The following is a 115343-nucleotide window of genomic DNA, read 5'->3' on the forward strand; positions in this document are numbered from 1 at the left end:
CGCCGCGCCCTCGATCATGCGCGGAACTCTGTCCGCTACGCGCCCCTGGGAAACAATAAGGTCGATCATCGCTGAACCTCTTTACGTGTGGAGGGATGTGCAGGACCCGGCCATTGCCGGGAGCGTGACCCGGGGGGTCAGGCGCCCCGGAACTTGAAAGGACACTCGTCCGACCGCGGGGCGTTCTCCTCGATGAGGCCGTACTGGTACCACTCGAGTGCGCCGGCGCCGTACGAACCCAGTTGCATCGCGTGCGGCATGGAGTCGTAGCGGGCGATCCGGTTGCGGATGTTGGCGCGGACCTTGCGTCCGCTCGGTGTCTCACCGGCGAATACGTCGAAGCGTTCGCGCGGGTTGACGATGAGGAAGAAGTACTCGCCCAGGTTGCGGCTCCGGCGTGCCGTGTGCGCCGGGCTGCTCATGTTGCAGAAGAGGGGCATCGAATCGAAGCACATGGACCAGCCGTCGGCGTCCGGGTCCTTTCCGACCTCGTCCGGCCACGGGCCCGGGTCCAGGTCGTGCAGCTCCTGGAGTACCTTCCAGCCGAAGGCGTGGTATTCCTCGACGGTCTGTGCCTTTACGGCGTCCTGTGAGAATGCGACTGCCAGGGGATAGGCGGTGTCCAGTTGGCCGTCCCACTCCCTGGAGATTTCAACGTACTCCTTGAGGCCGGCCGCCAGGTGCTCCAGGCCGCTTCGCTCGCTGTTCTCCACGAAGATGAACCTCAGGAGCTTCTTGCGGAATGCGTTCCGTGAGAATACGCAGGGGAATCCGGAATCGGTCAACCGGTCGGCGATGTCTTCGAAGGCCGCACGGTGCCAACCGGTCGCCCTTTCGCTGACATGCGTGTGTGTGATGAGTTTGGTGTTCTTTTCCGACTCACTCAACTGAGGCTTCCATTCCTCGATGGCTATCGCTTCAGGCGCCTCCGGCGGATTGCCCTGAGCGCGCCAAGGATGAGATCTCGGGGTGAATGGCTGTGAGATACGACGTCCAGTGACCCGGGCTGTACCAGCCGAGCGAGACAGCGAAGGAGAAGCAGGCGAGAGTGCGATACGTCGCCTGATCACGGTGGTTCCTCGGCCTACGCTCTGAGGAACGCTGGGAAATTAGTTCCGGATCCGATGGGCTGTCAAGGTAATCCTGACCCCCTCACCGGCAGGATGCTGCCCAACGATGATCATGCATGTCAAGGCTTTGCGCCTGCCGCCCGGCAAGGGAGCGCGGGGCGCCCAACCGGCAAATGTTTGCCGGTTGTTGCGGTGGTAGAACGGCAAACAGTTGCCTCTTGACGAGCGATGTTGATCATTGGCAGCATCCCTTCGGCGCGCAGGTCGGCCGGACCCTCCGCAGCTCAAATGGCTTGTGGTGGGAAATCTGGTTTCTTGCTTGCTTCATGCATGGGGGGCAATTAGGCCGGTCATTTCTTGTGGCTTCTTCCGGTTCGATGGCGAACGTAGAAGCCAGTTATTTCTGTTGACGTCGCTGACATCCGACTCCGGTCTGATACCTCACACGAACACCTTGAGGACAGTAGAAGCATGAAGAAGCCACAGGGCGCAGCCGCCCAAGGCGGTTACAAGCGCAGCCTCGGCACCCGCCAGATGCAGATGATCGCGATCGGCGGAACGATCGGCACGGGACTCTTCCTGGGGGCCGGCACCGCTATTTCCCAGGCAGGTTCGAGCCTGATCATCTGGTACGCCATCGCGGGCGCCGTGCTCTTCCTCGTGGTCCGGGCCCTCGGCGAACTCCTGTTGTACCGCCGGGTGACCGGGAGCTTCGCCGACTACGCGCGTGAGTTCCTCGGGCCCTTCTGGGGATATGCCACGGCCTGGACGTACTGGATCATGTGGGTGACCACGGGGATGGCGGAGATCACCGCGGCCGGCCAGTTCGTGCACTACTGGGCGCCCGGCTTCGACCAGTGGAAGACCGCCCTCATCGCCCTGGTGGTCCTCGCGGGCGCCAACCTGATCTCGGTCAAGGTCTTCGGCGAGCTGGAGTTCTGGTTCGCCATGATCAAGGTCACCGCCATCCTCGGCATGATCCTGATCGGCCTGGGCGTACTGACCCTCGGCTTCAGCGACGCGGGGGACACCGCTTCCGTCACCCACCTGTGGGCGGACGGCGGGATCGCCCCCCACGGGGCGTGGAACTCCCTGATGACCCTTCAGATCGTGCTCTTCGCCTATCTGGGCGTCGAACTGGTGGGTGTCACCGCCGGCGAGACCAAGGACCCCGAGAAGAACATCCCCCGGGCCATCAACACGCTGCCGATCCGGTTCGGTCTGTTCTACCTGGGCTCGCTGCTCGTCATCCTCTCCGTGGTGAGCTGGAGTGAGTTCCAGCCCGGCACCAGCCCCTTCGTGGCGGCGTTCGCCAAGATCGGCATCCCCGCTGCCGCCGGCATCGTCAATTTCGTAGTCCTCACCTCGGCGCTCTCCTCGTGCAACGCCGGAGGCCTCTACGCCACCGCCCGCATGCTGCGCACCGCGGCCCTGAACGGCCACGCCCCCCGTGGGCTGGCCCGGCTCAGCGAGCAAGGCGTTCCCCGGGCGGCACTGGCGGTCTCCTCGGCCGTCATGGCACTGGGTGTCGGCGTGAACGCCCTCGACCCGGAGCACGCCTTCCTCTACATCACGAGCGTCTCCACCGGCGGAGCCATCCTCGTGTGGAGCATCATCCTCGTCACGCACATGCGCTACCGCCGTGCCGTGAACGAAGGACGCGTGGCCGCGTCCCCGTACCGCATGCCGGGCGCCCCGTACACCAACTGGCTCGCCCTCGCGTGCTTCGCCTTCGTCACGGTGCTGATCAGCTGGAACTCCGACACCCGCCTGGCCCTGTACGTCATGGGCGTGTGGGTGGTGCTCCTCGTCGTCGGCTACGCGGTCCTCCGCGCCCGGCGCACGGACACGCCGGACGAGCCCGGTACCGCCGAGGCCCTGCCCGCGGACCTGACCACCAGCGCACCACAGAACTGACCTCCGCCCGGCCTGCGTCGGCCTCCCGTCGATCGGAAGTGACCCCCGACATGTTGATAACGTCCGTAGAAATCACGCCCATTGCCGTCCAGGACCCCCCGCTGCTCAATTCCGAGGGCGTCCACCAGACCCACGCGCTCAGGTCCGTCATCCAGGTGCGCACCGACGAGGGACTGACCGGACTCGGCGAGACCTACGGCGACGACCAGATGCTGGTCTGGCTTCGCGCGGTGGCACGGAAGCTGCCGGGCACGGACCCGTTCGCCACCAACCTGCTCATGGCCACCGTGACCGAGGTGATGGAGGAACTCGCCGGCGACAGCGCCAACGAGGTCCCGGTGGGCGCCGGCTATCCGATGGCGGGTGCGGCCTCCAGCAAGACGAAGGCCGCCGTCTTCTCCGCCTTCGAGGTCGCCTGCCTCGACATCCAGGGGAAGGCCCTCGGCCGCCCCCTGCACGATCTGCTCGGCGGCAAGGTCCGGGACGCCGTCCCGTACAGCGCCTACCTTTTCTACAAGTGGGCCGAGCACCCCGACGCCCCCTACCCGGCCGACTCGTGGGGGGAGGCCCTGACCCCTGACGCGATGGTGGCGCAGGCGCGGCGCATGGTGGAGACGTACGGATTCACCTCGCTGAAGCTCAAGGGCGGAGTGCTCCGCCCCGGCATCGAGATCGACACCGTCCTGGCGCTGCACGACGCCTTCCCCGACTACCCGATCCGTATCGACCCCAACGCGGCGTGGACCGTCGACGTGGCCGTCGAGGTCGGACAGCGGCTCGAAGGCGCCCTGGAATACCTGGAGGACCCGGTCGGGGGAACTCCGGCCATGGCGGAGGTCGCCCGCAAGGTGTCGATGCCGCTGGCGACCAACATGTGCGTCACCGCCTTCGAGGACATCCCCGAGGCCGTACGTGAGGGAGCGCCGCAGGTCATCCTCTCCGACCACCACTTCTGGGGCGGCATGCGCCAGTCGCAGGTGCTGGACGGGCTCTGCCAGACCTTCGGACTGTCCCTGTCGATGCACTCCAACACGCACCTGGGCATCAGCCTGGCGGCCATGACCCACTTCGGTGCGGTCTCCCGCAGCCTCGCGTACTCCTGCGATACGCACACCCCCTGGCAGACCGAGGAGATCATCGTGCCCGGCACGCTGGGCTTCGAGAACGGCGCGGTCCGCGTCCCCGACGGCCCGGGCCTCGGGGTGGAGCTGGACGAGGACGCCGTCGCCCGGCTGCACGAGCAGTGGGTGAAGTGCGGTGTCCGCACCCGCGACGACGTCACCCCGATGAAGGCCGTGCACCCCGAGTGGACGGGCGAGACGCCGAGGTTCACCAGCCTCTGACCGGCCCCGGCCCGGGCGCGGGCGCGAGCTGACGACGAGCCGCAAGGCCGAACGACCCGATCACCGCGGAGGCAACCCTCCGCGACAGAGAGATGGCTGAGAATGCGTGTTACAGAGTCGATCGAGGACTTCTCCGAGCAGGAGCTGGACGAGATCGCCGCCGACTGTCTCTTCGGGAAGCAGTACCTCTCGTTCGTCGAGGAAGAGCACGGCTCCCGCGCCCGGGTGCTCTACTTCTCCACGCGGGACAGCAGCGGGAAGCTGACGGGGTTCACCACCGGGCACGTGTACCGCGAATCGATCCCGCTCACCTTCCACCTCGACGACTTCGCCGGTGCCGGCACCGCGGGGACGTTCGCACGGTGGACCTCGCATCTCGTCGTGGGCGTCCCGGTCAGGCTGCGTTCCCGCGTCTTCGCCACGCGGCCGTCGGCGATCGCGGACTTCCTGGAGGAGATCGTGGAGTGGGCCGGGCAGGCGGGGCTCGAAGCCGTCGTCCTGCCGTTCGTGCTCGGCTCGGACAAGAACCTCTGCGAGAGCCTGACCGAGGCAGGCTTCGCCTCCGCCTTCTACGAGGGAGACTTCTACCTCCCGGTCTCCGGCGGTGACATCGACGAGTTCCTCACCGCCGGTCTGCCCCGCGGCCCGCGCAAACGCTTCCGCAACGACATCAACCACTTCGAACTCAGCGGCCTCGAAGCGGTGGACATCGCGGAGCTGGGCCCGGACGCCGCCGTGCTCGCGGACCAGCACCGCGCCCTGATGGAGCGGTACGGCAGGCCGGCGGTGGAGTTCACCCGCGAGTCCTTCGAGCGCTTCGAACGGCAGGTGCGGGACCGCAGCTTCATCGGCGTGCGCTCCGGCCGGGACCTCATCGGCTATTCGATGAGCATGTACGGCCACGGCACGCTGCACGTCCTGCGCTACGGACGCGACGACGACGTGTCGGACGACTCCCGGATCTACATCAACGTGGGCTACGTCGAGCCCCTCAAGCGTGCCATCGAACTCGGCTGCGAACGGGTGCACTTCGGCAAATCGGCGCACCGGGTCAAGACACTCCGTGGCTGTCAGTACGAGGACGGCCTCGTCTACGCCCGCTTCCTGGACAAAGGCGTCCACGGCGAACTCGCCGAGACCTTCTCCCGTCTCGACCCGGCCAACCGCGAACGCTTCCACGCGCTCGTCGACGGCACTCCGCCGGACACGCCCTAGGGCGTGTCCGCAGAGTCCCGCCTGCGTCGCGACGCCCGCCCTGCGGGCGAACGACGGGACTATGCGGACACGCCCCAGCCGGCTCCGAGCGGGATCACGGCGAGGGGGCCGGCACCCGGTCGCGGATCGCCCCACGGTCCCCGCACAGCCACCATTCCGCATCCTCATCACGGGGGAAAGATGACGCAGAGCAGTCCCACCCTGCCGAGCAGGCGCAAGCGTGTCGGCATCATGGGTCTCGGTTACACCGGCCTGCCCATGGCGATCGGCTTCGCCGAGGCCGGCCATCCGGTCACCGGTTACGACATCGACGGCGACAAGCTCGCGGCGCTGCACGCGGGCAAGTCCTACCTCACCGACATCCCGGACGACAGCGTGGCCGCGACGTCCGGAACCCTCTCCGCGACCGGTAGCAGCGCGGACCTCGCGGAGACGGACGCGATCGTCGTCTGCGTCCCCACGCCGGTCGGGCCCGAGGGCGAACCCGACCTGAGCATCCTCCAGGGAGCCCTGGACACGCTGGCCGACCTGCTGCGGCCCGGGATGCTGGTCATCCTTCAGTCCACCGTCCCGCCGGGGACCACCGCCGCGGCGGCCGCGTTCCTCGCCGAGAAGTCGGGCCTCACCGCCGGAACCGACTTCTTCGTGGCCAACGCCCCCGAGCGGATCAATCCGGCCAACCGTGACGGCTGGACCCTGGCCAACACGCCCAAGCTGGTCGGCGGACTGAACGAGGAGAGCACGCGTCAGGCCCGGCAGCTGCTGGAATCGGTGTGCCAGACCGTCGTACCGGTGAAGACCCTGGAGATCGCCGAGACGGCCAAAGTCTTCGAGAACACCTTCCGGCTGGTCAACATCGCCCTCACCTACGACCTGGCCGACCTGTGCAAGAGCCTCGGCATCCCCGTCCGCGAGGTGATCGACGCCGCGGCGACGAAACCGTACGGCTTCCTCGCGCACCACCCCGGACCCGGCATCGGCGGCGAATGCATCGCCGTCGACCCGCTCTTCCTCAAGTCGGTGGCCGCGAAACACGGCCGCGAGGTCCCCCTGATCGACACGGCCCACCGGCGCATGCTGCACCGCCCCCAGCAGGTCGTCGACCGGACGGAACAACTCCTCAACGACGCCGGAAAGAAGCTGTACGGCAGCAAGGTCCTGATCGTCGGCGTCTCCTACAAACCCGAGGTGTCCGACACCCGCAACTCCCCGGCGCGGGACATCGCGAGGGAACTGCGGCGCCAAGGCGCCGAGGTCAGCTACGTGGACCCGTACGTCACCGAGTTCACCGCCGACGGCGAACCCGTGCCGCGCGTGGGATGGGAGCGCTCGGTCGTCCTGGAGCACGACTGCCTCGTACTGACCACGCTCCACGACGAGTTCACCCACCGCCCCCTGTGGTACGCCGCACCGCTGGTGCTTGACGCCTGGAACAGAGCGGTCGTGGGCGACGGGGTGTTTCACCTGTGAAGGTGCGCCATCCGGGCCGCCCCCCACTGGTGCCCGTGCTCGTGGGCTACGGCCGCGCCGGCCGTGACCTGCACCATCACAGCTTGCGGACCCTCGCCGAGGAGGGCGCCCTCGCCACCGGGCAGGTCCTCGTGGTGGATCCGGTACGCCGCGACGACCTGCCGCACGATGCCCGGTGGGCACCGGATCTCGCGGCCGCCGTCGCCGCGCTGCCTGAACCGGACCGCGGCGTGTTCCACCTGACCATGCCGGCCGGTCAACGCCTGCACGCCCTGCGACAGCTACTGGCCGCGGGCGCCCGGCGGTTCATCGTCGAGAAGCCCCTGGCACCGAGCGCGCACGAGGCGCGTCAACTGCTCGCGCTGGCCGACTCCGCGGGCGCCCAGCTCATTCCCATGAGCGTGTGGCCGTCGAGCGCGGTGACACAGGAGGTCGTCGGGATGCTGCGTGCCGGGCGCGTCGGACGGCCGCGCTCCCTGCGGATCGAGCAGCACAAGCCGCGCTTCCGGCGCGGCCTCGACGACGCCGCCCACAGCAGCGCCCTACAGATCGAGATGCCCCATCAAGTCCTGCTCGCGCTCTATTTGTGCGGCACGCCCTGTCGGCTGACGGCCGGCGACGTCTGGCCCCTGCCGCTGCCCGACGCCCTGGTACCGGCGCTCGGCGGGGCCCGGATCGGCCTCGTGCACGGCGGCCCCGAGGACGCAGAGGTCACCAGCACGCTGGTGAGCGACCTGACGTCACCGGTCCGTATGCGCCGCCTCCGGCTGACGGGGACCGAGGGCGAGATCGTGGCGCACTACCCCACGGGCGGGGACGACCCGTACGGCCAGCTCCAGGTAGTGGGCGAGGAGTCACGGCGCATCATCCCCGACGCCCCCCTGACACGGCTGATCGAGGACGCGTACCGGTTCCACCTGGGCGAAGGTCCGCGACCGCCGGGCACGGACCCGGCCCTGCACCTGGCCGCGATGGATCTGCTGGACGCCGCGAAGGCCGCGGCGCACGCCCGGGGCGCCGCCATGGAAACCCCTGTCCCGCACAGGTCGAGAGAGGCTGAATCATGCTGAAGGACCCGAGCATCCCGTTCTTTTCGGGTGCCGTCGGCCTGCACGAGGCACGCGAGGGGCTCGCCGCCCGAGTCCGGCGGATCGCGGAATCGGGCCGCTTCGTCGACGGCCCCGCCGTCGCCGAACTGGAGCAGGCCGTCAGCGCGTACACCGAAGCCCGGTACGCCGTCGCCTGCAACAACGCCTCCGACGCCCTGATCCTGATGATGAAGGCGGCGGGAATCGGTGCGGGCGACGAGGTGATCGTGCCGGCCTACACCTTCCTCGCCACCGCCTCCTGCGTCGTGCATGCGGGCGCCGAGCCGGTCTTCGCGGACGTGCTCCCCGATTCCTACGCCCTGGACCCCGACTCCGTCAGGGCGGCGATCGGCCCGAACACCAAGGCCATCATGGCTGTGCACCTCTTCCACCAGGCCGCGGACCTGCACACGCTTCGCGAGATCGCGTACGAGTACGGCCTCGACTTCTTCGAGGACAGCGCGGAAGCGATCGGGATGCGCGTCGGGGACACGCACGCCGGACTCTGGGGCCGCGCGGGCGTGCTCTCCTTCTTCCCCACCAAGACCCTGGGCGCTCTCGGCGACGCCGGGATGCTGATCACCGACGACGAGCAGCTGGCCCAGCGGGCAACACACCTCCGCCGGCCCGGCTCCGCAGGTCGGGGTGACGGGCACACGCTGACCGGCATGGACAGCCGCTGCGACGAACTCCAGGCCGCGGTGCTCCTCACCCGGCTCCGGAGCCTCGACGCGGACATCTCGCGCCGAGCCGAACTGTCCGAGCGCTACACCGCCCGACTCGCTCCGCTCGCCCCCGTCGTCACCACACCCGCACGGGCGGACGCGCGGGAACCGTCCAACCTCGTCTGGTACGTGTACCTGATCGAGACCGAGCGCCGGGACGAACTGGTCGGCTTCCTCCAGGAGAACGGCGTCGGCACGGAGACGTACTATCCGCGCCCGCTGACCGCCCAGCCCTGCTTCCAGGGCCGGCCCGGGACCAGGGTCCCCGTCCCCGTCCCCGTCGCCGAAGCCGCCGCCGAGCGGGCCCTGGCACTGCCGCTCTACCCCGACCTCACCGAGGCCCAGGTCGACAGGGTCTGTGACCTCGTGCACGAGTTCCACCGCGGAACCCGGCGATGACGAAGGCAACGACACCCACCGAGGAGAGAGCCATGTCCGTACCGCTGCACGGAACGGCCCAGCGGTACGCGCTGCTTGCCGACGACATCGTCGAGGTGGTCGAGGAGATCGCGGGCGGCGACGAGTTCATCCTGAAGTCCCGCGTCGCGGCGGTCGAGACCGGCCTCGCGGCCCGCCTCGGAGCGGCACACGCCGTGGCCTGTGCCAACACGACGGGCGGACTGCTCCTGGTGCTCCGCGCACTGGGCATCGGGCCCGGTGACGAGGTCCTGGTGCCCGCATGGGCGGAATGGCCGGTACTCAGCGCGGTGGGGTCGGCGGGGGCCCGCCCGGTGCTTGTCGACGTCGAAGAGGACGACGGCGCCCTCAACGCCGCTCTCGCCGAGAACGCCTGCTCCCCGGCCACGCGCGCAGTGCTGACCATCGCCGCGGGCCGCCCCCTGCTCGACCTGGCCGGCCGGCTCGGGGTCCCCGTGATCGAACTGCTCGGTACCCGGAGCGAGACGCGGGTGAGCCCGGTGGCCGACAACGTCACACGAGTCCTCGCCCTGCGGCCGGAAGGCGTGCTCGGCGGCATCGGCGACGCGGCCGTGATCCTCACCGATGACAGCCGCGTCAGCGAGCTGTGCCGTACGTTGCGCAACCACGGCCAGGACCTGCGGACCCGCTTCCTCTACCACCACATCGGCTACAACTCGCGCATGGACGAGCTGTGTGCCGCGTTCCTGCTGCGCCGCCTGCCGGAACTCGACCCCCTGCACGAGGAGCAGGCGTCGCTGGCCGGACGGTACGCCGACAGCCTCCGCCCGCTCCAGGACGTGCGGATCGTCTCCGAGGGCCGCAGCGCCGCCGCGGACGGATTCCTGATCCGTACCGCGCGAAGGGACGCGCTACAGCACCACCTCGCGGCGCGCTCCGTGGAAACGGCCCGCCCCCGGCCCGTCGCCCTGCACAGGGACCCGTCCGTACGGCAGCTCGCCGTGATCACGGGGGAGTACCCGGTCGCCGAGCGGCTCGCGGCCGAGACGCTGGTCCTGCCGCTGTACCCGGGGCTGTCCATGGAGACCGTCGGCCGGGTCGCGGACCTCGTCGCCGAGTTCGGCGCCACCCGATGAGCGGCGGGATCGGGAGCGGACGGCTCTGCGGTATCGGCGACGAGGCGGCCGCCGATCTCGCCGGGCAGATACGCGTCCACCGCGCGCTGGGATTCACGGGTCTGGAGCTGCGCACGGTCGACGGAGTGGGCCTTCACGACCTGCCCGAGGACACCGTGCGGGCCATGTCCGACCGGCTGGGTGAGGCCGGACTGGAGGTCCCCGTCCTGGACACACCGCTGGGAAGCTGGGCGGTCGACATCTCCGTCGACTTCACCGAGGAACTCGACCTGCTGGAGCGGGCCTTGCGGCGGGCCGAGCTGCTCGGCTGCTCCCGGCTGCGGGTGATGTCCTACCCCAACACCGATCTGGACGAGCCGCAGTGGCGGGCCGAGGCGCTGCGCCGCATGCGGGAACTGACCCGCAGGGCGGCCGACTCCGGTGCCGTACTGCTGCATGAGAACTGCCACGGCTGGGCGAGCCGCAGCGCGCCGCACACGGTCGAGCTGATCACCGAGGTCGACAGTCCCGCGCTGCGCCTGCTGTTCGACACGGGCAACGGGCTCGCTTACGGGTACGAAACGCTGCCGTTCCTCCGGGAAGTCCTGCCGTGGATCGACCACGTGCACATCAAGGACGGTGTCAGGGACGAAAAGGGCAACGCCGTGTTCGGCATGCCCGGCGAGGGCACGGCGAGTGTGCTCGACTGCGTACACACCTTGGAGGAGGCCGGCTACCAGGGGTGGTACAGCATCGAGCCGCACGTCGCGCTCATTCCCCATCTGGGGGTGACGGGCGAGCCGGACAAGCTGGCCTCGGCCTACAGCGCGTACGGCCGCCGGTTCCGGGAACTGGTCTCCCGCTCACGGGGCGGGCACACCCCCTTCCACGACGGCGGCCCCGCCGGGCCGGGCCTCGACCCGGTGTCCTTCACCGACCGCGACCTTGCCTGGCTCATGGAGCTGATGAGCGAGGACACGGTCTCTCCCCTCGAAGGCGGCGACCCGCTGGGCATCGTCCGTGCCCAGAGCGTCTTCGTCGCCGGGGCGGCCCGGCGCGGCCTGGCCCTCAGGCAACTCAGCTCCCCGCCGCCCGACTTCTTGGACCTGCCCGGCGTACCCGCCCAGGTGCGCACGGCACTCGCCGATGCGCCGGAACGCTTCCTCGACGCACAGCCCTCCGTGGTGGTCGGGATGGGAGAACCCCAGCCCCCCGAACGGCGCCTGGTGTTCAACTTCCACATGGACACCGTGGGCCCCCACGTTCCCCCGCGACTCGATGCCGGCACCCTGCACGGCAGGGGAGCGGTCGACGACAAGGGGCCGGGCGTCGCCGCGCTCCTGGGGGTCGCCGCCGCGTTCGCCCATGATCCGGCCCTCGCCGGGGACATCGAGGTCCAGATAGCCTGCGTGCCGGGCGAGGAGGGCGGCGCCATGGGGGTCTACGGGACCCGGTGGCTGGTGGAGTCCGGTGTCGTGGGCAGGCTCATGGTCTTCGCCGAACCCACCGACGGCCGTTCCCTCGACGCCTGTAGCGCCGCGATGACGCCGCGATGGACGGTCGCCGGCGCGGACAGCACCGACGATCACCCGTACGACGGGCACAACGCCACCGTCGCCCTGTCCCTGCTGGCCTGTTCCCTCACCGAACGGCTCGCGCCGCTGGCGGAGAAGCTCGGGGCGAAGCTCTGTGTCGCCGGGCTGCGGACGGGCACGTCGCACAACAGGGTGTACGGGTCCGGCCAGTTGCTGCTGAACATCGCCTACTACGACACCGCGGCGGCGGAGGAACTCGCCCTCGCCGTGGCGGAGACGGCCGTCGCCGCCGGAGATGACCTGCGGCGGCGCTTCCCCGACAATCCGGTGGTCCGCCGGCTGGCAGCGGACTGGAACAGCGTCGTACGGCTGGACTGGCTCAAGCGTGGCCTGCCACCCCTGTCGAACCGGGATCCGGTGATGGAAGGCGTCCTGGCCGCGGCCGGCCTGCCACGGCACGACGGGGTCGCGGACGGCACCGCCTTCACCTGCGACGCCATCTGGGCCGCGGGGCCGGGCCGGTACGTGGTCGCCTCGGGTCCGGGGACGCTGGACGGCAACGGCGCGCACACACCGGACGAACACGTCGATCTGAAGGACCTGGAAAGCTACGCGACCCGCTGCCGCGACCTCGTGCTGCGCTTCGGCGCCGAGGTGGGCCGGGAACGGCGGCAGGTCCCAGACTTGCGGAAGGAACCGTCTCGATGAAGCTCGGAATCATTGGTCTCGGCGCGATATCACCCTTCTTCATCGAGGCCGTCGAACGGTCCGGCGAAGTGACGCTCGCGGCCGTCTGTGACACGGCCTCGGCCAAGACCGAGCCGTTCGCCGCGCGAGGGGTGGCGGCCTTCGGCCGCTACCAGGACCTGCTGGCCGCGGGCGTCTGCGACGCCGTCGTCATCACCTTGCCCAATCACCTGCACGCCGAGGCGGCGGAAGCCGCGCTCGACGCCGGGCTCGCCGTCTGCTGCGAGAAGCCTCTCGCCGTCACCACGGCGGAGGCAGCGCGAATGACCCGTGCCGCACGTCGCAACAACGGTGTCCTCTTCACCGCCTTCCACCGCCGCTACAACACGAACCTGGTGGCGCTGAAGAAGCGGCTCCCCGACGACCCGGCCGAACTGTCCCGCGTCGTGGTCCGCTACCACGAGAACATCACCGAGCACATGGGCGGTGAGGGCTGGTACCTCCAGCCCGAGCAGTGCGGCGGCGGCTGCGTCATCGACAACGGCCCCAACGCGCTGGACGAGGCGCGCTTCCTCGTGGGCGACCTGGCCCTGACGGACGCGAGCATCGGTGACGTCCGCATGGGCGCGGAGTTCTGTGCCGAGCTGGACCTGCAAAGCGCCGACGGGGTTCCCGTACGGGTGGAGCTGGACTGGGCCCTGCACACCGGTGAGGTGAAGGACGTCACGGTCGAGCTGCGCGACGGCCAGGTGCTCCACGCGGACATGCTCGCTGGTTACGACGGCTTCAAGGCCTCGCTCAGCCACGAGTACGACGGCATCCTCGCCGACTTCCGCGGCGCGGTCGCCGCCGGGTCCGCCGCCTACCAGGACCCGGGCCCGGACATCGTCGCCCTCGTCGAGGAGGCGTACCGCGTCGGACGGGCGAAGCACACCAGGCTTCGCATGTCCTCCAAGAACCCGGTCTCCACCAAGGTGGTCCGGCTCCTGTTCCACGTCACCGAGAAGCGCGGCATGACCCTCTCCCCGTGGGGCTCCCGCGCCATCCCCGCCGGCCAGATCCACGAACTGGTGACCACGACCGACCGCCCCAGCGCCGAGGGCGACCGGGTGGACCGGGCGGGTTTCCTCGGCTTCGTCGAGTTCCAGGACCCGGCCATGCTCTGCCGGGGTGATGAGGTGTGGGTCCGTCAGGCCGGCCGGGCGGACCGCCTGATAGGCCGCCTCGCGGGGTTCGACGAGTGCCATTACCCGAACCACTACAACATCCTCATCGACTCCGACCGACTCTGGACCGCGGGCGACATCAGCCTCCAGCCGGGCGACGAGATCCGCTTCGTCGAAGGTCCGCAAGAAGAGATCGGCTGAGCACAGGAAGCCGGCCGGCAGAGTTTTGACGAAGGGCGACGACATGTCGGACACCGCACCGCGGCTCGAACCGCTGAACAAGATAATGATCACTTCGCGTGACTTCTCCGAGTACCTGGAGATGTTCGGGCTCACCGAGAACGACGTGCTGGCGGGCCCCGTTCTCGACTGCGCCGCGGGGGCGAGCGACTTCGCCCTGCGGGCACGCGGGCTCGGCGCGTCGGTCGTGAGCGTGGACCCGCTCTACGACCGGCGGCCCGATGAACTCCGGGGACGCGTGCTGGACGAGCTGGACATCGGGGAGCTGCGGGCGCGCGAGGCTCCCCAGCTCTACGACCTTTCCTGGGCGGGCGGGCTCGACGGCTACCTCGGCATGAGGCGCTCGGCCGCGACCGCCTTCCTCGACGACTACGAACGGGCGTGGAGCGGCGGAGGCCCCCGGCCCTATCAGCCGGCCGCGCTGCCCGATCTCCCCTTCGGTGAGGGGCAGTTTCGTCTCGGTCTCGTTCCCAATCTCCTGTTCACGTACGCCAACCTGTTCGACCGGGACTGGCATCGCGCTGCCCTGCTCGAACTGCTGCGTGTCTGCGACGAGGTACGGGTGCATCCGCTCACCGACACCTCGGGGCGGTTCTACCCGGAACTCGACCTCCTTCTGGCGGAACTGGCCGAGCGGGGAGCCGAGTGCCAACTCATCGACGTGGACTACCGGTTGCGTCGCGAGCGCAGCCGTACGCTGGTGTGCCGCAAGGGGCAAGGATCGGTGTGATGAAGGTGCGGCAGGGCGACAAGGACACCGCGCGCGAAGGTACCCGGCTGGACAGATGGCGCGAGAAACTGCCCCAGGGCACCGCGGGCCGCCAACTCACGGCGATGGCGTTGATCGACGCCCTGGGGACCGGTGTGTTCCTCTCCGTCTCCGTTCTGTTCCTGACGGGTGCCGTGGGGTTGTCCGTCGGCCAGGTCAGCACGGGCCTCGCGCTGGCGGCCGGGGCGGGACTGCTGACGACGCTCCCGACGGGGATGCTCGCCGACCGCTGGGGTGTCCGGCGCCTCCTCGTGATCGTGGCGGTGTGGCGTGCTCTGTGCATGGTGGTCTACGCGTTCGTTCCCGGATTCGTGAGCTTCCTTGTCGTCGCCGTCCTGATGGGGTGCGTCGACAAGGCCATGGCGCCCCTCGTGCAGGCGCTCGTGGGCATGGCCGTTCCGGAAGCGGACCGGGTGAGGACCATGGCGGTCATGGGAGCCCTGCGCAACGCCGGCTACTCGGTCGGAGCCCTCTCAGGAAGCGTCGCGCTGGCGCTCGACACCCGGGCTTCCTATACGGCCGTGCTGCTCTGCGGTGGCGCTCTGCTGATGGCGCTGGCCACGGTGGCGGCACGCATACCCCTGTTGCCGGGCAAGGTTACGGACCCCTCGCACCTCGGGCGGAGGCTGTCGGTCCGCATCCTCACCGACCGGCCGTTCCTCGCCATCGCGGTACTGAACGTGGTGCTGGCCATGCACCTGTCGCTGCTGACCGTGGGACTGCCGCTCTGGGTGTCGACGGCCACGACGGCCCCCCGTTGGATGGTCTCCGTGCTGCTCGCGGTCAACACCGCGCTCGCCGTGCTCTTCCAGGTACGCGCGAGCCGGGGCGCAGGCGACCTCACCAAGGCGGCGAAGCTCATGCGCGTCTCGGGGTTCAGCCTGGCGGTCGCGTGCCTGCTCCTCGCGGCGACACCGTCGTTCTCCGTCGTACCTGCGGCAGGTCTGCTCGTGCTGGGCGTTGCCGCCCTCACGGCGAGTGAGCTGTTCCAGTCGGCCGGCGGGTGGGGGATCTCCTACCAACTCGCCCGGGAGGGGCAGGAAGCCACGTACATAGCGCTCTTCTGGCTGAGCGTGGGTGCCCAGCAGGTGATCGGCCCCTTGCTGATCAACCAGTTGATCCACGGAGGCACACTCGCCTGGGCCGTCCTGGCCGCCGTGCAGGTGGCGGCCGGACTGGCGGTACCTCCTGTGACGCGTTGGGCCGCGAGGACCCGGAGCGCCGAGAAGGCGCTGGCATATTGTGGGTCGGATTAACAACTGAGGCGGGCGACGGGGGAGACGGGAAGATGTTCGAGAATGCGGCCATATGGGGCGGACAGGGTGAAGACTGCTTACTCGGCAAATAGGTTCCGGGGCTTGCCGAGCCTGCTGCGTGTCTGGCGGCTCGAGGCCGGGCTACAGATGGAGCGGGGTAAGGCGCTGTCCCAGAAAGAGGTCGCCCACAAGACGGGCGTGAGCGAGCGCTGGTATCGCACCCTGGAGAGCGGGGCCGACGTATCCCTGCCCCCGAATGTCCTCGACCGGCTCGCCGAAACCCTCCGCCTGGGCCCCGATGAACGCATGGCGATCTACGCCCACGCGTTGAGCGGTTCGACTCTGACGCGTCCCTATTCAGTCGAAAGCAGCTCGGAATCAGCCGATCTTGAGGAGCTTGAGGAACTCGTCGAGTGGCCTCAGGACGTGCCCGCGTACCTGATAGATCACACGTGGACCATCATCCGTCACAACGCACACATGGCCCGCTGGTTCCCCTGGGTGACCGAGCCCTCCGCGAACCTGCTGCGCTGGGTGCTCACCGCGCCGGAAGCCCGTGAACAGCTTCTGGGCTGGCACGACCACGTCGAGCACTACCTGGGGCAACTGCGCTTCGCACTGGTCAACTGGCCGGCGGACCCCGTGCTCAACGACCTGCTGGAGCACGTCCTGGCCATCCCCGAGTGCGAGCGGATCTGGCAGGAGAGGCCCAGGGTCGTCGCCTACCGGCAGGGGCACCAGTTCCATCTGCGGGTTCCGTCCGCATCCGCGGAAGAAGTGACGGTCCGTTCCCAGGTTCTTCTCCCGGCGTCGCACCCGGGATGGCGTTTTGTGATTCTGATGCTGCGCCAGGGCGGATCGCGCTAGGAGTTCCCGCCGTTTCCGGGTATTCCAGTGGCACCCGTCAACGCCTGTTCCTCCGACGGTAAATTGTGGCCCGACGGCAGGCGATGAAGATCTGTCGGCGGGGGAGGCGGGAATGCAGGGGACGGTCCTGGACGGCCGGTACACGCTCGTGGAGCGTATCGGCGCGGGCGGTATGGGCGAGGTGTGGCGGGCCGAGGACTCGCGATTGCGGCGGCGCGTCGCCGTCAAGGTCCTCAGCATGCCGCGCGGGACGACCCCGGCCGAGGGGGAACGCCTCCTCGCCATGTTCGTACGCGAGGCGCGGGCCGCAGCGGCCCTCGACAGCTCGTACATCGTGCCCGTCTTCGACCACGGGTCGGCGCACGGCGTCCCCTACCTGGTGATGCCGCTGCTCACCGGACGTACCGTAGGGGACCTGGCCCTGGAGTCGGGGCCCCTGGCGCCCGAGCGGGTCGCCGTGATCTGCGCGCAGGTGTGCCGGGCACTGGCCACCGCGCACCGGGCGGGCATCGTCCACCGGGACATCAAACCGGCGAACGTGATGGTGACGGACGAGGGCACGGTCAAGGTCCTCGACTTCGGCATCGCCAAGTTCCTCGATGCCACCACCACGGCCGGATATCTGACGGGCACCGCCGACGCGCCGGTGGGCACCCTGCACTACATGGCGCCGGAGCGCTTCACGCGGGGCGTGGACGACGGCCGCGGCGATGTGTACTCGCTGGGCTGCATGGTGTACCAACTCCTCGCGGGCACACCGCCGTTCGACGCGGACTCGGCCGCCGCGCTGATGCACGGCCATGTGTACGAGACCCCGGACCGGCTGTCGGTGCGTCGCGCGGGGCTGGCCCCCGAGTGGGACGACCTGCTGGGGCGGATGCTGGCCAAGCAGCCCGCGGACCGGCCGGACGCGCAGGAGGCGGGGGACGCCCTGGACAGGCTGGGTGCGCCTGCCCCGGGCGCCGCGCCACCGCCCGCGCCCGCCACCCCCACGTCCTACTCCCTCGCCCCGCCGCTCCCCCCGATGCCGCAGGCCCCGCCGTCGGCCCCGGCGGCCCCCACGCCCACGGGCGCGTACGCGCAGGGCCAAGTGCCCGCTCCCCTAACCTTCGTGAGCCCCTCAGGCCCCTCAGGCCCCTCGCGTCCCTCCGGGGCTTTCGGCCCCGCCGCCCCGGCTGTCAGGTCGCGAGCCAGGGTCTGGGGCCTGAGCGCGGTCGCGGCGGTCGCCGCGGGCGCGCTGGTGACCACCCTCACGGTCTTCAACCCGTTCGGGGACGGTTCGGACGGCAACCGGGACGACTCCAAGCGGCAGGGCGGGGCCGGCTCCGGTGACGGCGGCGCCATCCGGGGCGACAAGGTGCTCCGGGCCGCGACGCAGAGCCTCACCGTCGGCACCGCGGCCGACTCCAAGGGCCCCGCACCCGTCGTCAGGGGCGCACGCGAGGGCGGTCGGGTCACCGTGCTCGAACCGAGCGAGTTCGACTCGCTCGACCCCGCCTTGACCTGGCCGGGCAGCGGCGGCCAGCAGCTCGCACGGCTGGTGCACCGCGGGCTCACCGCGTTCAAGACCGGGGCGGGCGGCTCGGTGAAGGTCGTCGGCGACCTCGCCGAGGACGCCGGCCGGACGACGAACGGCCGTGACTGGACGTTCAGGCTCAAGAGCGGACTCACCTACAACGACGGCACGCCTGTGCGCTCCGAGGACTTCCGGCACGCCATCGAGCGCACCTTCGAGTCCGGACTCGGCGAGGGCGACCAGACCCTGCGCACCGCCCTCTACGGACCCAAGGGCGCCCGCGCCGAGTCCGCGAAGAAGAGCGCGATCGAGACGCCCGACGACCGCACGGTCGTCTTCCATCTCGCGGGCGTCCACCGCGACTTCAACGTCGTCCTCGCGGGGCCGTCGGGAGCGCCGGTCCCGCGGGCGGCCGACGGCGGGACCGGCAGCTCCGAGCCGCTGCCCTCCACGGGCCCGTACCAGATCAGCGGCTCCGCCGACCCCAAGGACCTCACCCTCACCCGCAACCCCAAGTGGCGCAAGGGCACCGACCCCGTGCGCAGCGCCTATCCCGACAGCTATCGGATCCAGACAGGCTTGGGGCCCGAGGAGATCCGTGCCCGCATCGGCTCGGCGCCCGCGGGCAAGGCGCTCATGACCTTCTCCGGCGCCGACGACCCCAGCGGCCGGCGTGGTCCGGAGGGCAGCGCGAAAGTGGTCACGTCCCCCACCTGGCACACGCAGTCGTACGTCATCAACACGGACCGGGTGAGGAACCTCGACGTACGCAGAGCCATCGCCACCGCCCTGCCCGGCGACGACATCCTCAAGGCGAGCGGCGGGGAAGGCCGCTTGACCACTCACTTGCTGCCGCCGGGAGTGCCCGGGACCCTGGGCTTCGACCCCAACCGCCGGATGGTGAACGGCGATACGGCCAGGGCGCGGAAGTTCCTCCTGGAGGCGGACGAGATGGGCTACCGCCTCACCCTCGCCCACCCGGACACCAGCACCGACAAGAACCGCGCGGAGGCCGTCGAGGCGGGCCTGGAGGGAGCCGGGTTCGAGGTCACGGTCAAGCAGGTGCCGCTCTCCTCCTTCTGGAGCGGCGTGGCCGACGGCAAGTACGACATGGTCCGCATGGCCGTCGGCGGCGGCCTGCCCACCGCCTCCAACTACCTGCCCGACTACTTCGACGGACGCCATGACCGGGCCAGGTCGAGCAATTACAGTCGGCTCGACAACGCGAAGGTGAACGCGGCGATCGACGCGGCGAACGGCGCGGCGGACCTCAAGGACTCGGGCAGGCTGTGGGCCGAGGTGAACCGCCTGGTACTGGAGCAGGCGGCCGCCGTCCCGGTGTTCGTCCCCGAGCGCACCTACCTGTACTCACCGGCGTTGCGCGGGCTCCAGGTCGACCTGTCCGGGCTCTCACCGGTGAACGCGTACGTCAACGGGTGATACGCGCGTCGTACGCCCTTCGCATGACCGAAAGCGAGCAACGAGACTTGACGCGATATATCGCGTCTCCTACTGTCGCCCGTGCTCGACAACACCACCCAGACCGCGGCCCTGGGCAATCCGTCTCCCCCGGCGGTGTCCAGGGCCGCTTCCTACGCGCCGGGGTGGCGCTTGGTGAGAAGGCGTGCGAGGGGCGGGACGGCGACGCCCGCCAGGAAGGCGGCGAACGGGAGGGCGACGGTGAGCCACGGGTTGGGGAGCGGCCGGTAGGTGGCGGTGCCGTTCCTGATCTCGATGAAGCCGCGGGGGTGGGCCCTGACGCAGCCGGCCCCACCGGTTTCGGAGGCGGTGGGGGAGGTGGGGCCGAGGCCGAAGCCGTAACCGACTTCGGCGACGGGGATGACGGTGACCTCCGCGGCGGTGACGGCCTCGCCGAAGACGACCGTCCCGGCGGCCCGCTCGCCGATCTCCTCGGCCAGCCGCTCCAACTGGGCGCGGTGGGCGTCGTCGCCGGTCGGGTGACCCGACGGGGTGGGCAGAGCCGTCTCGTCCGGGGCGGTCACCGGTGCCTCCTGGGGCAGTGCGTACGCGCGACGAGCCCGAGCCTAGCGCAGCGGCGGATCGTTCCGTCATCCACGTACGGGTGATATGGGGCCTATCGGGTGCGGGAGTTGGGGAGTCACGGAGCGGCCCGGCACGAAGCGCCGGGCCACGGGCAACACCGCCGAAGTGAAGGAGATCTCACATGCGCCGTACCGCCGCCGTCGTCCTTGGAGCCGTCACCCTGCTGGGGATCCTCACGGTGCCGGCGAGCGCCGTTCCGGACCCGATCGCGACCCTCGGCTGCGTGACACAGGCGGCCGGTGACGTCACGGGGCTCGTCGATCCGGCCGCCCCCAGCGTCCCCGCCGAGATCCCGGGCGTCGGCTGCCTCGCGCCGTGACCTGAACCACCGTGCTCCGTCACGCACTTGCGCTGCCGTCCGGGACCCGCGCGAGTGCGTGACGGTTACGAGGCGCGGCCGGCCCCGCCGGTCAGCCCCATCGGTAGCCGTCACCGAAGAGGAGGGTGTGCTCCAGCACGTCCTCCAGCGGATCGTCGATCTGGCCGGTGCTGATCAGCGCCACCCTGGGCGCGTTGTGCGAGTTCTCATGCGTCTCGTCGGCGTGAGCCGTGCCGGAGCACAGCACGGCCGGCCCGGCCACCATCGCCGTGACCAGCACCCAACGGGACGTTGCCTGCACCCAACCGCCGTTCATGACAGCCTCCTTGGACCCTGCGCGGGGGCCGCCCACCGCGGCCCGCTCGCCGTGTGTAACCCCGCCGCGTCCAAGAAGTCACCGACGATCATACGAACGGGTCGTAAGACGCCCGCCACCCGCACCGACAGAGAAGGCAGCCACATGCGTCATCGCCGCGCCCTGACCGCCACCCTCCTGGGAATCCTCATCCTCGCCCTCGCCGCCGTGGCGGTCCCGGCCTCGGCGGCACAGCGGGCGGTGGCGAACCCTTCGCCGCTGCCCCTCCCCGAGTCACTGATCACGGAAGGAGTGACGGTCGAGGGCCCCCTCATCAACAATGTGGGGATTCCGCACCTTCTGTGAGTTCCGGCGGGAACCCGGTCCAGCGCAGCTCCGCGGGCAGGTGCCGCATGTCGTTGTAGAAGACCAGTGAGGCGGGGCGCCCCGGACGAGCCAGCCGATCAGGAAGTTGTGCGTGACGACCAGCTCGTGCCGCGGCTCGTCGCCGGGCACCGGCCCGGTGAACCGCGCCAGCGCCTCGCGGGCCAGCGCGGGCCCGCCCTCACGCTCTTGCGCGGGGAACTGCGCGAGGCGCCGGAGCGTGGCTTCGGCACTGTCCGGGGGGAGTTCGTCCGCGCTCGGCAGGTACGGGACGTAGTCCCCGGCGGCCTCCGACCGGTGCACCGGAACCCCGCCGAGCCGCTCCCCGATCAGCCGGGCGACCCGAAGCCGCTCCCCGAGCAGAGCGGCAGCGCTGCCGGCTGGCTATTCCCGCGTGCCCTCGTCCTCCAGGTTGCCCTCGGTCTCCAGGTAGGCCTGGCGCAGCGCTTCCAGCACCGCCGGGTCCGGCTTGGCCCACATGCCGCGCGACTCCGCCTCCAGGAGGCGCTCCGCGATGCCGTGCAGGGCCCAGGGGTTGTTCTCCTGGAGGAACTGGCGGTTGGTCGGGTCCAGGACGTACGCCTCGGTGAGCTTGTCGTACATCCAGTCGGCGACGACGCCGGTCGTGGCGTCGTACCCGAACAAGTAGTCCACGGTGGCGGCGAGTTCGAAGGCGCCCTTGTAGCCGTGGCGGCGCATCGCCTCGATCCACTTGGGGTTCACGACGCGGGCGCGGAAGACGCGTGAGGTCTCCTCCACCAGCGTGCGCGTGCGGACCGTCTCGGGGCGCGTCGAGTCGCCGATGTACGCCTCGGGGGCCGTGCCCCGCAGGGCGCGCACGGTCGCGACCATGCCGCCGTGGTACTGGAAGTAGTCGTCGGAGTCCGCGATGTCGTGCTCGCGGGTGTCCGTGTTCTTCGCGGCGACCGCGATGCGCTTGTACGCGGTCTCCATCTCGGCGCGGGCCGGGCGGCCTTCGAGCCCGCGGCCGTAGGCGTAGCCGCCCCACACCGTGTAGACCTCGGCGAGGTCCGCGTCGGTGCGCCAGTCGCGGGAGTCGATGAGCTGGAGCAGGCCCGCGCCGTACGTGCCGGGGCGGGAGCCGAAGATGCGGGTGGTGGCCCGGCGCTCGTCGCCGTGCTCGGCCAGGTCGGCCTGGGCGTGGGCGCGTACGTAGTTGTGCTCGGCGGGCTCGTCCAGCGAGGCGGCGAGGCGCACCGCGTCGTCGAGCAGGCCGATCGTGTGCGGGAACGCGTCGCGGAAGAAGCCCGAGATGCGCAGCGTCACATCGATACGCGGGCGGCCCAGCTCCTCGTACGGAATGGCTTCCAGGCCCGTGACGCGGCGCGACGCGTCGTCCCAGACGGGGCGGACGCCCAGCAGCGCGAGGGCCTCGGCGACGTCGTCGCCCGCCGTGCGCATCGCGCTCGTGCCCCACAGGGACAGGCCGACGGAGGTGGGATAGCCGCCGTTGTCGTTCCTGTACCGCTCGATGAGCGAGTCGGCGAGGGCCTCGCCGGTCTCCCAGGCGAGGCGGGACGGGACTGCCTTGGGGTCGACCGAGTAGAAGTTGCGGCCGGTCGGCAGGACGTTGACCAGGCCGCGCAGCGGGGAGCCCGAGGGGCCCGCCGGGACGAAGCCGCCGTTCAGGGCGTGCACCGCGTGGTCGAGTTCGGCGGTGGTGGCGGCGAGGCGCGGGACGACCTCGCGGGCCGCGAACTCCAGGATGGCGGCGACCTGTTCGCCCTGGTCGGCGGGGACGGCCGAGAGGTCCCAGTCCGCGTCGTCCATCGCCTGGACCAGTGCGCGGGCCTTCTCCTCGGCCTCGTCGGCGCTCACGCGCGTCGCCGCGGACTCGTCGAGGCCGAGGGCCTCGCGCAGGCCCGGCAGCGCGGTCGTGCCGCCCCAGATCTGGCGGGCGCGCAGGATCGCGAGGACGAGGTTGACGCGGTCGGCGCCCGCCGGGGCGGTGCCGAGCACATGCAGGCCGTCGCGGATCTGCATGTCCTTGATCTCGCAGAGCCAGCCGTCGACGTGGAGCAGGAAGTCGTCGAAGCCGTCGTCGTCCGGGCGGTCCTCAAGGCCGAGGTCGTGGTCGAGCTTCGCGGCCTGGATGAGCGTCCAGATCTGCGCGCGGATCGCGGGAAGCTTCGCCGGGTCCATGGAGCTGATCTGCGCGTACTCGTCGAGGAGTTGCTCCAGGCGCGCGATGTCGCCGTAGGAGTCCGCACGGGCCATCGGCGGCACGAGGTGGTCGATGAGCGTGGCGTGCACGCGGCGCTTGGCCTGGGTGCCCTCGCCCGGGTCGTTCACCAGGAACGGGTAGATCAGCGGGAGGTCGCCGAGCGCGGCGTCGGGGCCGCAGGCCGCCGAGAGGCCCGCGTTCTTGCCGGGCAGCCACTCCAGGTTGCCGTGCTTGCCGAGGTGGACCATCGCGTCCGCGCCGAAACCGCCGTCGGCCGCGGGGGCCGCGATCCAGCGGTAGGCCGCCAAGTAGTGGTGCGAGGGCGGCAGGTCGGGGTCGTGGTAGATCGCGATGGGGTTCTCGCCGAAGCCGCGCGGCGGCTGGATGAGGATGAGGAGGTTCCCGCGGCGCAGGGCGGCGAGCACGATGTCGCCCTCCGGGTCACCGCCGTCGCCCACGCGGGAGCGGTCCAGGAACATCTCGCCGGGCGGCGGGCCCCAGTGCTCCTCGACGGAGTCCCGCAGCTCCTGCGGCAGCGTCGCGTACCACCGCTTGTAGGCGGCGGCCGGGATGCGGACGGGGTTGGCGGCCAGCTGCTCCTCGGTGAGCCATTCCTGGTCGTGGCCGCCCGCGTCGATCAGCGCACGGATCAGCTCGTCGCCGTCACCGGAGACGATGCCCGGGATCTCCTCCGAGGGGCCGAAGTCGTAGCCCTCACCGATGAGCCTGCGAAGGAGCGCCACGGCGGACGCGGGGGTGTCGAGGCCGACCGCGTTGCCGATCCGCGAGTGCTTGGTCGGGTACGCGGAGAGCACCAGCGCGAGGCGCTTGTCGGCGGCCGGGATGTGCCGCAGACGCGCGTGGCGCACGGCGATCCCGGCTACCCGGGCCGCCCGCTCGGCGTCCGCCACATAGGCCGGGAGCCCGTCCTCGTCGATCTCCTTGAACGAGAACGGCACGGTGATCAGACGTCCGTCGAACTCCGGCACCGCGATCTGGCTCGCCGCGTCCAGCGGCGAGACGCCCTCGTCGTTCTCCTCCCAGGCCGAACGCGAGCCGGTCAGGCAGAGCGCCTGGAGGATCGGCACGTCGAGCCCGGTCAGCGCGCCCGCGTCCCACGACTCGTCGTCGCCGCCCGCGGAGGCCTCGGCGGGCTTGGTGCCGCCCGCGGCGAGGACCGTGGTGACGATGGCGTCGGCGGGCCGCAGCGCGTCGATCAGCTCGGGCTCGGGAGCCCGCAGCGAGGCCACGTACAGCGGCATCGGGCGGCCGCCCGCGTCCTCGATGGCGCCGCACAGGTCGTCGATGAACGCGGTGTTGCCGCTCATGTGGTGGGCGCGGTAGTAGAGCACCGCGACGGTCGGGCCCTCGATGTCGCGCGCGGTGCGCTCCAGCGGGCCCCAGGACGGCGCGGGCGCCGGCGGGTCGAAGCCGTGGCCGGTGAGGAGCACGGTGTCGGAGAGGAAGCGGGCCAGCTGCTCCAGGTTCGCGGGGCCGCCGTGCGCGAGGTAGGCGTGCGCCTCGGCGGCGATGCCGACCGGCACGGTCGAGGAGGCCATGAGCTGGGCGTCGGGCGCCTGTTCACCGGTGAGGACGACCACCGGCAGACCGCTGGCGGTGAGCTGGTCGAGGCCGTCCTGCCAGGCGCGTACGCCACCGAGGAGGCGTACGACGACGAGGTCGGCGCCCTCCAGCAGGGAGGGCAGCTCGGCGAGGTCCAGACGGGACGGGTTGGCGAACCGGTAGTCGACCGGACCCCCCGCCGCGCGGGCGCTGAGCAGGTCGGTGTCGGAGGTCGACAGCAGCAGAAGCATGCGTGCGCAGGCCTTCCTCGGGGTGTCCGCGCCCCGGGTGGTCGTATGGACGGCAGGAGTTCCTGGCTCGCCCCACCTCGGTGGGGTTCACAGTGGCGGGACCGCGCCGGATTCGCACCGGGCTTCCTCCCTCGGGTCCTGGTGGACCCACGCCGTCGCTGGCGTCGGCGAACCTGGCGGCCCGCCGCCTGCATAGTAAGTCCTGCCCACCGATCGCGGGGCGGCCACCTGCCAGGACGGGCCGTCTCGGGAGGCGACCGCCCGGATCCGCCTGGGTATGCTCGCCGCCATGCCGCCCAGCCGAGCAACTTCCATGAAACAGGGCGAATCCCCCATACGTGACCGGATACGCGACCGGGGTGACGCCTGCCCCGGAGCCCTCCGTCTGCACCGCGCCGACGACGGCGCACTGGCCCGACTCCGCCTGCCCGCAGGCCTTTTGACGGGTCATCAGGCATCGGTTCTGGGTGACGCGGCGGAGCGTCTGGCGGACGGGAACCTCAGCGTCACCTCGCGCGGCAACATCGAGCTGCGCGGCCTCGGCGAGAGCTGCGGCGCGGAACTCTCCACGCTCCTCGCGGACGCGGGCCTGCTGCCCTCCGAACGCCACGAGCGCGTCCGGAACATCGTGGCGTCCCCGCTGGCCACCCTGGACCGACTCGGCCACGCCGACGTGCAGTTGTGGGCCCGTGAGCTGGACGGACTGCTGTGCGCCGAGGACTGGACGACGGCGCTTTCCGGCCGCTTCCTGTTCGCCCTGGACGACGGGCGCGGGGACGTGGCCGGGCTCGGCGGCGATGTGACCTTGATCGCAGAATCGGGCGGTACGGCGGTCGTACGCGTCGGGAGCCACGCCCTGCGCGTCCCCGGCGCCGCCGCCCCCCGCGCCGCACTCGCCGCCGCCGGGGCCTTCCTCGCCGCCGCGCGTGAGGCGGGCAACGGAGCCTGGCGGGTACGGGAGCTGCCCGCGGGGCACGCCGTCGACCTCGCCGGAGCGCTGCGGCGGGGCACCGAGGGCAGCGACGGCATCGACGCCGAGCCCGCCGCCGCCCCGCACCTGCCCCGCCCCGCCGCGCCCCTGCCCGGCGTCGTCGGCCGCGCGGTGGCGGTGGGCGCCCGCCTCGGCCGGGTCACGGCCGCCCAGTGGCGCGCCCTGCTCCCGGCCCCCGCCGACGAGCTGCGGGTCACGCCGTGGCGCGGCTTGGTCATCCCGGGCTTCCGGGACGACGCGGCGGCCCGCGCACGCCTGACCGCGCTGGCCGACGCCGGCTACCTCACCGACCCGGGCTCGCCCTGGCTCGGCGTAGGCGCCTGCACCGGCCGCCCCGGCTGCGCCAAGTCCCTCGCCGACGTACGCGCGGACGCCGTTCCCGGCGCCGGGGGCCTGCCCGTCCACTGGTCGGGCTGCGAGCGCCGCTGCGGCCACCCGCACGGCGACTGGGTCGGCGTCACCGCTATCGGCGACGGGCGCTACGAGGTGACGGCGCACACCGGCGGCACCGCGGTGCCCGTGAACGGCGGGACCCTGACCGAGACGGTCACGACGGCACGTACGACATCCGCAACCACCACCACAACGGCCACGAGATGAGCGAGAGCACAGTGTTCGACTACGAGAAGGACGGCGCGGCGATCTACCGCGAGTCCTTTGCCACCATCCGCGCGGAGGCGGACCTCGCCGGTCTGCCCGCCGATGTCAGCCAGGTCGCGGTGCGGATGATCCACGCCTGCGGGATGGTCGACCTCGTCCGCGATCTCGCCTTCAGCCCGCGCGTGGTGGCCGACGCCCGCAAGGCGCTGCGCGACGGCGCGCCGATCCTGTGCGACGCGAACATGGTCGCGAGCGGCGTCACCCGCAAGCGGCTGCCCGCCGACAACGACGTGATCTGCACCCTCGCCGATCCGTCCGTCCCGGACCTCGCGGCACAGCTCGGCACCACGCGCAGCGCCGCGGCCATGGAGCTGTGGCGCGACCGCCTCGAAGGCTCCGTCGTCGCCATCGGCAACGCCCCCACCGCCCTCTTCCGCCTCCTGGAGATGATCGAGGCGGGCGCCCCGCGCCCGGCGGCGGTCCTCGGCATCCCGGTCGGTTTCGTCGGCGCCGCCGAGTCCAAGGACGCGCTCGCTGAGCACCGCTCGGGCCTGGAGTACCTGGTCGTACGGGGACGTCGTGGCGGCAGCGCGATGGCCGCGGCGGCGATCAACGCGATTGCGAGCGAGGCGGAGTGAACACCGAGACCACCCGAGGGAAGCTCTACGGAGTCGGGCTCGGCCCCGGCGACCCCTCCCTGATGACCGTGCGCGCCGTCGAGGTCATCGCCGCCGCCGACGTGGTCGCGTACCACTCGGCACGGCACGGCCGCTCCATCGCCCGCCGCATCGCGGAGAAGCACCTGCGCGCCGACCACATCGAGGAGCCGCTGGTCTACCCCGTCACCACGGAGACCACCGACCACCCCGGCGGCTACCGCGGTGCCCTCGACGACTTCTACGAGCAGGCCGCGGCGCGCCTCGCCGCGCACCTCGACGCCGGGCGCACCGTCGCCGTCCTCGCCGAGGGCGACCCGCTCTTCTACGGCTCCTACCAGCACATGCACAAGCGGCTCGCCCACCGCTACGACACCGAGGTCATTCCCGGGGTGACCTCGGTGAGCGCCGCCGCCGCCCGCCTCGGCGAACCCCTCGTGGAGGCCGAGGAGGTCCTCACGATCCTGCCCGGCACCCTCCCCGAGGAGGAACTGGCCGCCCGCCTCGCGTCGACGGACTCGGCGGTCGTCATGAAGCTCGGCCGCACGTTCGGCAAGGTGCGCGGCGCCCTGGAGCGCGCGGGCCGCCTCGAAGAGGCCCGGTACGTGGAGCGCGCCACCATGGAGGGCGAGCGCACCGGCCGGCTGGCCGACGTGGACCCGGAATCGGTGCCGTACTTCTCGGTGGCGGTCCTGCCGAGCCGCGTGGCGCCGCTGACCGGCGGCCCCGCGCCCGAGCCCGCCCCGGCAGGACGGGGCGAGGTCGTCGTGGTCGGCACCGGCCCGGCGGGGCCCCTCTGGCTGACCCCCGAGACGCGCGGCGCGCTCGCTGCCGCCGACGACCTGGTCGGCTACACCACCTACGTCGACCGCGTGCCCCACCGCCCCGGCCAGCGGCGGCACGGCTCCGACAACCGCGTGGAGTCCGAGCGTGCCGAGTTCGCCCTGGAGCTGGCGCGTCGCGGGCGGCGCGTCGCGGTCGTCTCGGGCGGCGACCCCGGCGTCTTCGCGATGGCCACGGCCGTCCTGGAGGCGGCCTCGCAGGACGCGTACGAGGACATTCCGGTCCGGGTGCTCCCGGGAGTGACGGCCGCCAACGCGGCCGCCGCGCGGGCAGGTGCCCCGCTCGGCCACGACTACGCGACCCTCTCCCTTTCGGATCGGCTCAAGCCGTGGGAGGTCATCGCCGAGCGCCTGGCCGCCGCGGCCGCCGCGGACCTCGTCCTCGCCCTCTACAACCCCGGGTCGCGCAGCCGCACCTGGCAGGTGGGCAAGGCGCGGGAACTGCTCCTGGAGCACCGGACGCCGGACACGCCGGTGGTGCTCGGCCGGGACATCGGCGGGCCCGAGGAGAGCGTGCGGGTCGTACGGCTCGGCGACCTCGACCCTGCCGAGGTCGACATGCGGACGCTGCTCATCGTGGGGTCGTCCCAGACGCGGTGGACGCGCAGGCGCGGGGGCGCGGAGCAGATCGTCTGGACGCCGCGGAGGTACCCCGAAGGGGGGTGAGCGGTTCTCGGCGCGTCGCGCGTCCGCGGGTGCGTGGGGGCTGGTCGCGCAGTTCCCCGCGCCCCTTACGGGGCCAGGCTGAACCGGCGCAGCCAGGCGGCCGCCTCCTCCGGGGCGGTAGCCACCGGGACGCCCTCCGGGACCGGAGGGCGCCGGACCACCACCACAGGAACCCCCGCCTCGCGCGCAGCGACAAGCTTCGGGGCCGTCGCCGCGCCCCCGCTGTCCTTCGTCACCACGACGTCGATCCGATGCGTACGGAGCAGCTCACGCTCCCCGTCGAGCGTGAAAGGCCCCCGGTCGAGGAGGACCTCCACGCGGGCGGGGTGGGGCGGCTCCGGAGCGTCCACGGAGCGTACGAGGAACCAGAGAGCGTCCAGCTCAGGGTCCCCGGCGAAGGCGGCGAGGCCCATGCGGCCCGTGGTGAGGAACACCCGCTCGCCCAGCGCGGGCAGGACCCGCGCCGCCTGTTCCAGGGAGTCGACCCGATGCCAGTCGTCGCCCTTGTCGGCGACCCAGCCGGACCTGCGCAGGGCGAGCAGGGGAACATGGGCGAGCGCGGCGGCCGACGCCGCGTTGAACGAGATCGTCCCGGCGAAAGGATGGGTGGCGTCGATGAGCGCGTCCACGCGGTGCTCCCGCACCCACGCCGCCATCCCCTCGGCCCCGCCGAACCCGCCGACGCGGACCTCGCCGGGCGGCAGCCGGGGCGCGGCGACCCGCCCCGCCAGGGAACTGGTCACCCGCAGCCCCGCCTCGCCCGCGAGCAGCTCGGCCAGGCGGCGGGCTTCGGTCGTTCCCCCCAGAATCAGTACGTGCACGGAGTTCGGTTTCCTTCATGAGTGAGCCAAGTCAGCCGGGTCAGCCAAGTGAGGCAAAGGGCGGACGCAGCGCCCAACTCAAGCACACCGGTCTGCGGCCGGGATGGACGACCGGCGCCTGTGCGACGGCGGCCACGACGGCCGCGTACACGGCGCTGCTGACCGGCGACTTCCCCGACCCGGTGACGATCACGCTGCCCAAGGGCCAGACGCCCGCCTTCGCGCTGGCCGCCGAGGAGCGCACGGACGCGTACGCCATGGCGGGGATCGTCAAGGACGCGGGCGACGACCCGGACGTCACGCACGGCGCGCTGGTGCGCTCCACGGTACGGAGGCTGCCGCCCGGCACGGGCGTCGTCTTCAGGGCGGGCCCTGGCGTAGGCACGGTCACCCGCCCCGGTCTGCCCCTGGAGGTCGGCGAACCCGCGATCAACCCCGTCCCCCGCCAGATGATGCGGGACCACGTGGCGCTGGTGGCCGAGCGTGCCGGAACCACGCCGGACGTGGAGATCACCATCTCCGTCGACCACGGCGAGGAGATCGCCCGCTCCACGTGGAACCCCCGCCTCGGCATCCTCGGCGGCCTGTCGATCCTCGGCACCACCGGCATCGTCGTGCCCTACTCCTGCTCGGCGTGGATCGACTCCATCCGGCGGGGCGTGGACGTGGCGCGGGCGGCCGGGCGCACGCACGTCGCGGGCTGTACCGGCTCGACGTCGGAGAAGACGGTCGTCGCGGAGCACGGCCTGCCCGAGGACGCCCTCCTCGACATGGGGGACTTCGCGGGCGCGGTCCTGAAGTACGTACGCCGCCACCCCGTCGACCGCCTCACCATCTGCGGCGGCTTCGCCAAACTCTCGAAACTGGCGGCCGGCCACCTGGACCTCCACTCGGCCCGCTCCCAGGTGGACAAGGGCTTCCTCGCGGAACTGGCCCGCGCGGGCGGCGCCTCCGACGCCTTGGCGCGGGAGGTGGCAGCCGCCAACACGGGCCTGGAGGCCCTGCGCCTGTGCGAGGCGGCGGGCGTCCCCCTGGGCGACCTGGTGGCGACGACGGCGAGGGACGAGGCACTGGCGGTACTGAGGGGCGCCCCGGTAACGGTCGACGTCATCTGCATCGACAGGGCGGGCGCGGTGGTGGGCCGAAGTGCCCCGTAAGGGCCCTCAGCAGACGTGCCGCTCCCGCTCGGGAGAGTACAGATGGCTGTCACGGAACTGCGAGGCACCCAACGTACGACCGACCATGATCACAGCGGTCCGCACGATCCCCGCCTCCTTCACCTGCCCCGCGATATCGCCGAGGGTCCCCCGGAGAACCACCTCGTCGGGCCGGCTGGCAAGCGCCACCACGGCAGCGGGGCACTCCGCGCCGTAGTGGGGGAGGAGTTCCTCGACCACCCGGTCGACGTATCCCGCGGCCAGATGCAGGACGAGCAGCGCCCCGCTGCGGCCCAGCGTGGCGAGGTCCTCGCCCTCGGGCATGGCCGTGGCCCGCTGGGCGATCCGCGTGAGAATGACCGTCTGCCCGACCGTCGGCACGGTCAGCTCCCGCTTCAGCGCCGCGGCCGCCGCCGCGAACGCCGGCACCCCGGGCACCACTTCGTACGGCACGCCCGCCGCGTCGAGGCGCCGCATCTGCTCGGCGACCGCGCTGAAGACGGACGGATCGCCCGAGTGCAGCCGCGCCACGTCGAGCCCGGCCTCGTGGGCGCGGACCAGCTCACCGGTGATCGCGTCCAGGTCGAGTTGCGCGGTGTCCACAAGACGCGCCCCGTCCGGGCATTCGGCGAGCAGTTCGCGCGGCACCAGGCTGCCCGCGTACAGGCAGACCTGGCAGGCGGCGAGCGTGCGCGCGCCGCGCACCGTGATGAGGTCGGCCGCGCCGGGCCCCGCGCCGATGAAGTACACGGTCATCTGCTGTCAACTCCTGCTTTCGTGCGGTGACTTGGTGACGGACCACTGGGTGACCGGCATGGCCTGCCGCCACCCGGTGAAACCGCCGACGGGGACGGCTTGTGCGACGGCGAGCCGCACCAGCTCGCCGCCATGACGCCGGTACCAGTCGGTGAGCAGTGCCTCGGACTCCAGTGTGACGGTGTTCGCGACGAGCCGTCCGCCGGTGGGAAGGGCCTCCCAGCAGGCGTCGAGGAGACCGGGCGCGGTGAGGCCGCCACCGATGAAAACGGCGTCAGGCATGGGGAGTTCGGCCAGCGCGCCAGGCGCCGCGCCGGTGACGACGCGCAGCCCGGGCACGCCGAGCCGGTCGGCGTTGCGGGTGATGCGCTCGGCCCGCACCGCGTTCTTCTCCACGGTGACGGCGCGGCACGAGGGGTGCACCCGCAGCCACTCCACCGCGATCGACCCCGACCCGCCGCCCACGTCCCACAGCAGCTCCCCGGGCGCGGGCGCCAGCGCCGCGAGGGTGGCCGCGCGGACGTACCGCTTGGTGAGCTGGCCGTCGCTCTCGTACGCCGCGTCGGGCAGCCCCGGCACGGCGCCGAGCCGCAGGGCGCCGGGGGAGCGGCGGCACTCGACGGCGACGACGTTCAGCGCGTCACCGGGCGCGTGCGACCAGGCGTCGGCGACACCCTCGTACGCCGACTCGTGCTCGGAGCCGAGCTGTTCGAGCACGCGCAGCCTGCTCGGGCCGAAGCCACGCTCGCGCAGGAGGGCGGCGACCTCGCCGGGGGTGCCGGCGTTCGCGCTGAGCACGAGGAGGCGTCGGCCGTCGTGCAGCGCGGCGGCGAGGCGCGCGGCCGGACGGCCGACGAGCGTGACGACCTCGGTGTCCTCGACGGGCCAGCCGAGGCGCGCACACGCGAGGGAGACGGAGGACGGGTGCGGCAGGACCCGCAGGGCGGCGGCGCCCATCTCCTCGCTCAGGGCGCGTCCGATGCCGTAGAACATGGGGTCGCCACTGGCGAGTACGGCGATCCGGCGCCCCGCGTGGGCGGCGAGCAGGCCCGGTACGGCGGGCCGCAGCGGCGAGGGCCAGGCGACGCGCTCGCCCGGGCAGTCGGGGAAGGGCAGCAGATCCAGTTGGCGGGAGCCGCCGACGATCACCTCGGCGTCGGAGAGCGCCGCGCGCGAGGCGGCGGGGAGCCCGCCCCAGCCGTCGGCCCCGATCCCGACGACAGTGACGGCCGGTATGTCTGCGGGGGATGCGGGGGTCACTGCTGGGTACCTGACCTCGGGGTTCGGGAAGGGCTGCGCAGCCGCACTCTACTGGTGACCAGGCGGCGGCCCCTTATCGCGAACCACTCGCGACAGGGGGTACGGGCGGCTCCTCGGCTCGCGGACCTTCGGCGTCGGTGGAGTTCGCGCCGGCACCCCGACCGTGTCGCAGTTGGGCTGAACGGGTGACTTGGCGTAAGAATTGGCCGGTGCAGACAATGAGTGCGAGCCAGGACGGGGTGGGCCAGTGAGTAGCAGTCAGCGCCACGACGTCACCGACGAACAGTGGGAAGGGCTCGCCCAGGTCGTACCGCTGCGCAGCCGCAACGAATGGCCCTCGTGGCCGGGACACCGCGCGCTGCCGGAGGCGGAGACCGAGACGCGACGGCGTTTCGTGGTGATGCGGGTCAACGTCTTCTCGGACGCCCGAGAGGTCGCCGAGACCGTCATGTCGCAGATCCCGGTCCTGCTCGACCTGACGGGCGCCGAGACCGAAGTCGCCAAGCGGGTACTCGACTTCAGCAGCGGTGTGGTGCTGGGCCTCGGCTGCGGCATGCACCGGGTCGACAAGAACGTCTTCCTCCTCGCGCCACCCGGCACGGAAGTGCAGGGACTGGTGGAGGCGGTCGCACAGCCTTAGCCTCTGGCAGGCCGCCGCGGTGAATCTTCCGAGGGAACCCCTCGATCGTAGGAAGGGCGGCTGGGCGTAACGGTTCGCCCGGTCCGCCGCCCCTTAGCTTCCGAGCATGACGGCGCATACTCCGGAGCCGGCCCCGCGGCCGACGGCAGGCCAGGACCGCCCGCAGATCACGGAGCTGCGGCTGTCCGCCTTCGCCGGGCACCGCGGCACGGTGCTTCCCCTCGGCGCGCTGACGCTGATCACGGGGCCCAGCGGCAGCGGCAAGTCCAGCGCGATGACCGCGTACGAGGCACTGGCGCGGCTCGGCGCCGGTGCCGAACTCGTCGACGTCTTCGACGACCCTTCGGCGTGCGTGCCCGAACGCGCCCGCGCCGACGGCCAGCGGCGGCGCGGATTCCGCATCGGCTGCACGGTCGAGGGGCCCGCCGGAACCGTCCGGCTCGACCTCGCCGTCCAGGCCGAGCCCGAGCTGCGCGTCGTGGGCGAGCGGCTGACCCGTGGCTCGCTCGTCCTTCTGGAGACGGCGCTGCGCGATCCGGGGCGCCGCATGGTCCAGGCGGCCTGGCACACCGCGGGCGCGGCCCCCGTGACCCGCGCCCCGATGCCGGACGACCGGCTCGGCACGGCGCTCGTGCCGCTGCGCGTGGCGGGCAAGACCGACGGGCAGCGCCTGGTGCTCGCGGCGGCCGAACAGGTCGTGGTCGCGCTGCGCTCGGCGTTCCCCTGCGACCCTCGGCCCAGCCGGATGCGCGCACCGGTCCCGGCGGGGCTGATCGGGGCGGGCCGCCTCCTGAGCGGCTGCGACAACCTCGCCGAGGTCCTGTGGCGCACCCGCTCCGAGTGCGCGGGACGCCACGCGCTGCTCGTCTCGGCGGTGCGCGACGGCTGCGCGGGGCCGGTCGCCGACGTGTTCTCCGAAGAGGCGGAGGACGGGTCGGTGCAGGCCTTCGTGGACCGGGGTGACGGGGTGCGTACGCCCCTGACGCGGCTCGGGGACGGCGAGTTGCGGTACCTGGCCCTGGCGCTCGTCCTGCTCACCGGGCCCGGCGTGCTCGCCGTCGACCCGGTGGCGGAGGTCCCGCAGGCGTATCAGACCCTCACCGTCCTCGCCGACGGCCTCGACCGCCGCCTGGACGCGCGGCAGACGCGCGCGCTCGGCGAACTGGCGGCGCTGACCTGTGCGCGCGGGCACATCCGCCTGGTCGGGGCGGTGCGCGACGCGGACTGGGCGGCCGACGCGGCCGGCGCCTCGGTGGTAGACCTGGGGCTGTGACAGAACGACTTGATGTAGCGGGACTCCAGCGCCGGCTGGCCGATTTCGCGGCGGCCCGCGACTGGGGGCAGTACCACACCCCCAAGAACCTGGCCGCCGCGCTGAGCGTGGAGGCGTCCGAACTGGTGGAGATCTTCCAGTGGTTGACGCCGGAGGAGTCGGAGCGGGTGATGAAGGACCCGGACTCCGCGCACCGGGTGACGGACGAGGTCGCCGATGTCCTCGCGTACCTGTTGCAGTTCTGCGAGGTCCTGGGGATCGACGCGCTGGCCGCGCTCGCGGCGAAGATCGAGCGGAACGAAGAGCGTTTTCCGGCGGCAGACGGGCCGTGACGCCCGCGGCGTGATCGCGGCGTGACCGTCGTTTGCCCGCCGCGTGCCCGCCTTGAGCCTGCCTTTTGGACCCCCTTTCCACCTGCTGTCGGAGCCCTCTTCAACATTTTCGTCACTCTCCGGAGTGGATGGCTTGGCCAAACTCGATTGCTTGTCCACAGATTTCCGGCTTCCCCTGGCTTTTCGACCGGATGAGTATCACTCTGGGTAGTGGACGTGGGAGTGCGGGCGGACGTGCGGCGTATGCGCGCGGGAGGGATGGGGGGTTGCGCATGAACGCGATGCGGCTCATCGAGGCGAACCGGCGCGCCCTGGCGCGAAGCGAGGACCCGGTCGCCATCGTCGTGGAGGTCTGGCAGTCACAGGCGCTCGCGCAGGCGATCGGCAGCCGCCTCGCGGTCGCGGGCCCTCCGGAGTTACGGGGAGAGGCGCTCGGCCTGAGCGAGGTCGGCGGCAGGGCCTGCGGGCTGCTCGACGCCCCGCGCCTGGGGACGGAGGACATCCGGGCCGCGCGGCTGACGGAGACGGGCGACGCCCAGGAGGTCCTGCTCGCCCTCGACCAACTCTTCGGCGAGGTCGGTATCGCGCTCGTCGGGGTCGCCATGGGCGCCGCCGACGAGGGGGTGTACTGGCAGTGCATGGAGGCGATAGACGCCGCCGACGAGTCCAGGGACCGGGTCCTCGAAATGCTGCGCAGACTCGCGGTGCGGGAGCGGGGCCTGCCCGAGCCGGACTCGGCGGCGGGCCCGTCATGAGGCGCCGGCGCACGGACCTCGCGGAGCGGCGCCCTCGCTCGGGCCCGGCCGTCGTTCTGTTACGGCTCCCGGGGCGCGGACCGCTGCACAACCGCGGAGGGCTGCGGCGTGGTGGAGGAGGACTGCTGGAGGTCGGCGTCGAGTTGGGTCAGGTCCGCGTTGAGCGCCGCCATCAGCTCCTCCATCTGCTGGAGCAGGCCCTTCGGCGCGCTCTGCGGCGCGGGCACGGACGGATCGTGCGCTGCCTCCTGCTCGGGGACGGCTTCCTGGGACATCACGGCCTCCTCGGCCCTCGCCCTCCCGACGGGGGAGGGCAGTTGACGCGAGCGACGCCCCGGCGGCGGCCGCCGGCGCGGGTGCCGGGCGGTCCGGCTCCGCCCGAGGCAACGATCTCCCGGCGGGCCGGGTCACTGGGGCGGGCCCGCACCAGCCGTGCCGTTGACGGATTTTCACCCGACTGGGGCGGCCGCGGACCGGCGGGACCGGTGGGGTTGACGAGCGTTCGAGCATGCAGGATGGAGCCATGGATCTTCGAATCTTCACCGAGCCCCAGCAAGGGGCGACCTACGACACGCTGCTCACCGTCGCCAAGGCCGCGGAGGACCTCGGCTTCGACGCGTTCTTCCGCTCGGACCACTATCTGCGCATGGGCTCCGCCGACGGCCTGCCCGGTCCCACGGACGCCTGGATCACCCTGGCCGGACTCGCGCGGGAGACCAAGCGGATCAGGCTGGGCACGCTCATGACCGCGGGCACCTTCCGGCTGCCCGGCGTACTCGCCATCCAGGTGGCCCAAGTCGACCAGATGTCGGGCGGCCGGGTCGAACTGGGCCTGGGCGCGGGCTGGTTCGAGGAGGAGCACAAGGCCTACGGCATCCCCTTCCCCAAGGAGAAGTTCGCCCGCCTGGAGGAGCAGCTGGAGATCGTCACCGGCCTGTGGGCCACCGAGGTCGGCCAGACCTTCGACTTCGACGGCAAGCATTACCAGCTCACCGACTCCCCGGCTCTGCCGAAGCCCGCGCAGTCCAAGGTGCCGGTCCTCATCGGCGGCCACGGCGAGACGCGCACACCGCGCCTCGCCGCGCAGTTCGCCGATGAGTTCAACATCCCGTTCGCCTCGGTCGAGGACAGCGAGCGGCAGTTCGGCAGGGTCCGCGCCGCCGCCGAGCAGGCCGGGCGCCAGGGCGACGATCTGGTGTACTCCAGCGCGCTGGTGGTCTGCGTCGGCAAGGACGACGCGGAGGTCGCCCGGCGGGCAGCGGTCATCGGCCGGGAGGTGGACGAGCTGAAGGCCAACGGCCTGGCGGGCTCCCCGGCCGAGGTCGTCGACAAGATCGGGCGCTATGAGGCGGTCGGCGCGAGCCGGATCTACCTCCAGTGCCTCGACCTCGGTGACCTGGACCACCTGGAGATCATCTCCTCGCAGGTGCAGTCACAGCTGTCCTAGCCCAGCGGGCGTCAGCGCCCGCAGCCGTAGGGCGGCTCCCATACGTGGCCGCCGGGCGCACCCCTCCGGTGCCCGGCGGCCACTCGAAAGCACCGGTCGCCAGGGGGGGCGACGGCTCACTGACCTGTCGAGCGGCCGAAGAACTCCAGCTCGGCGACGGCCACCTGGCGCTCCTTGCCCGCGCCGTACGCGGAGCGCAGGATCAGCCGGGCGCTCACCGCGTCCCGTACGCGCACGTCGAGCTTCTGCACGCCCCCGTCGTTGATCCGGCGGTGCAGGGTGTGCTCCTTGCCCGCCGAGTCGCTGACCACCAGGTCGAACTCCATGGGCCTCGCCTGCTCGGCCGCCTGCGCGGTGCGCGCGGAGGTGCCCGGGGTGATCAGCAGGTTGAGCAGGTCGGTGGGCTGGCCGAAGTCGGCCTGGATCCACTGGCCCGCCGAGTCGCCCGCGTAGCCAGTGCCCCACCAGGTGTTGGAGTAGCCGTCGAAGGCGAGCTTCGCCGCCTGCTTGGGGGCGGAGTGCGAGGCGCTGGAATCCGTGGGGCGGACGGGGACCCGCTTGGCGAAGTGGTCCTGCACGGCCCGCGCGGCCGGGGGCCCGCCGACGATCCCGCCGACCACCAGGCCGGCGATCACCGCGACGCCCACGGCCCGGGCGATCCACCGGGTGCGGTCACGGTCCAGGCGCGGCCGCTGACCCGCGTAGGGGCCCTCGGCTGTGGGGGCCGCGGAGTCCTTCAGGGGATTGGCGCAGCTGCGGCAGAAGTGCCGGCGGGGCGCGTTGGGTGTCCCGCAGCTGCGGCAGGCCGCGCCGGATTCGGGCTCGGCGGGCACCGCGGCCTGCCGCACCCGGGGGCGCGCCGCCTCGGGCCTGCCCGGCAGGACGCCGCCCGGCGTCTCCGGGGGCGCGACGGGCCCGGAGGCCTCCGGCACGGGGACGAGCAGTGAGCGTATGGCCGTGTCGGACACGGAGGCGCCGGGGGTGTCGGCGGTGCCGGAGGTCGCAGGGGACTCAGAGGTCGCGGAGGGCTCAGAGGTCTCAGAGGCCTCGGGGGAGGAGCCGCGGCCGGGGGTCGTGGGGAGCGGGGCCGTGGTGTCGGCGCCATCGGAGGCAGGCTCGGACGCGGGCCGGGGCCGGTCGGGCTCACCGGACTGCTGCCGGGGTGCGGCGGGGCCGTCCTGGGCGGCCGGCGCGTTCGCGGGGCCCGCCGGGGTGTCCCAGCGGAGGAAGGCGCCGCAGGAGTCGCAGAAGGACTGGCCGCGCTGCCGGGCGGGGGTGCCGCACTCGGGGCACGGGGGCGTGGTGGAGGGGGAGGTGGGCATCTCGTCCGTCTCGGGCTGCTCGGGCATCTCAGGTTCCTTCAGGGAAAGGCGTGGCGGTCACCTCGGCCGTGAAGGGGAGGTGTGCGGGGCGGGCGGCGGCGACGACCGCCCGCAGGCGGTGCGGGTCCACCGACGCGGGGTCGGGCACGCGCAGGGTGACGTGCAGGGCGGGGCGCGGGGTGCCGGGAAAGGGGCCGAGCGGGCGCGCGGACCAGGTCGCGCCGCCGCTCTCGCTGATCTCCGGCCGTATGCCGAAGGCGAGTTCGACGGCGGCGGACAGGCCGCGGCGGGTGCCGCGGACGCGGTGCAGCGCGACGGCCGACGCCACCGCGTGCCGGCGCGTCGGCAGCGGCTCGGTGCCGTCAAGCTCCGTGCCGACCCAGTCCGTCAGCCATCCGAGGAAGTCCTCGGGCGCCAGGGCGGGCGTGAAGTACGCCTCCAGACAGTCCAGGACGGTGAAGACGGGCGCGAGCACGATGTCGAGCCCGGAGACGAACCGCAACGCGAAGTCGTCGTCGGCGAACACCGCGGGCAGCTGCTCGCCGAGCGGATGCGCGGAGACGAGCCCGGGCAGCGAGCCACGCCCTGGGCCGGGGGCCGCGCGTCCACCCGCCTTGCGCAGATCGGCGGCCCGTGGCATCGGCGTCGTCATCGCGCCTCGATGACACGGACGCGGTGGTCGAACGGGAACAGCAGGGCGGACGGCGTGAGTTCGATGCGGTCGGTGGCGTCGCCGCGGCGGCCGGTGAGCGGGTCGGCGGGGTGCAGGAGGACCTCGTCGACCAGCTCCACGCCCGGCACGCGCTGGAGCGCGGCGAAGATCTCACCGGCGCGCAGCGGTCGTCCGAAGGGCCAGCCCGCGCCGTGCGCCCCGCCGGTCAGCGGGTCCAGATAGGCGTAGAGCGCGTCGAGCGCGTCGGCCCGCACCCGCTCGGCCTCGGCGGCGCGGAACGAATGGAGCGTGGCGACGACCGTGACGCCCTGGTAGAAGGGCGGTCCGACCGCGAGCCGGGTGCCGATCGGGCGGCGGTCGTCCAGGAAGTGCGTGACGCGGGAGAGGAGTTCGTCGCCCGGCACCAGCTGCTCGAAGCGCAGACGCCCGCCGCGGTCCGGCACGGCCTGGGGGACGACGAGGACGCGCACCGCGTTCTCACCGGCGTCGGAGGCCTCCGCGGCCAGACAGTGGATGCGGGCCGTCTCGGGCGCCGCGCGCCGCGCCAGTTCCTCGTAGTCGCGCGCGGTCACCGCCCGCTCCTGCGCGCGCAGCGCGATCGGCGCGCGCACCTTGGCCTCCTGCACGGTCTCGCCGTCCACCCCGCCGCGTGCCGCCTCGCGGTTCTCCACCCGGGAGACGTACGGGATGGAGCTGCGCAGCACCTGGATCGCGCCGCGCGCCACGTTGCCCGCGCGCCCGCCGCCGGTGCGGTAGCGCGTGGCGCGGATCGCGGCGCCCTTGGCGGGCACCGCGCCGAACTGCCGCAGCGAGCCGTCCGGTTCGCGGACCGCGGGCCCGAACGCGATCTCGCCGGTCGCCGCGTCGAGAGTGACGTGGCGGTCGTAGGGCCCCGACGCGGCGAAGTGGTCCACGACCTGCCACTCCTGCCAGCCGACGCCGTCCTCGTCGGAGTTCCCGGAGTCCTCGGAGACCTCCAGGAGCAGCGGCGGCCGGTCCGCGACGACCGGTGCCTGCGCGAGCCGCACGCGCTGGCCGGGGACGCCCGTGGAGTCGCCGAGCGGCTCATCGCGTACGACGTCGGCGTGCGCGACCCTCGTCGTGCCGCCGATGGTGAACGCGGACGCGGCCCGCACGGTCGGCGACGCGCTGTAGAACGGCTGGCCCTGGGCGGCCTCGACCACCCGGCAGCGCAGCCAGCCCGCGTCCTGCCGCCCCACCCGGGAGACGACGTGCCCGGCCGGGATGTGCAGGACCACGTCACCGGGCCGGTTGAGGCCACCGGTGGAGTCCTCCTCCACCTCGCACTCGGTCCAGCCGTCCGCGGTCCACGCCTCCCACACCAGCGGCGGCTGGCGCGGGTCGACGCCGACACCGTCCACGCGGCTGTCCAGCTGGAGCACGGCCACGCAGGAGGGCACCGCCGCGCTGAGCCCGAACAGCAGTGTGTCGCCGGGGCGCGGGGACTCGGCGAAGACGCCCACGTCACGCCCGCCGAACACGTCCTGCCCGCAGTCCTGCGGGGTGCCGCCCGCCTCCTGGCGCAGCACGGCGTCCAGCTCGCAGGGCACCACCGTCAGGTCCGCCTCGGTCGCGAAGGCCACCGCCTCCTCGGCCTCGGTGCGGCCGGTGGCCACCTCCGTCCCCGCGGGCAGCACCACCGGCTCGGGCTGCGGCGCGGAGAGCCAGAAGGTGACGTCGGCGCGGGCCGCGGAGGGCGGGAAGAGGGTGACGCCGAGCAGGTCGAGGAAGGCCAGGTGGTTCTTCTCCGGCACGCGGTTGAGGCGGTAGACGACCTGGTCGGCCATGTGCGCGACCGCCTCGACGAGGGTGACGCCCGGGTCGGAGACATTGTGGTCGGTCCACTCCGGGCAGCGCTGCTGGATGTAGCGCTTGGCGTCGTCGACGAACTGCTGGAAGCGCCGGTCGTCGAGGTGGGGTGCGGGCAGGGCCATCGGACTTCAGACTCCGCTCTCTGATTCCGTGGACGGGATCACGTAGAAGGGAAAGACGAGGCTGCGCGGGTTGTTGGTGCCGCGCACGGTGTAGCTCACGTCGATGAACAGGACGGACGGATCGTCGGCGGCCGGGCTGACCTCGACGTCCAGGACCTCGATGCGGGGCTCCCACCGGTCGAGCGAGGACCGCACCTCGTACCGGATGCGGCCCGCCGTCGCCTCGTTGACCGGCGAGAACACCAAGTCGTGGACCGCGCAACCGAATTCGGGCCGCATCGGCCGCTCGCCGGGTGCGGTGGCGAGCACGAGCCGGATCGACTCCTCGATCTCACGCTCGCGGCGGGCCAGCGCGATGCCGCCGCCCGCGTCCGTACGCAGCGGAAACGTCCAGCCCGCGCCGACGAACTGCTCACTCATGCCCCACGACCTCCCTCGGCATATCCCTCGACTCCACTCGGCATCTCTCTCAACCTCACTAGAACGGCAGGCCGTTGCGCAGGACGGCCGGAGCGTTCAGCGTGACGGTGGCCACCGAGTTGACGGCGACCGCGCCGACCGCGCTGACCGCCACCGCGGCGGCCGCGTTGACGGAGACGGCGCCGGCCGACTTCAGGCTGACGGCGCCGGTCGCGTTGATGTCCGCCACGGCGCCCGCGGTGACGCCGAACTTGGCGCCCGCCTTGATGTCGACCGCCCCGCCCGCGCTCATCGTCAGCGAGCCGCCCGCGGTCAGCGACAGATTGCCGCCCGCCCTGATGCTGACGTTGCGGGTCCCGGAGATGGACACCGAACCGTCGCTCTGGATGGTCACGCTGGTGCGCGTCTCGTCCAGGTGGACGGTGAGGCGGCCGTTGCCTGTCTGGAGCCGGATCCCGCTCTTCATACGGGACTTGGCGTCCACCAGCTCGACGGTGTGACCACTGCGCGAGGCGAGGGACCGCCAGTTGACCCGGCCGCTGGTCGGGTCGACCGCGGGCAGCCCGTCCGGGTCGGGCGTCGGCTTGTCGATGCCGTTGTACAGCCCGGCGAGGACGTACGGATGCTCCAGCGAGCCCCGGTCGAAGGCGACGAGCACCTCGTCACCGACCTCGGGCAGCATCAGACCGCCGCCCCGCACCCCGCCCAGCTGCGCGATGCGGCACCAGTCGCTCTCGTACGTGTCCGACAGCCAGGGGAAACGCAGCTTCACGCGGTTCAGCTTGAGCGGGTCCTTGGCGTTGCTGACCAGCGCCACGGCGACGCCCGGCATCGGCGGGGCGGCGTCGGCACCCCCGGAGGCGAGCCCGTACAGCGAACGGAACTGCCGCCCCGAGACGGTCAGCCACGTCGTGAACGGCCGCCCCGACTCGAAGAGATGACGCACCCCGGTCGCCGTGTACTTCCCCTCGAAGGGGAACCCGGCCCCCTTCAGCGCCACGGGCTGCCCCGGCCGCAGCTCGGGGTTGCCGGTGACCGCGACCTCGACCTCCGCGAAGGAGGCCGTCACGTCGTCGGCCAACGACCTTGCCGCGTGGGTGACTTGGGCCTGTGTCGTGTACGGCGTCCCGGTGTCCGTCAGCTCGGCCCTGCCGAACGGCTGCGAGAGCTGCGCGGGGGTGATGTCGGCGACGATGTCCTTGCTCGTGACGGCCGGGGACTGCGCCGACAGGGCGCGCTTGGCCCGCATGTCCCAGCCGCGCACCCCGGCCGTGGCGACCTGACCGGCGGCGGTCACCGCGACACGGCTGTGCAGCGCGTTGTGCCCGAATTCGAGGACGTACGGGCTCTGCGCGGCGGGCGTCGTGTCGGCGGGCGCGCCCGCGGCGGGCGCCAGTTTCGCGAAGCACAGCTTCCCGTCCTCGTCGAACGACAGATGGGTGTCGTTCTCCTGGGCGAGGCGCGAGAGGAAGTCCCAGTCGGTGATGTTCGGCTGCGTGGCCAGCTCGTAGACCGTGGGCGTGGCGTCGACCTTGCCGAGCTTGAGGCCGCTGAGGGCGGCGACCCGGCGCACGATGTCGGAGGCCGTCATGTTCGGGAAGCCCTGCACGCGGCGGTTGCGCAGCAGCCGGTGCCCGGGGTCATAGCCGCGTACGACGAGGGACTTGCCGCCCGCGTCGGCGTCCACCTCCAGGGCGGTCACCTCGCCGGTCAGCATGGGCTTGCCGCGCACCCCGTCGGTGAAGGGGCACAGGACAGCCTTGGCACCCACCTTGATCTGCGGGAACTTCTCCAGAATGTCGCCGCCGGTGTCGGCGAAGGTCAGCTGGAAGGCGGACGGCACGTTCACGCTGGAGTCCACCCAGCCCTCGACGAGCAGCACGGCGAGCTTGTCCGGCAGCCGGGAACCGCCGATCTCGGCGTGCAGGACGCTCGTATACGTCTTCTCACTCATACGGACTCCACATGCGCGGGGCGGGCCTCTTCGGCGGCGGGCAGCAGCAGTTCGGTGCCGGGTCTCAGCCGCATCGGGTCGTCGATGCCGTTGGCCTCGGCGATCAGCCGCCAGCGGGTGGCGTCCCCGTACTCCCGCCAGGCCAGCGAGGCCAGCGAGTCACCGGCGACGGTGCGGTGCACGCGGCGGGCGGAGAGCGCGCCGGACGTCGGGTTCTGCCCCTTGGTGGGCATCGCCACCTCGGTGAGCGACAGCGCGCAGGTCGCGCGGATCGGCTCGCCCGTCGGATTGAACAGCGTGAAGGTCGCGCTGACACTGGTCACGTACGCCACGAACTGCACGGTGTTGAACGACCCCCAGGAGAACCGCACCCAGGGCGGCGAGGGCCGCTTGGAGGTGACGCTCTGCGGCGTCACCTCGCAGCAGGAGAGCAGCAGCTCCACCTGCTTCTGCACCTTGCCGGAGTTCGGCTCGCCCGACGAGTCGAGGAACACCTCCAGCTGGAGCGTGGCGGGCACGGACCCGGTGAACTTCGGCGGCGCGCCCCGCATATAGGCGACCGCGGGCTGCGTCCGCCACTCGGCGGAGCGGGCCATCTGGAGCTGCGTCGGGTTGAACTGGAACTCGACCTCGCCGATCTTCCCGCCCATGGACCCGCCCAGATCGGTGGGCGGCTGATGGATGTCCAGCTCGGCCCGGACCAGGCTCGCCCCCGCCTTGCCGCCGGTCGGCGCGGCCATCTCAGGCACCACCCGCGTCGGTGAACCCGTGGTGGGCGATCTCCAGCGTCTCGGTCGCCACGCTCGGGTTGTCCGGGCTGAGACTCGGCCCCTGCCAGCGCACGGGAAGCACCTCGACGAGCCCCCACTGCGCGACGACGGACCCGTCCGCGCGCAGGGCCGCGATCTGGGCCGTGGGCCGGGTGATCCCGGTGGCGATGGAGGAGATCCAGGCGGCGACGCGGGCGGTGTCGGGGGTCAGGGGGCGGGTGAGGCGGATGGTGGAGAAGGTCACGCGGGTGGGCAACTGCCAGACGAACCCGTTGTTCCCGCCTTCCTGCCGCTGCTCCACCTCCACCTCGGAGGCCAGTCCGTCGCACCCGTTGAAAAGGCCGAGGTCCTGGCCGTCGATGGTCAGTTTGAAGAAGACGGTGGAACCGGGGTCCAGGGTCGAGGGCATGGATTCTTTCCTGTGGCGATGGCAGCGGTGGCAGTTGTTGGGGCGTAGGGATTCGTGCCGCGGGCGGTGATCCGGCTGAGGGCCGGCGCTCAGCGGCCGTGGTCGCGGAGCCGTCCGATCCGCTCACGGTCGCCGCGGAGTTCCGCGCGGAGGAGTCGGGAGAGGGGGGCGAGGAGGCGCCGGGCCAGGTCGTCCAGGTCGGCGGGGCTGGCAGGGGTGGATTCGGGGGCGGGACCGGGGCCGGGCCCGGTGGGACTGGCGGGGCCCGCGGGGCTGGTGCGGGTGTTGCTGGGGGCGCTGCCTCCGGGGTCAGGCTTGGTGGCCGTGGGGGCGGTGGTGCGGGCGACCGGAACGGGCGGTTGCGGGGGAGGGGCGGCTGCCGCAGGGGGTGTGGGGGCGGCCTCGGCCGGACGCCGCTGGACGGCGACTCGGCGGGCCGGGGGCCGAGCGGGAGTAGGCGTCACGGGGGAGGCCGGAGACGCGGATGAGTGGCCTGGCGTACGGGGGCCGGGCTTGCCCAGGGGTACGACGGCCGGGGTGACGGCAGCGGAAGAGGGGCCGGCCGAGGAGGGCGGGCCCGCGCTCTGGGCTGCCTGGAGCGGTACGGGGGCCGGTACCGGCCGCGGGGAGGGGGTGGTGCGCCCGGCTGCCGGCGGCTGGGCCGTCAGGCTCCGGGAGGGAGTCAGGGGGAGGGTGGGGCCGGGGGCGGCGGGGTGGTAACTGCCGGATGTGGTGGGCTGGTTGAGGGGCGCGACCGGGAGAGGTTGGGGGGCGGGGGCTGGGGTGGCTTTCTGTACGGGGGTGACGGGGGCGCTGAGGGGGAGGGGCGCACTGCTTTCCACCGCGGGCGGGGGCTTCACGGGGCTGGCGGCGGCCCGCTGTACGGGGGTGACTGGGGAGTTGTCGGGTGCCCGGTGCGTGCCGGGCCGGGGTGCAGGGGAGGGGGCAGTTGGGTGCTGCCGAGGACCTGGGGCGTTGTTGTCGCCTGTGCGCTGGGGGTCTGCGGGGCTGGCAGCGGCCCTCTGTACGGGGGCGACGGGCATGTCGTTGGGTCCCGGGTGGGCGCGCCGGGGTGCGGGGGAGGGGGTGGCTGGGTGTTGCCGGGGCTCCGGGGTGCCGTTGCCGGTGGTGTGCTGCGGCTTCGCCGGGGTGGGCGTGGCTTTCTGCACGGGCGTGACCGGCGTGCCGACGGTTTGGGGGGCAGGGCTGGGTGCCGCCGGGGTTTGCCGAGGGGCGGGGTGCTGCTCTGGCGGGAGTTCGCAGGGGTGGCCGGGGTGACCTGCGCGCCGCCGGGGGTCGGGCGGGTGCCGGGCTGTGGGGCTGCGGAGGGTGTGGCTGGTGTCTGCGGAGGGGGCGGGCTGCCGTTGGCGGTGCGTTGGGGCTTCGCCGGGGTGGGCGTGGCTTTCTGCACGGGCGTGACCGGCGTGCCGACGGTTTGGGGGGCAGGGCTGGGTGCCGCCGGGGTTTGCCGAGGGGGCGGGGTGCTGCTCTGGCGGGAGTTCGCAGGGGTGGCCGGGGTGACCTGCGCGCCGCCGGGGGTCGGGCGGGCGCCGGGCTGCGGGGCTGCGGAGGGTGTGGGTGGCGTCTGCTGAGGGGGCGGGGTGCTGCCGTCGGTTGTGTGCCGGGGCTTCCCCGAGGTGGCCGCGGCCTTCTGGACAGGGGTGATCGGCGCACCGATGGGGGACTGGCGGGTGGTGGGCCGCGCGGCCGGGGCGGGTGCGGCTGGGTTCTGCGGGGGTGGTGGGGTGCTGCTCGTGGAGGTGTGCGAGGGCTCCGCCGGGGCGGGGGACACTGGCGCGCCGGTGGGGGACTGGCGGGTGGCGGGCCGCGCGGCCGGGGTGGGCGCGGCCGGGTGCGAGGGGCGGGGAGTGCTGCTCGCGGCCGTGTGTGAGGTGTCCGCCGGGGCGGGGGGCACCAGCCCGCCGATGGGGGCTCCGGTGCCGGGCCGCGGTGTCGCGGCGGGGGGCTGCTGACTCAGCGGCTGGCCGAGTCCCGCGCGGGGGCGCCCGCCTTGGGCGGCGCCGGTGTCCGGGGCGGGGCGCTGGACCCGGCGTACGCGAGGCCGTCGCTGTACGGGCTGGACGGGGGAATCCGCCCGCACAGCGACGGGGTCTGCTGCCGCCGCGTTCCCGGGACCGGGCGCGGCGGAGGCAGGCATCCCCGGACCGGCGGGGGACACCGGCCCGGGGACATCTATGGGCCGGACAGGGGTGTCCGGCGCAGTGGAGGAACCGCTCTCGGCGGCGGAGGGTGCCGTACGCGTACGCGTGGCGCCGACAGGGAACAGCTGCCGCTGCGGCACCGCGGCCGGCGGCGCCGACACCAGCGGGGAACGCCCCGAGGGTGTACGCCGCACCCCGGGTACGACGCGTGCGCCCGACGCCGCCGAACCGGAGGCCGCTGAACGGGAGGCCGCTGAACCCGACGCCGCTGAGCGCTGAACTGCCGCGTCCGCGGGGGCATTGGGCCCACCGGAGCGGGCCGCGGCGTCGCCCGCCGCTCGGCTGCCCCGGCTCGGGGCGGGCGAGTCCATGGCAGCACCGGTGAGCGGCGCGGACCCCGCGAGGGGCGCGGTTCGGCCGGGCGTCTTGCGTTGTACGGGCGAGTGTGCGGCGGAGGTCGGGGCGGCGGGCGTGGGCCGGGGAGCGGCCTCGGGAGCTTCCCCGCGCCGTTGCGGCGCGGACGGCGTCCGCGCACCGGCCACCGGGACGGCGGCAGCCTCCCCGGCCGCCCGTTGAACGACCCCAGCAGGCTCTGGAGCGACAGAGCCCGTATCAACAGGACCCCCACGCACGGGCAGACTCAACGAAGGCAGGTCAAGGCGTCCCGGCCGCCCGGCCACGGGTGTGAGGACATCGCGGAGCAGGCCGCCAGGGGCCGAGGCACGCACCGCGTGGCCCAACTCCCCGCCCAGAGACGGATTCTGATGGGTGGAGAGAGTGGAGCCGAAGCCCTGCTCGGCGACCGTGCGCGGCGCCGCCAGGACACGCTGGACCGGCGGCACGGCAGCCCAGCCACCACCACCGCCCCGCACACCCGACGCCACCTCGGCACCGGCACCGGAATCAGCACCGGAACCAGCAAGGGCACCGGCGCCGCCGCGCGCCGTCTCCGCGGCGTCACGCCCCCGCGCCCCACGCCGCCACCCGAACAAGCCCATCACTTACCTCGACTCACCAACGCCCGACAGTCCTACGCCCGAAGGGCACCCGCCCCAACCCTCACTGCCCGGCCTCCGCCTGCTCCACCAGCCTGGCCGTCCGCGCCACGTACGCGCGCCGGTCCGCGTGTTCGAGGTCGAGGATGTCGTCCATGCCCCAGTGGAAGTGGTAGGCGAGGTACGCGACTTCCTCCTCGATGCGGTCGGCCGCGTACGTCACGATTCCCCCAGGCGGCTCCCGGCCAGCTCCACCTCGAAGGACTCCGCGCAGTGCGGGCACGCCACGGCCGCCCGCGTGTGCCCCTCCGCGTTGATCTGCCGGTAGAAGTCCTGGAGGAAGGCGAGGTCGGAGGCGAACATGTTCTCCACCGTGCCGTCGTGGACGGAGCCGAGCGTGCCGAGCCGGGTGATGACCCGGCCGAGCAGGACCACCGAGAGGTACGCGGGGTTCTCGCGCACGCGCACGTCCCGCAGCGGGACAAGCTCGTCGCGCGCCGTCGCCAGCCGCATGGCGCCGTTGCGGTGCACGGTCCCGGACTCGTCCACGAAACCACGCGGCAGCTCGAACTCGAACTCCGTACGCAGCGGTTCACGGACCGCCGCCGCGCCGCCCGCAACCCCCGGAGGGCCTTCGCGCCGCATTATTCGATGACCAGCTCTTCGAAGACGATGGTGACCTGCTCGGTCAGCGCGGCGGCGTCGCCCGCCTTGACCCCGCTGGTCTCCACCTTGCTGCACCAGGCGTTGCGCAGGTTGTAACGCTTCACCGGGTTGTTCTGGTAGTCCATCATCATGATCGTGGCGTTCTTGCGCGCCGAACCCATGTCGCCCGCGATGGACGTGTTGATCCACTCGCTGAAGACGGGGCTCTGCGTCATGCCGCGGGTGACCGTGCACTCGCCGGCCTTCTTCACGCCGGGCATCTTCTTCACGACGGGCTTCCCGTCGGCCGACACCTGCTGGTACTCGATGACGTCCTGCTCCATCGACAGGCCGCTCACCTCTTGGAGGTACTCGACCATGACGCCGTCGATCTGAAGGCCGAAGTTGTGTGTGGTGAGGGCGTCACCGGGCTGAAGGGACAAGGGAGTTCACTCCTGGTGTGGTTCTCTGGGGCGGTGATGTCAAGTGCGTACGCGGTACACGCGGCGTACGCGGCGTACGCGGTCTACTCCTCCAGCTCGCCGCCCCCGCCGGAGAACTGCGCGAGCCGGAACACCACGAACTCGGCGGGCTTGACCGGCGCGATGCCGATCTCGCAGACGACCCGGCCGAGGTCGACCGACTCGACGGGGTTGGTCTCCGCGTCGCACTTCACGTAGAAGGCGTCCTCGGGGCGCGAGCCGAACAGCGCGCCCGACCGCCACTCGTTGACGAGGAACGCCGAGACGTTGCGGCGGATACGCGCCCACAGCGCCTGGTCGTTGGGCTCGAAGACCACCCACTGGGTGCCGATGAGAATCGACTCCTCCAGGTAGTTGAAGTAGCGGCGCACGTTCAGGTAGCGCCAGGCCGGGTCGGACGCCATCGTGCGCGCGCCCCACACCCGGATGCCGCGGCCCGGGAAGGCGCGGATGCAGTTGACGCCGATCGGGTTGAGCAGGTCCTGCTCGCCCCGGGTGATCTGGAGTTCCAGGTCCACCGCGCCGCGCACGATCTCGTTGGCCGGCGCCTTGTGCACTCCGCGCTCGGAGTCGTTGCGCGCCCACACGCCCGCCATGTGGCCGGACGGCGGCACAACCACCGACTGGCCGGTCGCCGGGTCGAAGGACTTGATCCACGGGTAGTAAAGGGCCGCGTAGCGAGAGTCGTAGCCCGCCAGCTCCTGACGCCACTGCCGTATCTGACGGGCATTCAGTGACGGGGGCGGGTCGATGATCGCCATCCGGTCGCCCATCAGCTCGCAGTGCGAGATCAGCCCGAGCTGGACCGCCTTGACCTGCTCCTCGTCGATGAGCCCCTGCTGGTAGGCGGCCATCAGGTCGGGCACCGCCACCATGTTGATCTCGTCCAGCGCCTCCAGGCCGCCGAACCCGGTGCGGTCGGCGGAGTCACCGATGAACTGAGCGGTCTCCACACGGGCCACGGACCCGTCCGACGCGGGCACGGCGGCGGGCGCGGGAGCGGGCGGCGCGAGCGTGACGGACTGGGCCTCGGGCCTGGCCAACTGGCCGCCCGCCGAGGCCTCTTCGAGCACGATGGTCTTGGAACGCTGCTTGACCTGCGTGACGACGTAGTTGCGCGCGGTCTTCTTCGCGCTCACGTCGAAGCTCTCGACGACCTTCTCGCCGTCCTTGACGACCAGCTTGAAGCGGTCCGCCGCGCTCTCGCCCTCGCCGTCCTGCACCTCGACGGTGAGCGCCCCGCCGTTGCCGGTGCCCGCGGCGATCGCCGACACCGTGAAGGCGCCGAGCGCCACGGGCTCACCCGCGGTCAGCTCCTTGGGCGCCTGCGCGGGGGCCGTGCCCTGCTGCTGGGGACCGGCGCCGCCCGCGGTGTCGGTGCCGCCGACCCGTACGACGTACGCGGCCGCGCCACCGTTGTTGAAGAACCCGTACACCGAGTGGGCCAGGTAGTACCCGTCCGTGAACTCGCCGAACGCCGCCACGTACTGGGACCAGTTGGTCACCAGCGTCGGCTCGTTCAGCGGCCCGCGCGGCGCCAGACCGACGAAGGCCGCCACCGATGTGCCGACGCCCTCGATGGGGCGCGAACCGCTGGCCACTTCTTCGATGTAGACACCGGGGGACAGATACGTGGGCATTGGGGCCTGGCTCTCTTCCTGGAGGCGAGCAAAAACTGAAGGGGAACAGCGGGAGGGGAAAGCGGGAGGGGAAAGCGGGAGAGGGAAAACTGGAGGGCATCAAAACGATGGCCCATGTGCGGCCCGGTGCGTAGAGACGAACGGACGTCAACGAGGGCAGACGCCGCTGCCCGTTCGGCCGCCCGCCCGGCCCCCGCGGCGAAGGCGAGCCGGGCGATGCGGCGCGGTGCGCCCGGAGGCTGTCGGCGGGGCAGCGGGCGTTGCCCGTCCGGACACGCACGCAGGCGTGGGGACGGTCCGCGGGCGGGCCGCGTTCCACCCCGCCACCGCCTACGGCCGGATGTGCGTGGTCCATGGCGCATATGCCCCGCACCACGTCTCGGCGGCGTCCATACCAGGTCAAGAAGGTGGCGCAAGTGCACCGGGTGCGCGGGGAGGCCGGTGCGACTGTCGTACCGTTTGGTGCGGATGGTCATGCGTGGCCAGTACGAACGGGCACATTCACAGGGCGTTACGGGGCAAGGGGTGCGGGCTGAGCATGCGGGGCGACGCGGACGGTGATCCGGGCCAGAACGGCGATCCGGGCCGGCGAGAGGGGAGGGGAGCGGGCCAGGGCGACCCCGGTGGGTCGCTGTGGTTCCAGGTCCTCGGACCGGTACGGGCGCGGCGCGACGGGCAGCCTCTGAACCTCGGCTCACCGCAGCAGCGCGCCACCCTCGCCGTACTGCTGCTGCGCGACGGGCGGCCGGTCTCCGCGTCGGAGCTGGTGGACGCCCTGTGGGGAGAGGAACCGCCGCCGCGCGCGGTGGGCACGCTGCGTACGTACGTCTCCCGGCTGCGCACCCTGCTCGAACCCGGCCGGCGCTCCCGCGAACCCGCCCGGCTCCTGGTGTCCGCCGGTGACGGCTACGCCCTGCGGGTACCCCGTGCCGCCCTGGACGCGTGCGAGCTGGAAGACCGGGTGGCCGCGGCGCGGCGGATGCGCGCCACCGGTCAACACGCGGAAGCACACGCGGAGTTGACAGCCGCCCTCGCGCTGTCGGACGGCATTCCGCTGGCGGGCCTGCCGGGCCCCTACGCCGGACGCCAGCGCGACCGCCTCACCGAACTGTCCGTCACCGCCCAGGAGGAACTCTTCGCCTGCGCCCTCGAACTGGGCTGCCACGGCGAGACCACCGCCCCCTTGCGTGCCTTCGCCGCCGAACACCCGCTGCGCGAACCCGCCCAGGCCCTGCTGATGCTGGCCCTGCACCGCGCCGGCCGGCAGGCGGACGCCCTCGCCGTGTACGAGACCACGCGCCGCACCCTCGCCGCCGAACTCGGCGTCGACCCCGGCGAAGCGCTCACCGCGCTACGCGACGGGCTGCTCAGGGGCGGCCCCCTCCCGCCCTCCGCCGGTCCGGGCCCGCTCTCCGGTCCGGGCCCGCTCTCCGGTCCGGGCCCGCTCTCCGGTCCGGGCCCGTCTTCCGCCGACCCGCTCCCCCCGCTGCCGGCGCCGAGGCCGCGTGCCGGTCTGCCGCCGACGGCGGCAGACCGGACGTCCGTCAGCCAGCCGTCAGCCCTCCAGCCGTCAGCCCTCCAGCCGTCGGACGTCCGCTCCCGCCCCTCCGACTCCCGCCCCTCAGGCCTCCATTGCTCCGACGCCCACATGTCGGACGTCTACTCCCGAAGCCCCGCTGTCCCCGCTGCCCCCACCACCCCCGCCACCCGCCCCGCCCAGCTCCTCCCCACCGTCCCCGACTTCGCGGGCCGTGAGGCCGAGACAGGGCTGCTGATCGAGACGCTGCGCGGCGCCGTGTCCGGCGACGACATGGCCGTCGCCACGCTCACCGGCCTCGGCGGAGTCGGCAAGACCGCCCTCGCCGTGCACGTCGCGCACGCCTTACGGGACGACTTCCCCGACGGGCAGCTGTACGTGGACCTGCGCGGTGCCGACCCCGCCCCCGGCCTGGACAGCGGCAGCGCGCTCACCGGGTTTCTGCGTGCCCTCGGCGTACCCGAGAGCGCCGTGCCCGACGGCCTCGACCAGCAGACCGCCCTGTACCGCTCCCTCCTCGCCGGGCGCCGCGTCCTCGTCCTCCTCGACAACGCCCGCGACACCGCGCAGGTGCGACCCCTGCTGCCCGGCACCCCGGGCTGCGCCGTGCTCGTGACCAGCCGCTCGCGGACCATCACGCTGCCCGGCGCGCGCCTCGTCGACGTCGAGGCGATGGACGAGCGGGAGGCGCTCGGCCTGCTCTCCGCCATGATCGGCCGCGACCGCGTGGCCGACGAGCAGGCCGCCGCCCGCGAACTGGTCGCCACCTGCGGCGGACTGCCCCTCGCCGTCCGTATCGCCGCCGCCCGGCTGGCCGCGAGGCCCGGCCGTGCCATCGCCGACCTCGCCGCCCGGCTGCGCGACGAGCACCGCAGGCTGGACGAGCTGCGGGTGGACGACCTGGGCGTCGAGGCCACCTTCCGGCTCGGCTACGAAGCGCTCGACCCCGGCCTGGCCCGCGCCTTCCGCATGGTGTCGCTCTGTTACATGCCCTCGTTCTGCCGAGGAGCGGCGGGCGCCCTGCTCGACGTGAGTGAGGAGGAGGCCGAGACGGCCGTGGAACGGTTGGTCGACGCGGGACTCATGGAGCTGCACGGCGAGGACCGCTACCGATTCCACGACCTGGTGAGGCTCTTCGCCAGGCAGCAGTGCGAGCGGCACGAGAGCGCCGCGGAGCGCGCCGCCGCCCGGCTCCGGTTCCTCGACTACGTCCTGGCCACCGTCATCACCGCCATCCGCCGCACCAAACCGCACAGCGTGCTGCCGGACCTGCTCCACCGGCCCGCCTCCCCGGGCAAGACCCTGCCGGACGAGGCCGCCGCACGGGACTGGCTGGTCGTCGCGCACTCCCGCCTGTACGCGGCAGCCGAGAACGCCCTGCGTCACGTCCCGGACCCCGCCAACACCAAGGGTGAAGAGGGCAAAGAGGGCAAGGCGGGCGCCCCGCCCGGCCTCCGCCCCACCGTCGACCTGCTCACCGCCTGGTCCCACCTCCTGATCGGCACCGCCCGCCACCGCGACCTGGAGCCGCTCGCCGAACTCGCCCTGGAGACCGCCCGGCACCACGGCGACGATCTCTGCGCGGCCCGCGCCCTGCGCCTCCTCGGCGCCCCGCACTACGGCACCGAGACCTATGGCCGCGCCGAGCGGATGCTGCGCGAGAGCCTGCGCCTGGCCGCGTCGGCGGGGGATCCGCTGGTCGGCGCCGAGGCCGGCCACGAACTGGGCATCGTCCTCATGGCCACCGGCCGCTCCGAGGACGCCCTGGAGCAACTGCGGCTCGCGTACGCGCGGTTCGGCGCGCTCGGCGGGCACAGCGACCGCGTGCGCGTCCTGTCGCACATGGCACGGGTGTACGTCGCCCTGGGGCGACGCACGGAAGCCGACACCGCGCAGTCCGAAGCGGTGCGCCAGGCACGGCGGTCGGGCAGTACGTCCACCCTCGCGCACGTCCTCTACCAGGCGGGCTGCGCCCTGCTGGCGGACGGCCGCGCCGCCGAGGCCGCGGACCGGCTGCGTGAGGCGCGGCGCCTGCACGCCCGTTCGCGCGACCCGCGCTGGGAGGCGCTGTGCTGGGCCCGCCTCGCCGCCTGCGAACTGGACCTGGGCAGCCCGGGCAAGGCCATGGACTGCGCGGACGCGGCGCTGGCCGTCGAGGGCGAGCTGGGCGACGCCTTCTGCCACGCGCTCGCGATGGCCGCGCGGGGCCGGGCGCTGCTCGCCCTCGGTGACCTCGACCGGGCCAGGGGCGCCCTCCTGATCGCGTACCGCGTCCTGGACCGGCGCGGCGCCATGGAGGCCACCGGGATCGCCGCGCTCCTCGCCCAGTGGAAGCCGCGCAGGGGCGCACCCCGCCCGCTGCTCTCGGCCCACGGCTGAGAGCCCGTACGCGAGGGCAGCACGTGCTGCCCCTGACGTGGCACTTTCGTACAAGGAGAGAGCCCGCGACGCCCTCTACCGTGCCCGTATGACGTGGTGGAACTCCCTTGACCCGGCCGCGGTGACCGTTGACCCCGGTGGCCGAGCGACCGTACGGCTTCGCATACGCAATACGGGAGACACGGTCGAGGAGTACAGGCTCGGGGTGGTCGGCACCCCGGCGGGCTGGTCCCGCGTCGAACCGGAGGTGCTGCGCCTCTACCCGGGCAGCGAGGGAACGGCCGAGATCTCCTTCGCGCCTCCCCGCTCGCCGGACTCGACCGCAGGGCCGACGCCGTTCGGCATCCGCGTCGAGCCCCGTGAGCACCCCGAGTCCCGCGATGTCGTCGAGGGCCAGGTCACCGTCGCGCCCTTCTCCGAGATACGGGCGGAACTCCTTCCGCCCACCATCGTCGGACGTTTCCGCGGCCGGGCCTCCGTCGCCGTGGACAACCTCGGCAACACCCCGCTCACCGCGTCGCTGATCGCCCGCGACGACACCGACCGGCTCACCTTCGACGTCCTGCCCACGAGCATCCAAGTCGCCCCCGGACGGGCGGCGTTCGCCCGCATGACAGTCCGTCCGCAGCAGGTGCGGTGGACGGGCCCCGCGCAGGCGCACCCCCTCACCGTCGCCGTGCGCCGCTCCGGCGACGAGACCGCGTACGAGCTGCCGGGCAGCTTCGACCAGCGTGCGGTCCTGCCACGCTGGCTCCTCGCGCTCGGCAGTGTCCTCGCGGCCCTCGCCATCGCGTTCGCGGTGTTCTGGTTCTCCTTCGCGCCCAAGCTGACGGGCTCCGCGCGGGAGAACCAGGCCGCCGCGGCCCCCGACACGGCCCCGCAGGGCGGCGAGAAGGACAAGCTCGGGGACGCCCCGCCGCCCCCGAAGGGGAAGAAGGTCGTCGACGCCTCGGACCGCGGTGGCGGCGGGGCATCCGGCGGCGGAGGCGGCGAGGGCGGTTCGTCGGGCTCGTCCGGCGGCGGCAGCGGCGGCGGTGGGGGCGGCGCCGGCGGTGGCGGGGACGGTGGTGGGCGGGACGGCGGCGGAGGCGGCGGCGGTACGTCGAAGTCCGGTGGCGGCAGCGCCGCCCGCGTCAAGGCGGGGCCGCCGTGGAAGCGGGGCTACAAGCCCGACGTCGTCGTCGAATACGCCCAGCGCCGCCTCGCCGCCCTCGGCTCCAGGAACTCCTGCACGCTCGACGGCCGCTGGACGCCCGGCGTCATCGACGCCAACACCGAGGCCTCGCTGATCTGCTACCAGGAGGCGGTCATCCGGTCCGGCCGCAGCAGCGGCAACAACACCGCGCAGATCTTCGCCACCGACGACAAGGGCACCCTCGGCAGGGCCACCCTCACCTCCCTGTGGGCGCAGGGAATCCGCGCCGACGACGTCCGCTCCGGTGCCGACAACTGGGAGGTCGTGCAGCTGAAGGCGGCGTTCTGGTGGGCCTCGCAGGCCGGCATCAGCAACGACGACCTGAACCGCGACCGGGCGTACGCCGAGCACGGCGTCGCCTACTTCGAGAACGGCCGTACCCCGCCCACCACGGCCCGGTACGACAGCGGCACCGCCGGCCACATCAGGGAGTACCAGGGCGCCGTCGGCCTCCCGAGGACGGGCGTCGCGGACAGCGCCACCCTGCGCGCGATGGTCGGCGGCAGTGTGAAGAACCCCGGCGTGGTGGGACGGTGAGCGAGATGTGGACGGCGCTGGAACCCGACGCCACCAGCGTGGAGCCCGGCTCCACCGCGAGCGTGCGGCTGCGCGTGCGCAACACGGGCGACACCGTTGAGGAGTACCGCCTCCAGGTGGTCGGTGACGCGGCGGGCTGGGCCCGCGTCCAGCCCGACGTGCTGCGCCTGTACCCGGGTGCCGAGGCCACCGCCGAGGTCGAGCTGGCGCCGCCGCGGACCCCGGACGCGCAGGCGGGCCCGACGCCGTTCGGCGTCCGGGTACGGCCACGCGAGGCGCCGCACACCGGGGACGTCGTCGAGGGCCAGGTCACCGTGGGCCCGTTCACCGAACTCCGCACGGAATTAGTGCCGTTAGTCGTACGCGGCCGACTGCGCGCCAAGGCGTCGGTGGCCGTCGACAACCTCGGCAACCAGCAGCTGACCGCCTCCTTCTCCGGCCGGGAGAACGGCGAGGAACTGCAGGTCGAGGCCGAGCCCGGCTCGGTCCAGGTCGCCCCGGGGCGCGCCGGGTTCGCCCGGCTGAACCTGAAGCCCGGCGCGGTGAGCTGGGTCGGCGGCACCCAGAAGCATCCGTTCACGGTCTCCGTGCTCCGGGCCGGGGTGCCCGATCCGGTGGAGCTGCGCGGCACCTACGTACAGCCGTCGGTGTTCCCGCGCTGGGTGATGGCGGTCTTCTCGGTCCTGGTCGCGCTGGGTGTGGCGGGCGCCGTGATGTGGTTCCAGCACAAGCCGGGCCTGGCCAGCCAAGCCCGGGAGAAGCCCGGCAAGCAGCAGCGACTCCCGCAGGGCGACGGCATGAAGCCGGCGCCGAGCCCCAAGCCCAGCGCCTCCGAGGAGGAGAAGAAGGCGGAGGAGCCCGCGCCGCCGGACGAGGACAAGGACGAGGCGCCGAAGTCCAGGCCGGGCGGCGGCGAGAAGAAGAAGGACGAGCCCGAGGGCCCCACGACGCACACGATTCGCAGTGCCGAGGGCAGCGGCTGGTACCTGGAGGTCAAGCAGGGGGAGGAGGCCGACGGTACGTACGTCGGCCAGAACCCTTCCCTCACGGACGAGTTCGGCGAGAACCAGGACTGGATCCTGCACCACTACCCCGAGTCCGACACGTACGCCCTGGAACCCGCGAGCGCCCCGGGCGCCGTCCTGGACCAGAAGGTCAACACCAACATCGCCCAGATCTTCCACGCGCCCCCGGAGAACATCGAGTCCGGCCGACTGCCGGACAACCAGAAGTGGAAGCTGGAGAAGCGCGGCGACGGGCTGACGCGGATCGTGGCCGTCGGGTCCGGAGAGTGCCTCGTCGACATGCAGAACGACACGAGCGCGGTCACGTGGAAGTGCGACGACCGCAAGAGCATGGGCTGGACGATCTCCGACTGGCCGGAATAAGCCCTGGAACAAACCCTGGAACAAACCCCGGAGCGGCCTCGGAAGAGGCCCCGGAACAGAACGTGGTGCGGTGGCGTGTCTCCCCCGACGCGCCACCGCACCACCTCACTGCCAGGGCAGTGAGGTGCCCGGCTCAAGCCGGCCCATCTTGCGGTACTCGCGGCGCGCCCCGGCCCGTACGTCCGCGCCCGAGACCGGGCCGCCGCGCCCCGCCGCCAGATAGGCGGCGGTCACCGCGGCCGACCGGATGCCGCCGCCCGCCAGCTCGAACTCCTTGGCGCACAGAGTGAGGTCGTCATCCAGGTCGGGTGCGCAGGGCGTACCGGCCAGGCAGGCCCGCCACAGCGCGACACGCTGCTCGACGTCGGGGAACGGGAAGTCGACCACGAGGTCCAGACGCCGCGTGAACGCGTCGTCGATGTTCGCGCGCAGATTGGTGGTGAGCACGGCGATCCCGTCGAACGCCTCCAGGCGCTGGAGCAGATAGGCGCTCTCCAGGTTGGCGTACCGGTCGTGTGAGCTCTTGACCTCCGAGCGCTTGCCGAAGACGGCGTCGGCCTCGTCGAAGAGCAGCACGGAGTCCGTGCGGTCCGCCTCGACGAAGATCTTCTCCAGGTTCTTCTCGGTCTCGCCGATGTACTTGTCGACCACCGCGGAGAGGTCCACGACGTAGAGGTCCAGGCCCAGTTCACCGGCCACCACCTCGGCCGACAGCGTCTTGCCGGTGCCGGAGTCCCCGGCGAACAGGGCGATCACCCCGCGCCCGCGCCCGCCCCCGGTCCGCAGCCGCCACTCGCCGAGCACCTTGTCGCGGTGCCGGGCCCGTTGCGTCAACTCGCGGAGCATGCCGAGTGGTTCTTCGGGAAGTACGAGGTCCTCGAAGCCGACCTCGGGCCTGATCCGCCGGGCGTGCTTGTCCAGGAGCGGCGCGGATTGCCGGCGTGCGCTGCCCTGGACGTGTGCGGCGGTCGGCGCGGTGCCGTCGAACGCGGCCAGGGCGGCGGTGGCCCGTGCGGCCCGGCGGATCTGCGCGGGACCGAGCCGGTAGGGGGCGACTGCCTCGCCGAGGTCGAATCCGAGGTCGAATCCGAGGTCGGAGCCGGGGGCGGAGTCGGGGCTCGGTGCGTCGGCGGGCGCGTGCCGGGCGAGTTCGGCACGCCACGCGCGGGGCGCGTCGATGCCGGCACGCGGCGGTGCGTCCAGCGCGAGCAGTCCCGCGTCGGGCGCCCACCCGGGGTCGTACGGCTCGCTCCCGATGAACACCACCGGCACGTCTCCCGTCGCCAGGGACCGCACCAGGGCGCCGGGATCGGGCGGGAGCGGCGCCACGACGAGCGCGGCCCCCCGCAGCCGTGCCTCGCGCACCAGCGCGACGGCGGTCCCGGCCTCCGAGCCCCCGGCCGGGGGCAGGTGGCGCAGCACCGGCAGCCCGGCGGCACGCAGCGCAGCGACCACCGGATCGGCGGCGGTCTCCTCCCTGCGCTCACGCAGATGGACGAGGACGGGCCGGGCGGCGGCGAGTTCCGCGAGGCGCGCGGCCAGCGGATCAGCCACTTCTGGATCGGCCCCTGGTGAATCCGTCGGCGACAACAACTCGACGGAAGGTCCGACGAGTTCGGGATCCAGCGCCTCGTCCCCGAGCAGCCACGCCACCACCCGCTCGGGCACCCGTAGCGCGCGCCCCGGCAGTGGCCTGTCCTCCTCGTCGAGGGTGAGGAGCCCCGCGGCCCGCAGCGGCGCACCGGGGTGGAAGCGGGCGCGGGCCGCCGGGTCGTGCGGCCCGGTGCCCGCGAGGTCGAGGGCCAGCGCGACCGTCGCCCTGCGCCGCCCCACGTCGTCGTTGAGGAAGCCGTACAGCGGCTCGAAACGGCGGTCCACATCGGGCGCGAGGGCGGCCAGCAGAATCTGCCGGTCCAGCGGCGCGAGGCCGAACAGCTCCGCCAACGCGCCCATCGAGCCGCCCGGTTCGCCCTCCAAGGGACGGGGCGCGGATGCCGGGGCCGGCGGGGAAGCCGTCGCCAGCCGCTGAGCGGTCTCGGGCGACACGTACAGGCCGCGCAGCGGATCCGCCGCCGTCGGGTCGTCGGACCCGCGCCGCTCGACCAGCTCCGCCACTCGCCCGCGTAGCTCGTCGAGCAGCGCGAGCACCCCTTCGGAGGGGGCGCTCACCGCGTACTCTCCGGCCTGATCCGCAGCGGCCGGGGCCGTGAGTCGCCCGGCTCGCCGTCGATGCCGCGCACGACGACGGCACCCTCGGTGACCGGCGGCGCCACGTCGTACGCGGGCGACACCGGGAACGGCACGATGACCACCACGTCCAGCGACGGCTTCAGCTCACCGCCGAGCGCCGACCAGATGTCCGCGATGGAGCGGGACTCGGGAGGCACCGCGACGCCGAGCGGCAGCGGCGCACCCAGCGCGGTGAGGGCCGCGGGGAGCCGGTCCGGCGGGAGCAGTTCGTGGGCGAGCAGGGTGCCGAGGGCCGCCGAGAGGAGCCGGTGCTCGTCCTCGGGGCGGTTGGTCCAGGCGGTGAGCAGGTAAGAGAGCCGGAACCAGCGCGGCGGCTGCCGCCTGCGCAGCACCCTGCCGTCCGGCCCGCGCTCGGCGTATGCTCCGCGCTCGCGCCGGGCGACGTCCTCGCGGATGTCGTAGAGGTATGAATTGAGGGTGGGCGCGTTGCGGCGCGCGGCCCAGTCCCGGGTCGGCGCCTCGAAGACGACGTCGCCGGTTCCTTCGGGAAGCGCTCCGCGCAGCAACTGCCGCAGCGCCTCGTCCACTTCGTGGATCACGTCGAAGCCCCCGGCCCGAGGGGTCGGAGGCGGTGGATCGACGGCATCAGATGTATCCCTCCCGCAGCGCGTACGCGACGGCATGCGCGCGGTTCTGCAGCTGTAGGCGCGTCATCAGCGCGTGCAGCACGTTCTTGACGGTCCGCTCGGAGTAGGCGAGCTTCTCCGAGATCTGTTTGGTGTCCAGGCCCTCCGCGATCAGCCGCACCACGTCCACCTCGCGGGGCGCCATGCCCAGCGTCGGTACGAGCGCGCCGCCGGACGGCGAGGAGTCGAGCGCCGAGAGCCGCAGCCGCCCCAGCTGGGTCATGAGCCGGTTGATGAGGTCGGGCGGCAGCTCCCCCTCGCCCCGCGCCGCGCTGTGCACGGCCCGCAGCAGTTTCTGCGGGGTCGCCTGGTGCCGCCAGAGGATGGCCCGTACGCCGCATTCGACGACCGCGAGCAGCTCCGGCTCACGCAGTTCCCTCGCGATCAGTACGACGCGCTGCTCGGCGGCTCTGGCGAGACGGCGCAGCTCCGTGCCCGCGAGGTCGTCGAGCCGGTCGACGAGCATGACGGCGACCCGCTCCGGTGCGGGCGCCGCTTCGTGCGGGGTCCGAGGCGTCTGTGAGATGTCCCCGGCGCGGTCCACCAGCTCGACGCTGGGCTGGTGCTGGAGGTGACTGATCACCCCGGCCCGGCTGAGGGGGTCGGTGGCGTGCACGGCCACCGATATGCGTGTATCCGACACTGGTGTTCCCTGTCTTCCCCCGAATAGCGACGGGCACAGGGTGACCGGGGTCGATCAATAAACGATTGCCGATGGATCAACGCGGATGTCTACGGACGTGAGTGGGCGTGAGTGGACGACGTGAGCGGACGTGAGTGAACGTTAGTGGTCACGAGGCCGGGGGCGGGTACGGGGCCCCGCTCAGCAGCCGCGCGAGGTGCACGGTGTTCGCCGCGAGGGCCCGGGTGGTGTCGGCGACGGCGTCGGGGGTCTTGTCCAGATCCTGGTAGTCGGTGCCCTGCTGGGCCTCGCCCACCCAGTAGGTCACGGCTCCCGGCGCGAGGCTGAAGCCGATGTCGTTGAGCCCCTGGAAGACATCGGCGCTCACCTTGTGCGCGCCGTCCTCGTTGCCCACGACCGCCACGGCCGCCACCTTGCCGTGGATCAGGGGGCGGCCCTGGTCGTCGGTCTCGGACTCGGCGTTCAGCCGCTCCATGACGCGCTGGCAGATGCTCGAAGGGTGACCGAGCCAGATCGGCGTGGCCAGGAGCAGGATGTCGGCCGCGAGGACCTTCTCGCGCAGCGCGGGCCAGGCGTCCCCGTCGCCCAGGTCGGTGGAGATGCCGGACTTCACGTCGTGGTCGGCGACCCGCACCGACTCCACGCTCACCTCCAGCTTCTCCAGTTCGGCCAGCACCTGGCCGGCCAGCAGCTCACTGCTGGAAGGGGACGGCGAGGGGGAGAGGGTGCAGACGAGTGCCAGGGCGCGCACGGGGACTCCTTCATCAGACGGATACGGTGGGAGGCCTCCAGTTACCTGATCGTCGCGTACGAAACATCACCGCGCACGCCGGCGACGGCATCCGCGCGGCCCGGGTCCGCGCGCCGCGCCGTCCCGCCCCCGCCGGCTACTGCACGGCGGCCCGCACGAGGACCTGCTCCGTCTCGGAGGGGAAGAACCCGCTGATCCCCAGCATCAGACGGAGCGCCGTGGCCACGCGCGGGGGCAGCGGCCGGGGCAGGCCCGCCGGGGCGAAGACCACCCCGGACGGTTCGACCCGCACCGCGTCCAGTTCGTGCTGGGCGCGCTGCGCCTCGCCGTTGTTGATGTGCAGGAGGGCACGCCGCACGCCGACCGACGCGTGCTCCGAGACGTCCAGCAGAGCGGCGATACCGGTCGCGGTGGGATCCGGGTCCTGCCGGGGGGCGGCTGTCGTGGAGCCCGCCGCCGCGCACTCCACCGCGGCCTCCCGCAGGTGGGTGCTCGCCTTGTCCAGGATCTTGACGATCGCACACAACCGTCCTGTGTCGAACGACGCCATACGATCACTCCTCTGCGATGCCGCGCGTACGAGCACGCGCTCGAGTAGGACTGCCAACAGGCGTATCACCGGCGTGCGCGCCGACCGAACCCCTCCGAGGGAGCGCACACGGCGCGCAGAGAGGAAAAGCAGCCGGCACATCCGCCCGGCCTTCCGCCGGGGGGCGCACGCCGGGCGGCGGCCGCACCCGGTCCTCGCGCGACACCTCCCCACCGCCCTGACGAGGGAAAATTCCCGGGTACGCCCGCGGAGGGCGCGGTACGTTGAGGGTGCGCGCCGGGGATGGGGCGCCGCGCGGGCGGGTGACCGTGGCGCGGCGCGCGTACGGCCGCGAGCCCGACGAGGGGCCGCGGTCATGTCTCCGGGGCGTACTTCCACCCAGCCCCCGTTTCGAGGCCAACCCACCGTGTTCCTGACGATCAGCACCACCGGCATCCCCGAACGCCCCGCGACCGACCTCGGGTTCCTGCTGCACAAGCACCCCGGCAGGACGCAGGCGTTCTCCACCTCCTACGGCACCGCGCACGTCTTCTACCCCGAGGCGAGCGAGGAGCGCTGCACGGCCGCGCTGCTCCTGGAAGTCGATCCCGTCGCCCTCGTACGGCGCGGTAAGGGCAAGGGGCGCGGCGGGGCGCCCGACGCGGCGCTCGCGCAGTACGTGAACGACCGGCCCTACGCCGCGTCGTCGCTGCTCGCCGTCGCGCTGAGCGCGGTGTTCTCCAGCGCGATGCGCGGCGTGTGCACCGCGCGGCCCGAGCGGGCCGCGCAGCCACTGCCGCTGCGCGTCGAGGTGCCCGCGCTGCCCGCACGCGGAGGCGCCGAGCTGGTACGGGCGCTGTTCGAGCCGCTGGGCTGGACGGTGGCGGTCACGCCGGTCCCGCTGGACGAGCGCTTTCCGGAGTGGGGCGACTCGCGGTACGTCGGTCTCGTACTCGACGCGCCCGACGGGAAGCTGACCCTCGGCGAGGCACTGCGCCACCTGTACGTCCTGCTGCCCGTCCTCGACGACGCCAAGCACTACTGGGTGTCCCCGGACGAGGTCGACAAGCTGCTGCGGGCCGGTGAGGGCTGGCTCGCGGACCACCCGGAACAGCAGGTCATCACCAGCCGCTACCTGGCGCGGCGCTGGTCCCTGACGCGCGAGGCGAGGGAACGCCTGGAGCTGGTGCGCCTCGCCGACGCGGACGACACGGACGTCGAGGAGATCGACAACGCCGTCGACGAGCGGTCCGACACCGAGGAGAAGCCCGTACCGCTCGCCGTCCGCCGCCGCGAGGCGATCCTCGCGGCGCTCACCGCCGCGGGCGCGGCCCGCGTGCTCGACCTGGGCTGCGGGCAGGGCCAGTTGGTGCAGGCGCTGCTCAAGGACACCCGGTTCACCGAGATCGTCGGGATCGACGTGTCCATGCGCGCGTTGACCGTCGCCTCGCGGCGGCTGGGACTGGACCGTATGGGCGAGCGCCAGGCGGAGCGCGTCAAGCTCCTCCAGGGCTCGCTGGCGTACACCGACAAGCGGCTCAAGGGGTACGACGCGGCGGTGCTCAGCGAGGTCATCGAACACGTCGACGTGGAGCGGCTGCCCGCCCTGGAGTACGCGGTGTTCGGCTCCGCCCGCCCCCGCACGGTCCTGGTGACCACGCCCAACGTCGAGTACAACGTCCGCTGGGAAACGCTCCCCGCCGGCCACACGCGCCACGGCGACCACCGCTTCGAGTGGACGCGCGAGGAGTTCGGGGCGTGGGCGCACGAGGTAGCCCAACGCCACGGGTACGGAGTGGAGTTCATACCCGTGGGGGACGACGATCCCGAAGTGGGGCCGCCCACCCAGATGGCGGTCTTCACCCGGACCGAGCAGACCGAGCAGACCCGCCCGGCCGCGACGACGACCGAGAAGAACACGAGGGGGGTACGGGCGGCATGACCGACGACACCAGCACCAGCACCACCAGCAGCGGCACCGGAGCGCCGCGCGCGGGACGGATCCTGCCCGTCACCGACCTCTCCCTCGTCGTCCTCGTCGGCGCCACCGGATCAGGCAAGTCCACCTTCGGGCGGCGGCACTTCAAGGCCACCGAGGTGATCTCCAGCGACTTCTGCCGCGGCCTCGTCGCCGACGACGAGAACGACCAGAGCGCCAGCCGCGACGCCTTCGACGTACTGCACTACATCGCGGGCAAGCGCCTCGCCGCCGGCCGTCGTACGGTCGTCGACGCCACGAACGTACAGAGCGACAGCCGCAAGCAGCTGATCGAGCTGGCCCGTGCGCACGACGTGCTGCCCATCGCCATCGTGCTCGACGTGCCCGAAGAGGTCTGCGCCGCCCGCAACGCGCTCCGCGCGGACCGGGCCGGACTGCCGCGCCGCGTCATCCAGCGCCACCAGCGCGAACTGCGCCGCTCCCTGCGCCACTTGGAGCGCGAGGGCTTCCGCAAGGTGCACGTCCTGCGGGGCGTCGCGGAGATCGAGGCGGCCGAGATCGTCACCGAGAAGCGCTACAACGACCTGTCCCACCTCACCGGCCCCTTCGACATCATCGGCGACATCCACGGCTGCGCCCTCGAACTGGAGGCCCTCCTCGGCAAGCTCGGATACGTCGACGGGGCGCACCCCGAAGGACGTACGGCCGTCTTCGTCGGCGACCTCGTCGACCGCGGCCCGGACACCCCGGGCGTGCTGCGCCGCGTCATGGCGATGGTCGCCGCGGGCACCGCGCTGTGCGTGCCCGGCAACCACGAGAACAAGCTCGGCCGCTACCTCAAGGGCCGCGGCGTCCAGCACACCCACGGACTCGCCGAGACCGTCGAGCAGCTGGAGCGGGAGAGCGACGAATTCCGCACCCAGGTGAGGGAGTTCGTCGACGGCCTCGTGTCGCACTACGTCCTCGACGGCGGCAAGCTGGTGGTCTGCCACGCCGGCCTGCCCGAGAAGTACCACGGGCGCACGTCCGGGCGGGTCCGCTCGCACGCGCTGTACGGCGACACCACCGGCGAGACAGACGAGTTCGGGCTGCCGGTGCGCTACCCCTGGGCCGAGGACTACCGCGGCAAGGCCGCGGTAGTCTACGGCCACACCCCCGTGCCCACCGCGAGCTGGCTGAACAACACCATCTGCCTGGACACCGGCGCCGTCTTCGGCGGCAAGCTGACCGCGCTGCGATGGCCGGAGCGCGAGCTGGTCGACGTGCCCGCCGAGCGGGTCTGGTACGAACCCGCCAAGCCGCTGCGCACCGAGGCGCCGGGCGGCCATGACGGGCGCCCGCTCGACCTGTCCGACGTGCACGGCCGCCGGGTGGTGGAGACCAGGCACGCGGGCCGCGTCGCCGTGCGCGAGGAGAACGCGGCGGCGGCCCTTGAGGTCATGAGCCGCTTCGCCGTCGACCCGCGCCTGCTGCCTTACCTGCCGCCGACGATGGCACCCACCGCCACCTCGCGCAGGGACGCCTACCTGGAGCACCCGGCCGAGGCCTTCGCCTCGTACGCGCGGGACGGCGTCGCCCGCGTGGTGTGCGAGGAGAAGCACATGGGCTCGCGCGCGGTCGCCCTGGTCTGCCGCGACGCGGCCGTGGCCCGCGAGCGGTTCGGCGTCGAGGAGGGCCCGACCGGCTCCCTCTACACCCGCACCGGCCGCCCCTTCTTCGGCGACGCGTCCACGACGGAGGAGATACTGGCCAGGCTGCGCGCCGCCGTCACGGACGCCGGCCTGTGGGAGGAGCTGGACACGGACTGGCTGCTGCTCGACGCCGAGCTGATGCCGTGGTCCCTGAAGGCATCCGGCCTGCTCCGCACGCAGTACGCGGCCGTCGGCGCCGCCTCCGGAGCAGTCTTCCCCGGCGCGCTGGCCGCCCTGGAGGCCGCCACGGCGCGGGGCGTCGACGCGGACGCGCTGCTCGCGAGCCAGCGTGAACGCGCCGCGGACGCCGCCGCGTTCACCGACGCCTACCGCCGCTACTGCTGGCCCACTGAGGGCCTGGAGGGCGTACGGCTCGCGCCGTTCCAGATCCTGGCCGTCCGGGGCCGCAGCCTCGCCGCGCTCGCGCACGACGAACAACTGGCGCTGATCGACCGCATGGTGGAGCACGACCAGAGCGGCCTGCTCCAGACCACCCGTCGCCTCTACGTCGACACCGGCGACGAGTCGTCGGTGCGGGCGGGCGTCGACTGGTGGCTGGAGATGACCAGCCGCGGCGGCGAGGGCATGGTCGTCAAGCCGCTCACGGCCCTGGTCAGGAACGACCAGGGGCGGCTGGTGCAGCCCGGCATCAAGTGCCGCGGCTGGGAGTACCTGCGGATCATCTACGGCCCGGAGTACACCCGCCCGGAGAACCTGGAGAAGCTGCGGGACCGCTCCCTCGGCCACAAGCGCTCGCTCGCCACGCGCGAGTACGCGCTCGGCCTGGAGGCCCTCGACCGCCTCGCGGAGGGCGAGCCGCTGTGGCGCGTCCACGAAGCGGTGTTCGCGGTGCTGGCCCTGGAGTCGGAACCGGTGGACCCGCGGCTCTGAAAGCCGAGGCGCCGATCCGTCACCAGGTGCCGTGTTGACCGCGCGTAGGCCGTCCGGCCGGGGAAAGATGGACCCCATGGGATTCCATGTCGACTCCGAGGCCGGGCGGCTGCGCCGCGTCATACTGCACCGCCCCGATCTGGAGCTCAAGCGGCTGACTCCGAGCAACAAGGACGCGCTGCTCTTCGATGACGTCCTCTGGGTGCGCAGGGCCCGCCAGGAGCACGACGGCTTCGCGGACGTGCTGCGCGACCGGGGCGTCGAGGTGCACCTCTTCGGCGACCTGCTGACCGAGACCCTGGACGTGCCGGCGGCCCGCCTCGTCGTCCTCGACCGGGTCTTCGACGAGAAGGAGTACGGCCCGCTGGCCACGGACCACCTGCGCGCCGCGTTCGAGACGCTGCCGTCCGCCGAACTCGCGGAGGCACTGGTCGGCGGCATGACGAAGCGGGAGTTCCTTGAGCGGCACGCCGAGCCGACGTCCGTGCGCTTCCACTGCATGGACCTGGACGACTTCCTGCTCGGCCCGCTGCCCAACCACCTCTTCACCCGCGACACCTCCGCCTGGATCTACGACGGCGTATCCATCAACGCGATGCGCTGGCCCGCCCGGCAGCGCGAGACCGTGCACTTCGAGGCGATCTACCGCCACCACCCGCTGTTCCGGGACGGCGACTTCAACGTCTGGTCGGAGGGCCAGGCCGACTACCCCTCGACCATCGAGGGCGGCGACGTCCTGGTCATCGGCAGGGGCGCGGTGCTCATCGGCATGAGCGAGCGCACCACCCCGCAGGCCGTCGAGATGCTCGCGCACAAGCTGTTCGCGGCGGGCTCCGCACAGACGATCGTGGCCCTCGACATGCCGAAGCGGCGCGCGTTCATGCACCTCGACACGGTCATGACGATGGTCGACGGCGACACCTTCACGCAGTACGCGGGTCTGGGCATGCTCCGCTCGTACACCATCGAACCGGGCGTCGGGGAGCGGGAGTTGAAGGTCACCGACCACCCGCCCGAGAACATGCACCGGGCCATCGCCGCCGCGCTCGGCCTCGACTCGATCCGGGTGCTCACGGCCACGCAGGACGTGCACGCCGCCGAGCGCGAGCAGTGGGACGACGGCTGCAACGTCCTCGCCGTCGAACCGGGCGTGGTGGTCGCGTACGAGAGGAACGCGACCACCAACACGTATCTGCGCAAGCAGGGCATCGAGGTGATCGAGATCCTCGGGAGCGAGCTGGGGCGCGGCCGGGGCGGGCCGCGGTGCATGAGCTGCCCGGTGGAGAGGGAGGCGGTACCGGGGGCGTAACGTACCGGGGGCGTAACGTCGGAAAGCGCGCATTCGGGGCCCGCGCGGAGCCCCGTGACACCAGCACCACCAGAAACGAGAACCACCCCATGAGCCCCAAGAGTCCGAACGGGCTTCGCATCAAGTCCCCCGACCAGCTCGTCGCCGAATCGGGCGCGGACCTCGAGGGGCACGGCCTCAAACGGACCATGGGGCTCTTCCAGCTCGTGTGCTTCGGCGTCGGTGCCATCGTCGGCACCGGCATCTTCGTCGGACTGTCCGACTCCGTGGCCGAGGCGGGTCCCGCCGTCGCCGTCTCGTTCGTTCTCGCGGCGGTCACCTGCATCTTCACCGCGTTCTCGTTCGCCGAGCTGGGTGGCGCGATCCCGGTGTCGGGCAGCTCGTACTCGTTCGCGTACGCCTCCCTCGGCGAGCGCGTCGCGTTCCTCGTGGGCTGGTGCCTGTTCCTGGAGTACGGCGTCTCGGTCTCGGCGGTCGCCGTCGGCTGGAGCCAGTACCTCAACGAACTCCTGAACAGTCTCACCGGCTGGGAGCTGCCCGCCGCCCTGTCCGCGGGCCCCGGTGAGGGCGGCGCGGTGAACCTCCCCGCCGTCGTCGTCATCCTGCTCGCCGCCGTCCTCCTGGTGCGCGGCATCCGCGAGAGCGCCGGTGCAACGGCCGCCATGGCGGTGCTGAAGATCGGCATCCTGCTGCTCTTCCTGGCCATCGCGTTCACCGCGTTCGAGGACGGCAACCTCACGCCGTTCGCGGGCGCGGGCGTCTCCGGCATCACCGCGGGCGCCTCGCTCGCCTTCTTCTCCTTCATCGGCTTCGACGCCGTCACCACGGCCGGCGAGGAGGTCAAGGACCCGCGGCGGAACATTCCGCTCGCGATCATGATCTGCATCGGCGTGGTCACCCTGCTGTACGTCGCGGTGGCGCTCGCGGCCATCGGCGCGCTCGGCTCGGACGCCGTGGCGGACAAGCCCGCCGCGCTCTCACTCGTCGTCAACGAGGTCACGGGGTCGACCGTCGGCGGCGGCGTCATCGCCTTCGGCGCGGTCGTCGCCATCGCGTCCGTCGTCCTCGCCGTGATGTACGGCCAGACCCGCATCCTGATGTCGATGTCCCGCGACGGCCTCATGCCGCGTGTCTTCGAACGCGTCTCGCCGCGGACCTCGACGCCTGTCGCCAACACCTGGATCGTCGCGGCCGTCGTCGCCGTCCCCGCGGCCTTCTCCTCGCTCGACGTGGTGGTCGGCCTGACCACCATCGGCACGCTCGCGATCATGGCCGTGGTGAACATCGCGGTGCTCGCCCTGCGCCGCTCGCACCCCGGCCTGCGGCGCACCTTCCGGGTGCCGTTCTACCCCGTGAGCCCCCTCCTCGGTGTGGGTTTCTGCCTCTATCTGATCTGGGGCACGGGCTGGTCGACGTGGGTGCAGTTCGCCGTCTTCCTGGCGGTCGGCGCCGTCGTGTACGCGCTCTACGGGCGACGCGGCTCCCGTCTGGCGAAGGCGGCCGATCAGGCCCTGAACGGGGGGTCCGCCCAGTAAGCTGATCCGGCCGGGCGGCACGGGAGGCCGCGGGGCACGGGGGCCGGCGGCACGGGAGCGAGGGGGCGGCCGTGATTGAACTCTCCGAAGTCATCGCCGAGTTGAGGCGGGAACTGGACGAGGCCATGAGGGCGGGCGCCGGGCACCGGCTGCGGTTCGAACTGGGGCCCGTCGAGGTCGAGGCGTCCGTCGCCGTCGAACGCTCGGGAGGAGCCGACGCCAAGGTCCGCTTCTGGGTGCTCGACGCGGGCGCGGACGCCCGGATCGCCCGCAGTGAGACCCACCGCATCTCCCTCACCCTGCACCCGAAGATCACCGGACAGTCCGGGCCGCCCGAGATCGCGGGCCCCGAGACGGAGCGCGAGCGCTGACCGGCACGGGGGAGCGGTGAGCACACCCGGTCTGGACGTCCGGCGGATCGCCGAGATCATCGTGACGACCGTGCACGGCGAGCGGCGCCGCGGCACCGGCTGCCTCGTCCGTGACGGCCTGGTCCTCACCGCCGACCACGTCGTACGCGGCGCGCGGACGGTGGACGTCCGCTTCGACGCCGACCGGCCGGGCGAGCGCACCCACCGGGCGGCCGTCGCCTGGTCCCACGCCGACACCGACGCGGCCCTGCTCACGGTGGCGGAGGAGAAGGCGGACGGCCCGCTCCTCCTCGGCGGCATCGGCGAACGCGACGCCGTCCTGCGCTGTACGACCCTCGGTTTCCCCCGCCACAAGCTGCGTACCGACCCGACGGGCGCCGCCCTCGCCTACCGCGACTCCTGCCACGCACAGGGCTCCGCCGCCGTCCTCGGCAACCGTCGAGAGGGCACCCTCGACCTGCGCGTCCCGCCCCCGGACCGGGACCCCGACCCGGACCGCTCGCCCTGGGAGGGGATGTCCGGCGCGCCCGTCTTCAGCGGTGAACGGCTCGTCGGCATCGTCGCCAGACACCACCGCGCGGACGGCCTCGGCAGCCTCGCCGTGCTCCGCATCGACCGCTGGCACGAGCGGCTCGGTGCCGCTGAACAGGCCGCTCTGGAGGCCCTGATCGACGTGCGCGTCGGCCCCGGCGGCGACCTGCGCGACGTACTGCCCCTGGACGGCGGCACACTCGCCCAGAGCGCGCATGTGCGGCAGGTGCGCGACATCGCGCCGCCCCGGCTCGTCGCCAGGGAGGGGTAGATCGAGGAACTCGTCACCTTCTGCGCGGGGCGCGACGAGCCCTACCAGTGGTGGCAGGCCCTGCCCTGGAGCGGCAAGACGGCCCTCGCCTCGACCTTCGTCCTGCACCCGCCCGCGGGAGTCCGCACGGTGTCGTTCTTCGTCACCGCCCGCTGGGCCGAACAGGCCGACAGCGACGCCTTCACCGACGCCCTGATCGCCCAGCTCGCGCCCCTCGCGGGCATCGCGGGCGCCGAGGCGGCGCCCGCCGGCCGCGACGCGCTGCGCCGGCTCCTCCTGGAGCGGGCCGCCGAGCGCCTCGCCGAACGGGACGAGACGCTGCTCCTCGTCGTCGACGGCCTCGACGAGGACCGCGGCGCGCGCCCCGGCAGCCCCCGCCCGAGCATCGCGGCCCTGCTGCCGCCCCGCCCGCCCGCCAACGTCCGTGTCCTCGTGACCAGCCGCCCGCACCCCGGCGTGCCCCTGGACGTGCCGGGCGACCACCCGCTGCGGCACTGCCCCCGCAGGCAGCTCGACGCGAACGAATTCGCCCGCCACACGCGGGAGGAGGCCAAGCGCGAGCTGCACGAGGCGCTGCGCGGCGACCGTGCGCAGGTGGACCTCCTCGGCCTGGTCACCGCCGCGCAGGGCGGCCTCACCCTCCGCGACCTCGTGGAGCTGACGCGGCTGCTGCCCTACGAGTTGGAGGCCCGGCTCTCCAGCGTGTTCGGCCGCAGCCTGGAGACCCGTACGCGCTGGGACCTGGAGGAGGAGAAGGGGTACCTCTTCGCTCACGAGACCCTGCGCGAACAGGCCGCGCAGGCGCTCGGCCCGGCCGTCGCGGGGTACCGCGACCGCATCCACGCCTGGGCCGACGAGTACCGCGAGCGGGGCTGGCCCGAAGGCACTCCCGGGTACCTCCTGCACACGTATGGCAGGCTCCTCGCGTCCGGCGACGACCTGGAGCGCTACCTCGCCACGATCACCGACCCGCTCCGCCAGGAGAGGCTCCTCGCCGTAACCGGGAGCGACGCCGTCGCCCGCGCCGACGTCCAGGCGGCCCGCAGACGGCTCGTCGCGACGCCGGGCGGCGACCTCGGGACCGTCGGAGAACTCGCGCTCCTGAACGACCGGTTGGGGCACAGGGGCGGCGTCCTGCCGGAGTACTTGCCCGCCGTGTGGGCGGCGCTCGGGCGGCGGGCCCAGGCAGAGGGCATGGCCCGTTCCCTGATCGACCCGGAAGCCCGACAGCGCGCCCTGGCCCGGATGGTGGCCCATGCGGCGGTGCCCGACCCGCGCCTTGCCCGGAGCGTGGCCGCGGAGACCGAGAGCCTGGCGCTGCGGCGGGTCGGCGGCGCGGAGGTCTACGCGTACGAACACGTCGGGTTCTGCGTGGACCGGGTGACCGGGCTCATCAGGGCGGGGGAGCCGCACGCCGCCCTGGCCGAGGCGCTGCGGCCCCCGGACGGCTGGGAGCGGGCCCTCGTGCTGCGTACCCTGGCCGAGCGTGCCCGCGCGGGCACGCTCATGGACGTGACGGAACTGGCCGACGTGGCTCAGGAGTTGGCGGACCGCCTGCGGGCGCAGCCCGACCGGGCCCTGCTCCTCGGCTGCGCGGCGCTCGCGGTCCGCGAGGAGTCACCGGCGCGCAGCGAGCGGCTTCTGCGGGCGGCGGAACAGGTGCCCTATCGACGCGCGGGGCACTCGCTGGCCTGCCTGGCCGCTCTGATCGCACGGGCCGAGCCGGAACGCGCGCGAAGGCTCGTGCGCCGGGTCCGGCTGCGCAGCCCTTTTACCGTGGAGGTTCACCCCGCCCTCGCACATATCCGCCAGGCCGCCGGTGAGGAGACCGGCGGCATCTTCGCGCTCGGCGCGGCCGCCGAGGAGGGAGCCGAGGTCGCCCTGCCGGCCTTCAACTCCGAGATGCGCCGCTGTCTGGGGCAGACCCTCGGGCTGGCGGGCCGGACCGCCGAGGCCCGGCAGGCCGCGTGCGTGCTGGAGGCTACGAAGGCGGCGGAGGTGGAAGCCGCCATCGCCCTCGGCCTCGCGGCCACGGCGCCCGATGAGGCGGCAGCCCTCGCCAGGACCCTCGCGGAGCGCTCCCGCGGCTCCGACAGCGATCACGCCGCGCTGCTCCCGCTGCTCCCGGTGCTTCCCGAAGCCCTCGCGCTCGCCGGGGACGCGGACCTGGCCGCCCGGCTCTCCGGTTACGTGCAGTCCCGGACGGAGCGGTGGCTGATGGACCTGCTCTGGCGCGCGGAGGGAGGGGTCGAGGTGAAGCGGACGATGCGGCGGGCGGGACTGCGGCTGTCGCCGAGCGCGTTCACACACTTCTCCGACTATCTGGACGTACTGGCCCGGGTGAAGGGAGTGGACCACGCCGCCGTCCTCGCCGGGAAGCGCCAGGGCGAAGTGGCCGCTTTCTGCTTCGCCTCGCTGATCCGGCAGCTGCCACCGGGTGATCCGCGCCGGGCGCGGTACGCGGAGCGGGCGCGCGCCGAGGCCACCGACGGCAACCCGGGCCACGCGGTTTCCCCGGCCGCGTGGTGGGCGGGCCTCGCGGCGACGCTCTGGGGGCAGCCGGACGCGGTGCGCTTCTGGATCGCGGCCCGGGTGCGGTCCGCGGCCCGCACGTCGCCGCGTGCGCGGGCGCTGGTGCCGAGGGCGTCGTCGACGCACTGGCTGGCCTCGCCGTTCGAACGGGCGTCGGCCGTCCTCGCGCTGGCGGCCACCGACCGCGACGAGGCGATCGGGCTGCTCAAGCGGTGGCGGCGCAGGGACGCGTGGTCGGAGAGCCCGGAGCACGCGGAGGCCGGGGCCCTCTGGGCGATGACGGAGTTCCTGCTGGGCGTTCCCGATGCCGAGCGCGAGTGCGTGGTGCCGGAGCGGTCGACGGGACCGTTTCTGGCCACGGCGGCCCTGGCCCTCCTGGGCGGCGGCAGGGAGTGGCACTCGCTGGGCGGCTCGGTCGCCGCCGGACCGTCGCTCCTGCGCCGCCTGCTGGTCCTGGACTCCTACACGGACCGGCCCCTGGCGGTGGACCGCGCGGGCGCCGAGCGTCTGATCCGTGAGCTGCTGGTACGTGAGGACTGGTGGCGGGCGCTGCCCGCGCTCGCCCTGCTGGATCCGGCGGCGGTCCGCCGCATCGGCGCGGCCGTGCTCCGCCGGCTCAGCTGACCCCGGGCCCACCGCCCGCGCACCCGCGGGTGGGGAGCGTGAACCACACCGCTTTGCCGGACTCGGTGGGCCGGTGCCCGCACGATGAGCTGAGGGTGCGGATCAGGAGGAGACCGCGGCCGTGCTCCTGCCAGGGGTCGGGCTCCTCGGGCGGGCAGGGGGCGGTGAGATCGCCGGGCGGCAGCGGGCTGGAGTCGTGCACCTCGACCTGGCAGCCGGTGGGCAGCAGCTCGATCACCAGCTCTATCGGGTCCTGCCCCCTGGTGTGCTCGACGGCGTTGGCGACCAGTTCCGCGGTGAGCAGTTCCGCGGTGTCGGTGTCGGCGGACGACTCGATGTCGGTCAGCGCGGTACGGACCAGGGCGCGCGCGACGGGCACGGCTGCCGTGGTGTGCGGCAGCGCGATGCGCCAGGAGGCGGGGGAGGCGGGCTCGTGCAAGGCGGGGGGTCCGTTCAGAGCAGCAGGCGATCCTGCTTTCAACCGTACGAATCTTAAGCGCTATGTCGACAGGGACGACGGTCGGGCGTGTGCGGGACGTCCGGCCCCCTCGAATCCTCCCTGTCGCGCGTCTGGTGTATCGCGTACTCATGACGACAGTCACGAACAGGTGATAGCTTCGAGGGAAGCGACGCTGTCGGCGGCTCGCCCGGCTGCCCGCCTCTTGCTCGCCCGCAGCTAGCTCACTGCTCGCCCGCTGCTCGCTCGGTGTTCGCTGCTCGCTCAGCCCCGAGGCCCAGGAGGCCGCACCTGATGAGTCCCTTCACCGGCTCCGCTTCCCGCACCCCCGACTGGCGGCATCTGCGCCTCGCCGTCGACGACGGGGTCGCCACGGTCACCCTCGCCCGCCCCGACAAGCTCAACGCCCTCACCTTCGGCGCCTACGCCGACCTGCGCGACCTCCTCGCCGAACTGTCCCGCGACAAGTCCGTACGCGCCCTGGTGCTCGGCGGCGAGGGGCGCGGGTTCTGCTCGGGCGGGGACGTCGACGAGATCATCGGCGCGACGCTCGCCATGGACACCGCCCAGCTCCTCGACTTCAACCGCATGACGGGGCAGGTCGTGCGGGCCATCAGGGAGTGCCCCTTCCCGGTGATCGCCGCCGTGCACGGAGTGGCCGCGGGCGCGGGCGCCGTGCTCGCCCTCGCCGCGGACTTCCGCGTCGCGGACCCGAGCGCCCGCTTCTCCTTCCTCTTCACCCGCGTGGGGCTCTCCGGAGGCGACATGGGCGCCGCCTACCTCCTGCCCCGTGTCGTCGGCCTCGGCCACGCCACGCGGCTGCTGATGCTGGGCGACGCGGTGCGCGCCGCGGAGGCCGAACGGATCGGCCTGATCAGTGAGTTGACGGACGAGGGCAAGGCCGCGGAGTCCGCCCACGCCCTGGCCCGCCGCCTCGCCGACGGTCCGGCCCTCGCGTACGCCCAGACCAAGGCGCTGCTCACCTCCGAACTGGACATGCCCCTGGCGGCGTCGGTGGAACTGGACGCGGCGACCCAGGCACTGCTCATGAACGGCGAGGACTACGCCGAGTTCCACGCCTCGTTCACAGAGAAGCGCCCGCCGAAGTGGCGGGGCCGGTGAGGGCGGGGGCGCCCGACGGGGCGGTGCCGCTTCCGCCGGCCGGCGTGGGGGCCGGGGCGCCGGAGGAGCCGGCGGTGCCCGCCGGATCCGTGTCACTCCCGGAGTCCACCGCGGCGGGCAAGCGGTACGCAGCGGACGCGCCGGGAACGGGCGCCGGACCGGCCCCGCTCCCGCCGCGCGCAGCGGCCGACCGTCCCCCTCCCACCGGTTCGGAGGAGGGGCCTGGCCCGGCCGAGACCCCCCACTATCCGGAGGCACAGGGCGCCGCCCAGGCTTCTGGCGCCGTCCAGGCTCCCGGCGTCGTCCAGGCTCCCCGCGCCACCCAGGCGCCCAAGCCGTCCACCCCGCCCGAGGCGCACCGCATCGCCGTCATAGGCGGCGGCCCCGGCGGCCTCTACGCCGCCGCGCTGCTCAAGCGGCTCGACCCCGCCCGCGAGGTGACCGTGTGGGAGCGCAACGCGCCCGACGACACCTTCGGCTTCGGCGTCGTCCTCTCGGACGAGACGCTGGGTGGCATCGAGCACGCCGACCCGGCCGTCTACGCCGCCCTCCAGGCCGAGTTCGTACGCTGGGACGACATCGACATCGTGCACCGCGACCGGCGCCACACCTCCGGCGGCCACGGCTTCGCCGCGCTCGGGCGGCGCAGGCTTCTGGAGATCCTGCACGCACGCTGCCGCGACCTCGGCGTCCAGCTCCGCTTCCGTACGGAGGCGGAGCCCGCCGCCACCCTCGCCACCGCCTACGACCTGGTCGTCGCCGCCGACGGCGTGCACAGCCTCACCCGCGAGGCGCACGCCGAAGCCTTCGGCCCGAGCGTCACGACGCACCGCTGCCGGTACATCTGGCTGGCCGCCGACTTCGCCTTCGACGCCTTCCGCTTCGAGATCGCCGAGACCGAGTACGGCGTGATGCAGCTGCACGGCTACCCCTTCTCCGCCGCCGGTCGCGGCGCGTCCACCGTCATCGTCGAGATGCGGGAGGAGGTCTGGGAGGCGGCCGGCTTCGACGGACTGGACGAGCGCGAATCCACCGCCCGCTGCGCCAAGATCTTCACGGAGGCGCTCGGCGGCCGCCCCCTGCGCGGCAACAAATCCGCCTGGATCAACTTCCGTACGGTCGTCAACTCCCGCTGGTCCCACGGCAACACGGTCCTGCTCGGCGACGCCGCGCACACCGCCCACTTCTCCATCGGCTCCGGCACCAAGCTCGCCGTCGAGGACGCCCTGGCGCTCGCGGCCTGCCTCCAGGAGCAGCCGGACATCCCGAGCGCCCTCCAGGCGTACGAGACCGAACGCCGCCCCGTGGTCGAGTCCACGCAGCGGGCGGCCTGCGCCAGCCTGGAGTGGTTCGAGCGGCTGCCCGACTACCTCGACCAGCCGCCGCGCCAGTTCGCGTTCAACCTCCTCACCCGCAGCCGCCGCGTCACCCACGACAACCTCCGCCTGCGCGACGCGCACTTCACCCGTTCCGTGGAGGACGAGTTCGGCTGCCCGGACGGTACGCCCCCCATGTTCACGCCCTTCACCCTGCGCGGCCTCACCCTGCGCAACCGCGTCGTGGTCTCCCCGATGGACATGTACTCCGCCGAGGACGGCGTTCCCGGCGACTTCCACCTCGTCCACCTCGGCGCCAGGGCGCTCGGCGGCGCGGGCCTGGTCATGACCGAGATGGTGTGCGTCAGCGAGCGCGGCCGCATCACACCGGGCTGCACCGGGCTCTACACCGCCGAACAGGCCGCGGCCTGGCGCAGGATCACCGACTTCGCCCACACCCGGGCGCCCGGCACGGCCATCGGCGTACAGCTGGGCCACTCGGGCCGCAAAGGCTCCACGAAACTCATGTGGGACGGCATCGACGACCCGCTGCCCGATGGCAACTGGCCGCTCAGCGCGCCCTCCCCGCTCCCGTACAAGCCCGCGAGCCAGACCCCGCGCGAACTCTCCCGCGCCGGTCTGACGGAGATCCGCGAACAGTTCGTCGCGGCGGCCCGCCGCGCCGACCTCGCCGGCTTCGACCTCCTCGAACTCCACTGTGCCCACGGCTACTTGCTGTCAGGATTCCTCTCCCCGCTCACCAACCACCGCACGGACGCGTACGGCGGCACCCTCACCGCCCGACTCCGCTTCCCCCTCGAAGTCTTCGACGCGATACGAGAGGTGTGGCCGGAAGAGAAACCCATGACGGTCCGCATCTCGGCCACCGACTGGGCCGACGGCGGCACCACGGCCGAGGACGCCGTCGAGATCGCCCGCGCCTTCGCCGCGCACGGCGCCGACGCCATCGACGTGTCGACGGGCCAGGTCGTCTCCGACGAACGCCCCGCGTACGGCCGCTCCTACCAGACGCCGTACGCCGACCGCATCCGCAACGAAACAGGCATCCCCGTCCTCACGGTGGGCGCCATCTCCTCCTGGGACGACGTCAACTCCCTGCTCCTCGCGGGCCGTACGGACCTCTGCGCACTGGCCCGCCCCCACCTCTACGACCCCCACTGGACCCTGCACGCGGCAGCCGAGCAGGGCTACCAGGGCCCGGGCGCCCCCTGGCCCCTCCAGTACCGCGCGGGCAGCCGCCGCCCGCAGACGGGACGCACGGACGCCCCGAAACCCCGCCTGTCACTCAATAGATGATGGAGCGTCAGGCGGTATCGGGCGACACGAACCGCGCCCCCGCCTGCCGCAGCAGCCCGTCCAGCGCCGCGAACACCGCCGCCGACCGTGCGCCGGGCCAGTTCCGCGGGAGGAGGTCGGCGGGCAGTCCCGGGTCCGCGTAGGGGAGTTGGCGCCAGGAGTCCAGGGCCAGGAGGTAGTCGCGGTAGGCCTCCTCGGGCGCCGGGGGAGCGTCCCCGCGCGCCTGCCAGGAGCGAAGGACGGGCTCGTGGCGGTCCAGGAACGCCTCGTGCTGCTTGGCCAGCGCGGCGAGGTCCCACCAGCGGGCCACCGCCTCCGCCGTCGCGGCGAAGCCCAGGTGCTCACCGCGGAACAGATCGACGTACGAGGAAAGTTGAAGGCGCTCCAGGGTGTGCCTTGTCTCCTCGTAGAGGTGCGCGGGGGCGATCCAGACGCCCGGCGCCGCGGTGCCGAAACCGAGGCCCGCGAGACGGGAGCGCAGCACGTGCCGCTTGTGCCGCTCCGCCTCGGGCACCGAGAAGACGGCGAGGACCCAGCCGCCCTCCCGCGCCCCGGCCGCCGTGGTGCCGTAGATACGGCGGTCGCCGTCGTCCAGCAGTTGACGGGCGTCGGGGGAGAGGGCGTAGCCCGCCGCGCCCGCCTCCGTGCGCGCCGGCACGAGGAGGCCGCGCCGCTTGAGCCGTGACACCGACGAGCGCACGGAGGGCGCGTCGACGCCGGCCGGCGCGAGGAGGCGCACCAGCTCGGCCACCGGGACCGGGCCGGGTGCGGCCCGGCCGTAGGCGCCGTAGAAGGTGACGATCAGGGACCGTGGAGTGTGCTGCTCGGACACGTGATCACTCTACGGGCCCCGGCTCCGCCGAGGCCCGCGCGGAGTCCGGCGTACGCAGCCGGAACCTCTGCAGCTTCCCGGTCGCCGTCCTCGGCAGCGCGTCCAGGAAGACGATCTCGCGCGGGCACTTGTAGGGGACCAGCTCGGCTTTCACGAAGTCACGGAGCCGGTCCGCGTCCCGCGGCGCGCCCTCGCGCGGCACCACGTACGCCACGACCACCTGCCCGCGCAGCTCGTCGGGTCGCCCGACGACCGCGGTCTCCGCGACATCCGGATGGCGCAGCAGCGCATCCTCCACCTCGGGGCCCGCGATATTGTACCCGGCCGAGATGATCATGTCGTCCGCGCGGGCGACATAGCGGAAGTAGCCGTCGGCGTCGCGGACGTACGTGTCACCGGTGACGTTCCAGCCGTGGCGTACGTACTGGAGCTGGCGCTCGTCGGCGAGATAGCGGCAGCCGACGGGCCCGCGCACCGCGAGCAGTCCGGGCTCGCCGTCCGGCACCGGGGCCCCGGTACCGTCCACCACGCGCGCGTGCCAGCCCGGCACCGGGCGGCCCGTCGTGCCCGGGCGGATCGCCTCGTCGGCGGCGGAGATGAAGATGTGCAGCAGTTCCGTCGCGCCGATGCCGTTGATGATGCGGTGCCCGGTCCGCCGGTGCCAGGCCTGCCAGGTGGCCGCGGGAAGGTTCTCGCCCGCCGAGACGCAGCGGCGCAGCGAGGAGATGTCGTGCCCGTCGAGCCGGTCCAGCATCGTGCGGTACGCGGTCGGCGCGGTGAACAGCACGGAGACGCGGTGCCGCCCGACGGCGGGCAGGAGCTGCTTGGGCGCCGCCTGTTCGAGCAGGACCGATGACGCGCCGAAGCGCAGCGGGAAGATGACGAGCCCGCCGAGCCCGAACGTGAAGCCGAGCGGGGGGCTCCCGGCGAACACGTCGTCGGGGACCGGCTTGAGGATGTGCCGTGCGAAGGTGTCGGCGATGGCGAGCACGTCGCGGTGGAAGTGCATGCACCCCTTGGGGCGGCCCGTCGTGCCGGACGTGAAGGCGATGAGAGCGACGTCGTCGGCTGCCGTGTCCACCGCCTCGTAGCGCTCGGGCCGACCGGCGGCCGCGCGCGCCAGCAGGTCGTCGGGGCCCTCACCCCCGTACGTGGTGACGCTCAGGCCCGGCACTCCGGCCTTGATCAGGTCGTCGACCGACCGCACGTCACACAGCGCGTGCCGCACCTCGGCGATCTCGCACATGGTGGCCAGCTCCTGCGCGCGCTGCTGGGCGAGGACCGTCACGGCGACCGCGCCCGCCTTCATCACCGCCAGCCAACAGGCCGCGAGCCACGGCGTGGTGGGCCCGCGCAGCAGTACGCGCTGGCCGGGCCGCACGTCGAGGTCGGTGGTCAGTACCCGCGCGATGCGGTCGACGTGGCCGCGCAAATCGCCGTACGTCCAGGTCTCGCCGGACGCGGTGTGGAAGACGGGCCGCGCGGCACCGAACCGCTCCGCCGTCCGGTCGAGGAGTTCCGCGCCGCAGTTGAGCCGGGCGGGGTAGTGCAGCTCGGGGCGGTCGTGGACGAGCACGGGCCACTGCTCGCGCGGAGGGAGGTGATCCCGGGCGAAGGTGTCAGTGTGGCCGGATGGTGTCAGCCCTGGGATGCCGTTGGGTTCCATGGCGGCTCTGCCCCCTTGCCTGCGGGTCGGGCGCTGTGGTGGGCTCGCCCCACGAGCGTATCGTGATGGTGACGACAGTCAACGGTGCGCGATAAAGGAGGGGTCCGGGATGACGGCTTTCTCGCTCGATCCTGAACAAACCGCCTGGTGCGCGGAGCTGCGGACACTCGCCTCCGAGCGGCTGCGGCCCCTGGCGGAGAAGGGCGAGCCGGGCCGCGTGAACCGGCCACTGGTCGAGGCACTGGGCGAACTGGGGCTGCTGGGCCGCCTGTTCGATGACGCCCCCGCGGTCGACTCCGACCGAGGCTCGGCGCCCTCCGTCCGCCCGGGCCGGGGCTCGGCGCCGGTTGTCGGTCCGGGCCAGGATCCGGCCGCCGCGGTCGGCTCCGACCGGGGCTCGGCACCTGCTGGCCGCCCGGACCGGGGCTCGGCACCTAATGTCGCCCCCGGCCCCGGCCAGGTCCCGGCACCCGCCGTCCGGCCCGGCGGGGGCTCGGGGCCCGCCGTCGGCCCCAGCCACGGTGCGACCCCCGCCCGGGGAACCGGCGCCCTCGACCTCTGCCTGATGCGCGAATCGCTCGCCTACGCCTGTACGGAGGCCGAGACCGCCCTCGCCCTGCAAGGCCTCGGCGCCTATCCCGTGCACGCGCACGGCACGGCCGCGCAGCGGGAGCGGTGGCTGCCGCCCGTCCGCGCCGGGCGCGCCATCGTGGCCTTCGCGCTCTCCGAGCCGGGCGCGGGCTCGGACGCGGCGGCCCTGTCCCTCACGGCGACACCGGACGGCTCCGGTTCCGGCCCGGGCACCCGTTCCGGCTCGCAAGGCTGGCGCCTCACCGGCGAGAAGTGCTGGATCTCGAACGCCCCCGAAGCCGACTTCTACACCGTCTTCGCCCGTACGTCCCCCGGCACGGGAGCCCGTGGCGTCACCGCCTTCCTGGTCCCCGCCGACCGCGCGGGCCTGACCGGCACCCGCCTCGACATGCTCTCCCCGCACCCGATCGGCGCGCTCGTCTTCGACGGGGTACGGGTCGGCCCCGAGGACGTCCTCGGCGAGGTCGACCGCGGCTTCCGGGTCGCGATGACCACCCTGAACCGGTTCCGGCCGAGCGTCGGCGCGTTCGCGGTCGGCATGGCGGCCGCGGCCCTGGACGCGACCCTCGCGTACACGGCCGAACGGGAGGCGTTCGGGGGCAAGTTGAAGGACCTCCAGTCCGTCGCCCATCAGGTCGCCGAGATGGCCACGCGCACGGAGGCGGCCCGCCTGATGGTGTACGCGGCGGCTTCCGCGTACGACCGGGAAGGCGCCGGGGCGCCCGGCATCGCGCGCCGGGCGGCGATGGCGAAGCTGCTCGCGACGGAGAACGCGCAGTACGTGGTCGATGCCGCCGTCCAACTGCACGGTGCCCGCGCGCTCCAGCGCGGCCACCTCCTCGAACACCTCTATCGCGAGGTGCGTGCGCCGCGCGTCTATGAGGGGGCGAGCGAGGTGCAGCGCACGATCATCGCGAAGGAGCTGTACGGGTGAGGGCCGGTGGCCGGTTGACGGGGGCTGGTCCGTGGCCGCGGGCCGGCCGCGGCTGGTCGCGCAGTTCCCGGCGCCCCTGACGGGGCACGGATGACCGCGGCGCCCCCTGACGGGGAGCGGCGCGAAGCTCGCTCTGTTCCCGACTTCTGCCCCCCCGGACGGCTTCTGTCCCCCGACCCAGGAGGTCGACCCCATGACCCTGCACCGCGTCAACCCCGCCGAGCTCTCCCCGCCCACCGGCTTCTCGCACGCCGTCACCGCGACCGGCTCCCGCCTCGTCTTCCTCGCCGGGCAGACCGCCCTGGACAGCGAGGGCAAGGTCGTCGGAACCACCCTGCCCGAGCAGTTCGAGGTGGCCCTCGCCAACCTCCTCACCGCCCTGCGCCACGCGGACGGCACCCCCGCCGACCTCGCTCGCGTCACCGTCTACGCCACGGACGTGGCCGACTACCGCGAACACGCACCCGAACTGGGCGCCATCTGGCGGCGGTTGGTCGGCCGCGACTACCCCGCGATGGCGGTGGTGGGCGCGGTCCGGCTGTGGGACGATCAAGCGTTGGTGGAGCTGGACGGGGTGGCGGTCCTCGACTGACGGCTCGCCGAACTCGACGCCTGCCGCACGCTGATCCCGCTCGACCGCCCCGACGGCCTGGCGAAGGCCCTCCGCGATTTCACCGAGGAGACGTGAGATAGCCCCTCCCGCCTCGCCAAGTCACCTGCGTCGGAAGGAAGTTCCGGGGTACTTGGAGACAGCCGCGGCCACGAGGGCCGGGGCGACTGAGGAGGGGTGAACACGTGCGTGCGAGCAAGGTTACGGGCGTCATCGGCATCATGGGACTCTCGGCCGCTCTGCTGACGGGGTGCGGCGACAGCGATGACGGCGGCTCCGGCAAACCGTTCGCCAAGGACAGCGCCGACCAGATCGCGGCCAAGGCGGTCGAGGCCACCAAGAAGGCGGACTCGATGCGCCTCAAGGGCGACCTGCGGCAGGCCGACGGGAAGTCGGTGAGCGTGGACCTCGCGGTCGACCAGGAGAAGAACTGCGAGGGGATCGTCGACACCGCGGGCGCCAAGGCCGAGCTGCGGCACACGAACGCGGCACTGTACGTGCGCGGCAACGAGCAGTACTGGAAGAACGCGCTGAAGAACCAGCCGGGTTCGGACAAGGTCCTCGCCAAGGTCACCGACAAGTGGGTCAAGACGCCCGCCGACGACGCCTCGACATCCGGCCTGTGCGACAAGCAGGGCCTGGTCGCCTCCATGGACGAGGACAAGTCGACCCGCAAAGGCATGAAGAAGGGCGACACGACGACCGTCGACGGAAAGGAGGCCATCACCCTGACGAAGAAGGCCTCCGGAGGCGAGACCCACACGATGTACGTCGCCACAGAGGGCAAGCCATACATTCTGCGCACGTCGGTAAAGGGCGGCGACAAGCCCAACGAGGCGACGTTCACCGACTACAACAAGCCCGTGAGCCCGAAGGCTCCGGGCAAGGGCGAAACGGTCGACCTCAAGGAACTCGCGGCCTCGGGCCAGTAGCCCCCATCCGGCACGGCAACCGCCGCCGCACCCCCGTCCGGCCCGCACGCGCGTGCGCGGAGCGGGAGCGGGACGGGGTGCGGCGGCAGCCACAAGTCGACCCGGGTTAGATGTCCCGGAACGTCTCGATCTGCGCCCCCACCGAATTCAGCCGCTCCGCCAGATCCTCGTACCCACGGTTGATCACGTACACGTTGCGCAGCACCGACGTGCCCTCTGCCGCCATCATCGCGAGGAGGACGACCACGGCGGGGCGCAGCGCCGGAGGGCACATCATTTCCGCGGCGCGCCAGCGGGTGGGGCCCTCGACCAGGACGCGGTGCGGGTCCAGGAGTTGGAGGCGGCCGCCCAGGCGGTTGAGGTCCGTGAGGTAGATCGCCCGGTTGTCGTACACCCAGTCGTGGATCAGCGTCTTGCCCTGGGCCGCCGCCGCGATGGCCGCGAAGAAGGGGACGTTGTCGATGTTCAGGCCGGGGAACGGCATCGGGTGGATCTTGTCGATCGGTGCCTCCAGTTTGGAGGGGCGCACGGTGAGGTCGATGAGGCGCGTGCGGCCGTTGTCCGCCGCGTACTCCGCCGAGCGGTCGTGGTCGAGGCCCATCTCCTCCAGGACCGCCAGCTCGATCTCCAGGAACTCGATCGGCACCCGGCGCACCGTCAGCTCGGACTCCGTGACGACGGCGGCGGCCAGCAGGCTCATCGCCTCGACCGGGTCCTCGGACGGGGAGTAGTCGACGTCGACGTCGATGGTCGGCACGCCGTGCACGGTCAGCGTCGTCGTCCCGATGCCCTCGACCTTGACGCCCAGCGCCTCCAGGAAGAAGCACAGGTCCTGGACCATGTAGTTCGAGGAGGCGTTGCGGATGACGGTGGTGCCCGCGCTGCGGGCCGCGGCGAGCAGCGCGTTCTCCGTGACGGTGTCCCCGCGCTCGGTCAGCACGATGGGCCGGTCGGGGGAGACGTCCCGCGCGACCTCGGCGTGGTACAGCCCCTCGGTCGCCGCGATGTCCAGACCGAACCGGCGCAGCGCGATCATGTGTGGCTCGATCGTGCGGGTGCCGAGGTCGCAGCCGCCCGCGTACGGCAGCTTGAAGCGGTCCATGCGGTGCAGCAGAGGGCCGAGGAACATGATGATCGAGCGGGTGCGGCGCGCGGCCTCCGCGTCGATGGCGTCCATCTCCAGCTTGGCGGGCGGCACGATCTCCAGGTCGACGCCGTCGTTGATCCAACGGGTGCGTACGCCGATGGAGTTGAGCACCTCCAGAAGGCGGTAGACCTCCTCGATGCGGGCGACGCGGCGCAGCACCGTGCGGCCCTTGTTGAGCAGGGACGCACAGAGCAGCGCCACGCACGCGTTCTTGCTCGTCTTGACGTCGATGGAGCCGGAGAGGCGGCGCCCGCCGACCACCCGCAGGTGCATCGGCCCGGCGTAACCGAGCGACACGATCTCGCTGTCGAGCGCCTCGCCGATGCGGGCGATCATCTCAAGGCTGATGTTCTGGTTGCCCCGCTCGATGCGGTTCACGGCGCTCTGGCTGGTGCTGAGCGCTTCGGCGAGCTGCGTCTGTGTCCAGCCCCGGTGCTGCCGGGCATCACGGATGAGCTTGCCGATGCGTACGAGGTAGTCGTCTGCCATGCGTCGCAGGTTATCTCAGATATGAGATGACGTGCGCGCTGGGGTGGTCCATACGGGGAGCGTCCCAGGCCCATTCGGGGAACGGCGTAGGGGAGTTCAGCCGCAACCGCAGGAAACATGCCGTCCGCCGTGCACCGACGCGTACGCCGTGGGCCGGGGCCCCGCCGCCGCCCGCGTCACCCGGGCGGCGGCCGCGCGTCCTGCCGACGACTGTGCGTCGTGCACCACTGTGCCTCCGACGAGCGTGAGGCGCACCTCGGCAGAGCTGATATCGGCCACCGGACAGCGCGTCACATCGCGGTCGAGCAGCACCAGATCGGCCTCCTTGCCCTGCTCGACGGTCCCGGTGAGGTGGTCGGTACGGAGTTGGCGCGCGGTGCCCAACGTGTGCATGAGCAGGGAAGACGCACGGCTGATGCCTTCTTCCGCGCGGTAGAGGTCGCCCTCGCCGTCCATGCCCTCGCGGTCGATCGCGGTCCGGATCTGGTTCCAGACCTGAAGGGGGTCCACCGGCCAGTCCGAGCCACCCGCGAGCGTCGCGCCCCGCTTCTGGAGGCTGCGCGCCGGGTACTGCCACCGATGGCGCGCCGCGCCGATGTACGGCAGCAGGGCGTCCACGGTCCAGGTGTCGCGGGCGGCCCATTGGAGTTGCATGCAGGGGACGACGCCGAGCGCCGCGAACCGGGGGAGGTCGGCGGGATCGACGAGCTGGAGGTGCGCCGTGGTGTTGCGCACGTCCCGGCGGCCGGTGGCGCGCAGGGCGTACGCGTAGCCGTCGAGGGAGGTGCGTACGGCACGGTCACCGATGGCGTGCGCGTGCATCTGCCAGCCCTCGGTGTTGAAGGCGGCACTGAGCCGTCCGTAGTCGGCGGCCGACACGTACAGGTCACCGCGGTTGTCGGTGGGCCTGCCGTCCTTGTCCAGATAGGGCTTCAGGAGCGCGGCGGTCTGCGCGGGGTACTCGATGACGCCGTCGAGGAAGACCTTCACCGTGCCGAAGCGCAGTCCGCGTACGCCCTTGAAGTCCGCCCGGAGGCCACGGGCGTACGCGAGCGCCGCCGCCGGATCTCCGGTCAGCTCGGTGTCGATGCGCAGGGCGGGCACGATGCGCTGCGGGAGGCGGCCCGACTCGGCGAGGCGCTGATAGAGCTTCAGCTCGCCGCGGCCGACGACGGCTTCCATGAAGGTGGTGATCCCGGACGCGGCGGCCTCGGCGAGGATCTTCGTGGCGGCCTGCGCCAGTCGGGTCTCGTCGGGCTCGGGGATGTGCCGGGCGACGAGTGGCTGGGCGTCGTCCTTGAGTACGCCGGTGGGCTTGCCGTCCCGGCCCTTGACGATCTCTCCGCCGGCCGGGTCAGGGGTCGACGCGGTGACCTTCGCGATGTCCAGGGCGCGCCGATTGGCCCACAGGTTGTGGCCGTCCCCGCCGCGCAGGACGATCGGGCGGCGCGTGGGCAGCGCGTCGAGCATCGAGTGGTGCGGGGCGGTGCCGCGGGGGAGGAGCCCGATGGGGTTCCAGTCCTCCACCACCAGCCAGCCGTCGGGCTCCTGGTCGGCGGAGTCCTCCAGGAACCCGGTCAGCGTCTTCCGGAGCTGGTCCACCGTCTGCTCGGCCCCCGCGAGGGAGGGGCGCAGGGAGCGGCTCGCGGCGTCCATGGGGTGGGCGTGCCCGTCGTGGATACCGCTCATGACGGTGCCGCCCCGGGCGTCCACCACGTCGGTGTCCCGGCCGATGAACCGCCGCACGGCCCGGCCGGCACCGACGGCGAGGATCCGGCCGTCCCGCCCGACGGCCACCGCTTCGGCCCGGGGGCTCCCCGAAGCGCCGGTGAACACCCGGGCGTTGTGCAGGACGAGCGCGGCGGAGCGACGCCGGGCGGGGGAGGCGGCGGATACTCCGGCGGCTCCGAGGGCCCCGGCGGCCCCGGCGGCTCCGGCGGCGAGGAGAAGGCCGCGCCGGGAGGGCTGGGGGACGTATGACTTGGATGCGGGCGGCTGCGGCAAGAGGGCACTCCAAACGTGACGGCGACGGCCAGGGATGAGTGGGCGGGGAACTTCCACCGTGAAGCCGCGGCACGGACGGCCCCGCCGCGACCCGAACCAGACCCTCGACGAGTAATCCGTTAACCAGAACCCGCCCCTGACGACGATTTCCGTACGATGAGCCGCGTGCCAGGGCCGAGACTGACCGACATAGCCCGCGCCGCGGAGGTCTCGACGGCGACGGTCTCCCACGCCCTCAACGGCACCGGCAGGATCGGCGAGGCCACCCGCCGCCGCGTCCGCGAGACGGCGACGCGCCTCGGCTACGGCACCCCCGGCCCTACGCGCAGCCGTACGCTCGGCATCGCCGTCACGACCTTCCCCGGTGCCTGGAACTACACGGAGGTCGCCTACTTCTCGCGCGCCGTCACCGCGGCCACCTCCGCCGCCCACGCGCGGGGTTACGCCCTGACCACGTTCCCCGCCGACCGCGCCGCGGACGACTCCTGGCACAGCCTCGCCGTCGACGGCATGCTCATCGTGGACAGCCCGCGCGGCGACCCGATGGTCCGCGCCCTGCGGGCCCGCGGCATCCCGCTCGTCTTCGACGGCGCCCCCGGAGACCCCCGGCCCGGTGACCGCTGGGTCGACAACGACCACGAGGCGACCGCCCGCGAGGTCCTCGACCACCTCGCCGCGACCGGCGCCCGCCGCATCGCCCTCCAGTCGGGCAACGGCGACGAGCACTACGCCCGCGCGGTCACGGCGGCGTACACGCGGTGGTGCGACCGGCACGGCTCGGCGCCGCGGATCGTGCCCTTCGAGGTGGCCGACGGCCAAGGGCACGCGTTCGACGCACTGCTGCGGGGCCCTGACCGTGCCGACGCCGTCTACGCCGCGTACGACCCGGGCGGCCGCCAGCTGCTGGCCGCCGCCGCCCGCCACGGCCTGCGGATCCCGGGCGACCTGCGGCTGGTGTGCGCGAGCGAGGACCCCGGTTACGAGGCGACCACGCCGCCGGTGACCACGGTCACCCTCGACCCGGAGCGCACGGCGCGCACCGCCGTGACACTCCTCGTCGACCTGATCGAGGGCACGTGCCGGACGGCTCCCGGCCCGCTGGTCGTACCGGCCGCGCTCCTGGTGCGGGCCTCATCCGGCGGGGAGCAGGCGCACCCCTGATCTCCCCGGCGGACCCGCCCAGGGCCGGTTGACGAGTGGGCACGCGCCCACCAGGGGTCCCGCCCGGCGCGCGGGCCCGGATAATGGAGGTCACGCCCACCGGACGGAGTCGGCATGACCCGCGAAGCCCACCCGCATAGCTCCGATAACATGCTCGGACTCACAGCCCACGTCTAACAAATCGGCCAAACAATTGATATCCAGAGCATCGCGGGTGTTTTCGCGAACAAACTGCACAGCCATGCTCGCCGCATGGCGTCAACCACGGGCGATCCTGTGGACCGCAGCGGCTGTGGTGGCCCTGGCGTTCCTCATCGCGCTGGAGATCGCCGCGCGCGGCTACGGCCTGCCCGGACCGATCACCAACCAGGCGCGCGAGGTGATCTTCGCCCCCAAGTCGGGTCCGCTGCTGTACGCCGGCATGGCCTTGATGATGGTGGTCCTTACCTGGCGGCAGCGGTTCATCGCCATGGGCGTCGCGGTCGGCATCGACATCGTCTTCTTCCTGGTGCGCTGGGCCGTCGACGCCAAGATGATGTTCGGCAACGGCGCGCTGTGGGTGATCCTCGCCTGCGCCGTGCTCGCCGTCACGCGCCGCACCGGCCGGGACCGGCTCCTGCTGCTGAAGGGCGTGGGGCTCGGCCTGCTGCTGGTGGCCGGCCGCAAGACCGGTGACACCTGGCTGCTCATCACGTGGAAGACCCGCCCGACGGTCCTCGACCAGTACGTGGCGACCGCCGACCACGCGCTGGGCAACCCGTCGTGGGTCGTGGGACGGATGGTCAACGCCACGGGCGAGATCGGCGCGCACGTTCTCGACTACGTCTACATCCAGCTCGCGGTGGCCGCGGTCGTCATCGCGCTGTACCAGCTGCGCAACGTGGCGAGCGAGGGCCGTTTCCCGGGGCACCACCTGGTGCGTACGTTCCTGGTCATCGGTCTGCTCGGGCCCGGCATCTACATGATCTACCCGGTCGTCGGGCCGATCTTCGCGTACGGCGTCCACGGCGAGCACTGGGCGGTGGCCGACATCTGGCCGAACACGCCGCCGACGATCACCACCCCGCACGTGATGCCGTTCGACGACAAGACGCCGCGCAACTGCATGCCCAGTCTGCACACGGCGTGGGCCACGACGATCTTCATCCACTCCCGCAAGGGGCCGAGACTGCTGCGCTACGCGGGCACGTTCTGGCTGATCGCCACGCTCGGCGCCACGCTGGGCTTCGGCTACCACTACGGCGCGGACATCGTCGCCGGTGTCGTGTTCGCGTACACGATCGACGCGGCGCTGCGCTCGTTCGACCGGGGCTGGGACCGGGCGAGCATCCAGCTGGTGGCCTACGGCACGACGGTGTTCGTCCTGTTCCTGCTGTCGTACCGCTTCCTGCCGATGGAGATGGCCCGGCACCCGTGGCTGTTCGGGCCGCTGCTCATCGGGGCGATGGCCTCGGTCATCTACGGCTATATGCGGACCGCCGAGCCGCGGGAACCGAAGGCCGCGCCGCCGACGCAGCAACTGGAGCCGCAGCCCGAGATGGTCTGACGCGAAGGCGCGCCCCACCGGCCGGGAGGTCCGGCACGGGGCGCGCCTTGTCACCGGCGTGAGGCGCGCCTCGTCACCGACGTGCGGGCGCGCCTCGTCGCCACGGCGGGTCATGTACTAGAGTTATCTCGACATCGAGATATCTGCCGAGGCGCACCAGGAGCCGCCCCCCGGTAAGGGTTACCTAACTAAGCCTTACCTTAGCGGATCGACGAGGAGTCGTGGCGGCAGGATGTGCTGGAACGCGCACAAAAATGAAGGAGACTGTCGTGTCGGCGAACAGCTTCGACGCCCGCAGCACGCTGCGCGTGGGCGACGAGTCGTACGAGATCTTCAAGCTGGACAAGGTCGAGGGCTCCGCACGGCTCCCTTATAGCCTGAAGGTCCTCCTTGAGAACCTGCTCCGCACCGAGGACGGCGCGAACATCACCGCCGACCACATCCGTGCGCTCGGCAACTGGGACTCCCAGGCCCAGCCGTCCCAGGAGATCCAGTTCACGCCGGCCCGCGTGATCATGCAGGACTTCACCGGCGTCCCGTGTGTGGTGGACCTCGCCACCATGCGTGAGGCCGTGAAGGAGCTCGGCGGCGACCCGGCGAAGATCAACCCGCTGGCCCCGGCCGAGCTGGTCATCGATCACTCCGTGATCGCCGACAAGTTCGGCACGGCGGAGGCCTTCGGCCAGAACGTGGAGCTGGAGTACGGCCGCAACAAGGAGCGCTACCAGTTCCTGCGCTGGGGCCAGACCGCCTTCGACGAGTTCAAGGTCGTCCCCCCGGGCACCGGCATCGTCCACCAGGTGAACATCGAGAAGCTGGCCCGTACGGTCATGGTCCGTAACGGCCAGGCCTACCCCGACACCCTGGTCGGCACCGACTCGCACACCACGATGGTCAACGGCCTGGGCGTCCTCGGCTGGGGCGTCGGCGGCATCGAGGCCGAGGCCGCGATGCTCGGCCAGCCGGTCTCCATGCTCATCCCGCGCGTCGTCGGCTTCAAGCTGACCGGTGAGCTGCCCGCCGGCACCACCGCCACGGACCTCGTGCTGACCATCACCGAGATGCTGCGCAAGCACGGCGTCGTCGGCAAGTTCGTCGAGTTCTACGGCGAGGGCGTGGCCGCCACCTCGCTCGCCAACCGCGCCACCATCGGCAACATGTCGCCGGAGTTCGGCTCCACCGCCGCGATCTTCCCGATCGACGACGAGACGCTGAAGTACCTGAAGCTGACGGGCCGCGACGAGCAGCAGGTCGCGCTCGTCGAGGCGTACGCCAAGGAGCAGGGCCTCTGGCTCGACCCGGCCGCCGAGCCCGACTTCTCCGAGAAGCTGGAGCTGGACCTCTCCACGGTCGTCCCGTCCATCGCGGGCCCGAAGCGTCCGCAGGACCGCATCGTCCTCGCCAACGCCGCCCAGCAGTTCGCCCTGGACGTGCGCAACTACGTGGACACCGCCGACGAGGCGGGCCAGGAGTCCTTCCCGGCCTCCGACGCCCCGGCCACCACCAACGGCGTCCCGTCGAACCCGACCACGGTCACGGCCCCCGACGGCTCGACGTACGAGATCGACCACGGCGCGGTGACGGTCGCGGCCATCACCTCCTGCACCAACACCTCGAACCCGTACGTGATGGTCGCCGCCGCGCTCGTCGCGAAGAAGGCCGTCGAGAAGGGCCTGACCCGCAAGCCGTGGGTCAAGACCACCCTCGCGCCCGGCTCGAAGGTCGTCACCGACTACTTCGACAAGGCGGGGCTCACCCCCTACCTCGACAAGGTCGGCTTCAACCTCGTCGGTTACGGCTGCACCACCTGCATCGGCAACTCGGGCCCGCTGCCCGAGGAGGTCTCGAAGGCCGTCAACGACCACGACCTGGCCGTGACGTCCGTCCTCTCCGGCAACCGGAACTTCGAGGGCCGCATCAACCCCGACGTCAAGATGAACTACCTGGCGTCCCCGCCGCTGGTCGTCGCGTACGCCCTCGCCGGCTCGATGAAGATCGACATCACGACCGAGGCCCTGGGCGCCGACCAGGACGGCAACCCGGTCTACCTCAAGGACATCTGGCCCTCCGAGGCCGAGGTGAACGACGTCGTCGCCAACTCCATCGGCGAGGACATGTTCAACAAGTCCTACCAGGACGTCTTCGCGGGCGACGCCCAGTGGCAGGCGCTGTCGATCCCCACGGGCAACACCTTCGAGTGGGACACCGAGTCGACGTACGTCCGCAAGCCCCCGTACTTCGAGGGCATGACGATGGAGACCACCCCGGTCTCCGACATCACGGGCGCCCGCGTCCTCGCCAAGCTGGGCGACTCGGTCACCACCGACCACATCTCCCCGGCCGGTGCGATCAAGGCCGACACCCCGGCGGGCAAGTACCTCACGGAGCACGGCGTGCAGCGCCGCGACTTCAACTCCTACGGCTCGCGCCGAGGCAACCACGAGGTCATGATCCGCGGCACGTTCGCCAACATCCGCCTGCGCAACCAGATCGCGCCGGGCACGGAGGGTGGCTTCACGCGTGACTTCACGCAGGAGGACGCTCCGGTCTCGTTCATCTACGACGCCTCGCGCAACTACATCGACCAGGGCATCCCGCTGGTCGTCCTCGCGGGCAAGGAGTACGGCTCCGGCTCGTCCCGCGACTGGGCCGCCAAGGGCACCGCGCTCCTCGGCGTCAAGGCCGTCATCGCCGAGTCGTACGAGCGCATCCACCGCTCGAACCTCATCGGCATGGGCGTGCTGCCGCTCCAGTACCCGGAGGGCCAGTCCGCCGCGTCCCTCGGCCTGACCGGCGAGGAGACCTTCTCCTTCACCGGCGTCGAGGAGCTGAACAACGGCTCCACGCCGCGCACGGTCAAGGTCACCACGGACACGGGCGTCGAGTTCGACGCGGTCGTCCGCATCGACACCCCCGGCGAGGCGGACTACTACCGCAACGGCGGCATCATGCAGTACGTGCTGCGCAGCCTGATCCGCAAGTAGGCGGGCGGTACGCAGTAGTCGAGGGCCGCACCCCGTTTCGTACGGGGTGCGGCCCTCGTGTGTGCCGGCGGGCCGGCCCGCAGGGTCAGTCCATCTTGCACAGGGCGTCGTCGACGAGCTGGTCGGTGCGGTCCTCGCGGTCCTCGGCGGCCGTGTTGGTGGAGCGCATCACGATGATCCCCTTCAGGTCCTTGCCGAACTTCTTGCCCTTGTCGACGAAGCCATTGGCGTTCAGATGGCCGAGGGTGGTCCCGCCGTGGCCCCAGTAGCCGCCGCCGCAGCTGAGCTGGGTCCGCATGATGCCGAGGCCCATTTCCCTGCTGTACTTCGCGGTCTCCGACGGGGCCGGCACCGTCTTGAGCATCTGCGCCATCTGCTGCGGGCCGAGCAGCTTGCCGCCGAGGAGGCTCCGCCAGAAGCGGTTGAGGTCGTTCGAGGTGGTGATGAGGTCGCCCGCCGCGTCGCCCCAGGTCATGCTCACCTCGGTGGTGTCGACGAGCCGGCCACCCGGCTTGAACTGCTGATAGGCCTTGGCGTGCGGCTGGGGGAGGCCGGTGCGCGTGCCCGGTGAGAAGGTGTGCTTGAGGCCGAGGGGCTCGATGATCCGGGCCCGGACCTCGTCGCTCCAGTGACGGCCCGTCGCCTTCTCGATGATCATCCCGGCCAGTACGTAACCGGTGTTGGAGTAGCTCCAGCCCTTGCCGGGCTCGAAGAGGGGCTTGTCCCGCAGGGCTATGTCGACCAGGTCACGCGGCGCGTACTGGTGGAAGCGGTTCTTCTGGAACCCCTCCTCGTCGATCATCGGCAGCTTCGGGGCGTAGTCGGGCAGGCCGCTGGTGTGCTGGAGCAGCTGCCGTACGGTGATCCGGTTGCCGTCGTGGCCGTTGCCCTCGACCACGCCGGGCAGCCACCGGTCGACCTTGTCGTCGAGGTGTATGCGGCCCTCGGCGACCAGTTGCAGGACGACGGTGGAGACGAAGGTCTTGGTGTTGCTGCCCATCCGGAAGTAGCCCTGGTGCGGTACCGGCCGGTCGGTGCCGAGTTCAGCGGTCCCGCTCCGCACCGACGTGCGGTGCTTGCCGTCCACCAAGGTGGCCTGGGCGCCCACCACTCCGTCCTCGCGGACGATGTCGTCAAGACCCCGCTGGAGGTCCGCCCGGCCGTAACCGGCCCTGCCGGCGTCGTCGGAGTGGGCCCAGGCGGCGGAGACCGGCATCGCCAGCGTCGCCGTGGCGACGATCGCCGTCACCGTTCCCAGGGTCTTTCGCAGGTGCGTCATGGTGGTTGCCTCACATGGCCGAAGGGGTGGTGGTCAGTGCGCTCGTCCCAAGATCATTGAGCCATGGGAGGGTGTCGCCGGGCCATGGAGGAGCCCCCCAGACCAGGGATGTGGAGAACCCACTGACCAGGGGTGAGGAGAACCCCACCACGGCGAGATGCCCCGGCCCGCGCCGCTTCCGGCACGGACCGAGGCATCCATGTGAAGGCCTGAACCGCCAGGCTCAGGAGAGCAGTTCGACCTCCGCCAGCGTCGAGGAGCCGCCCGGCACCAGCCGGTAGTGGCGGTACGTCCCCGGATGCGCGACCGTGAACACCCGCGTCTGCTGGTCCCAGGCGAAGGACTCACCGGAGCGCTTGTCCAGCTCCTTCCACCTGCGGCCGTCGGCGGAGCCCTGAAGGACCCAGCCGCGCGGCGCCTTCGCCCTGTCGGTGGACGACGTCAGCGTGTACTGCACCGCCTTCGTCCTCCCGGCAACCGGCAGTTCCACGGCCGACTCCGAAGTCGCCTCGGTGGCCGAGGTGTTGTCGAAGAGCGCGCCCTCACCCCTGAGGGCGTCCTTCCTCGGCGAGGGCACCTTGTCGTCCCGGGTGACCGACGTCGGCTGCGCGTTCTTCCCCGAGCCCCACGTGGACGGCCTCGGGCCCATGTCGAACTCCAGGACCCCGCCGCGCGCTATGAGGTCGTGCGGGAGCGCGGTCGACTTCCACACCTTGCCGTTGACCTTCAGGCCCTGGACGTAGACGTTCTCGGCGCTGTTCCTCGGCGCCTTGACGACCAGGTCGCGTCCGTTGTCCAGGTGCACGGTCATCTTCTTGAACTGCGGTGAGCCGATGGCGTATTCACCGCTGCCCATCACCAGCGGGTAGAAGCCGAGCGAGGAGAAGAGGTACCAGCCGGACTGCTCGCCGTTGTCCTCGTCGCCGTGGTAGCCCTGGCCGATCTCGCTGCCGGTGTAGAGGCGTGAGAGGACCTCGCGGACCTTCTCCTGCGTCTTCCACGGCTGCCCGGCCGCGTCGTACATGTACGCGGCGTGGTGGGCGACCTGGTTGGAGTGCCCGTACATGCCCATACGCACGTCACGCGCCTCCGTCATCTCGTGGATGACACCGCCGTAGGAGCCCGCGAACTCGGCGGAGCCGGTCTCGGGAGTCGCGAAGTACGTGTCGAGCTTGTCGCCGAGGCCCTTTCGGCCGCCGTACAGGTTCGCCAGACCGCGCGAGTCCTGCGGAGCCGTGAAGGCATACCCCCAGGCGTTCGTCTCGGTGTAGTCGTGACCCCACACGCGCGGGTCGAACTTGTCCGACGGGACACGCCAGTTGCCCTTGGCGTCCTTGCCCTGGAAGAACCCGGGGGGCGTGCCCGCCCCCGCCGCCTTGTCGTCGAAGAGGTGCACGTAGTCGCGGGCGCGGTTGAGGAAGTACGCGGACTCCTCCTTGTACCGCTTGTCACCCGTCTTCTTGTAGAGGGCCGCTCCCATGCGGGAGATGCCGTAGTCGTTGAGGTAACCCTCCAGCGCCCACGACAGGCCCTCGTGCGTCTCGCTGCTCGTGTACCCGAGGAACGGCGAGGTCTTCATACCCTTGCGGCCGACGCCCGAACTCGGCGGCACCACCGTCGCGTTCTTCAGCGCCGCCTCGTACGCGGCCTTCGTGTCGAACTTCACGTCCTTCACGTACGCGTCGGCGAACGCGACGTCGGAGGAGGTGCCCGTCATCAGGTCCGCGTACCCCGGCGACGACCAGCGCGAGGTCCAGCCGCCGTCCTTGTACTGCTGTACGAACCCGTCGACCAGCTCACCCGCCTTCTTCGGGGTGAGGAGGGAGTACGCGGGCCACGTCGTCCGATAGGTGTCCCAGAAACCGTTGTTGACGTACGGCTTGCCTTCGACGATCTTCGCGCCGGTGTGGGTCGGAGTGTCCGGCCCGGTCTGCGGCGAGAACGGGGAGGCGTACTTGTACGTGGCCTTGCCGTTCGCCGAACGCACCTTCTCGAAGCCCGAGTTGGGGTACAGGTACAGCCGGTAGAGCGAGGAGTACAGCGACGTCAGCCGGCCCTGGCTCGCGCCCTCCACCTCCACCTTGCCGAGGAGGGCGTCCCACTGCTTCTGCGCGCGGTCCTTCACCCGGTTGAAGGAGGTGCCCGCCGGGATCTCCTGGTCGAGATTGTCCTTCGCCTGGTCCACACTGATGAGGGAGGTGGCGAGCCGCAGCTGGACCGAGCGGTCCTTGCCCGCGTCGAAGCGGAGATAGCCGGTGACGTCCCCGCCACCGCCGCCGTCGAGCTTGCCGCCCGCGGTCACGGGCGAGTCGAAGGTCCCATAGACGAACAGGCGCGTGGCGCCCGTCGACAGGCCGGACTTGACGTCCGAGAACCCGGAGACGATCCCGCGCTCCTTGTCGAGGGTGAGGCCGCCCTTCTCCGAGACGTTGTCGAAGACGACGCTCGCGTCGTGACCGGGATAGGTGAACCTCATCATCGCGGCGTGGTCGGTCGGCGCCATCTCGGCTTTGAGGCCGTTCTCGAACGTCACGCCGTAGTAGTGCGGGCGCGCCGTCTCCTTCTCGTGCCGGAAGGGCAGCGCCCGCTTGGTCCGCGAGGCGCTCGGCGTGTCCTTGTCGACGGACGGCATCATCTGGAACGTCTGCCGGTCACCCATCCACGGGCTCGGCTCGTGGCTCGCGCTGAACGCCTGCATCGTCGGGAGGTTGCCGTCGTTGTTGCCGCGCGCGTAGTCGTAGAGCCAGCTCAGGGAGCCCGCGTTGGTCACCGGCGTCCAGAAGTTGAAGCCGTGCGGGACGGCCGTCGCCGGGAAGGTGTTGCCGCGCGAGAAGCCGCCGCTGGAGTTCGTGCCGCGCGTGGTGTCCGCGTAGTCGGACGGGTGCGCCCTGGGCTTCGGCGGCGCCTTCTCCGTCAAGGACACGTCGTCGAGCCAGCCGCGGAACTTCGCGGGGCCCTTCGGCGCGTCGTACGCCAGGAGTATCCGGTCGACGGTCTTGCCGCGCGCGGCCTGCCCGATGCGCGAGGTCACGTTGTTCCACTGGTTGACGTAGAGCACCTTGGCGGCGCCCTGGCCGCGCGGACTCAGCGGAAAACCGTGCTGGTCGGTGGCCCGGAGGTCACTCAGATAGGTGCCGTCGGTGAACGCCAGGTCCACGGCGACGTTCGTGGCCGCGTAGTCGAGGTCGCCCTCGGCCATCGACGGGAAGACGCGGTAGCCCAGCTCGGTGTCCGACCACACCGGGACGTCGACGTCGAAGACCTTGTTGTACGAGTATCCGCGGCCCGTCACCTTGTGGGTGCCCGCGTAGCGCAGCGCGTGCTTGCCCGTGAACCCGGCGCGCGACTTGGCGGTGGGGGAGCCGCTGGGCCCGCGGTCCACGAGACTGAGCATGTCCTCGGGCGCGGGACCCTCGGAACCTCCCACCGACAGCTGGACGTCGGCGAGCTGGAGGATGTCGGCGGCGCCGTTGTTCGCGGTGACGTCGAGGCGGAAGTGGGAGTACGCCGTGGCGCCGGCCCCGCCCGTGACGTCGTACTTCTTCGTCTTGTGCCGTCCGTCGAACGCCTCGCCCGCGCGCTCGTCGAGGACCTTCCAGTCCTTGCCGTCCGTGGAACCCTTCAGGGTCCAGTCCTTGGGGTCCCGCTCGGCGTGGTCGTTCGCGGAGGTCAGCGCGTACGTCACGACTTTGGCGGGGTCGTCCAGGTCGAACTCGACCCAGCCGTCCTTCGCGAACGTCAGCCATTTGCTCGTCGCCTCGCCGTCGACGAGGTTCTCCGCCACTTCACCCGAACCGGCGTTCTCCCCGCTGGCCCGGACCTCGGTGACGTGGTCCATCACGCTGCCGGGCAGACCGGAGCTGAACGCGCCGTTGACCCCCGAGGCCTTCTTCGTGCCGCCCGGACCCGTCTCGACGGTACTCACCCAGTCCGGCCGGGCGTCCCCTTCCTCGAACGAGGAGACGAACTCCCGTTCCTCGCGGGGCGCCTGCTCGGGCCCGGCGACGGCGGCCCCCTGTGCCGCCACGACGAGCGCCAGCGCCAGCGTGCCGATGGCCGCGGCCGAGCGGGGCCGTCCGGGCGCACCCGGACGGTGGTGTCTGTAACGAGGTCTGCGTGCCGTGTACGGCATCCCCGAGCCCCTCCTTGCGAGTTGGACAACGTTGTCACGATCGCTGCGCAAGGTCTAGTAGGGAGTCAAGTGGCGAGCGGTGTCAAGGCTGTTGTGGGAGCTGTCGTGGGAGGTGGCGATGAGTGGTCGCTCTGAAGGAGGTCACCGCCCTGCTTGCCGAGGCAGGTCTCCACTCTGCCTGCTGAAGCAAATCACTGGCCTGCCGACTCCACCGTCAGGGCACCGTTCGTGGTCGACAGATCCAAGCGGTGAGGCCGCCGCTGGTGGTGCGGGCCGTGATGTTCTGTGGGGTGGCCGTGCGGATCGTCACCTCGCCGTTCGTCGTCCGCGTGTCGATGCCGCCGCCCTTGGCATCCTCGACGTGGACGCCGCCGTTGCGTGAGCGCAGCTTCACCGGGCCCGTCGCGCCGTTCACCGCGATCTCGCCGTTGCTCGTGTGCGAGCCCGGCGGGGCGCAGATGCTGGTAAGAAGAACCTCACCGGCGCCATCAATATTTCCAAGGGGACCGCAAAGACGTCGCTGAGCAAGTGGGGGTTGGTGTCAGGGCGGCCACTGCACCCGTGGCCACAATGTCGACGCTTCGGTCGTCCGGGAACCCCGCCGTTGCCGCTGTCGAGACGGATCGAGGTTACTTTCCGGGACACCGTGGCGTCGTCCTCGAAGGTCTCCTGATCGAGGGCCGAGCACGCGGAGAGCCCGTCGGCGGTGAGAGCGGTCAGAGCTGCGACTTTACGCAGCGACGACAGCGCCGCCCACGGTGGGGACCCCCGCCCCCGCCCCTCCTGGATCGAAGGCACGGGGGCTGCCCGAGGATCAGGCGGTGACGCCGAGCCGCTCGCCCGTCCGCCGGACGAACGCACGGACAGCCGGCTCGCGCCGCCACGGGGGCAGGGCCGCGTGGAACTCGCGTACGTAGTCCGTGGCCCGGCTCGACCGGGCGTGGGCAAGGATCTCGACGGACCGGTTGCCGAGTTCGAGGCCGTGGTCGAGGTCGCGGGCCTGGAGGTGCGCGGTCCCGACGATCGGCAGGCGCATGCCGACGGACCAGGTGAACGCCCCGGTCGGCATCGCGGCGGCCCGCGCGTTCCAGCTGAGGGCAGCCCTGGGGTTCCTCAGGTCGCGGAAGACCTCGGCCGCGAACGCCGAGAGGCGAGCATGGTGGTGGTCGGCGGTGTCGTCGGCGGGAGTGACGAGCCATCGGGTGACGGGGGTGGTGAAGGCGGAGGCGGCGAAGCCGGATGAGACCCCGAGGGCCATCGACGGCTGCGGCACCCTCGCCCCGGCCACCTGGCGCGAGGCCGGCTGGATCTTCCGTGCCCTCGGGCGCCCCTGAGCCGCAATCAGGGAAAGTCCAAAAGAAACGCCGCGAAAGTCCACGCGCCCGCGAGGCGACCTGCGAGAGGTTTGACCAGGGATCTCCGCAGGTCTCAACTCGGAAAACTCCGGAGGAAACCTGTATTCGATCTTGCCCAGCCAACCGGGAGTGGACTATACCTGTCGGCATTCACGCAGCCGTTCGGCACCATCGCACGACCCCAGCTTCACACCACCGCGGTGCCGGGGAGGGTCCGGTTCACCGCCTGAGTCCTGTGAGAAGGCGAGGACTTGAGCATGGGATCCACCAGCGTCAACCGTCGTGATGTCATCAAGAGGGCGGCGGCCACCGGTCTGCTCGCGGTGCCCGCCGTGGGGGCGCTCAGCTCCTGCGCCAGCGGGGGCGGCGAGGAGAACAAGGCCGAGAAGGGCAAGAAGTCCAAGGAGAACCCGCTCGGGGTGAAGGAGGACGCGGCCCTCGCGGTCTACATCTTCAACGGCGGGTACGGCGACAAGTACGCCCAGTTCGTCACGGACATGTATGCCGAGAAGTATCCGAAGGCCGAGCCGAGCCAGAAGGCGACCGAGAAGATCGCCACCCAGGTGCAGCCGAAGATCGTACGCGGCAAGCCCACGGCGGACGTCGTCAACAACTCCGGCGCCGACCAGATGAACCCCGGCAAGCTGGTGCACAACAAGCAGGTCGCCGACCTGAGCGAGGTGCTCGACGCCCCCTCGTGGGACGACCCGGACGTCACCGTGCGCGAGACGCTGGTGCCGGTCGTGGAGCAGATGGGCCGCTTCGGCGGCAAGGAGTGCTACCAGCTGAACATCGCGCTGACGGTGTACGGCAACTGGCACTCCAGGAAGCTCCTGGAGGACGGCCTGGACTCGGCGTATCCGAAGACCTGGGACGACATGCTCGCGGTCTGCAAGAAGGCCAAGGCCAAGGGCATCCACGGCTGGAGCTATCCGGGCGGCCACCCGCGGTACATGTTCTTCAGCATGTACACGATGTTCGCCCAGCGCGGCGGACGCGAGGTCATCGAGGCGATGGACTACCTGGAGCCGGGCGCCTGGAAGCACGACGCGGTCAAGGACGTCTTCGAGGCCTGGGAGGAACTGGTCGCCAAGAAGTACGTGCTGACCGGCTTCGACGGCCAGCAGGCGCACACCGAGATGCAGACCGCCTGGACGAAGGAGGGCAAGTGTCTCTTCGTGCCCAACGGGTCCTGGGTGGAGAACGAGGCGAAGGACACCACCCCCGAGGACTTCCGGATGACCGTGGGGGCGACCCCGTCGCTGGACTCGGGCGACAAGATGCCGTTCGGCACGCTCTACGCCCCGGCCGGTGAGCCCTTCATCGTCCCCGCCAAGGCCAAGAACCGGCAGGGCGGCCTGGAGTGGCTGCGGATGATGTACAGCAAGGAGGCCGCGCTCAATCTCTTCAAGGAGATCGGCTCGATGCCCGTCGTCAAGGGCGCCATCGACGGCCAGAAGCTCCCCTCGGGTACGGCGAGCGCACAGGCGGCGATCAAGGCGGCCGGCGAGAACATCGTCATCCCCCAGTTCATGGACTGGTACAACGAACTGTTCCGCGAGGACTTCAACAACATGATCCACAAGTTCATGCAGGGCCAGATCGGCCCCAAGCAGGCGATGGACACCATGCAGAAGGCGAGCGAGCGGATCCTCAAGGACCCCGACGTCACCAAGGTCAAGAAGGCCTGAAGGACGTGACGACCGACACCCGGGTGGCCAAGCCCCCGCCTTCGAGGAAGCGGGCGGAGCCCGAAGCTCCGCCCAAACCGGCGAACGGCCTGCTGCTGTGCCTGGCGGTGCTGCTGCCTCCCGGCCTGACCCCGCGCCGGGTCCGCTACGACCGGCGCTACCGCACGCTCGACAAGTACCGCTTCATCGTGGGCTTCCTGGCCCTGCCGCTCGCGTTCTACGTGCTGTTCGTCATCTCGCCCTTCCTCCAGGCGATCTATTACTCCTTCACCGACTGGTCCGGCGGCCCGGTGGCGAACTTCGTCGGGTTCGACAACTACCGCAAGATGTGGAACGACGAGCGGTTCTGGGACTCACTGGAGGTCAGCGTCCTCCTGCTCGTCGTCGCCCCGCTCCTGACCCTCGTCCTCGGCATGTTCTTCGCCTACATGATCACCGCGGGCGGCCGGCACCGCAGGGGCCAGGCCATCGCGGGCGTCGTCGGATCGTCGTTCTACAAGGTCGTCTACTTCTTCCCGCAGGTCCTGTCCGTCGCCATCATCGCCGTGGTGTGGGGGCGCGTCTTCAACACCAACAGCGGTCTGATCAACGGGGGCCTTGACAAGGCCGGCGTGGACGGCCCGGCCTGGCTGGGCGGCGACCAGACGCTCGGCCTCCTCTCGCTGCTCATCGTGATCAGCTGGAGCTTCATCGGCTTCTACGTCGTCCTTTTCTCCGCCGCGATGGGCGCCATCCCCAAGGACATCTACGAGGCCGCGCTCCTGGACGGGGCGGGCCGCGCCCGTACGTTCTTCAGCGTCACGCTCCCGCTGATCTGGGACACCGTGCGCACCGGCTGGATCTACATGGGCATCCAGGCGCTCGACACCTTCGCGATCTGCCTCGTGATGGTGCCCTCGCACGTTCTGAAGGTCACCCCGGTCTTCCTCTACGAACGGTTCCGTGACGGCCAGTACGGCTACGCCACCTCCATCGGTGTCGTCCTCCTCGTCCTGAGCATGGCGTTCTCCGTGATCGTCATGCGGGCCGGGAACCGCGACCGGATCGAATACTGAGACCGGATCGAATACCGAGACCGCGGGAGCCACTCGCACATGACCACGACCAGCGCCGCCGCGCCCCGCCCCGAGACCGCCGCCGTGCCCCATGAGAAGGAGTCGGGCGCGACCCTCAACGTCTTCTCGCACGCCTTCCTCGTCCTGTGGGTCGTCCTCGCCGCCGGGCCCCTGATCTGGGTCGCCCTCACCGCGTTCCGCCCCTCGGCCGACATCCTCAGCGATCCGACGGGCTGGCCCACCTCCTTCCACTGGGAGAACTTCACCAACGCGTGGAACAAGGCCAACATCGGCCAGTACACCGTCAACTCGCTGATCATTCTGGCCGGTTCACTGACCGGCACCATGCTGCTCGGGTCGATGGCCGCCTACGTCCTCGCCCGCTTCACCTTCCCCGGCAACCGCCTCGTCTTCCTGCTCTTCGTGGGCGGTATGACGTTCCCCGTCATCCTCGCGCTCGTCCCGCTCTTCGCCGTCATGGAGAACTTCGGGCTCCTCGACACCCGGCCGGGCCTGATGATCGCCTACATCGCGTACTCACTGCCCTTCACCACCTTCTTCCTGACCTCCTTCTTCCGCACGCTGCCGACCGGCGTGCAGGAGGCGGCGATGGTCGACGGTGCCTCGCACACCCGTACGTTCTTCCAGATCATGATGCCGATGGCCAAGCCCGGCCTGGTCAGCATCGGCATCTTCAACTTCCTCGGCCAGTGGAACCAGTACCTGCTTCCGCTGCTGCTCAACAACGAGGACGAGAAGACCTACGTACTGCCTCAGGGCCTCGCCTCGCTGGCCGTCTCCCAGGGCTACCGCGGCGACTGGGGAGCGCTCTTCGCGGGTCTGACGATCGCGATGCTGCCGGTGCTCGTCGTCTACGCCGTCTTCCAGCGACAGGTACAGGCCGGTCTGACCGCCGGTGCCCTCAAGTGACCTGGTGGGGCAGGTGATTTCAGCTTGGCCACGAAAGTGGTCTAGGCCTGTCGAGGCAGAAGTGGGCGTGCGTATTCTCGGCGCCACGGCGCCGCGGGGGTGCGACTGTACGCGCTCAAGTCGACACCGATGTCGAAGGGTTGGACAGCATGAGGAATCGAATGGTCGCCACCGGTGCGGCAACGCTCTGCATGACACTGGGACTTACCGCCTGCGGCGGGGACGGCGACAGCGGCGACAGCAAGACGATCAAGCTCGTCGCCGCCGACTACGGCGACAAGGCCTCCAATGCCTCCAAGGTGTACTGGAACCAGGTCAAGAAGGAATTCGAGAAGGCCAACAAGGGCTACGAGGTCGACGTCCAGGTCATCAACTGGAACGAGATCGACAAGTCCGTCAAGAACATGATCCAGGCGGGCGACGAGCCCGATCTCCTCCAGACCGGCGGTTACGCCGACAAGGTCGCCGACGACCTCCTCTACAAGGCGGACGAGGTGATGTCGGCCAAGACCCGCGAGAACCTCATCCCCACCTTCGCCAAGGCCGGCGAGGTCGACGGCACCCAGTACGGCATCCCGTGGGTCTCCTCAAGCCGCGTGATGTTCTACAACAAGGACGTCTTCAAGAAGGCCGGCGTGAAGACCCCGCCGAAGACCTGGGACGAACTCGCCGCGGCCGCGAAGAAGATCAAGGACAAGAAGGCCGCCGAGACCCCGTACGCCCTGCCGCTCGGCCCCGAGGAGGCCCAGGGCGAGACGATGATGTGGGAGCTGGGCAACGGCGGCGGGTACACCGACGCGAGTGGCAAGTACACCCTCGACAGCGCCGAGAACGTCGAGACGTTCGAGTGGCTCAAGGCCAACCTGGTCAAGCCCGGCCTCACCTACGCCAACCCCGCCTCCACCGACCGCAAGACGGCCTTCGCCGACTTCGCGGGCGGCAAGGTCGGCATGCTCAACGGCCACCCGAGCCTCATCCAGATGGCCAAGGGCGGCAACGTCGACTACGGCGTGGTCCCCATCCCCGGCAAGGACGGCCCGCTGGAGAGCACCCTCGGCGTGGCCGACTGGATGATGGCGTTCAAGGACGGCGGCGCCGAGAAGGCGGGCGTGAAGAAGTTCCTGGACTTCACGTACTCCAAGAAGATGCTGGAGTTCGACGAGATGTACAACCTCATGCCTGTCACCCAGGACGCCCTGAAGACCATGCGGAGCAACGGCAAGCACAAGGACCTGGAGCCGTTCTTCAAGGTGCTGCCGAGCGCGAAGTTCTATCCGCTGGGCGACACCTCCTGGGACCTCGTCTCCGCCGAGATCAAGAAGACCGGTGGCAAGGCCGTCGTCGACGACCCGAAGCAGGTGCTCGGCGACCTCCAGAAGAAGGCGGAGTCGGCGGCGGCCGACGCCAAGTAGCCCCCGGCATCCCCCAGGCACCCCCGTCAACCCAGTTCGCAAGGAGTCCTTGTGTCACTGAAGGCCCCTCCGTCCCCTGCCGACGCAGGCCGGGGACGGGGCGGGCGCGCGGCAAGGCCGGTGAGCCGCCGCAGCGGCATCGCCCGGCTCGGCCCGCTGCCCTGGATAGCGCCCGTCATCCTGCTGATCCTCGCCGTGGTCGTCTGGCCCGTCATCGAGCTGATCCGCACCTCGTTCCTCAACATCTCCATCGCCGGCAAGGTGCGCGGCAGCGCCGGGACCGACAAGTTCAAGAAGCTCTTCGAGGAGAGCGACTTCGGGGCGGTCCTGACGTGGACGGTGATCTGGACGCTCGTCGTCGTCACCGTCACGATGCTGCTCTCCCTCGCCCTCGCGCAGCTCTTCGACCAGAAGTTCCCGGGCCGGCGCGTCACCCGCTGGGCACTCATCGCCCCCTGGGCGGCGTCCGTCCTGATGACCGCCATCGGCTTCAAGTGGATGCTCAACCAGACCGCGGGCGTCCTCAACACGCTGATGCTCGACCTCGGCCTCATCGACAGCTCCAAGGACTGGCTCGGCCGGCCGGAGACCGCCTGGCCCTGGATGATGGCCGTCGCCGTCTTCGTCTCCCTGCCCTTCACCACGTACACGCTCCTGGCGGGCCTCCAGACCATCCCGCGGGACGTCTACGAGGCCTCGCGGATCGACGGGGCGGGGCCCTGGCAGACGTACCGCCACATCACGCTCCCGATGCTGCGGCCCGCCTTCCTCGTCGGCGTGGTCATCAACCTCATCAACGTCTTCAACTCCTTCCCGATCATCTGGGCCATGACCCAGGGCGGTCCGGGCTACGACACCTCCACGTCGATGGTGTTCATGTACAAGCTGAAGGAGACCGACATCGGTGAGTCCGCGGCCATGTCGGTCGTCAACTTCCTGATGGTCGTGGTGCTCGTGCTGATCTTCCTGAAGGTCAGCCGGTGGAACGAGGAGGACTGATGGCCACCGCGACGGCGACCCGTCCCGCGCCGAAGAAGGGCCGCACACCCAGGGGCCGCGCACCCAAGCGCTCCCTCCGGCCCCGCACCCTGGTCATCACCGCCTGCGCCTGGCTCCTCGCGGCGGTCTTCCTCGCGCCGTACCTGGAGATGATCGTCACCGCGCTGCGCCCGAAGGAGGAGCTGAGGGACCGCACGTATCTGCCCCAGAACCTGGAGTGGGCGAACTTCATCGACGTATGGAAGGAGTCCGAGCTGGGCCAGAACCTCCAGGTCACCCTGCTCGTGGCAGGCGGCGCCACGCTCCTGGTCCTCCTCGTCTCACTCCCGGCCGCCTACTACACGGCCCGCATGCGCTACCGCGGACGCAAGCTCTTCCTGCTCCTCGTCCTCGTCACCCAGATGTTCCAGCCGACGGCCCTGCTGGTCGGCCTCTACCGCGAGTTCCACCAGCTGGACATGCTGAACTCCGTCTGGACGCTGATCCTCACCAACGCGGCGTTCAACCTCGCCTTCGCCGTGTGGATCCTGACGGCCTACATCAGCTCGATCCCACCCGAGCTGGAGGAGGCCGCCATGGTCGACGGCACCAGCCGTTTCGGCGCGATGATCAAGGTGACGCTGCCGCTCGCGCTCCCCGGCGTGGTCACTGCGGTGATCTTCACCTTCATCACCTCCTGGAACGAGTTCGTGATGGGCCTGACGCTCACCACCGAGCCGGACAAGCAGCCGCTCACGGTGGGCATCAGCAACTTCATCGGCAACTACACGGTCCAGTGGAACTACCTCTTCGCCGCGTCCGTGGTCGCGATCGTGCCGGTCATCGTGCTCTTCGCCTTCATCGAGCGGCATGTGGTGTCGGGGCTCACGGCGGGGTCCGTGAAGTAGCGGCCGGCGCCGAGGCGGGCCGGGGCCCGGCGGGGGAGCGGAATGCCTCCCGCCGGGCCCTGGCCCGTTCCGTGTCCGTTCCCCTGTTTTTCCGTCAAGGACTTGACTGCGCCAACCCCTTCATCGGAGCTTGGAGTTCACAACTTGTACGGGCGGCCCTGGTGCCGTACGTCATACGGCAAAGGTGGAAGAGTCAATGGAGACTCCGGGGTCGCAGTCCTCTCTGCACCGGGCCAATCTGGAGCGGGTCGTACGCGCCGTACGCCTGGCCGGGTCGCTCACGCAAGCGGAGATCGCGAGGACGACGGGCCTGTCGGCGGCGACGGTCTCCAACATCGTGCGAGAGCTGAAGGACGCCGGAACGGTCGAGGTCACGCCCACCTCGGCGGGCGGCAGGCGGGCCCGCAGCGTCTCCCTCAGCGGCGACGCGGGCATCGTCATCGGCGTCGACTTCGGACACACCCACCTGCGCGTGGCGGTCGGCAACCTCGCCCACCAGGTGCTCGCCGAGGAGGCGGAGCCGCTGGACGTCGACGCGTCCGCCGCGCAGGGCTTCGACCGGGCCGAACAGCTGGTCAGCAGGCTGATCGCGGCCACCGGCGTGGACCGTACGAAGATCACGGGCGTGGGGCTCGGCGTGCCGGGGCCCATCGACGTGGAGTCCGGGACGCTCGGCTCCACCTCGATCCTGCCGGGCTGGGCCGGCACCAAACCCGCCGAGGAGCTGGGCGCCCGGCTCGGCGTGCCGGTGCACGTGGACAACGACGCCAACCTCGGCGCGCTCGGCGAGCTGGTCTGGGGGAGCGGCCGCGGGGTCAGGGACCTCGCGTACATCAAGGTCGCGAGCGGTGTCGGCGCGGGGCTCGTGATCAGCGGGCGGATCTACCGGGGGCCCGGCGGCACGGCGGGGGAGATCGGCCACATCACCCTCGACGAGTCGGGCCCGGTCTGCCGCTGCGGCAACCGCGGCTGCCTGGAGACCTTCACGGCCGCCCGTTATGTCCTGCCGCTGCTCCAGTCGAGCCACGGCACGGATCTGACCATGGAGCGTGTGGTGGGCCTCGCGCGGGAGGGCGACCCGGGGTGCCGGCGCGTGATCGCCGACGTCGGGCGGCACATCGGCAGCGGCGTGGCGAACCTCTGCAACCTCCTCAACCCCTCCCGGGTCGTCCTCGGCGGTGACCTCGCGGAGGCCGGTGAGCTGGTGCTCGGCCCGATCAGGGAGTCCGTCGGGCGGTACGCGATCCCGAGCGCGGCACGGCAACTGACCGTGCTTCCGGGGGCACTTGGCGGCCGCGCCGAGGTGCTCGGCGCGCTGGCCCTCGCGCTCAGCGAGATGGGTGATTCAACCCTTTTGGATGGAACGCTCCCCGCAGATACTCCCGCCTTCACTTAGATAACGCATGGCACCGTTGTCATCTCGTTAAGGATTTACTCCTTGACGCTGGTGTGGCGGCCGAGTTGACTTCGAGCCACCTCGGCCGCAACGACGCGGCCTCGTCAGGGAGGCACCCCACCATGAACGCAATGACGCGTCGCGTCGTCATAGGCACGGCCGCGGTTTCGATGGCACTGGCCATGACCGCGTGCGGCAAGGCCGGAGACGGCGAGGACAAGGGCAGCGGCGGCGACGACAAGACCATCGGTCTGCTGCTCCCCGAGAACAAGACGACCCGGTACGAGACCTTCGACCGCCCCATCATGGAGGCGAAGATCAAGGCACTCTGCTCGGACTGCGAGATCAAGTACAACAACGCCGCTCAGGACATCGAGAACCAGAAGAAGCAGTTCGACGCGCTGATCACCCAGGGCGTCAAGGTGATCATTCTGGACGCGGTCGACTACAAGTCGACGAAGTCCTGGGTCGAGCGGGCCGACAAGCAGGGCGTGAAGGTCGTCGCGTACGACCGTCTCGCCGAGGGCCCCCTCGCGGCCTACGTCTCGTACGACAACGAGAAGATCGGCCGCCTCCAGGGCGGGGCCATGGTCAAGGCGCTCGGCGCCAAGGCCAAGGACGCCAACGTGGTCATGATCAACGGCTCGCCGACCGACCCGAACGCCCCCTTCTTCAAGAAGGGCGCCCACTCGGTGCTCGACAAGAAGGTCAAGAAGATCGCGTACGAGCAGGACATCCCGGACTGGTCGCCCGACGAGGCGAACAAGAAGATGTCCTCCGCGATCGACAAGCTCGGCAAGGACGGCATCCAGGGCGTCTACGCCGCCAACGACGGCATGGCGGGCGGCGTGATCACCGCGCTGAAGCAGCGCGGCATCAAGGTCCCGGTGGGTGGCCAGGACGCCGAGCTGGCGGGCGTGCAGCGCCTGCTGAGCGGCGACCAGGACTACACGATCTACAAGGAGATCAAGCCGGAGGCCGAGACCACCGCCGAGATCGCCGTGGCCCTGCTCAAGGGCAAGGCCGTCGACGCCCTGACCGACCGCAAGGTCGACTCGCTCAGCGGCGACTTCAAGGGGATCCCCGCCAAGCTGTACGACGCGCAGGCGATCACCAAGGACGAGGTCGCCGAGACGATCGTCAAGGACAAGGTCTACAAGGTCAGCGAGATCTGCACCGCCCAGTACAAGAAGGCGTGCGACGCGGCGGGCATCAAGTAACTCCCGCGACTGCCGCGGACGGCTACGCCGTTCGCACCCCCCGGGCTCCGTGGGGCGTTCGTGAGAGCGCTCCACGGGCCGCTGCCCTGCTCTCGCTGTACCACCATCCCCGCCGGTCAGGCGGCGAAGGAGATGATTCACGTGTCCGCTACGCCCGTGCTGGCGTTGCGCGGGGTCTCCAAGCGGTTCGGCGCCGTCCAGGCGCTCACGGACGTAGACCTCGAAATCCACACCGGTGAGGTGGTCGCCCTGGTCGGCGACAACGGCGCCGGCAAGTCCACCCTCGTCAAGACGATCTCGGGCGTTCACCCGATCGACGACGGCGTCATCGAGTGGGAGGGCCGCCCGGTCCGCATCGGCCGGCCGCACGACGCCCAGAACCTCGGCGTGGCCACCGTCTACCAGGACCTCGCCCTCTGCGACAACCTCGACGTCGTCGCCAACCTCTTCCTCGGCAGCGAGCTGAAGAGCGCCTCCGTCCTCGACGAGATCAAGATGGAGAAGCGGGCCAGGGAACTCCTGGACACCCTCTCCATCCGCATCCCCAGCGTCCGCATCCCCGTCGCGGCGCTCTCCGGCGGTCAGCGCCAGGTCGTCGCGATCGCCCGCGCGCTGGTCGGCGACCCCAAGGTCGTCATCCTCGACGAGCCCACCGCGGCCCTCGGCGTCGAGCAGACCGCGCAGGTCCTCGACCTGGTCGAGCGGCTGCGCGAGCGCGGCCACGGCGTGATCCTCATCAGCCACAACATGGCCGACGTGCGGGCCGTCGCGGACAAGGTCGCGGTGCTGCGGCTCGGCCGCAACAACGGCACGTTCTCCGTCGCCGGCACCACCAACGAAGAGATCATCGCCGCGATCACCGGCGCCACGGACAACGCCGTGACCCGCCGCAAGGCGCGTACGGCCACGGCACCGAAGGAGGGAGCGAAGTGAGCGACCTCGCCAAGACCCCGACGAGCACCGACTCCGACACCCCGGCCCCGGCGGCCCCGGTCCCCGCCGTCGACCCGCGCCTCCTCGTCCGCGAGGAGGGCCTGGCCGGCTACTGGACCGAGTTCAAGCGCAAGATGCGCGGCGGCGAGCTGGGCTCGCTGCCCGTCGTCATCGGCCTGATCGTCATCGCGGTCGTCTTCCAGCTGAAGAACGACCACTTCCTGGACGCGAGCAGCCTCGCGAACATCGCGGTCTTCACCTCCGGCCTCGGCATCATGGCCGTCGGCATCGTCTTCGTCCTGCTGCTCGGCGAGATCGACCTCTCGGTCGGCTCGGTCGCGGGCATGGGCGCGGCGGTCTGGGCCGTGCTGAGCGTCACCCACGACCTGAACGACTGGCTCGCCGTCGTCATCGCCGTCCTGGCCGGCCTGGCCATCGGCGCCGTCCACGGGTTCTTCTTCGCCAAGATCGGCGTACCCGCCTTCGTGGTCACCCTGGCGGGCTTCCTCGGCTGGAGCGGCCTCCAGATCTGGCTGATGGGCGGCGAGGGCAGCATCAACACGCCCGAGGGCAGCGTCGTCGAGGACCTGACCGGGCACTTCTTCGCGGAGAAGGCCGCGGCCTACGGTCTCGCCGCCGTCGCGATCATCGCGTACGCCGCGTCCCTGCTGCTCGACAGCAAGCGCCGCAAGGCCGCCGGGCTGCCCTCGCGCCCGGTCAGCGAGATCGTGCTGCGCACGGTCGTCGTCGCCGTCCTCGCGGGCGGCGCCGCGTACGTCCTGAACGAGCCCGCGGGAGCGCGCGGACTGCCGCTCGCCCTGGTGCTCTTCCTCGCCGTCCTGGTCGTCGCGGACTTCGTGGCGCGGCGCACCACCTTCGGACGCCAGGTCTTCGCGGTCGGCGGCAACGCGGAGGCCGCGCGCCGGGCCGGTATCAACGTCGACCGGGTCCGGATCATCGTCTTCGCGGTGTCCGGGATGCTGGCGGCCTTCGGCGGCCTGTTCATCGCGAGCCTCTCCGGCGGCGCCACCAAGAGCCTGGGCGGCGGCAACACGCTGATGATGGTGATCGCGGCGGCCGTCATCGGCGGAACGAGCCTCTTCGGCGGGCGCGGCAAGGTGTGGTCCGCGCTGCTCGGCATGCTGGTGATCCAGTCCATTCAGCAGGGGCTGAATCTGCTCGGTATGGCGAGTGAGATTCAGTACATGATCACGGGGGCTGTGTTGCTCGCGGCGGTGGTCATTGACTCTGTTTCGCGGCGGACCCAGAAATCCGCGGGGCGCGCGTAGCGTTCCCCTGGGCGGGCGGTGGGGGTGTTTTCGGCCGCAGGAGCGTCGTGGCTGGTCGCGCAGTTCCCCGCCCCCCTTACGGGGCTTCCCCCCCCCGCTCCTGACGGGCTTACCCCGCGTCCCTCTCAGGGGCGCGGGGTTTTCCGTGCGAGCCGGGGGCGGCTCCCCGGGCGCGGTTCGTGGATGCGGAACATTAGACTCGACAGACCCGGCAACGCTCGAACAGCACATCTCAGCTCTACTGCAAGGAGGCACGGGTGCCGCTGCTGACCCGCATCACGGGACCGCGCGATCTGGACCGGCTCAGTCCCGAGGAGCTGAACCAGCTGGCCGGAGAGATCCGGGGCTTCCTCGTCGAGGCAGTCTCCAAGACCGGCGGCCACCTCGGCCCCAACCTCGGCGTGGTCGAGCTGACCATCGCCCTGCACCGCGTCTTCGAGTCCCCGAAGGACAAGGTCCTCTTCGACACCGGCCACCAGAGCTATGTGCACAAGCTGCTCACCGGCCGCCAGGACTTCGGCAAGCTCCGCAGCAAGGGCGGCCTGTCCGGCTACCCCTCGCGCGCCGAGTCCGACCACGACGTGATCGAGAACAGCCACGCCTCCACGGTCCTCGGCTGGGCCGACGGCCTGGCCAAGGCCAACGAGGTGCGGGCCAAGGACGACCACGTCGTCGCCGTCATCGGTGACGGCGCGCTCACCGGCGGCATGGCCTGGGAGGCGCTGAACAACATCGCGGCCGCCAAGGACCGCCCGCTGGTGATCGTCGTCAACGACAACGAGCGTTCGTACGCCCCCACGATCGGTGGACTCGCCAACCACCTGGCGACCCTGCGGACGACCGACGGCTACGAGCGTTTCCTGGCCCGCGGGAAGGACCTCCTGGAGCGCACGCCGGTCGTCGGCAAGCCGCTCTACGAGACGCTGCACGGCGCCAAGAAGGGCCTGAAGGACTTCATCGCCCCGCAGGGCATGTTCGAGGACCTCGGCCTGAAGTACGTCGGCCCGATCGACGGCCACGACATCGAGGCCCTGGAGTCCGCGCTCCAGCGCGCCAAGCGCTTCGGCGGCCCGGTGATCGTGCACTGCATCACCGAGAAGGGCCGCGGCTACAAGCCCGCCGAGGACGACGAGGCCGACCACTTCCACGGCATCGGCCCGATCCATCCCGACACCGGGCTGCCCATCGCCGCGGGCGGCATGGACTGGACGTCCGTGTTCGGCGAGGAGATGGTCAAGCTCGGCCACGAGCGCGAGGACATCGTCGCCATCACGGCGGCCATGCTCCAGCCGGTCGGTCTGGAGAAGTTCGCCAGGGCGTTCCCGGAGCGGGTCTACGACGTCGGCATCGCCGAGCAGCACGCGGCCGTCTCCGCGGCGGGCCTCGCCACCGGGGGCCTGCACCCCGTCTTCGCCGTGTACGCGACCTTCCTCAACCGCGCCTTCGACCAGCTCCTGATGGACGTGGCCCTGCACAAGTGCGGCGTCACCTTCGTCCTGGACCGGGCGGGCGTCACCGGCACGGACGGTGCCTCGCACAACGGCATGTGGGACATGTCGATCCTCCAGTGCGTGCCGACCCTGCGGATCGCCGCCCCGCGCGACGCCGACCAGGTCCGCCTCCAGCTGCGCGAGGCCGTCGAGGTCGACGACGCCCCGACCGTCGTGCGCTACTCCAAGGGCGCGGTCGGCCCGGCGGTCAAGGCCGTCGGCAAGGTCGGCGCCATGGACGTGCTGCGCAAGGCGAGCACGGGCCGGCCGGACGTCCTGCTCGTCTCCGTGGGCGCGCTCGCCCCGATGTGCCTGGAGATCGCCGACCTGCTGGACAAGCAGGGCATCACCACGACCGTCGTCGACCCCCGCTGGGTCAAGCCGGTCGACGAGGCCATGGCGCCGCTCGCCGAGAAGCACCGCGTCGTCGTCACCGTGGAGGACAACTCCCGTGCGGGCGGCGTCGGTTCGGCGATCGCCCAGGCCCTGCGCGACGCGGGCGTGGACGTGCCGCTGCGCGACTTCGGCATCCCGCCGCGCTTCCTCGACCACGCCTCCCGCAAGGAGATCATGGCTGAGATCGGCCTGACCGCGCCGGACATCGCCCGGCAGGTGACGGGTCTGGTGGCCAAGCTGGACGGCCGGTTCGAGCGGTCCGCCGCGGCCGTGGACTCCGTGGAGCCCGCCCGCGACTGACGTCAACCCGCACGGCCGATGGGCCGGTCCCGACCACCCTGTACGGGTGGTGGGACCGGCCCATTCGCGTGAATAGGCCCGTGCCGGGGCTTCAGGGGTACTCGCCCTCTCGATCATGTCGTGGACGACAAGCGTGGAGGTTCACCCGTGACAAGCCCCCTGTTCCGAACAAAAAGCGTCGAGCAGTCCATCCAGGACACCGAGGAGCCGGAGCACGCGCTCAAGAAATCGCTGTCCGCCCTGGACCTCACGGTCTTCGGTGTCGGTGTCATCATCGGCACCGGCATCTTCGTCCTGACCGGCAAGGTGGCCAAGGAGTCCGCGGGCCCCGCCACCGCCCTCGCCTTCGTCGTCGCGGGCGTCGTCTGCGCGCTCGCGGCCCTCTGCTACGCGGAGTTCGCCTCGACCGTGCCGGTGGCCGGATCGGCGTACACCTTCTCCTACGCCTCCCTGGGCGAGCTGCCCGCCTGGATCATCGGCTGGGACCTGGTGCTCGAATTCGCGCTCGGCACCGCCGTGGTCGCCGTCGGCTGGTCCGGCTACGTCCGGTCGCTGATGGACAACGCGGGCTGGCATCTGCCGGAGACGCTCACCGGGCCCGATGCCACCGACGGCTTCGGCTTCGACCTGCTCGCCTTCGCCCTGGTGCTCGTCCTCACGGCCATCCTCGTCCTCGGCATGAAGCTCTCCGCGCGCGTGACCACGGTCGTCGTGGCCATCAAGGTGGCCGTGGTGCTGATCGTCATCATCGCGGGCGCCTTCTTCATCAAGGCCGACAACTACAAGCCCTTCATTCCCAAGGCGCAGGACGTGCCCGCGGGTGACAGCATCCAGTCGCCGCTGATCCAGCTGATGTTCGGGTACGCGCCCACCAACTTCGGCGTCCTCGGCATCTTCACGG

91 protein-coding genes, 1 pseudogene and 1 riboswitch (2 of these 93 running past the window's edge) are annotated in these 115343 nt (G+C 71.6%); of the genes and pseudogenes, 56 read left to right on the top strand and 36 right to left on the bottom strand.

All coding sequences use genetic code 11. From position 1 onward, the window contains the following. Both CP975_RS27425 and CP975_RS27430 read right to left on the bottom strand, forming a co-directional pair. Window positions 1–18, bottom strand: the start of a protein-coding gene (locus tag CP975_RS27425) for an arginase family protein (RefSeq protein ID WP_246201643.1). Its footprint begins 753 nt before the window's first position; only the first 18 of its 771 coding nucleotides appear in the window; its start codon is at window positions 16–18; the stop codon falls past the left edge of the window. Window positions 19–137: 119 nt separating this feature from the next. Further along, window positions 138–1070 carry a YqcI/YcgG family protein gene (locus CP975_RS27430; RefSeq protein WP_213083948.1) on the bottom strand — a complete coding sequence of 311 codons (933 nt, stop codon included), beginning with the start codon at window positions 1068–1070 and terminating at the stop codon, window positions 138–140. Between the two features lie 471 nt (window positions 1071–1541). Here CP975_RS27430 and CP975_RS27435 point away from each other — a divergent pair, with 471 nt between their 5' ends. The 13 genes from CP975_RS27435 to CP975_RS27500 all read left to right on the top strand — a co-directional run bounded on the left by CP975_RS27435 (window position 1542) and on the right by CP975_RS27500 (window position 19797). Next, window positions 1542–2987, top strand: coding sequence for an amino acid permease (locus CP975_RS27435; protein ID WP_055530557.1), 1446 nt, complete (start codon window positions 1542–1544; stop codon window positions 2985–2987). 50 nt (window positions 2988–3037) lie between these two features. Further along, entirely contained in the window at window positions 3038–4330 is a 1293-nt protein-coding gene (locus CP975_RS27440) for a glucarate dehydratase family protein (protein ID WP_055530555.1), read from the top strand. A gap of 102 nt (window positions 4331–4432) precedes the next feature. Then, window positions 4433–5545, top strand: coding sequence for a GNAT family N-acetyltransferase (locus tag CP975_RS27445; RefSeq protein WP_055530553.1), 1113 nt, complete (start codon window positions 4433–4435; stop codon window positions 5543–5545). Between the two features lie 180 nt (window positions 5546–5725). Continuing rightward, window positions 5726–7015: a nucleotide sugar dehydrogenase gene (locus CP975_RS27450; protein ID WP_055530551.1), complete on the top strand. Its 1290-nt coding sequence runs from the start codon at window positions 5726–5728 to the stop codon at window positions 7013–7015. Further along, on the top strand, window positions 7012–8085 hold the full coding sequence (locus tag CP975_RS27455) for a Gfo/Idh/MocA family oxidoreductase (protein ID WP_055530549.1): 1074 nt from the start codon (window positions 7012–7014) through the stop codon (window positions 8083–8085). The genes CP975_RS27450 and CP975_RS27455 overlap by 4 nt, the downstream gene beginning before the upstream one ends. Further along, window positions 8079–9227 (top strand): DegT/DnrJ/EryC1/StrS family aminotransferase, encoded by a 1149-nt coding sequence (locus CP975_RS27460; protein ID WP_070321203.1) that lies wholly within the window; start codon window positions 8079–8081, stop codon window positions 9225–9227. The genes CP975_RS27455 and CP975_RS27460 overlap by 7 nt, the downstream gene beginning before the upstream one ends. Beyond that, window positions 9224–10342, top strand: coding sequence for a DegT/DnrJ/EryC1/StrS family aminotransferase (locus CP975_RS27465; protein ID WP_150477453.1), 1119 nt, complete (start codon window positions 9224–9226; stop codon window positions 10340–10342). The genes CP975_RS27460 and CP975_RS27465 overlap by 4 nt, the downstream gene beginning before the upstream one ends. Continuing rightward, window positions 10339–12564, top strand: coding sequence for a M20/M25/M40 family metallo-hydrolase (locus CP975_RS35430; protein ID WP_199782970.1), 2226 nt, complete (start codon window positions 10339–10341; stop codon window positions 12562–12564). Before CP975_RS27465 ends, CP975_RS35430 begins: the two co-directional genes overlap by 4 nt. Then, window positions 12561–13910, top strand: coding sequence for a Gfo/Idh/MocA family protein (locus CP975_RS27480; protein WP_055530545.1), 1350 nt, complete (start codon window positions 12561–12563; stop codon window positions 13908–13910). The genes CP975_RS35430 and CP975_RS27480 overlap by 4 nt, the downstream gene beginning before the upstream one ends. Window positions 13911–13953: 43 nt before the next feature. After that, the gene (locus CP975_RS27485; RefSeq protein ID WP_150477454.1) at window positions 13954–14679 is read left to right on the top strand and encodes a hypothetical protein; all 726 of its coding nucleotides are present in this window, start codon (window positions 13954–13956) and stop codon (window positions 14677–14679) included. Further along, the gene (locus CP975_RS27490) at window positions 14679–15974 is read left to right on the top strand and encodes an MFS transporter (protein ID WP_055530541.1); all 1296 of its coding nucleotides are present in this window, start codon (window positions 14679–14681) and stop codon (window positions 15972–15974) included. The genes CP975_RS27485 and CP975_RS27490 overlap by 1 nt, the downstream gene beginning before the upstream one ends. A gap of 102 nt (window positions 15975–16076) precedes the next feature. Beyond that, window positions 16077–16841: a helix-turn-helix transcriptional regulator gene (locus CP975_RS27495; protein ID WP_167532739.1), complete on the top strand. Its 765-nt coding sequence runs from the start codon at window positions 16077–16079 to the stop codon at window positions 16839–16841. 112 nt (window positions 16842–16953) lie between these two features. Continuing rightward, window positions 16954–19797, top strand: a complete 2844-nt coding sequence (locus tag CP975_RS27500) for a protein kinase domain-containing protein (protein WP_150477456.1) — start codon at window positions 16954–16956, stop codon at window positions 19795–19797. A 152-nt stretch (window positions 19798–19949) separates the two neighbouring features. On the opposite strand, the gene CP975_RS27505 is transcribed toward CP975_RS27500, so the two are convergent. Next, window positions 19950–20360, bottom strand: a complete 411-nt coding sequence (locus tag CP975_RS27505; protein WP_246201644.1) for a GerW family sporulation protein — start codon at window positions 20358–20360, stop codon at window positions 19950–19952. A 182-nt stretch (window positions 20361–20542) separates the two neighbouring features. On the opposite strand from CP975_RS27505, the gene CP975_RS27510 reads away from it, so the two are divergent. After that, the gene (locus CP975_RS27510) at window positions 20543–20740 is read left to right on the top strand and encodes a hypothetical protein (protein ID WP_055532302.1); all 198 of its coding nucleotides are present in this window, start codon (window positions 20543–20545) and stop codon (window positions 20738–20740) included. A gap of 91 nt (window positions 20741–20831) precedes the next feature. On the opposite strand, the gene CP975_RS27515 is transcribed toward CP975_RS27510, so the two are convergent. After that, on the bottom strand, window positions 20832–21056 hold the full coding sequence (locus tag CP975_RS27515) for a hypothetical protein (protein ID WP_055532304.1): 225 nt from the start codon (window positions 21054–21056) through the stop codon (window positions 20832–20834). 144 nt (window positions 21057–21200) lie between these two features. On the opposite strand from CP975_RS27515, the gene CP975_RS27520 reads away from it, so the two are divergent. Further along, on the top strand, window positions 21201–21401 hold the full coding sequence (locus tag CP975_RS27520) for a hypothetical protein (RefSeq protein ID WP_055532305.1): 201 nt from the start codon (window positions 21201–21203) through the stop codon (window positions 21399–21401). On the opposite strand, the pseudogene CP975_RS35955 reads toward CP975_RS27520, so the two are convergent. Then, window positions 21370–21788, bottom strand: a pseudogene (locus tag CP975_RS35955) (histidine phosphatase family protein); the annotation flags it as partial. The gene CP975_RS27520 and the pseudogene CP975_RS35955 overlap by 32 nt on opposite strands. A 15-nt stretch (window positions 21789–21803) precedes the next feature. Further along, a complete protein-coding gene (cobN, locus tag CP975_RS27530; protein ID WP_055532307.1) occupies window positions 21804–25418 on the bottom strand; it encodes a cobaltochelatase subunit CobN in 3615 nt (1204 codons plus the stop codon). A 43-nt stretch (window positions 25419–25461) separates the two neighbouring features. Beyond that, window positions 25462–25581: riboswitch (cobalamin riboswitch) on the bottom strand. Window positions 25582–25695: 114 nt separating this feature from the next. Here cobN and CP975_RS27535 point away from each other — a divergent pair. The 3 genes from CP975_RS27535 to CP975_RS27545 are packed head-to-tail and all read left to right on the top strand — an operon-like array spanning window position 25696 to window position 29173. Next, complete coding sequence (locus CP975_RS27535) at window positions 25696–27009, top strand: cobalamin biosynthesis protein CobG (protein WP_150477457.1); 1314 nt, start codon at window positions 25696–25698, stop codon at window positions 27007–27009. Window positions 27010–27020: 11 nt separating this feature from the next. Beyond that, window positions 27021–27647: a precorrin-8X methylmutase gene (locus CP975_RS27540; protein ID WP_150477988.1), complete on the top strand. Its 627-nt coding sequence runs from the start codon at window positions 27021–27023 to the stop codon at window positions 27645–27647. Beyond that, window positions 27644–29173: a precorrin-2 C(20)-methyltransferase gene (locus CP975_RS27545; RefSeq protein ID WP_055534242.1), complete on the top strand. Its 1530-nt coding sequence runs from the start codon at window positions 27644–27646 to the stop codon at window positions 29171–29173. Before CP975_RS27540 ends, CP975_RS27545 begins: the two co-directional genes overlap by 4 nt. Window positions 29174–29238: 65 nt before the next feature. On the opposite strand, the gene CP975_RS27550 is transcribed toward CP975_RS27545, so the two are convergent. After that, entirely contained in the window at window positions 29239–29994 is a 756-nt protein-coding gene (locus CP975_RS27550) for a cobalt-precorrin-6A reductase (RefSeq protein ID WP_055534240.1), read from the bottom strand. A gap of 17 nt (window positions 29995–30011) precedes the next feature. On the opposite strand from CP975_RS27550, the gene CP975_RS27555 reads away from it, so the two are divergent. After that, entirely contained in the window at window positions 30012–31151 is a 1140-nt protein-coding gene (locus CP975_RS27555) for a cobalt-precorrin-5B (C(1))-methyltransferase (protein ID WP_055534239.1), read from the top strand. 6 nt (window positions 31152–31157) lie between these two features. Here the strand turns inward: CP975_RS27555 and cobM are convergent, their stop codons facing one another. Both cobM and CP975_RS27565 read right to left on the bottom strand, forming a co-directional pair. Continuing rightward, window positions 31158–31907: a precorrin-4 C(11)-methyltransferase gene (cobM, locus tag CP975_RS27560; protein ID WP_055534238.1), complete on the bottom strand. Its 750-nt coding sequence runs from the start codon at window positions 31905–31907 to the stop codon at window positions 31158–31160. 6 nt (window positions 31908–31913) lie between these two features. Then, the gene (locus CP975_RS27565; RefSeq protein ID WP_055534236.1) at window positions 31914–33167 is read right to left on the bottom strand and encodes a bifunctional cobalt-precorrin-7 (C(5))-methyltransferase/cobalt-precorrin-6B (C(15))-methyltransferase; all 1254 of its coding nucleotides are present in this window, start codon (window positions 33165–33167) and stop codon (window positions 31914–31916) included. Window positions 33168–33414: 247 nt separating this feature from the next. On the opposite strand from CP975_RS27565, the gene CP975_RS27570 reads away from it, so the two are divergent. The 4 genes from CP975_RS27570 to CP975_RS27585 all read left to right on the top strand — a co-directional run bounded on the left by CP975_RS27570 (window position 33415) and on the right by CP975_RS27585 (window position 36167). Further along, entirely contained in the window at window positions 33415–33807 is a 393-nt protein-coding gene (locus tag CP975_RS27570) for a cell division protein SepF (RefSeq protein WP_030792236.1), read from the top strand. A gap of 106 nt (window positions 33808–33913) precedes the next feature. Further along, window positions 33914–35080 carry an AAA family ATPase gene (locus CP975_RS27575; RefSeq protein WP_055534234.1) on the top strand — a complete coding sequence of 389 codons (1167 nt, stop codon included), beginning with the start codon at window positions 33914–33916 and terminating at the stop codon, window positions 35078–35080. Beyond that, window positions 35077–35412 carry a nucleotide pyrophosphohydrolase gene (locus tag CP975_RS27580; protein ID WP_055534233.1) on the top strand — a complete coding sequence of 112 codons (336 nt, stop codon included), beginning with the start codon at window positions 35077–35079 and terminating at the stop codon, window positions 35410–35412. Before CP975_RS27575 ends, CP975_RS27580 begins: the two co-directional genes overlap by 4 nt. A 272-nt stretch (window positions 35413–35684) precedes the next feature. After that, complete coding sequence (locus CP975_RS27585; protein ID WP_055534232.1) at window positions 35685–36167, top strand: DUF6099 family protein; 483 nt, start codon at window positions 35685–35687, stop codon at window positions 36165–36167. 59 nt (window positions 36168–36226) lie between these two features. Here CP975_RS27585 and CP975_RS27590 read toward each other — a convergent pair whose 3' ends face one another. Next, window positions 36227–36442, bottom strand: coding sequence for a hypothetical protein (locus CP975_RS27590; protein ID WP_055534231.1), 216 nt, complete (start codon window positions 36440–36442; stop codon window positions 36227–36229). Window positions 36443–36690: 248 nt separating this feature from the next. Between CP975_RS27590 and CP975_RS27595 the strand changes: the two genes are divergently transcribed. Further along, complete coding sequence (locus tag CP975_RS27595; protein ID WP_055534230.1) at window positions 36691–37614, top strand: LLM class F420-dependent oxidoreductase; 924 nt, start codon at window positions 36691–36693, stop codon at window positions 37612–37614. A gap of 116 nt (window positions 37615–37730) precedes the next feature. Here CP975_RS27595 and CP975_RS27600 read toward each other — a convergent pair whose 3' ends face one another. From CP975_RS27600 to CP975_RS27635, 8 genes are all read right to left on the bottom strand, one after another. Next, window positions 37731–38963: an NADase-type glycan-binding domain-containing protein gene (locus CP975_RS27600; protein ID WP_150477458.1), complete on the bottom strand. Its 1233-nt coding sequence runs from the start codon at window positions 38961–38963 to the stop codon at window positions 37731–37733. Window position 38964: 1 nt separating this feature from the next. Continuing rightward, window positions 38965–39576 (bottom strand): phage tail protein, encoded by a 612-nt coding sequence (locus CP975_RS27605; protein ID WP_055536033.1) that lies wholly within the window; start codon window positions 39574–39576, stop codon window positions 38965–38967. An 8-nt stretch (window positions 39577–39584) separates the two neighbouring features. Continuing rightward, complete coding sequence (locus CP975_RS27610; RefSeq protein WP_055536031.1) at window positions 39585–41564, bottom strand: putative baseplate assembly protein; 1980 nt, start codon at window positions 41562–41564, stop codon at window positions 39585–39587. Window positions 41565–41570: 6 nt separating this feature from the next. Continuing rightward, entirely contained in the window at window positions 41571–41984 is a 414-nt protein-coding gene (locus tag CP975_RS27615) for a GPW/gp25 family protein (protein ID WP_030792208.1), read from the bottom strand. A 58-nt stretch (window positions 41985–42042) separates the two neighbouring features. Further along, window positions 42043–43938 (bottom strand): VgrG-related protein, encoded by a 1896-nt coding sequence (locus tag CP975_RS27620; protein ID WP_055536030.1) that lies wholly within the window; start codon window positions 43936–43938, stop codon window positions 42043–42045. Continuing rightward, window positions 43935–44678: a CIS tube protein gene (locus CP975_RS27625; RefSeq protein ID WP_055536032.1), complete on the bottom strand. Its 744-nt coding sequence runs from the start codon at window positions 44676–44678 to the stop codon at window positions 43935–43937. The genes CP975_RS27620 and CP975_RS27625 overlap by 4 nt, the downstream gene beginning before the upstream one ends. Window position 44679: 1 nt before the next feature. Beyond that, on the bottom strand, window positions 44680–45117 hold the full coding sequence (locus tag CP975_RS27630; protein ID WP_030792191.1) for a phage tail protein: 438 nt from the start codon (window positions 45115–45117) through the stop codon (window positions 44680–44682). Window positions 45118–45206: 89 nt separating this feature from the next. Next, the gene (locus CP975_RS27635; RefSeq protein WP_150477459.1) at window positions 45207–45581 is read right to left on the bottom strand and encodes a hypothetical protein; all 375 of its coding nucleotides are present in this window, start codon (window positions 45579–45581) and stop codon (window positions 45207–45209) included. A 1137-nt stretch (window positions 45582–46718) separates the two neighbouring features. Here CP975_RS27635 and CP975_RS27640 point away from each other — a divergent pair. Both CP975_RS27640 and CP975_RS27645 read left to right on the top strand, forming a co-directional pair. Beyond that, window positions 46719–47090: a hypothetical protein gene (locus CP975_RS27640; RefSeq protein WP_150477460.1), complete on the top strand. Its 372-nt coding sequence runs from the start codon at window positions 46719–46721 to the stop codon at window positions 47088–47090. Between the two features lie 249 nt (window positions 47091–47339). Next, window positions 47340–47558: a hypothetical protein gene (locus CP975_RS27645; RefSeq protein ID WP_055536177.1), complete on the top strand. Its 219-nt coding sequence runs from the start codon at window positions 47340–47342 to the stop codon at window positions 47556–47558. 780 nt (window positions 47559–48338) lie between these two features. On the opposite strand, the gene CP975_RS35150 is transcribed toward CP975_RS27645, so the two are convergent. From CP975_RS35150 to CP975_RS27660, 4 genes are all read right to left on the bottom strand, one after another. Then, window positions 48339–48497 carry a DUF6760 family protein gene (locus CP975_RS35150; protein WP_167532740.1) on the bottom strand — a complete coding sequence of 53 codons (159 nt, stop codon included), beginning with the start codon at window positions 48495–48497 and terminating at the stop codon, window positions 48339–48341. Beyond that, a complete protein-coding gene (locus CP975_RS27650; RefSeq protein WP_055536178.1) occupies window positions 48494–48919 on the bottom strand; it encodes a hypothetical protein in 426 nt (141 codons plus the stop codon). Before CP975_RS27650 ends, CP975_RS35150 begins: the two co-directional genes overlap by 4 nt. Further along, window positions 48919–49362 (bottom strand): phage tail protein, encoded by a 444-nt coding sequence (locus tag CP975_RS27655; protein ID WP_030779975.1) that lies wholly within the window; start codon window positions 49360–49362, stop codon window positions 48919–48921. Before CP975_RS27655 ends, CP975_RS27650 begins: the two co-directional genes overlap by 1 nt. A gap of 83 nt (window positions 49363–49445) precedes the next feature. Then, window positions 49446–51041, bottom strand: coding sequence for a phage tail sheath family protein (locus tag CP975_RS27660; RefSeq protein ID WP_055536179.1), 1596 nt, complete (start codon window positions 51039–51041; stop codon window positions 49446–49448). A 538-nt stretch (window positions 51042–51579) separates the two neighbouring features. Between CP975_RS27660 and CP975_RS27665 the strand changes: the two genes are divergently transcribed. The 3 genes from CP975_RS27665 (at window position 51580) to CP975_RS27675 (ending at window position 58077) form a co-directional block, all read left to right on the top strand. After that, window positions 51580–54957, top strand: a complete 3378-nt coding sequence (locus CP975_RS27665) for an AfsR/SARP family transcriptional regulator (protein WP_167532741.1) — start codon at window positions 51580–51582, stop codon at window positions 54955–54957. Between the two features lie 88 nt (window positions 54958–55045). Then, entirely contained in the window at window positions 55046–56689 is a 1644-nt protein-coding gene (locus tag CP975_RS27670) for a peptidoglycan-binding domain-containing protein (RefSeq protein WP_150477462.1), read from the top strand. Further along, entirely contained in the window at window positions 56686–58077 is a 1392-nt protein-coding gene (locus tag CP975_RS27675) for an RICIN domain-containing protein (protein WP_150477463.1), read from the top strand. The genes CP975_RS27670 and CP975_RS27675 overlap by 4 nt, the downstream gene beginning before the upstream one ends. Window positions 58078–58182: 105 nt before the next feature. Here CP975_RS27675 and CP975_RS27680 read toward each other — a convergent pair whose 3' ends face one another. From CP975_RS27680 to CP975_RS27700, 5 genes are all read right to left on the bottom strand, one after another. After that, complete coding sequence (locus CP975_RS27680) at window positions 58183–60246, bottom strand: AAA family ATPase (RefSeq protein ID WP_150477464.1); 2064 nt, start codon at window positions 60244–60246, stop codon at window positions 58183–58185. Continuing rightward, the gene (locus CP975_RS27685; RefSeq protein ID WP_055527316.1) at window positions 60243–60866 is read right to left on the bottom strand and encodes a Pvc16 family protein; all 624 of its coding nucleotides are present in this window, start codon (window positions 60864–60866) and stop codon (window positions 60243–60245) included. Before CP975_RS27685 ends, CP975_RS27680 begins: the two co-directional genes overlap by 4 nt. Before the next feature lie 46 nt (window positions 60867–60912). After that, window positions 60913–61596 (bottom strand): response regulator transcription factor, encoded by a 684-nt coding sequence (locus CP975_RS27690; protein WP_055527318.1) that lies wholly within the window; start codon window positions 61594–61596, stop codon window positions 60913–60915. 148 nt (window positions 61597–61744) lie between these two features. After that, window positions 61745–62347, bottom strand: a complete 603-nt coding sequence (locus tag CP975_RS27695; protein ID WP_055527320.1) for a flavodoxin family protein — start codon at window positions 62345–62347, stop codon at window positions 61745–61747. 136 nt (window positions 62348–62483) lie between these two features. Next, window positions 62484–62897 (bottom strand): hypothetical protein, encoded by a 414-nt coding sequence (locus tag CP975_RS27700; protein ID WP_055527321.1) that lies wholly within the window; start codon window positions 62895–62897, stop codon window positions 62484–62486. A gap of 406 nt (window positions 62898–63303) precedes the next feature. Here CP975_RS27700 and CP975_RS27705 point away from each other — a divergent pair, with 406 nt between their 5' ends. The 7 genes from CP975_RS27705 to CP975_RS27735 all read left to right on the top strand — a co-directional run bounded on the left by CP975_RS27705 (window position 63304) and on the right by CP975_RS27735 (window position 74570). Further along, window positions 63304–64818, top strand: a complete 1515-nt coding sequence (locus CP975_RS27705) for a 3' terminal RNA ribose 2'-O-methyltransferase Hen1 (RefSeq protein ID WP_055527323.1) — start codon at window positions 63304–63306, stop codon at window positions 64816–64818. Further along, window positions 64815–67397 (top strand): polynucleotide kinase-phosphatase, encoded by a 2583-nt coding sequence (locus tag CP975_RS27710; protein ID WP_055527324.1) that lies wholly within the window; start codon window positions 64815–64817, stop codon window positions 67395–67397. The genes CP975_RS27705 and CP975_RS27710 overlap by 4 nt, the downstream gene beginning before the upstream one ends. Window positions 67398–67473: 76 nt before the next feature. Beyond that, entirely contained in the window at window positions 67474–68706 is a 1233-nt protein-coding gene (locus CP975_RS27715) for an arginine deiminase (protein ID WP_055527326.1), read from the top strand. Between the two features lie 89 nt (window positions 68707–68795). Further along, entirely contained in the window at window positions 68796–70241 is a 1446-nt protein-coding gene (locus tag CP975_RS27720) for an amino acid permease (protein ID WP_055527328.1), read from the top strand. A 71-nt stretch (window positions 70242–70312) separates the two neighbouring features. Continuing rightward, window positions 70313–70612, top strand: a complete 300-nt coding sequence (locus CP975_RS27725; RefSeq protein ID WP_055527330.1) for a trypco2 family protein — start codon at window positions 70313–70315, stop codon at window positions 70610–70612. A 16-nt stretch (window positions 70613–70628) separates the two neighbouring features. Continuing rightward, the gene (locus tag CP975_RS27730; RefSeq protein ID WP_055527332.1) at window positions 70629–71414 is read left to right on the top strand and encodes a S1 family peptidase; all 786 of its coding nucleotides are present in this window, start codon (window positions 70629–70631) and stop codon (window positions 71412–71414) included. Window positions 71415–71543: 129 nt separating this feature from the next. Beyond that, a complete protein-coding gene (locus CP975_RS27735) occupies window positions 71544–74570 on the top strand; it encodes a hypothetical protein (RefSeq protein WP_150477466.1) in 3027 nt (1008 codons plus the stop codon). On the opposite strand, the gene CP975_RS27740 is transcribed toward CP975_RS27735, so the two are convergent. Beyond that, entirely contained in the window at window positions 74563–75009 is a 447-nt protein-coding gene (locus CP975_RS27740; RefSeq protein WP_051819394.1) for an ATP-binding protein, read from the bottom strand. The two genes, CP975_RS27735 and CP975_RS27740, sit on opposite strands and share 8 nt — an antisense overlap. Window positions 75010–75321: 312 nt before the next feature. Here CP975_RS27740 and CP975_RS27745 point away from each other — a divergent pair, with 312 nt between their 5' ends. Then, window positions 75322–76149: an enoyl-CoA hydratase family protein gene (locus CP975_RS27745; protein WP_055532542.1), complete on the top strand. Its 828-nt coding sequence runs from the start codon at window positions 75322–75324 to the stop codon at window positions 76147–76149. A gap of 362 nt (window positions 76150–76511) precedes the next feature. Then, a complete protein-coding gene (locus CP975_RS27755; RefSeq protein ID WP_055532546.1) occupies window positions 76512–78782 on the top strand; it encodes a bifunctional salicylyl-CoA 5-hydroxylase/oxidoreductase in 2271 nt (756 codons plus the stop codon). A gap of 7 nt (window positions 78783–78789) precedes the next feature. On the opposite strand, the gene CP975_RS27760 is transcribed toward CP975_RS27755, so the two are convergent. Both CP975_RS27760 and CP975_RS27765 read right to left on the bottom strand, forming a co-directional pair. Continuing rightward, the gene (locus CP975_RS27760) at window positions 78790–79614 is read right to left on the bottom strand and encodes a PaaX family transcriptional regulator (protein WP_055532540.1); all 825 of its coding nucleotides are present in this window, start codon (window positions 79612–79614) and stop codon (window positions 78790–78792) included. Window positions 79615–79618: 4 nt separating this feature from the next. After that, on the bottom strand, window positions 79619–81280 hold the full coding sequence (locus CP975_RS27765; RefSeq protein WP_055532538.1) for an AMP-binding protein: 1662 nt from the start codon (window positions 81278–81280) through the stop codon (window positions 79619–79621). Window positions 81281–81389: 109 nt separating this feature from the next. On the opposite strand from CP975_RS27765, the gene CP975_RS27770 reads away from it, so the two are divergent. The 3 genes from CP975_RS27770 to CP975_RS27780 all read left to right on the top strand — a co-directional run bounded on the left by CP975_RS27770 (window position 81390) and on the right by CP975_RS27780 (window position 84347). After that, on the top strand, window positions 81390–82805 hold the full coding sequence (locus CP975_RS27770; protein WP_246201647.1) for an acyl-CoA dehydrogenase family protein: 1416 nt from the start codon (window positions 81390–81392) through the stop codon (window positions 82803–82805). Between the two features lie 193 nt (window positions 82806–82998). Next, window positions 82999–83397, top strand: coding sequence for a RidA family protein (locus CP975_RS27775; RefSeq protein WP_055532536.1), 399 nt, complete (start codon window positions 82999–83001; stop codon window positions 83395–83397). 203 nt (window positions 83398–83600) lie between these two features. Continuing rightward, window positions 83601–84347: a hypothetical protein gene (locus tag CP975_RS27780; RefSeq protein ID WP_246201648.1), complete on the top strand. Its 747-nt coding sequence runs from the start codon at window positions 83601–83603 to the stop codon at window positions 84345–84347. A gap of 106 nt (window positions 84348–84453) precedes the next feature. On the opposite strand, the gene CP975_RS27785 is transcribed toward CP975_RS27780, so the two are convergent. Next, window positions 84454–85983 (bottom strand): helix-turn-helix domain-containing protein, encoded by a 1530-nt coding sequence (locus tag CP975_RS27785; RefSeq protein WP_055532533.1) that lies wholly within the window; start codon window positions 85981–85983, stop codon window positions 84454–84456. A gap of 96 nt (window positions 85984–86079) precedes the next feature. Next, complete coding sequence (locus tag CP975_RS27790; protein WP_150477467.1) at window positions 86080–87987, bottom strand: amidohydrolase; 1908 nt, start codon at window positions 87985–87987, stop codon at window positions 86080–86082. A 156-nt stretch (window positions 87988–88143) separates the two neighbouring features. On the opposite strand from CP975_RS27790, the gene CP975_RS27795 reads away from it, so the two are divergent. From CP975_RS27795 to acnA, 3 genes are all read left to right on the top strand, one after another. Then, window positions 88144–89148, top strand: a complete 1005-nt coding sequence (locus tag CP975_RS27795) for a LacI family DNA-binding transcriptional regulator (RefSeq protein ID WP_055532231.1) — start codon at window positions 88144–88146, stop codon at window positions 89146–89148. A 241-nt stretch (window positions 89149–89389) separates the two neighbouring features. Beyond that, window positions 89390–90694, top strand: a complete 1305-nt coding sequence (locus tag CP975_RS27800) for a phosphatase PAP2 family protein (protein ID WP_150477468.1) — start codon at window positions 89390–89392, stop codon at window positions 90692–90694. 269 nt (window positions 90695–90963) lie between these two features. After that, window positions 90964–93678 carry an aconitate hydratase AcnA gene (gene acnA / locus CP975_RS27805; protein ID WP_030779881.1) on the top strand — a complete coding sequence of 905 codons (2715 nt, stop codon included), beginning with the start codon at window positions 90964–90966 and terminating at the stop codon, window positions 93676–93678. Window positions 93679–93763: 85 nt separating this feature from the next. On the opposite strand, the gene CP975_RS27810 is transcribed toward acnA, so the two are convergent. The 4 genes from CP975_RS27810 to CP975_RS27825 all read right to left on the bottom strand — a co-directional run bounded on the left by CP975_RS27810 (window position 93764) and on the right by CP975_RS27825 (window position 100347). Then, window positions 93764–94957 carry a serine hydrolase domain-containing protein gene (locus CP975_RS27810; RefSeq protein WP_055532229.1) on the bottom strand — a complete coding sequence of 398 codons (1194 nt, stop codon included), beginning with the start codon at window positions 94955–94957 and terminating at the stop codon, window positions 93764–93766. A 223-nt stretch (window positions 94958–95180) separates the two neighbouring features. Next, entirely contained in the window at window positions 95181–99089 is a 3909-nt protein-coding gene (locus CP975_RS27815) for a GH92 family glycosyl hydrolase (RefSeq protein ID WP_150477469.1), read from the bottom strand. A 214-nt stretch (window positions 99090–99303) separates the two neighbouring features. Further along, entirely contained in the window at window positions 99304–99582 is a 279-nt protein-coding gene (locus CP975_RS27820) for a DUF4097 family beta strand repeat-containing protein (RefSeq protein WP_342788022.1), read from the bottom strand. Between the two features lie 321 nt (window positions 99583–99903). After that, entirely contained in the window at window positions 99904–100347 is a 444-nt protein-coding gene (locus CP975_RS27825) for a hypothetical protein (RefSeq protein WP_055532224.1), read from the bottom strand. Window positions 100348–100701: 354 nt separating this feature from the next. On the opposite strand from CP975_RS27825, the gene ngcE reads away from it, so the two are divergent. The 12 genes from ngcE to CP975_RS27885 all read left to right on the top strand — a co-directional run. Further along, window positions 100702–102135: an N-acetylglucosamine/diacetylchitobiose ABC transporter substrate-binding protein gene (gene ngcE, locus CP975_RS27830; protein ID WP_055532222.1), complete on the top strand. Its 1434-nt coding sequence runs from the start codon at window positions 100702–100704 to the stop codon at window positions 102133–102135. A 125-nt stretch (window positions 102136–102260) separates the two neighbouring features. Continuing rightward, complete coding sequence (locus CP975_RS27835; RefSeq protein WP_246201832.1) at window positions 102261–103190, top strand: carbohydrate ABC transporter permease; 930 nt, start codon at window positions 102261–102263, stop codon at window positions 103188–103190. Between the two features lie 39 nt (window positions 103191–103229). After that, entirely contained in the window at window positions 103230–104120 is an 891-nt protein-coding gene (locus CP975_RS27840) for a carbohydrate ABC transporter permease (protein ID WP_055532220.1), read from the top strand. Between the two features lie 191 nt (window positions 104121–104311). Continuing rightward, the gene (locus tag CP975_RS27845; protein ID WP_055532233.1) at window positions 104312–105532 is read left to right on the top strand and encodes an extracellular solute-binding protein; all 1221 of its coding nucleotides are present in this window, start codon (window positions 104312–104314) and stop codon (window positions 105530–105532) included. A 51-nt stretch (window positions 105533–105583) separates the two neighbouring features. Next, window positions 105584–106531, top strand: coding sequence for a carbohydrate ABC transporter permease (locus CP975_RS27850; RefSeq protein ID WP_199783069.1), 948 nt, complete (start codon window positions 105584–105586; stop codon window positions 106529–106531). Continuing rightward, window positions 106531–107418, top strand: a complete 888-nt coding sequence (locus tag CP975_RS27855) for a carbohydrate ABC transporter permease (RefSeq protein ID WP_055532218.1) — start codon at window positions 106531–106533, stop codon at window positions 107416–107418. The genes CP975_RS27850 and CP975_RS27855 overlap by 1 nt, the downstream gene beginning before the upstream one ends. Window positions 107419–107614: 196 nt before the next feature. Next, complete coding sequence (locus CP975_RS27860) at window positions 107615–108814, top strand: ROK family transcriptional regulator (RefSeq protein WP_055532216.1); 1200 nt, start codon at window positions 107615–107617, stop codon at window positions 108812–108814. Between the two features lie 122 nt (window positions 108815–108936). Beyond that, window positions 108937–110034: a sugar ABC transporter substrate-binding protein gene (locus tag CP975_RS27865; RefSeq protein WP_055532214.1), complete on the top strand. Its 1098-nt coding sequence runs from the start codon at window positions 108937–108939 to the stop codon at window positions 110032–110034. Between the two features lie 132 nt (window positions 110035–110166). Then, entirely contained in the window at window positions 110167–110967 is an 801-nt protein-coding gene (locus CP975_RS27870) for an ATP-binding cassette domain-containing protein (protein WP_055532212.1), read from the top strand. After that, window positions 110964–112256 (top strand): sugar ABC transporter permease, encoded by a 1293-nt coding sequence (locus tag CP975_RS27875; RefSeq protein ID WP_055532210.1) that lies wholly within the window; start codon window positions 110964–110966, stop codon window positions 112254–112256. Before CP975_RS27870 ends, CP975_RS27875 begins: the two co-directional genes overlap by 4 nt. Window positions 112257–112513: 257 nt before the next feature. After that, on the top strand, window positions 112514–114442 hold the full coding sequence (gene dxs, locus CP975_RS27880) for a 1-deoxy-D-xylulose-5-phosphate synthase (RefSeq protein WP_150477470.1): 1929 nt from the start codon (window positions 112514–112516) through the stop codon (window positions 114440–114442). Between the two features lie 147 nt (window positions 114443–114589). Then, on the top strand, window positions 114590–115343 hold the 5' portion of the coding sequence (locus tag CP975_RS27885; RefSeq protein ID WP_055532766.1) for an amino acid permease. Its footprint extends 749 nt past the window's final position; only the first 754 of its 1503 coding nucleotides appear in the window; the start codon lies at window positions 114590–114592; the stop codon falls past the right edge of the window.

It is taken from the genome of Streptomyces alboniger (assembly GCF_008704395.1).
GTDB classification, from domain to species: domain Bacteria; phylum Actinomycetota; class Actinomycetes; order Streptomycetales; family Streptomycetaceae; genus Streptomyces; species Streptomyces alboniger.

Coding starts and splice junctions, on each gene's coding strand:
- CP975_RS27860 (WP_055532216.1), top strand. CDS start 107,615: ATGGAGACTCCGGGGTCGCAGTCCTCTCTGCACCGGGCCAATCTGGAG.
- CP975_RS27825 (WP_055532224.1), bottom strand. CDS start 100,347: ATGGCCCTCGGGGTCTCATCCGGCTTCGCCGCCTCCGCCTTCACCACC.
- CP975_RS27485 (WP_150477454.1), top strand. CDS start 13,954: ATGTCGGACACCGCACCGCGGCTCGAACCGCTGAACAAGATAATGATC.
- CP975_RS27460 (WP_070321203.1), top strand. CDS start 8,079: ATGCTGAAGGACCCGAGCATCCCGTTCTTTTCGGGTGCCGTCGGCCTG.
- ngcE (WP_055532222.1), top strand. CDS start 100,702: ATGGGATCCACCAGCGTCAACCGTCGTGATGTCATCAAGAGGGCGGCG.
- CP975_RS27585 (WP_055534232.1), top strand. CDS start 35,685: ATGAACGCGATGCGGCTCATCGAGGCGAACCGGCGCGCCCTGGCGCGA.
- CP975_RS27500 (WP_150477456.1), top strand. CDS start 16,954: ATGCAGGGGACGGTCCTGGACGGCCGGTACACGCTCGTGGAGCGTATC.
- CP975_RS27840 (WP_055532220.1), top strand. CDS start 103,230: ATGACCACGACCAGCGCCGCCGCGCCCCGCCCCGAGACCGCCGCCGTG.
- CP975_RS27440 (WP_055530555.1), top strand. CDS start 3,038: ATGTTGATAACGTCCGTAGAAATCACGCCCATTGCCGTCCAGGACCCC.
- CP975_RS27620 (WP_055536030.1), bottom strand. CDS start 43,938: ATGAGTGAGAAGACGTATACGAGCGTCCTGCACGCCGAGATCGGCGGT.
- CP975_RS27605 (WP_055536033.1), bottom strand. CDS start 39,576: ATGCCACGGGCCGCCGATCTGCGCAAGGCGGGTGGACGCGCGGCCCCC.
- CP975_RS27435 (WP_055530557.1), top strand. CDS start 1,542: ATGAAGAAGCCACAGGGCGCAGCCGCCCAAGGCGGTTACAAGCGCAGC.
- CP975_RS27745 (WP_055532542.1), top strand. CDS start 75,322: ATGAGTCCCTTCACCGGCTCCGCTTCCCGCACCCCCGACTGGCGGCAT.
- CP975_RS27785 (WP_055532533.1), bottom strand. CDS start 85,983: ATGGCAGACGACTACCTCGTACGCATCGGCAAGCTCATCCGTGATGCC.
- CP975_RS27590 (WP_055534231.1), bottom strand. CDS start 36,442: ATGTCCCAGGAAGCCGTCCCCGAGCAGGAGGCAGCGCACGATCCGTCC.
- CP975_RS27615 (WP_030792208.1), bottom strand. CDS start 41,984: ATGAGTGAGCAGTTCGTCGGCGCGGGCTGGACGTTTCCGCTGCGTACG.
- CP975_RS27770 (WP_246201647.1), top strand. CDS start 81,390: ATGACGGCTTTCTCGCTCGATCCTGAACAAACCGCCTGGTGCGCGGAG.
- CP975_RS27625 (WP_055536032.1), bottom strand. CDS start 44,678: ATGGCCGCGCCGACCGGCGGCAAGGCGGGGGCGAGCCTGGTCCGGGCC.
- CP975_RS27845 (WP_055532233.1), top strand. CDS start 104,312: ATGACACTGGGACTTACCGCCTGCGGCGGGGACGGCGACAGCGGCGAC.
- CP975_RS27670 (WP_150477462.1), top strand. CDS start 55,046: ATGACGTGGTGGAACTCCCTTGACCCGGCCGCGGTGACCGTTGACCCC.
- CP975_RS27445 (WP_055530553.1), top strand. CDS start 4,433: ATGCGTGTTACAGAGTCGATCGAGGACTTCTCCGAGCAGGAGCTGGAC.
- CP975_RS27865 (WP_055532214.1), top strand. CDS start 108,937: ATGAACGCAATGACGCGTCGCGTCGTCATAGGCACGGCCGCGGTTTCG.
- CP975_RS27775 (WP_055532536.1), top strand. CDS start 82,999: ATGACCCTGCACCGCGTCAACCCCGCCGAGCTCTCCCCGCCCACCGGC.
- CP975_RS27710 (WP_055527324.1), top strand. CDS start 64,815: ATGACCGACGACACCAGCACCAGCACCACCAGCAGCGGCACCGGAGCG.
- CP975_RS27450 (WP_055530551.1), top strand. CDS start 5,726: ATGACGCAGAGCAGTCCCACCCTGCCGAGCAGGCGCAAGCGTGTCGGC.
- CP975_RS27650 (WP_055536178.1), bottom strand. CDS start 48,919: ATGCGGCGCGAAGGCCCTCCGGGGGTTGCGGGCGGCGCGGCGGCGGTC.
- CP975_RS27520 (WP_055532305.1), top strand. CDS start 21,201: ATGCGTCATCGCCGCGCCCTGACCGCCACCCTCCTGGGAATCCTCATC.
- CP975_RS27795 (WP_055532231.1), top strand. CDS start 88,144: ATGAGCCGCGTGCCAGGGCCGAGACTGACCGACATAGCCCGCGCCGCG.
- CP975_RS27815 (WP_150477469.1), bottom strand. CDS start 99,089: ATGCCGTACACGGCACGCAGACCTCGTTACAGACACCACCGTCCGGGT.
- CP975_RS27510 (WP_055532302.1), top strand. CDS start 20,543: ATGCGCCGTACCGCCGCCGTCGTCCTTGGAGCCGTCACCCTGCTGGGG.
- CP975_RS27575 (WP_055534234.1), top strand. CDS start 33,914: ATGACGGCGCATACTCCGGAGCCGGCCCCGCGGCCGACGGCAGGCCAG.
- CP975_RS27715 (WP_055527326.1), top strand. CDS start 67,474: ATGGGATTCCATGTCGACTCCGAGGCCGGGCGGCTGCGCCGCGTCATA.
- CP975_RS27555 (WP_055534239.1), top strand. CDS start 30,012: ATGAGTGAGCCAAGTCAGCCGGGTCAGCCAAGTGAGGCAAAGGGCGGA.
- CP975_RS27515 (WP_055532304.1), bottom strand. CDS start 21,056: ATGAACGGCGGTTGGGTGCAGGCAACGTCCCGTTGGGTGCTGGTCACG.
- CP975_RS27810 (WP_055532229.1), bottom strand. CDS start 94,957: ATGACGCACCTGCGAAAGACCCTGGGAACGGTGACGGCGATCGTCGCC.
- CP975_RS27610 (WP_055536031.1), bottom strand. CDS start 41,564: ATGGCCCTGCCCGCACCCCACCTCGACGACCGGCGCTTCCAGCAGTTC.
- CP975_RS27595 (WP_055534230.1), top strand. CDS start 36,691: ATGGATCTTCGAATCTTCACCGAGCCCCAGCAAGGGGCGACCTACGAC.
- CP975_RS27490 (WP_055530541.1), top strand. CDS start 14,679: ATGAAGGTGCGGCAGGGCGACAAGGACACCGCGCGCGAAGGTACCCGG.
- CP975_RS27700 (WP_055527321.1), bottom strand. CDS start 62,897: ATGGCGTCGTTCGACACAGGACGGTTGTGTGCGATCGTCAAGATCCTG.
- CP975_RS27855 (WP_055532218.1), top strand. CDS start 106,531: ATGGCCACCGCGACGGCGACCCGTCCCGCGCCGAAGAAGGGCCGCACA.
- CP975_RS27720 (WP_055527328.1), top strand. CDS start 68,796: ATGAGCCCCAAGAGTCCGAACGGGCTTCGCATCAAGTCCCCCGACCAG.
- CP975_RS27870 (WP_055532212.1), top strand. CDS start 110,167: ATGATTCACGTGTCCGCTACGCCCGTGCTGGCGTTGCGCGGGGTCTCC.
- cobN (WP_055532307.1), bottom strand. CDS start 25,418: ATGCTTCTGCTGCTGTCGACCTCCGACACCGACCTGCTCAGCGCCCGC.
- CP975_RS27800 (WP_150477468.1), top strand. CDS start 89,390: ATGCTCGCCGCATGGCGTCAACCACGGGCGATCCTGTGGACCGCAGCG.
- CP975_RS35430 (WP_199782970.1), top strand. CDS start 10,339: ATGAGCGGCGGGATCGGGAGCGGACGGCTCTGCGGTATCGGCGACGAG.
- CP975_RS27465 (WP_150477453.1), top strand. CDS start 9,224: ATGACGAAGGCAACGACACCCACCGAGGAGAGAGCCATGTCCGTACCG.
- CP975_RS27660 (WP_055536179.1), bottom strand. CDS start 51,041: ATGCCCACGTATCTGTCCCCCGGTGTCTACATCGAAGAAGTGGCCAGC.
- CP975_RS27630 (WP_030792191.1), bottom strand. CDS start 45,117: ATGCCCTCGACCCTGGACCCCGGTTCCACCGTCTTCTTCAAACTGACC.
- CP975_RS27765 (WP_055532538.1), bottom strand. CDS start 81,280: ATGGAACCCAACGGCATCCCAGGGCTGACACCATCCGGCCACACTGAC.
- CP975_RS27480 (WP_055530545.1), top strand. CDS start 12,561: ATGAAGCTCGGAATCATTGGTCTCGGCGCGATATCACCCTTCTTCATC.
- CP975_RS27535 (WP_150477457.1), top strand. CDS start 25,696: ATGCTCGCCGCCATGCCGCCCAGCCGAGCAACTTCCATGAAACAGGGC.
- CP975_RS27665 (WP_167532741.1), top strand. CDS start 51,580: ATGCGGGGCGACGCGGACGGTGATCCGGGCCAGAACGGCGATCCGGGC.
- CP975_RS27600 (WP_150477458.1), bottom strand. CDS start 38,963: ATGCCCGAGCAGCCCGAGACGGACGAGATGCCCACCTCCCCCTCCACC.
- cobM (WP_055534238.1), bottom strand. CDS start 31,907: ATGACCGTGTACTTCATCGGCGCGGGGCCCGGCGCGGCCGACCTCATC.